Origin of the sequence: Arthrobacter sp. NPDC056886 (assembly GCF_042788715.1) — a bacterium.
Taxonomy (GTDB): Bacteria; Actinomycetota; Actinomycetes; order Actinomycetales; family Micrococcaceae; genus Arthrobacter.
Map to the genome: position 1 here is coordinate 398,198 of NZ_JBHUBT010000003.1, position 114,466 is coordinate 512,663.

Consider the following 114,466-nt stretch of genomic DNA (forward strand, 5'->3'; position numbering starts at 1 on the left):
CGGGGCGCCGGTCCGGACTCCGCCGGTCCGGGTGGGCAGGCGGTTCGGTCTGGATCCGGTCAAGGACCGCCTGAGCTACCGCACAGCGCCGCTGGGCCTGCTGCGACGCAGCGAAATTCAGCGGCTCGGCCTCGACTTCAGCGCTGATCTGCGGACGGGGGAGGACCAGATCTTCTCCGCCAAACTGTGGTTCGGCGGCGGGCGGATCGACTACGCCCGGGGGGCCGGTAAATACGTCGTCGGCGCCGACGCCGAGGACCGGGTCACGGGCCAGCGACGCGAGATCGGCGAGTTGTTCGCCTTCGCCCTGGAACTCGTCGCGGACCCCTGGTTCGTGGCGCTTCCCCTGGCCCAGCGTCAGTCCCTGGTCACCAAGTTGCTCCGGGTTCACGTCTTTGGCGTGATTCTCCCTCGCATGGACCAGGGCGGCTGGACGGATGCGGAGCGCGAAGACCTCGCACGCGTGGCCCGCACACTTCTGGCCGCAGCACCGGGGGCGGACGGGCCCTTGTCCCTGGCGGACGCCCGGCTGCTCCGCAGCATTCTTACCCCTGGCCCGTTGGCTGAAATGCTGGCGGCAGCGGCAGCGCGCCGCAAGTTCGGGCGGCCGCAAACCCTGATCGCGGCGAACCTGGCGGCGCAGCTGCATCCAGAGGCGCCGTTGCGCTTCATGGCGGCGTCCGCGTTGCTCTAGCCCGCGTTGCTCTAGCCCGCGCTGCTCTAGCCCTGCCGGAAAGCAGCAGGGGCGGCAACGGGCTTTTTTACTGCCCGTTCCCGCCCCGCATAGGCGCCTGCGCCCCTTACTTTGTGCCGGACTCCGCGTTGAAGTTCAGCAGCGCGTCCACGATCTTCTCGGCCGCGTGCCCGTCGCCGTACGGGGCCGCGTCCGTGGGTTCAGGTGCGGGCCGCTTCACTGTGTCGGCCAGGATGGAGAGGTCCTCGCTCACCAGGACGTTCCACCGCGATTCGAGGGTCTCAACCCACTCCGTCTCGGGACGGATCGTCGTGCACGGCACCCGCAGCAGGAATGCTTCCTTCTGCAGGCCTCCCGAGTCGGTGATGACGCCTGCACTGTTGAGTACGGCGTTGACCAGTTGCGGATAGGCCAGCGGCGGGCATACCCGGATGCTTCCCTGCTCCAGCGTCAGTCCGTGACGGTCTGCGAAACTGACCAGGCGCGGATGGGCGAGCAGGAGGACAGGGCGGTCCAGGGAGGCCAGGGACTCAAGGATGGACCGGAGGCGCGACGGCGAGTCCGTGTTGTCCGGCCGGTGGATCGTGCTGACGTAGTAACCCTGCGGGGCTACGTCGAGGGGGAGCGGCTCGTTCCGGCTCTCCAGCAGGGCGCGGACCTGGTACAGGACGTCGGTCATGACGTCGCCGACGAGGACCGTCTTGGCGGCGAGGCCCTCGTTGGCCAGGTGGTCGACGGCCACGCGGGTGGGGGCCAGCAGCAGGTCCGCGGCGTGGTCGGTCAGGACGCGGTTGTGTTCTTCCGGCATGCGCCGGTTGAAGGAACGCAGCCCCGCCTCAAGGTGGGCCAGCGGTATGTGCATCTTGACCGCGGCTATCGCAGCGGCCAAGGTGGAGTTCGTGTCGCCGTACACCAGCACGCAGTCTGGTTTGGCCTCTTCCAGGATCTCCTCGAGGCCTCCCAGCATGGCCCCGGTCTGTGCGCCGTGCTTGCCGGACCCCACGCCGAGGTTGAAGTCGGGAGCTGGGATACCCAGGTCACGGAAGAAGACATCGCTCATGAGTTCGTCGTAGTGCTGGCCGGTGTGGGCAATCAGGTGCTCCGCCCGGCCGGAGATGGCTGACGCGATCGGTGCGAGCTTTACAAACTGTGGTCTTGCGCCGACGACGCTGAGAATACGCATGCTCCCAGCTTAGGCGATGGCGGTGCCCGGCCACGGCGGGCTGTGATCCAGCGCACCGGCGGAGACCGCGTGCAGCATGGTCAGCAGGCGTTGACCTTGTACAGTTTGGCCGCGCCCTGGTGGTCCACGAGTTCCACCTTGGCGCCGGGGGTCGCCAGCACGTTGTCGAACGCGGGGTAGGCCTGGGCCTCCACGAAGTTGAGGATGTAGAAGCGGCCGAAGTCGAGAATGTAGCGGACATGCTCCTTCTCCGCGAGCTGGCAGGTTTCAGCTCCCTTTTGCGACGTCGTTAGGTCCATCGCAATCTTGCGAAGATCGGCGTCGGGACCCGGCGAAATATGGTACTGGGTGACGTGGCGGCCAGAAATGGCGTAGGCCAGCGGTCCACCGTTGAACGGGTTGACGCCGATAACGGCGTCCTTCGGAACGGTTGAATCGAGCCGGGACATCAGCGCGAATTCATCACTGGATACCGCCCAGCCCGGGACAAAGGAGTACGAGTTCTTGATCTTGGTGGATACGGCGGCCAGTCCGGGGCTGTGGACGCGATCCACCAGGGTGGAGAGAGCGAGCGCAAGGATCGCGGCTGCTGCGACTGCGTACAGGGCCCCAGATCCCCTGAACTCAGGGAGGCCAGGCCGCCGGCCGGAGGAGCGTTTGGCGGCGATGCGGCGGAGCCATCCCCTGACCGCGGACACGAGGCCGTCCGCACCCACGCTGGCAAGGACAATCATGAACAACGGCACCAAGGCCGCCAGCCGGTACGGGTCCTGGTACCAGCTGCCGATCGTGAAGTGCCGGAAGCGGCCCTGATACATGACGACGGCAACGACGTAGAGGGCAGCGGCAATGAGCGCGCAGGCAATAATCCAGCCACCTCTCCGCCGCCAGATGATGGTGAGGATGCCGACCAGGGCCGCCACCGAGGCGACCATTGTCTCGCCGCCGCCCAGGAGGGTGCCCGTGGCGACGTCGCCCACAGCCTGCTCCAGGGTCCGGCTGGGTTTCCAGCTGTCAAAGTCAAGGAGCAAGGCCTGCCAGACGACGAGGAAGGCCGCCGCCGAGGCCACACCCCAAAGGACTGTCAGGGCAATTGGCCGGAAACCTGCCTTGGCGCGGATGCGGGCACGCATCTGGGAGAACCACGCGGCGGCAATGAGCGGGACGGAGAACGCCAAGAGTGCCGTGACACCGTTGGGCTGGGAAAGGAACAGCGCCGCAACCGCGATGACCAGGAAGGACCAGAGGCTGAAGTCGTCCAGGAATCTTTCGCGTCCGACCCTGAACAACCCCACAAGGACGAGCAGCGCCAGGGGCAGCAAGCTGTAGGCAAGGGTGTTGGGGTAGAGCGGGCCCCACTGCAGCAACTGGAAGGGGAACATCCAGAAGCCGCCGCTCAGGGCACCGGCAACCACCAGCGGCAGGACGCGGGGCCCGACGATGCCCCGGACCAGCATGATGCAGGCGAAAGGCCACAGGAGCGCGCTCACAGCTACCACCACCGCGTTCTCGCTGACAAAGACGTCGTTGTTGGTCAGCTGGGCAACGAGGGCCGCCAGCGAATGCCAGACGGACGGGTAGATCGCGATCCCGGATTCCGGGCTGAGCATCCGGCCCAGCGTCAGGGACGAGGCGTTGCCGGTTTCGAGGATGTACCGGATCGCATTGAGGTGAAAAATGTTGTCGTACACCTGGGCGAAGTTTCCGGGCTGGCCGATGGCCGGCAGCAGGCGGTTGAATATGAGGGTAGAGCCAGCCACCATACCGCCCAGGATTGCCGCCCATTGGACGGCGGGCGCCACAGAGGCTGGCGCGACAGGGGAAACCCGTCCACTAAGGAATCGTCGAAGCAGGAATGCCACACCGGTGCAGATGGCTGTCACGAGCAGATAACTGAAGAGTCCCCAGCCCAGCCGGAACAGTCCTCCCACCACGCCTGCGAGCCCGATGAGTCCGCAGGAAGCCAGAGGGGACATTGCCGCTGAGGCGAAGCCCTTGGCACCCAGTGCCCTCGCGAGCACAAACCCGGGGAGAAACATCAAGAGTGCGGCCACGGCGATAGCGGGAAACGCCTGCCACCAGTTCATTAATGCTCCTGCTCGTCCGAATTATCGACTCGAGTCTAGCAAGCCAGGCTGATGATCTTGCGCCGGGGAGCCTCCGGCAGCCGCCACGATGGTGGCGCGGGCTCCGTTACCCAGGTGCTCCGGGCGGTGCCGTGAAAACGCCGGCCGCCGCCCGCAGTCTCTCGCTGACGTAGTGGCGGAGCGTCGAGTCGCGGGACAGTGAATCCTGCAGCCGTGGAGTGAGCAACGCCCCCTGGCGTCCGGACCCCCGATACTTGGCCACCAGGGCGCGCAGCTGCCGAAGCTCCCCGGCCGTTCCCGCGGCCCCGATGAGTTCGGCGTCACGGCGGCTGATACTTGGAATGGAACCGCCGGCAAAAGCCAGGACCCTGCCGGCAACGCCGCGCCAGTACAGGCTCTCCTCGGCATCCCACAGCGGGGCCTGGCCGGGGGAGTCGGGGGCGTCAGCGCGCCGGAGCAGGGCCCCGATGCCGTGCACCCTCAGAACCTTGTGCGCGATGGCGCGCCTTTCCGGCGTCGACGCCTGCCGCAGCCAGTCCGTATCAAGCAGGTGTTCCAGCCACGCGAACTCCTGCCTCAGCGGCCGGATGGAGCTCGTCACGCGGGCCGGACCGGAGTCATCTGTCTGACGGTACGCGGGCGCGCCGTATGGGTAGCAGATGGCACCGGAACGGAACCACAGCCGCAGCGTCGGTTCAATGTCTTCACCGGTCAGGATGCCCTCGGTGTAGCCAAACCCCAGGGCGAGCAGGCTCTCCCGGCGCAACAGCCCGTAGGGCACACTGCGGTAGGCCAGCCCGTCTCGGAGGGGGTGGAGGACCCGGGGCTTTGACGGTCGAATTCGTGGGGACGGGAGAATGCTGCCCGACGGCGTCCGTAACGGTGCGATCACCGCAGCGGCCGCATGCTTCTCGGCCACTTGCCACCACGACAGCAGCGAGCCGGGTTCCAGGTAGTCGTCCGAGTCAAGGAAGCTCAGGTAGGTCGCACTGCTGCGGCCCAGGGCGTAGTTGCGGGGGCCAGCCGGTGACGCCACGCCGTCGGTGTGGGCGAGATAGGTGACACCGGCGAGGCCGGAAGGGAACCCGGGCTGGGTCAGGCTGTCCGCCGGAAGATTGTGCAGCACCACCGTCACCTGCAGGTCGACACCGCGGGCGGCCAGCGCGGAGCGCTGCTCATTGACGGACGCTATCCCGCGCGCTACCGGCCGCGCGGGATCATGGACCGGGATGACGACTTCGATGCTTTGGCGCATGGACTAAGCACTCCTGAACGAGGTTATTTGGGGAGTCCCGCGATAACCTTACTGGGTGCAAAACGAAACTCGGGATTCCGTCCGCGGTGGCTCATATCTCCACGGGACGTCCCCCGCAGCCGTAGCAGCAAGGCAGCAGGGATGAGCGCCGATCCCCATGTCCTTCAATTCAACGACTGCGCGTTCGTGGCCCGGACCATGGTCCGGGCGGCCGGCCGGGCAGGCAAGACCTGGGACTATTTGCCGCCCGAACTCGTGCGCCCCCTGACACCTGCCCCGGCAAACCCGGTCCTGGCCCGGGCGCGCTTTGTTCCGTATGTCGCCCGAAGGGCCGCCAAATTATGGACGGCGGACGTCGTCCATGTCCACTACGCCACCAGCGCGCGGTTGCTCCGGGAACGCGGAATGCCGAGGCGTCCCTACGCCCTGACCCTGCACGGTACGGACATTCGCAAACAGTGGACCGATCCTGCCTTCCACGATGAGATCCAGCGTGCCATCGACGGTGCCGCGCACGTCTTCTACGCGAATAATGACACCACCGGCAACGCCTTGGCGGCACGGCCGGACGCAGAATTCCTGCCTGCCCTGGTTGACGCTGCCAGCCTCCCCGCCTGGCGGCCGGACGCCCGGCCGACCATTCTCTTTGTCTCGCGCTGGGACGAGGACAAGGGGGTGGAGCGGCAGTTGAGCCTGGCTCGTCGGCTCCGGAGCGCTGTCGGTCCGGAAGTGCGGATTCTCGGACTGAACTGGGGGCCCGGGGCCGGGCAGGCGGCTGAGGCCGGGGTGACGTTGCTGGAGCGCATGTCGCAAGAGGAATACCACCGCGTCATGGCCGGCGCGCATGTCGGCGTCGGCCAGGCCACGAACAATTTCGCCACCAGCGAGTTCGAGGCCCTCTGCATGGGCGTGCCGCTGGCCGCAGTGGGGACGCGTCTGGCGCGGCCGGACGACGGATCGACGCCCCCGGTTTTGCAGGGAACGGAGGACGAAGTGGTGGCGCAGGTCCTCGAAGCGCTCAAGGACCCGCAAGCTGCCGCGCGCACGTTGGGCGGGTCAACGTGGGCGCTGCCCAGATACGACGCGGCAGCGTACGTGGACCGTCTGGAGGATCTGTACCGGGGGATCGCAGCCGGGTAGGGAACTGTCCGGTGGGGAACAGGCCGCCCGCCGGTGGCGGGAGGAACCGGCGGAGAACGGGGCCCGGGAAATGCGGGCCTACCGGGGAATGCTTACAGCGCGCGGGCCTCCGGGCGCGCGGCTTCACCTGCGGCGGGGGCGCCGCCGTCCAGAGTGTGAAGACCCGCGAGAGCAGCCTGCTGGGCGAAGTCCGGATTGATGCGGATGACCTCGTCAAAAATTCCCTGCGACACGATGGTGCCGTCCTTCATGAAGCAGATCTGGTCATTGTGCCGGATCGTGGAGAGACGATGGGCCACCGAGATGACGGTGATCTCGCCGTGGAGTTCGCTGATCGCATTCGCGACGGCGGCTTCCGTGGACGTGTCCAGCGCACTGGTGGCCTCGTCGAGCACCAGGACCAGGGGGTCCATGTACAGGGCACGTGCGATACCCAGACGCTGGCGTTGTCCGCCCGACAGGGCCAGGCCCCGCTCGCCCACCCGGCCGTTGATTCCGCCCGCGCGGGTATTGACGGTGTCGAGGAGTTGGGCGCGTTCCAGCGCGCTCCGGACTTTGTCCTCGTCAATGTCACCGCCCCAGCTCAAGGCCACATTCTGGGCGACTGTGCCGTCGAAGATCGCCACGTCCTGGGGCACATAGCCCACCCGCTTGCGCCAATCCGCCAGCACGTCCTCGAGCGGAACGCCGTCGAGGGTCATGGTGCCTTTCGACGGGGTCAACAACCCCAGGAAGATATCGATGAGGGTGGACTTGCCAGCCCCCGATTGACCGACGATTCCCACAGACGAGCCGATGGGCAGGCTGAGGCTGATGTTGGTGACCGCCGGACTCTCTGCCCCCGGATAGGTGAATTCAACGTCCTTCAGTTCGAGCATTTTCGGCTCGCTGGTGATGGGGGTCTTGCCCAGCTTCTCGGCGTTTTCCCGGAAGACGGCCGCGTCCTTGATGTCCCGCATCACGATCTCGGTGTAGGGAAGAGTCGACTGGATCTGGGTTATCTGCCCTTGGACCGTGGTCAGTGCCGGCACCAGCTTGAAGCCAGCCAGGCCGAAGATCGCGACCGATGACATCGCAGTTTCGATGCCGCCGATCATGTAGCCCACCGCACCAATCAGCAGGAAACCGCCGATCAGGGCCATGTCGATCACAAACTTGGGGACCGAACTGATGAACCTGATATTCGACCGTGAACGGGCGGCACGTTCCCGGCTGTGCAGCACGATGCCGCCTACTTCTTCCGCCTTGTCGCGGAGGGTGATTTCCTTGAGGGCCGCGAGCATTTCAGACACCAGGGTGGACATGCGCTGTGCGGCGTCGCGGTTCACCTTTCCTGCCTCATACGACTTCTTCGAGAGCCACAAGTAAAGGAACGCCGCGATGATCCCGAGATAAAGGACGGTGGACAAGGCGGTCTGCCAGGATGCAGCCACGAGCACCACGAGGACCGATGCGAAAGTCAGCGCCTGGGCCGGCAGCGTGACAGCCGGGAACAGCACACCCGATACGGTGTTGGCGATTCCGACGTCGATCATCCGGACCAGCTCGGTGGTGGATCGCTTCATGCGCTCCGTCCACGGAGCACGGATGTAGCTCTGGAACAGAATGGAGCCAATCTCAAGTTCATAGTCGGCAAACCTGCGGGTGGACACCCACTGAAGCCAGATGCTGAGCACGGATTTCAGGATCATGACCAAGGCCGAGGAGACGAGAATCAAGAGACTCAACTCCTGGGTGACCGTTCCAATAACCGGCAGGGTCATGGTCCCGCCCTTGAGAATTTGGTTCAGGACCAAAGCAAAGACGCCCAGCGCCGCCGAATCGAGGAGCGAAAGGATCGCCGAGAGCACGCCAAAGAGGGTAAGGAACCGCCTGGCGTTATCGGGCAGAAGCGGCAGCAGCTCGCGCATCGTGCGGCGCAGTTGTTTCAAGGAGTACTCCAAAGCGGCGGGGAAGAATCCTTTCCATACTACGCGGGCTGCTACCTGGGCTCCTTTTACGGGCCCCGGTGGGCGCAGCGCCGGGACGCCCAATTCGGCGGTGGCGACTGTGGAATACTTGATGGGTGAGTCGCACTTGGATAGTCATACCTATGTACAACGAGGCCTCCGTCGTTGGCGGGGTTATCGACGGAATCCGCAAAGAGTTTCCGAATGTCGTGTGCGTCGATGACGGAAGCAGCGATGGCTCGCAGGATGTGGCCAGGCAGGCCGGCGCGATCGTCGTCCAGCACCCGGTCAACCTGGGCCAGGGTGCCGCACTGCAGACGGGTTTCGAGTATGCGCTGCAAGATCCTGAACTTGACTGCATCGTGACGTTCGACGCCGACGGCCAGCACCGGGTTGAGGACGCCAAAGCAATGGCTGACCGTGTGCGGACAGGCGAAGCCGACCTGGTTCTGGGCTCACGGTTCCTGGACGGCCGGACGAAACTTTCCCCGGCAAAGCGCCTGGTGCTGCGGACCGCTGCGGTCCAGTCCCGGCTGGCGACCGGAATGGCGCTGACCGACGCGCACAACGGGCTGCGCGCCATTGGACCGGACGTCGCCCGCAAGATCCACCTCACCCAGAACAGGATGGCGCACGCCTCCGAGTTGATCCATCAGGTCTCCGAGATCAAACCGCGCTGGGTGGAGCACCCTGTCGAGATCATCTACACCGATTACTCAAAGGCAAAAGGCCAGTCCTTGCTGAACTCCGTCAACATCATCGCTGACCTTCTGTTTAGGTGAGAAATTGCAGATCATAGTCCAAATAGTTCTCGTACTGGCGGTCATTGTCGTCTCCCTCGCGCTCATGCGGGGTGGATCCAATGCCCGGCACCTGGCCATCCGCCGGATCATGCTGGTGATTTTCGCGGTTGTGGCCGCGTTGTCGATTTTCTTCCCGGAACTGCTGACCATGCTCGCCCGTTCCCTGGGCATCGGCCGTGGCACAGACCTGGTCCTCTACGGGCTGATCGTCAGCTTCATGGTTTTCATGGCCACGACCTACCAGCGCTTCCGGCACATGGAGACCACGCTCACCCAACTTTCCCGGCGGATCGCCATTGACGAAACCCCCCGGCCCTGGCTCAAGGATGGGCAACAGTCCACGTCCACCTTGTTCTCGGAACGGATGCGGGAGGCCGAGTGACGGTTCTCAGGTCGCGCCCGGAAGATAGCGCGGCGGTCGCTTCGACCCGCGACTATTCTCTGGACATCCTGAGAATTCTTAGTATCTGTGGTGTCGTAGCGATCCACCTCTTTGCCTACGTCTTGGGGCACTCGGAGCCCCAGTCTCGCAACTGGTGGCTGGCCGCCGGCATGGATATCCCCTTTGTGTGGGTCGTGCCGGTTTTCGTGATGATCTCCGGCGCACTACTTTTGGCGCCTCAAAAGCAAGTCCAGGAGCCTCGATCGTTTTACCGCAAGCGGGCGGTGCGGCTCCTGCCGGCTCTCATCGTGTGGCACCTGGTCTATCTGGTTGGAGTCCGCTGGCTGATGCGCGGTGAAGACCTACCGCCTGCCAGGGTGGCTCAGCTGCTCCTTGACGGGTCCACCTTTAGCCAGCTGTATTTCCTTTGGTTGATTCTCGGGCTCTACGCGGTTGCTCCGCTCATCATGTCCTTCCTGCAGGGCGGGGGCCAGCGGCGGGCGCGGGCTCTTGCCGCCACCCTCTTAGCTGCCACGGCGCTCGTATATATGGTGCCTGGAATCGCGGCCTCTCTGGGCTTCGCCAGGCCGATCAGCCTGAACATCTTTACGTACTGGCTGCCCTATGTTGGCTATTTCGTGGCTGGCCGTGCGCTGCGGGACGTCAAGCTCAATGGCCGGTCCCTTTTCGCCGCCGTCGTGGTGGCACTTGGTGTGGCTGCGCTCTGTCTGTGGCAGTACGGACACCAGGCGCAGGCAGGACTGCTGAACGTGGTGTCTCCGGTCAGCTACCTCTCGCTGTCCGTCATGATGTTGGCCGCGGTGGTATTCCTTTCGGGCAAGTCCATTTTCAGCCGCCTCACGCCTTCACCCCGGACCGGGCGGATGCTGGTCACCCTCTCCGGAGCTTCGTTCGGCGTGTTCCTCGTGCACCTGCTGGTCTTCGAGGTCATCAGGCTCAACGTGCCGGCGGTCTTCGACGGCAGATCGATCTTGGTGGCTTTCGCAAGCTTCGCCGCTACCCTCGTCATAAGCTTTGCCGTCTCCGTCCTTGCAGCGCGGATTCCCTTTCTGCGGAACATTTTTTAGCGGCAGCCATTCACTCCCGCGGAGCTTGCGGGAGCCGGCCTGGCGTGAAGGGGTGGCTTCGCGGTCTGGAATGATGGAAGCATGACTGCCTTGCCCCGACTTCTCATCATTTCTTTTTCGCCGATCCGGTCTGACCCGCGCGTGCTCAAGCAGGTGGGTCTCTTCAGCGGGAAATATCACGTCATCACGTGCGGGTACGGGGCCGCGCCGGACGGCGTCGATGAGCATTTTGCCTTGTCGCCCGATGCCATCGGCTGGCCTTCGGACAAGATTGGGCTGCTGGGCCGCCGTTACCGTCGAGCCTACGACCAAATCCCCGCGGTCCAGCAGGCTCGGAAGCTGCTGGCGGGGATATCCGTTGATGTCGTTCTTGCCAATGATCTGAACACCCTGCCTTTGGCAGTGCAACTGGAGCCGAAGTACGGGGTCCACTCCGATCTCCATGAGTTTGCGCCGAAGGAAAAGGAAGCCGACCTCAAGTGGCGCCTGTTCGTCGCCCCCTATATGCGGTGGCTCTGCCGCACCTACCTGCCGCGGGCACGCTCGCTCACCACCGTTGCTTCGGGCATCGCGGCGCAGTACAACCTGGATTTCGGGGTGGATGTGGATGTGGTCACCAACGCGGCGCCCTTCACGGAGGGAGCGCCGCGGCCTGTCGGCGGGACCATTCGGCTGATCCATAACGGCGCTGGGCAGCGCTACCGGAAGCTGGAAAACCTCATTGAGGCGATGCGCAGCGCGCCGCTCGGCATTGAACTGGACATTTTCGTGATGCCCAACGAGCCGGATTACGTTGCCGAGCTGAAGAAGATGGCAGCTGACGTGCCTTCGGTTAAGTTTCGTGATCCCGTGCCATATGACGAACTCGTGCGAATCTCGAGCGAATATGACGTCTCGCTGGTGTTTCTCCCCCCGACGACATTCAACTTGAAGAATGCTTTGCCCAACAAGTTCTTCGAGGCGGTTCAGGCGCGTCTAGGAGTGATTGTGGGGCCCTCACCGTCGATGGTGCAAATCGTCAACGAGTACGGCTTTGGCACCGTCACCCCGGACTTCTCGCCGACGGCGCTGGCCGCAACGATCCGGTCATTGAATCCGGAGCAGATCATGGAGTGGAAGCTGGCGGCGGACCGCGCCGCCAAGCCGCTGGCAGCGGAATCCCAGCTGGGGATCTGGGAAGCAGCGATCCGCGCCCTGCTGCCCGCCTCCGATTCCGCGGTGTCCTGAGTCGTTGCTCCAGAAGAAAAAGCGGTCCAAGTTGGGAAAGAACTTGGACCGCTTCCTCTTTCCCACCCAAGACAGAACCAAGCAAGCAGCCGGCGGATAGGGGTTCCCTAGTAGGCGGATGTCGCCATGGAGACCGCGGTCGATGTCGGCAGCGTTCCTGCGGTGGTGCGGGTGCCCCACGTGCTTCCCGCGATAATAAGGTAGTAGGCCAGTTGGCCGTCCGTCAGGAGAGCCATGACACCCTTGGATCCGGCGCCCGCAAAACCAGCCGTACTCGAGAACTGCCGGAACGACTGCCATCCTGTGCCAACAGTCTTTCGGGTCTCGGAAATGAAGCCGCTCTGGCCATTGGAGCGGTAGAGCCGCATGGCGCCGAGTGAATTGACGGCGAGCAGATCCTGGTTGCCGTCGCTGTCGAAGTCGGTCATGGCAATCTTCAGCCCACCCCAGCCCACCCCAATTTTCACTGGAGCGCTGAGGGCTCGACCGGAAACATTGCCCCAGTAGTACAGGGCGCCGTCCGCTCCGTAGCCGACGAGTCCCGGATAGCTGCTCGCTTTCACCCAACGGCCGGTGACGAGAGTGGTCTGGGCGAAGCCAGCGCTGGCGAGGGTTACCGGGCCGGTGAATCCGCCGGTCTTGGCGCCGAAGTACACGCTCAAGGCACCCGAGGACCACTGTGCCAGCACATCGGGCACACCGTCCTTGTTCCAGTCGAGAACATGGAGGGCCTTAGCCTTAGACCACCCGCTGCCGATCTGATGCGGTGCGGCCAAACCGCCCACTCCATTTGCCGGGTGTGCCCATAGCTTGCCCGCGGTGTCCACCCGGACGATGTCGGATGCGGATTTAATAGACGGGGTACCTGCGGGTGACGGGCTTGGCGGGGTGGCCGGGACCTGGCTGTTGATGTTCTCGCCTCCGGCGATAAGGAAGCTCGCCCACCCCGATCCGATGATCGTGGACGCACCCCAGGTGGAGTTCCCAGGAACGGGATAGTATCGCAGGCTACCGTCACGGCTGCGGGCCATCATGCCTGTCGCCGCGTAGCCCTTGAACGAGAACGTGACCGTCAAGCTGGTCATCTGGTTCCAACCGGTCCCGACGGTTCGGGGCGATTCGGCGGCAAAGGCACCAGCGCCATTGGAGCGATACTGGCGCATGGTCCCGGCGGCGTCTTGGGCCAGGATATCTTCTTTGCCGTCACCGTCGAAGTCGACCATCGTCACGTTGAATTTGGCCCAGCCGGTGCCGATTTTGCTGGCCGTACCGAGGCCTCCACCAGAGCTGTTGCGCCAGAAGGTGAGATTGCCTGCGTCGTCCCGGGTGAGGACTTGAGGGAAGTAACTGTTGCTCAGCCAGTAGCCGATGGTGAGCTGGTAGGCGCCCCAACCGGAAGCCGCCAGTACGGGTCCTGCCAAAAAGCCGCCGGCAGCGACACCGAGGTAGACGTTGACTCGGCCCGATGTCCACTGAGCGACCACGTCGAGGACCCCGTCGGCATTCCAGTCGATAACGTTGATCGACCGCAGTCCGGTCCACCCTTGGCCGATCTTCTTCCGGGCACCAAAACTGCCTGTGCCGGTGGCCGGATAGTCCCACAGGGCGCCGCTGGCATCAGCGGCCACGACGTCGCCGGTTGACATGATCGACGGCTTCAGGACCACCCCGTCAGCAGTGGCTGCAAATTTCTGTAAGTTGGCGTAGGTTCCGTTCCAGGCGTTGGAGTCGCCGGCGAAGGGGCCCGTGCTGCTGTACTGCCAGACGCTGTAGGTTCCCCACCCGTTCGGCACATTGCCGATGTACGTCGAGTAGCGCGCCAGGTGAAGCGGCTGGTTCCCGAAGGCGCCGGAGTTGCCGGTGCACTTGGACCACCAGCCCGCGGTGGTGTAGATCATGGGCAGGCGGCCGGTTCGTGACAGTACGCGGTTGGAGAAGTCCTTGAGCCAGCCGACCATGGCGGCGGCGCTCATGTTGTAGCAGGTGTTGCCGAGAGTGCTGTACGGGTTGTATTCGATATCCAGCAGCGGCGGCAGGGTTTTCCCGTCGGGGCTCCAGCCGCCGCCGCTGTTGACGAAGTAGTCTGCCTGCGCCGCGCCAGTGGAGATGGATGGAAGCGCGAAGTGATAGGCGCCGCGGATGAGGCCGGCGTTCAGGGCACCGGAGTACTGGGAAGCAAACGCGGGGCTGCGGTAGGTGAGGCCTTCGGAGGCTTTCACGTACGCGAAACGGGCGCCCATCGAGTACTGGGCCGGCCAATTCACCGTTGGCTGGTAGCCGCTCACGTCCAGGCCTTGAATGCCGGGGGCCCGCCAGGTGCTTTCGATCTGCAGGGACTCCGCCGCGGCTGAAGGAGCGGCGGACCGCGGGGAGCCGGCCAGTTGGGATTTCAGACCCTGGCCCATGTACGCGCCGTTTGCTCCGATGGCGGCGTTGAGCGCCTTCATGTCAATGGTTCCCGGGGCGGTGCCCGTTGCTGCCGCCGTCGCCGTCGCCGCCGGCGTCGGGACCGGGCTGGGTGCCTGCGTGGATTCGGCCGTCGCCACACTGCTGGCTGTGGGTTTTTGGCCTGCGGACACGAAGGCCGTGGCAGTCGGTGAAGCCGACGGCCCGGGTTCGAGAGCCCAGGCCTGCGCTGGAAGGCTGAGCGCCGCAACCGCGGTGACCACCACGACTGCCACGGTCTTGAGCCGCAAAGTGCGTCGTATTGACAGGGTCGTCGTGTTCGGCTTCATGTGTCTCTCCGGAGCGCTAAACGTGCTCCGGGAAACACGCTGCCTAGTTCACCATGACCGGACATCCGCGAGTCGGAAGCCGATAAGTCAATTCGCTGGGTCCTGACGCCGAAACGATAGCACCGGATCCACTGTGATACCAGAGTGGCCGGTGGTGTCTCTGATCTAAAAGTGACGTGTGGGAATCAGCCGTCGATGGTCGGCTCCGGCGACTCTCGCCCCGAGCGGCACGCTGGCTTCTGGTACAGATTCACTTATAGGAAACTTTGATGCCCGCCGCATCTGTACGGCTAATGGTGCCGCCGCGGAAATTTTGCACGCAGCCGCCATTAGCGAGCCCGCAGATCTCGTTGGTGACGGGGTAGCCGAGTCTGCTTTTTTCGTAGCCCAAGGCGCCCCAAGTGGCACGGATGGCGCCCCAAGTGGCGTGGGCGCCGGTGGTGGGCGACCAGTGGACGGTACCGCCCTGGAAGCCTTGGTAGCAGCCGCCGCCGGTCAGGCCGCAGATCTCGTTGGTGATGGGGTAGCCGAGTTTGCTTTTTTCGTAGCCCAGGGCGCCCCAGGTGGCACGGATGCCGCCCCAGGTGGCGCGAGCGCCGGTGGCGGGCGACCAGTGGATGGTGCCGCCCCGGAACGTCTGGTAGCAGCCGCCGCCGGTCAGGCCACAGATCTCGTTGGTGACGGGGTAGCCGAGTTTGCCTTTTTCGTAGCCCAGGGCGCCCCAGGTGGCACGGATGCCGCCCCAGGTGGCGAAAGCGCGGGTGGCGGGCGACCAGTGCATGGTGCCGCCCTGGAACGTCTGGTAGCAGCCGCCGCCGGTCAGGCCGCAGATTTCCTTGCCGGTCGGGTAGCCGAGTTTGCTTTTCTCGGAGCCCAGGCCCGCCCAGGTGGCACGGATGCCGCCCCAGGTGGCGAAGGCGCCGGAAGCGGGCGACCAGTGGATAGTGCCGCCTTGGAAGCGCTGGTAGCAGCCGCCGCCGGTCAGGCCGCAGGTTTCCTTGCCGATCGGGTAGCCGAGTTTGCTTTTCTCAGAGCCCAGGCTTGCCCAGGTGGCACGGATGGCGCCCCAGGTGGCGGAGGCGCCGGTGGCCGGCGACCAGTGGATGGTGCCGCCTTGGAAGCGCTGGTAGCAGCCGCCGCCGGTCAGGCCGCAGATCTCGTTGGTGACGGGGTAGCCGAGTTTGCCGTTTTCGTAGCCCAGGGTGCCCCAGGTCGTGCCGATGGCGCCCCAGGTGGCGGAGGCGCCGGAGGCCGGCGACCAGTGGATGGTGCCGCCTTGGAAGCGCTGGTAGCAGCCACCGCCGGTCAGGCCGCAGATCTCGTTGCTCGTTGGGTACCCGAGTTTCCCGCCACCGCCCCCAGCTGCGGCCCATGCGGACGCTATTCCTCCGGTGACGCCGTATCCAGCCGCGTAACGCTTCAGGCCGGCGTAGTCTCCGTTCCAAACATTCGAGTCACCTGTGAACGGCCCCGTGCTGCTGTACTGCCAGATGCTGAAGTTGCTCCAACTTGAGGGTATGGGTCCGACGTTGTTCGAGGGGGCTAACGGGTAGGAGGCCACCCATAGCGGGTAGTCCCCGAACCCCGGTGCATCTGCCGTGCACTGCTTCCACCATGATGTGTTGGTGTAAATCACGGGCAAGCGTCCCGTTAGGGAGACCATGGTGTTCCCAAAGTCTCGCACCCAGGATGTCAGCTGGGCAGGAGACATGTCATAGCAGCTGTTTCCAAAGTAGAAGCCATTGATGGTGCGGCCGGCATAGGGGTTGAATTCAAAATCGAGTACCGGTGGCAGCGTGTAACCGTCCGCACTCCACCCGCCACCATTCTGAACGAAGTAGCGTGCTTGGTCCGCCCCTGAGGACCAATTGGGAATCGCGAAGTGGTAGGCGCCGCGGACCATCCCAATACTGCGGGAACCTTGATACTGGGAGGCGAAGGTCTCGCTTGAGAAATAGTTGCCTTCTGTTGCCTTGACATAGGCGAAACGAGCCCCCATGTCCCACTGCTGCTGCCAGTCGACCGAGGGTTGATGGCCGCTGACATCAAGACCCTGAATGCCGAACGTCGGCTTCCAGGTGTCTTCTGTTGCCACAGCTTCGGTGGTCAGGGACTTGCTGGCAGTGCCGGGACCTGCGGCAGCCGTCCCCGTCACGCGGGCCGATCGTTGCCCCATCTCGGCGCCGCCTGGGCCGATCGCCGCAGCCATTGCGGCCTTATCGCGTGTGCCGGTGCGTGCGGACGGATCCGGAGTCGGGGCAGTGGTGGTTGGTGCGGGAGCCGTCAGCGTCGTTGCCCGGCTGGTCGGCGTCGGCGTCGCGGTCGCCGACACCTTCGGCGTCGCAGCCGCAGCGGCTGTCGCAGCGGGTGTTGGCGTCGGGGTGGGCACGGAAGTAGGGGCCGACGTCGGCGTCGCGACTGTTGGGCTCGGTGGCTCGGCCGCTGTGGAGGGCGCTGCCAGTCCGGGACCGGCCAACAGCGAAACAAGCAACAATGCGCTCCCGGCGCGTCTGCCGAAATCATTGCTGTGGGGAAGGTGGGTTCGCTTCATGATCTGCTCCGGAACGATGGTGCGCTTCGCGAGCGCTGCATATTTGTCTCGGGTATGTTCGGATCCGAGAGGGAACCACCGAACGATGAGAATGTCTGACTTATCGCGCTCACCCTAGCACCGTCCTGATGTTGCTCATGTGGCGAGTGGGATCGAAGGTACCACTCGCGGCCTGAAATTAGTAGGCTCTCCGGGAGCCGTTCGGCTATCGGGGCGCTGGCTCGGCAGGCCCGGGTCGAGTTCGCAGTGGCCGCCCGATCCTTCTAAGCTGTCATGCATGAAGGTATTGGTTACCGGCGGCGCCGGCTACATCGGGTCCCACACAACGCTCTCCCTCCTTGAAGCGGGGCACGAGGTTGTGGTCCTCGACAACCTGCTGAATTCAAACCCGGAGTCCCTGCGCCGCGTGGAGCAGCTCACGGGCAAGATCGTGGACTTCCGGAAGGTCGACCTTCTTGACGGTCCCGGCGTGGACGCCGTTTTTGCCGAGGGCGGCTTCGAGGCAGTGATCCACTTCGCCGGGCTCAAGGCCGTGGGGGAGTCCGTCGAGAAACCCCTGATGTACTACCAGAACAATGTCGTCGGCACCCTCAACCTGTTGCACAGCATGGACGCCGCCGGGGTACGCCGCCTCGTCTTCAGCTCCTCCGCCACCGTCTACGGCGCCTCGGATGAAGTTCCCCTCATCGAGAAGGCGCCGCTGGATGCCACCAACCCCTACGGCCGCACCAAGGAACAGATCGAGGACATCCTCTCCGACCTGGCGGCCGCCGATCCCCGCTGGAGCATCGCCCTGCTGCGCTACTTCAACCCGGTTGGCGCCCACGAGTCCGGCCTGATCGGCGAGGACCCCACCGGCATCCCCAACAACCTGCTCCCGTTTGTGGCACAGGTGGCCGTGGGGCGCCGCGAAAAAGTGATGGTGTTCGGCAACGACTACCCGACGCCGGATGGCACCGGAGTGCGGGACTACATCCACGTGATGGACCTTGCCGCAGGCCACCTGGCCGCCCTGGGCTACCTCAGCAACAGAGCAGGGGTGTTCCGCTGGAACCTTGGCACCGGCCGGGGCTCCTCGGTGCTCGAAGTCATCGCGGCGTTCGGCACGGCGGCCGGGCACCCGGTGCCCTACGAATTCGCGCCCCGCCGTCCCGGCGACGCCGCCGTCAGCTACGCCGACCCTTCGGCCGCCTTGGCGGATCTGGGCTGGTCCGCGCACCGCAGCCTGGCACAGATGTGCGAGGACCACTGGCGCTGGCAAAGCAGGAACCCCCAGGGCTACGCCGCGGTTGCCGAGACCGCCGGCGTCCAGGCCGACTAGGCTTCCGCCCCCCTGGTCAGACGCGGTAGCTGGCTGTCAGCCGCGCCTCGTCAGAGGCGGTAGCCTTCCGCCACGCTCGTCAGAGGCGTCAGCCTTCCGCCAATCTGGTCAGACGCGGTAGATGGCTGTCAGCCGCGCCTCGACGCCGCGCCGGTCGCTCTCGCCAAGCCGGCTTGCCGCCTCCATCATGCAACGGACGAACTCGGCAATGTCCGGGTCCTCCGGGTACGGCTTTCCCGCCGCCGGCCGGTTGTACAGGATGGTGGCGGCGGATCCGTGGAACCCGAGCCGGTCCGCGGCCAGCTTGCTGAACGATTCCGCGAGGATCTTGTCGCCGTTCTCGTCCGACCAGGCCCGGGTCTGGCTCAGCTGGGTCTGGTGGCGGCGGTAGGCAATGGTTGGCAGCCGCGGGATGCGGCGCATGCGCAGACCTGCCGTCGCGGCACGAAGCCACAGGTCGTAGTCCTCTGCCGGGGTGGCCTGGTACCCGCCGAGCGATTCCAGGGCGGCGCGGGAGGCGTACATCGTCGGGTTCATCAGCACGTTTGTCAGCAGCAGATGCAGCGGCATGGCCTCAGCGGAAATCCCCGGCTCGAAGCGTGGCCTGAACGGGACATTCTTGGCGTTGATCATGAGGGCCTGCGAGAAGACCATGTCCACGCTCTCGAGGGCGCGGCGCTGGACGGCGAACCTCCATGGCAGGCAGATATCGTCGCCGTCGATGCGGGCGACGTGTTCGCCGCTTGCGTGCGAGAGCAGGGCGGTCGAAGCAGCAGCCACACCCGCTGACTGCTCATTGCGGAAGACCTTGAGCCGCTTGTCACCCAAGCTGGCGAGGAAGGCCTCGGTGCCGTCGGTGCTGCCGTCGTCCAGAACAAGCAGTTCGGAGTCCCGCGGCATCGCGCGCAGGGTGCTGGCAACGGTTGACTTCAGGTAGGGCATCCCGTCCTTGACAGGGATCAGCACGCTCAGCTGTGGCACTTGCGACCTTTCTTTTGGCTAGTGTCCGAGTCTAGTCGAGCGGGCTGAGGCGGGTGATGCTGGTCCGCTGCCGCGGACTTATCCACAAGCGGCGTTTGACGCCCTTGTCGGAACGCCTCGCCTCCTCTAGCTTTAACCCCAGTTGCACTGCCCCAGGGGGAGGGGTAGCGGTCATGTGGGGGGCACCGTGGAAGCTGTGCGCATCGTCGAAGACGAAGTCCGTGAGTTGATCCGTCGCCGTGGCCTGGATCCGCTGCGGCAGGGCGGCGAAGTGCGCCGCCTCGTGGAGGAGGCGATCAGCGACTACGACGAGCGGGCGCTGCTCGCGCCGCTGCCGCCCATCGGCCCGCTGGAGCAGGCCCGGAGATTCGTCTTCGACGCTGTGGCGGGGTTTGGCGCGCTTCAGCCGCTTCTGGACGATCCGGGCATCGAGGAAATCTGGCTCAATGCGCCGAATGAGATCTACGTGGCGCGCGACGGCGAATCGGAACTGACGTCCGTGTCGCTGACGGATCGGCAGGTCCGTGACCTCGTGGAGCGGATGCTCAAGAGCTCCGGCCGGCGGCTGGACATGTCCTCCCCGTTCGTGGATGCGGCCCTCCCCGACGGGTCCCGCCTCCATGTGGTGATTCCGGATGTCACCCGGCGTCACTGGGCCATCAATATCCGCAAGTTCGTGGTGAAGGCCAGCCGGCTGGAACACCTGGTGGAGCTGGGAACGCTGACCCCGCAGGCGGCCAGGTTCCTCGGCGCGGCCGTCGCGAGCGGCCTCAACATCCTGGTCTCTGGCGCCACCCAGGCAGGCAAAACCACAATGCTCAACTGCCTCGCCGCGAGCATCGGCACCCGCGAGCGAGTCATCACCGTGGAGGAAATCTTCGAGCTGCAGCTTCCGCTTCGCGACGTCGTCGGTCTACAGTGCCGGCAGCCGAACCTGGAGGGGCAAGGGCAGATTCCACTGCGCCGGCTGGTCAAGGAGGCCTTACGGATGCGGCCCGACCGGCTGGTGGTCGGGGAGGTTCGGGAGGCCGAGAGCCTGGACATGCTCATTGCTTTGAATTCCGGACTGCCGGGGATGTGCACCGTGCACGCCAACTCCGCCCACGATGCCGTGACAAAGATCTGCACTCTGCCTTTGCTCGCCGGCGACAACATCTCCAGTGCGTTCGTAGTTCCCACCGTCGCTTCCTGCATCGATCTGGTGGTCCATTGCAGCAGGCACGCCAACGGGCGCCGGCAGGTCACCGAGATCCTGTCACTGGGCCGCCGGGTGGAAAACGGGATCATCGAATCCTCCATGGTCTTCACGATGTCGGACGGGCAGCTTCTGCCCAAGGCCAACTCCATGCCCGCCGCGGAAAAGTTTGCCCGTTCGGGGTACGACGTCGCGGCGCTGCTGGAGCAGCGCTGATGGCGCCGCTCCTGGGGATGCTGGGTGGAGCCGGCCTCCTGCTGATCTGGTGGTCCGCGTGGGAGAAGCCGGCGGGCGTGCAGCGCAAGTCCCGGACCAGTCGGCTTGAGGACCTCCTGCGGTCGGCGGGCATCGAAAAAGTCAGCGCGGCGGGGCTGCTCGCCTCGTGCCTCGGGGTCGGGACATTCACAACCCTGGGATTCTTCGCAGTTACCGGCTCGTGGCCCATCGCGGGATGCTTTGGCCTGTTTGGCGGCTGGCTGCCGATGGCGATGGTCCGATGGCGTGCAAGAAAGCGCACGGCCGTCCTCCGCCAGCTCTGGCCCGACGTCGTTGATCATCTGCGCTCAGCCATCAGGGCCGGCCTGTCACTCCCGGAGGCTCTCATCCAGCTTGGCGACAAGGGCCCGGTGGAGCTTCGCCACGTTTTTGTGGACTTCGGCTCCGACTACCGGTCGGGAGGTCAATTCGATCCCTCGCTCACCCGGCTCAAAGACCGGCTGGCCGATCCCGTGGCGGATCGGATCGTCGAGGCCCTCCGGCTCACCCGCGAGGTGGGCGGCTCGGACCTCGGGCGGCTGTTGGGCACCCTCGCGGAGTTCCTGCGGGAGAACGCTCGGACCCGGAGCGAACTGGAAGCACGGCAATCCTGGACCGTCAACGCCGCCCGTTTGGCCGTTGCTGCGCCCTGGATTGTCCTGGTGTTGCTGGCCAGCCGTCCTGAGGCTGTGATGGCGTACAACACCCCGGTTGGCGCTGCGGTTCTTCTGGGCGGCCTCGCGATCTCCCTGGTGTCCTACGCCGTCATGCTGCGAATCGGTGCGCTGCCGGAAGAGCAGCGGGTCCTCCGATGACGGGGTTGATGGCGGGCGCCACGCTGTGCGGGGCCGTGCTCGGGGCAGGTCTCTGGCTGTTCCTCGTCCGGCTTCCCTTCATGCGCCCGACGACGTTCGTCGAACGTATCGGCCCGCAGTTGAGGACCCACAACCTGGAATCCCGGCTCCTGCGCGCGGCCCCGAGGAACCTCACGCCGTTTGGGCCGCTGGAACGAATCCTCCGCCCTGCGATCCAGGACGGTGTCAGGTCCCTGGGCCGGATGAACCTTGGCTCCACGGCATTGAACCGCCGACTGGCGCGTGCCGGCAGCGCCAAGACAGCAGTGGATTTCCGGGCTGAGCAGCTCCTCTGGGCGGCTGGCGGCTTCATCCTCGCCGTGGGCGTTGTGGCGCTCGCCGGCTCGATCGGCCGCTTCAGCCCGTTCGTCGCGGTCGTGGCCGTCGTGGGAAGCGCCGTCGGCGGGTTCCTGCTCCGGGACTACCTGTTGGGCGCGCACATCAAGAAACGGGAGACGCGGATGATGGCGGAGTTTCCCAGCATCGCCGAACTCATGGCCCTGGCGGTCAGCGCCGGAGAGAGCGCCACCGGTGCGCTGGACAGGGTCTGCCGGAGCGCCCAGGGTGAGCTGTCACAGGAATTTTCCCGTGTCCTCGCCGAGACCAGATCCGGCAAACCGCTCGTGGAGGCCCTCCACGAGTTCTCGGCCAGGACCAATCAGGGGCAGCTGGTCCGTTTCGTTGACGGAATGATCGTCGCTGTCGAGCGCGGAACGCCCCTTGCCGACGTCCTCCGGGCGCAGGCGCAGGATGTCAGGGACACCGCCAAGAGGGAGCTCATGGAGTCCGCGGGCAAGAAGGAAATCGGCATGATGGTGCCGCTCGTCTTCGGGGTCCTCCCGCTTACCGTCATCTTCGCGGTCTTCCCCGGCCTGGCAGCAATCAGTCTCGGGCTTTAGGAGCCGCAAGTGAAGCGTCACGAAATCTCAGATCCGGACAATCAGAACCCGGGATGACAGAAATCCATGAACCAAAACCAGGAAAGAGGACACGTGAAGAACTTCGGAACTCGGGTGGCGTTGGTAGCCTGCGCGCTCAGCATGTTGACTAGGTGGTCTGCTGCGCCGTGGTCCGCTGCGCCGCGACCGCGGTGGGGGGACCACCCTGAAGGGGGAGCCGATAATCCCCAGCGAGGGGACGTCCCCGGCTGGGTGATGATCACATTGATGTCCGCAGTCCTCGTGGCTGCCTTGCTGGCCCTCGCCGGGCCTGCGCTTGAGGGACTCTTCAACCAGGCCATGGACAAGGTCGGACAGTAGCCGGTGGCAGCCCAGGGCGAGGGGAACAGGCGTCACAGCAAGACCCTGCAGCGCGGCAACGACGCTGAGCGCGGCGCCGCCGTTGTGGACTTCGTGCTGATCGGCGCGTTGCTCACCTTGCTCTTCCTCGCGATCGTCCAGCTCACGCTGGTCCTTCACGTCCGGAACACCCTGATCGACGCCGCCGCCTCGGGCGCCCGATACGGCACGCTGGCCGACCGCAATGACGGGGATGCCAGGGACCGGACGGTCCAGCTGATCACGGCGGCGCTCAACTCCGAGTTCGCGCGGGACGTGGCCACCAGCGAATCGACGTACCAGGGCATCCGCACCCTGGAGGTGACAGTCCGCGCACCCTTGCCGGTCATCGGCTTCATCGGTCCCCGGGCCCTCTTGGAAGTGAAGGGCCATGCGGCCATCCAGCCCTGAACGGTCACGGGCACGGTTACGTCCCGACCCTGCCCTCCCCATTGTCGACGACGCCGGCAGTTCGCCGGAGCAGGGGAGCGCCGTGGTCGAGTTCGTCTTCCTGTCGGTGCTGCTGATGGTGCCGCTGGTGTACTTCATCATCACGGTGGGCCAGATCCAGGGCGGTTCCTTCGCGGTGGTCGGCGCCGCTGACCAGGCCGCCAAGGTTTACGTTGCCCAACCGGACGCGGCAAGCGGCCGGGCCGCTGCCGAGCAAGCCGTGTTGCTGGCGCTCGCCGACTACGGCCAGCCGGCGGAAAACGCCAGTTTCGACACCCGCTGCGAGCCGGCCGACTGCCTGGCTCCCGGCTCGGCGGTGACGGTCACCGTCCATCTCACGGTGCCCTTGCCGTTCGTGCCGTTCAGCGAAGCACTTCATCTGAACGCGAGCCAGCTCAGCGCATCGGCAACCCAGCTGGTGGGAAGGTTCCGGTGACAATCCCTGCCGGTGCATCCCGGCACCCAGGACCGCGACACCCAGGACCGCGACACCCGAAGCCCGAGCCCGGACACCAGCCCCGATGCCACCGGCAAGAGGGCCAGGTGCTGGTGCTGAGCATCGGCTTCATTCTGATTGCCCTGCTGGTCGCGACCGTCGTGGTGGCCGCCTCCAGCGTCTACCTCGAGCACAAGAAACTGCTCTCCCTCGCGGACGGCGCCTCCGTGGCCGCCGCGGACAGCTTCACCCTCGGCCAGCTTGGCAACGCCGGCGGCACACCGACCGCCGTTCTCAGCGGGGCCAGGGTGCGCAGCGCCGCCGTCGACTATCTGGGCCGCAACGGCGCGTTCGGCCGCATCAGCGGCCTGGCCGTGGCGCCGTCCACGGGCAGCCCGGACGGTGCCACCGCCGTCGTGGTCCTGAGTGCCGCCGTCCACCCGCCGGTGGTGAACTTCCTGGTGCCGGACGGCATCCGGATCGAGGCGACGTCGACGGCGCGGTCCCGGCTCAGCCGCTGAACTGCCCCCTCCACTCCTGTTGCCCTATCACTTTGGGTTGCCAAACAGGCCTTTTGGCAACCCAAAGTGATAGGTCAACGGGCTGTAGGGCAAGCGGGCGGGTCAGGGGGCTAGGACACATAGCGTAGGCTTAAAAAACCATGGCAAACATTGATTTTCCCGCTGAAATCCGCGCACTGCGGGCCACCTATGCGTCCATCGAGAACGTCTCGAACGTCGAGGCGCTCAAGGAAGACATCGCCGAGCTCAGCGAGCGGGCCGGTGAACCCAATCTGTGGGACGACCCCGCCGCGGCACAGGTCATCACCTCGAAGCTCTCGCACAAGCAGACCGAGCTCGAGCGGCTCAACAAGCTGGCGTCCCGGATCGACGACCTCGAGGTCCTCGTGGAACTCGGCCAGGACGAGGACGACGCCGACTCCATGGGCGAAGCCGCCGCGGAACTCGAGTCAGTCCGCAAGTCACTGGCCGAGCTCGAGGTGGTCACCCTGCTCTCCGGCGAGTTCGACGAGCGCGAAGCCGTGGTGACCATCCGTGCCGGCGCAGGCGGGGTAGACGCGGCGGACTTCGCCGAAATGCTGCTGCGGATGTACCTGCGCTGGGCCGAGCGCCACGGCTACCCGACCACCATCATGGATACCTCCTACGCCGAAGAAGCCGGGCTGAAGTCCGCGACCTTCGAGGTCAAGGCGCCGTACGCCTTCGGCACGCTCAGCGTCGAGGCCGGCACCCACCGCCTGGTCCGGATCAGCCCGTTCGACAACCAGGGCCGGCGCCAGACCTCCTTCGCCGCCGTGGAAGTGATCCCGCTGATCGAGCAGACGGACTCCATCGACATCCCGGACAACGAGATCCGCGTGGACGTATTCCGGTCCTCCGGCCCCGGCGGCCAGTCCGTCAACACCACGGACTCCGCCGTGCGCCTGACCCACATCCCCACCGGCACCGTGGTGTCCATGCAGAACGAGAAATCGCAGCTGCAGAACCGCGCCGCCGCCCTGCGCGTGCTGCAGTCCCGCCTCCTGCTGCTGAAGAAGGAGCAGGAGAACGCCGAGAAGAAGGCGTTCGCCGGGGACGTCAAGGCCTCGTGGGGCGACCAGATGCGCTCCTACGTCCTGAACCCGTACCAGATGGTCAAAGATCTCCGCACCGAGTACGAGGTCGGCAACACCTCGGCCGTGTTCGACGGCGAAATCGACGACTTCATCGACGCCGGCATCCGCTGGCGGACGGACAACCGCAACGCCGAGAAGTAGGCGCCGGGCTGCCACTGGCGTCCCGGCTGGGAGGTCCCTGACAATCGCGCGACACGCCCCGCCGTTCCGGCGGTTCCGCCGTTACCCGTGCGTATAGTCGAGGGGCCGGAGCTCTACTTCCCCCAAACGAAAGCCCTTGCCCCGGCGGCAGAACCGGGCCCTCGCGGCCCCACCCTGCAGGGTACTTAGGGCCATGATCCGTTTCGAAAATGTCACCAAGGTCTATGACCAGAAGGCGCGGCCGGCGCTGGATTCGATCAACCTTGAGATCGACCGTGGTGAGTTCGCCTTCCTCGTCGGCGCCTCCGGCTCCGGCAAATCCACGTTCCTGCGCCTGGTCCTCAAGGAGGACCGCGCCTCTTCCGGCGCCGTCTACGTCGCCGGCCAGAACGTCGCCAACATCTCCAGCTGGCGCGTGCCGCGGCTGCGACGCGGAATCGGCGTCGTCTTCCAGGACTTCCGCCTGCTGCCGCAGAAAACCGTCTTCGCCAACGTCGCCTTCGCCATGCAGGTCATCGGCAAGAGCCGCAGCGTCATCCGCGACACCGTCCCCGAGGTCCTCAAAACCGTGGGCCTTGAGGGCAAGGAAAACCGCCTCCCGCACGAGCTCTCCGGCGGCGAGCAGCAGCGCGTGGCGATCGCCCGCGCCGTCGTGAACCGCCCCGGCATCCTGCTGGCCGATGAGCCCACCGGAAACCTGGACCCCACCACCTCCATGGGCATCATGGGCGTGCTGGACAAGATTAACCAGAACGGCACCACCGTGGTGATGGCCACGCACGACGACGACATCGTCAACGAGATGCGCAAACGGGTGGTGGAGCTCAAGAACGGCGTCGTGATCCGCGACGAGGCCAAGGCTCTCTACACCTCCATGATTCCCATCGTGGGCCAGTCACGCCGCCTCCGCGACGCCAGCGGGCGGGACGAACCGCAAATCATCCCGCCCCGAGCCGGGTCACGCGCCGAAGCCCGCGCCGAGCTCCGCACCGCAGGGGAGGCCCAGGCGTGAGGCTTGCATTCGTCCTGAGCGAGATCGGCAGCGGCCTGCGCCGCAACCTGTCCATGGTGATCTCCGTGATCCTGGTGACCTTCGTGTCCCTGACCTTCGTCGGCGCCGCCGGCATGCTGCAGCTGCAGATCAACCAGATGAAGGGCTACTGGTACGACAAAGTCCAGGTGGCCATCTTCCTCTGCAGTGACGGTTCGACGGCGCCCGGCTGCGCCACCGGCCCGGCGACGCCGGAGCAGGAGGACAACCTGCGCAAGCTGCTGCAGTCGCCCGCGGTGGCCCAGTACGTCAACGACTTCCAGTACGAGTCCAAAGACGACGCCTACAAGCACTTCAAAGAACAGTTCTCCAATTCCCCGATCGTTGACTCGGTGACCCCGGACCAGCTTCCGGCCTCATTCCGGATCAACATGAAGGACCCGGAGAAGTACGAGATCATCAGCGAGACCTTCTCCTCCCAGGCCGGCGTGGAGACAGTGATCGACCAGCGGCAGCTGCTGGAGCGGTTGTTCTCGGCGATGAACGCGGCGTCCCTGGTAGCCGTGAGCGTCGCCGGCGTCATGATTGTTTGCGCCATCCTGCTGATCGCAACCACCATCCGGCTGTCCGCGTTCAGCCGCCGCCGGGAAACCGGGATCATGCGCCTGGTGGGCGCGTCCAAGATGGTCATCCAACTGCCGTTCATCCTCGAAGGCGTCATCGCCGCGGTGATCGGCGCCGCCCTGGCCTCCGTCACCCTGTGGGCCGTGGCCCACTTCTTCCTCGGTGAAGTCCTGTCCAAGCAGTATCCGGACACCGCGTTCATCTCGCCAGGGCAGACCCTGATCCTGGCTCCTGCCCTGATTGGCCTGGGCGTCGTCCTGGCCGGGACGTCCTCCCTGCTGACCCTCCGCCGGTATTTGCGGGTCTAGCTTTGCGCAACGAAAAGGGAATGCTTATGACACCGATGGCCCCCCGCCCCCTCCGGAAATCGCCCCGGCAATCCCTCCGGCATCGCCTGGTGGGACGGCGCAGCCGAATGATCAGCGCCACCCTGGCGCTGGTCCTGGCCGGGAGCATGGGAGCCTCGAGCCCGATGGCGGTCGCCGGCGACCTTGAGGACCAGCAGGCCGCGCTCCGCGACGAGGCGGCCCGGGTCCAGCATTCCCTCGAATTCGTGGACGGCAAGATCGCCCAGGCCGCGGCGGACCTGGTCCTGTACCAGGGCCAGCTCCCGGGCGCCCAGCAGGCGCTCCTGGACGCCCAGGGCAGGGTGGCCGGAGCGGTCCAGGAAGTGCAGGCCCTCGCGGCCCGCGTGGACCTGGCACAGCAGAACAAGGCAAAAATCACCCAGCAGCTCGACTCGGACAAGCGGAAGATCGCGGACACCCGGAAGCTGATCGGCCAGATCGCCACCCAGGCGTACAAATCCGGCGGCGTCCCGTCCAACTTGTCCCTCTTCTTCGGCTCGAACCAGGGCAGCAGCCTGACGGACACCATCGACCTCGCGGACCAGGCCCTGCGCAGCCAGAACTCCGCGATGGACAAGCTCACCCAGCAGAGCGCCACGAACGTCAACGCGCAGGCGCGGCTGGCGGCCGTGGAGGCTGAAATCACGGACCTCAAGGCCAAGGCCGACGCTGCGCTGGCCCGGGAAAAAGCCGCGCGGGACGAGGCCGAGGCCAAGAAGGCGGCCGTGGACAAGCTCATCGCCGACACCACCCGGCTCGACGCCCAGCTCCAGGCCGCCAAGCCCGGCATCCAGAGCCAGCTCGCCAAGGTCAAGGCGCAACAGGACGCCGTCGCCGCTGAAATCGTCGAACGGGACCGGAAGCTGCGTGAGGCCTGGTTGGCCGAGCAGCGGCGCATCGCCGAGGCCGCGGCGGCCGCCGCCCGCGCGCGGGGTCAGGCCACTCAGCCGTATGTCCCGCCAGCCCAGGGCTCACCGTCGGCGTTTGGCCTGCAGCACCCGTTCCCGGGCAATATTCCGATCACCTCCGGGTTTGGCTGGCGTCCGACGCCGCCGGGCACCATCGACTTCTACGGCCAGGGCGGCTACATGCACACCGGCATCGACTTCGGCGCCCCCTGCGGCACCGCCGTCTATGCCGCGGCGGCCGGCACCGTCTTCTCGGCAGGCTGGGCCAACGACGGCGGCGGCAACAACGTGAAGATCTCCCACGGTGTGGTCCAGGGCAACTCGCTGACCACGATCTACTACCACAACACTTCCGTGGCGGTCTCGGTCGGCCAGCACGTCAACCGGGGGCAGCTGATCGCCTATTCGGGCACCACCGGCAACTCCACCGGCTGCCACTCGCACTTCGAGACCTGGCTCAATGGCCGGGCCGTGGACCCGATGAACCTGCTGTAGCCCCGCCGGGGCCATCCGCTGCGGCAGCCGCCCTGCCGTAAACTGGAAAGACTCCGCCACCTGGCCGGAGTGAACCACCAATAAAACCTAGGAGTCCTACCGTGCCCAAAGAAAGTGGCCGTAAGGTAGTGGCCACCAACCGCAAGGCCCGGCACGACTACCTCATCCTTGACACCTACGAGGCCGGCATTGCGCTGATGGGCACGGAAGTTAAGTCCCTGCGCGAGGGCCATGCCTCGATGGTTGACGGCTTCTGCACGTTCTACAACGACGAGCTGTGGATGGAGGGCATCCACATCCCCGAGTACCACCAGGGGAGCTGGACCAACCACGCCGCACGCCGCCGCCGCAAGCTGCTGCTGCACCGCGAGGAGCTCACGAAGATCTCGCACAAGATCCGCGAATCAGGGTTCACGATCGTGCCGTTGCAGCTGTATTTCGTTGACGGACGCGCGAAAGTTGAGATCGGCGTCGCGCGCGGCAAGCGGGAATACGACAAGCGCCACACCCTGCGCGAACAGCAGGACAAGCGCGAGGCGCAGCGGGTCATGCGCGAACGCAACCGCCGCTAACGCAGCGGGCCCAGGGAATGTTTCCCGGGGACGGTGCGTTATCATTGGTAGTCCGGGAAGGATGCGAGAGCATCCGGTCCGGGTTTGATAAAAAAATACGGGGATGATCGGTTTCGACGATGTTAGTCGCGACAGGTGAAGCGGGCCGAGGATGCAGAATCATCTCGTAAACGCTGTCTGCAAACCAATAAGTGCCGAATCAAAACGCACTGACTTCGCTCTCGCTGCCTAAGCAGTAAGACAGTCCGTCAGCCCGAGGTTGCTATTGCCCCGGATCCTGGCGTCATTTAGATAGCCACTGCTGTTTACCTCCGTCATCGGGGTAAACGGGACTCTTAGATGACTGGGCCCGGATCAGCCAGCTGTTTGTAGCATGGCTGGGGCCGAGAAAATCCAACGCAAACTGCGCCCGGAGAAGCCCTGACAACACGACATCGGACGGGGGTTCAATTCCCCCCATCTCCACATAGGAGCCCCGGCAACGGTGCTCCACCCCGTATTGGGTTCACAGAACTCCCCGCTGACTTCGGTCGGCGGGGAGTTCTGTGCGTTAAGGGGTTTCTGAAGCGGGGTGCACCGGCTGCCCGCTCATGAGGCCCCTGGCCGGCCGGAAGAACCCGAAGGCCCTTCCGCGTCGCGGACGGATTCACCATACTTGGCAATCATGCCGTTGGATCCAAACAACCAAAACCACTATCACCCGTCACCGCGCGACTGGTCGGACCAGGTGATCTACTTCCTGCTGATAGACCGTTTCTCCAACGAACTGGAGGATGGCTACAAAGACGCCGCCGGGCAGATCGTGGAGGGCAGCACGCCGCTGTTTTCGCCTGGGGACACGAACAATGCCGTACAGACCGCGGCCGACATACAGAACTGGGAAAATGCGGGAACCCAGTGGCTCGGCGGCACTCTGAAGGGGATACAGTCCAAACTCGGCTACCTGAAAAGGCTTGGAGTCACCGCGCTCTGGATCAGCCCCATACTGCGGCAACGGCCCGGCGTTGATGACTACCACGGCTATGGCACACAGAACTTCCTCGAAGTTGACCGGCACTTCGGCACGGCCCAGGACTTCAAAGAGCTGGTTGCCGCTGCCCACGAGGCCGGGCTCTACGTCATCCTCGACGTCATCCTCAACCATTCCGCTGACGTGTTCCAGTACGCCACCGTCGATGCCACCACTGGGCAGCCCTATGTTCCGGTGTGGACCGGCCCCACCTATCCGGTGGCCGGTTGGCGGGACCCCGGCGGCGCTCCAAGCCTGCCGTTCCCCGCGCCGGTTAACCCGCCGGAAATGGACAGCGCGGTGTGGCCGCGTGCACTCCAGTCCGACGGTGCCTTTACCCGCAAGGGCCAGATCGTCCACTGGGACGATCCCCAAGAGACAACCGAGGGGGACTTCTTCGGGCTGAAAGACATCCATCAGGGAACCGGGACCGTGGACGAATACCAGCCCTCGGCAGCCTTCCAAACCCTCGTCGAGGCGTACAAGTACTGGATCGCGGATGCGGACATCGACGGCTTCCGCGTGGACACGGTCAAGCACATGGATCCGGGCGCCACCCGATACTTCGCCTCCGCCATCCACGAATTCGCCCAGACCATCGGCAAGGATGCGTTTTTCCTCGTCGGAGAAATCACCGGGAGCCGCGAAGAGGCCATCAGGCTCCGGGACCAGACCGGACTCGATGCTGCTCTGGGCTTGGCGGACGTGCAAGGACGAATGGTCGATGCCGTCAAGGGCTGGGGCGACCCCGCCGGCTACTTCGATCTCTTCCGCAACTCGATCCAGGTCGACAAAGCGACCCACACCTGGTTCCGCAACCACGTCGTCACGACCTTTGACGACCACGACCTGGTCCGCCAAGGGAAAAGCTACAAGGCACGGTTCGCCGCCGACCAGGACGGCCGGGCCCTGGAGCTCGCCATCCTTGCCCTGAACGCCACCACGCTCGGTATCCCGTGCATCTACTACGGCAGCGAGCAGCGATTCGACGGGAAATTTCCGCCGGAGGTCCATCCGGCGCCCACGGATGACTTCAAGGCAGACCGGTACATCCGGGAAGCGATGTTCGGCGGCCCCTTCGGATCGTTCCGCAGCCGCGACAGGCACTTCTTCGATGAGTCACGGGACAGCTATCAGGAACTTGGAAAAATCCTGGCCGTTCGGAAGAAGGAGCTCGCGCTCCGGCGCGGCAGGCAGTACCTGCGCCCCATCTCCGAGGACGGCGTCACCTTCTGGTACCCGGAACGCATCGGCGCCGGAAGGATGACCTCAATCGTGGCCTGGAGCCGGATTCTGTCGAAGAGAGAGGTTGTCTGCGCCATCAACACTGATTGGGCAGCCCAGAGAACAGCATGGGTGACCATTGATGCCGGCCTGCACTCGGTCGGTGACAAGTTCGAGTGCCTCTATTCAACGGACCAGAACAAGGTGGGCTCACTGGTAGCCGCTGAGCCACGGAACGGCTTGGCGATCAAGATCGCAGTCCCCCCGGCGGGCTTCGTCATCATGGGTCCCTAGAAACGCGGCACGAGCAGAGCAGCGCCCTAAATCGAGCGGAACAAAGGGAAGGGAAGTGTCGTCAGACACTTCCCTTCCCTGAACCGATCCCCGAACGTCACGTGCCGAGGATCTTCGCCTTCTGGGCCACGAACTCCTCATCGGTGAGAATTCCCTGCTCCTTCAGCGCTCCGAGCTCCTTGAGCTGCTGGATGGCGTCGTCGCTGATGCCACCTCCGCCGGCGGGCGGGGGAGGGGGCGGCGGCTGCTGGTAGACAGGCTGCTGGTAGGCGGGCTGCTGGTATGCCTGTGGCGGCGGCTGCTGCTGGGCCATCTGCGCATCGTAGGCCTCCTGCTGCTTGGCCGCGGTTGCGGCGTCCTTCTCGGCAAACTTTGAGGCCTGCCGGCGCTGGACACGGCCGCTGACCGCCGACGCCGTTCCCGCAACTACCGCCGTCCGGGCCATACCCCTAAGAAGTCCCATAATTCTTCTCCTCTCACGTCTTTTCTTCTGCTCGCGTTATGCGTCGGCTGCCGGTTGTGCGGCGTCGGCGGCCTCGAGCGCGTCGAGCGCTTCCATCACGTCCGGCGCAGGGATCCGCGTGCTTGCGATGAGCTCGCCCCCGCTTTCGCGGACGGCCGCTACGAACGGTGCTGCCCAAATGTTCTCGTAAACGATCAGCGCGGCGACCGTCCCTGGCAGAACCGCTTCCGTTGCCTCGGCAATATCGTCATCGCCAAGAAGTCCTGTCCGTGCGCCGTCGAAGTAGGAGAAGCTAGCCGCTGGGCCACCTGGGTCGGTGAGTTCGAGCACCTCCACCGTGCCGTCCTCGTTCTTCATGACCACGAGGAGATCGAAGAGGCGGATCACGCCCTGCTCGACGAGTTTGATGAGTTCTTCACTGGCCCGCCCCGTCAGTCCCTCAAGGGGGAACTCAAGGAGTACGAAGTCGACCGGCCCGTGGGCCTCGGTCTCCGGTGTGGTAGTCACTGGCATTCCTCCGGTCTGTTTCGGGCGCACCGTCCAGCGCGCTGTCCTTAGTGTGGACGTCCCCTCACGGGGCGTCACCACCCGCGTCGAATGATTCAGCTGCCGAACCCCGGAAAAGCCGTAGGGGCCCCGCCGTGGGTCAGGACGCTGGCTCTCCCGACGAGGATCTCAAGAACACTAAAGCGCCAACGGGAGTCCCGCCGCATCATCCGTTTCGGGTGAGCCCGAGGGGCACATCAAAGGGCCGGAAGCAACGGCTTCCGGCCCTTTGAGTGTTCAGCGCTTCTTGATGTGTGCCACGGGATCGGTGTGGGCATCAACGACGTGCTTCGCCTTTTTCTCGGCCCGTTTTTCCTTGATCGTCTTGACCGACTTTTTCGAAACGCTCTGGTGCGGCGTCTTGTCAGGCATGGTGCTCTCCCTCACGGCAGGGGCCCGGGGTGGCCCCGTCTTTTAAGCTACGCCTCGGGAACCGCGGCGTCCACGATCCCTGCGAAGCGGCTGCCGACGCCGTCATACACACTGCGCACCAGCCCGGGGCCGAGGACGGGGATGTCGCGGGCCTCGTGGTGCGCGCAGCAGACATAGGTGAAGTCCGGCCACCATTTCTTGGGCCGCGCGGCTTCGGAGAATCCACAGACGGCGCACGTGAGCTGGACCCAGACGGGCCGCTTGCCGGTCCGGTTTGCCTTGGACTGGACCAGCCACGCCGGGGGGTTGTCCAGCAGTTCGCCGAGCTCGGCTTCGGACAGCCTTGAGGGGATGCCGTGACGGTGCGCCATTTCCAGGGGTATGTCGAGGATCTGGGCTGCTTCACGTCGCGTAATCATCCTTCAACGATACGGGAACGACGGCACACTCAAGGTCCTTAGCCGGCGAGGAGGAGCCCGAGGGCCGCGGCCGCGAGACCCGCGAGCAGGTTCGAGGCTATGTTGAGCGCCGCCGCCCGGTAACGCGTTTCGCTGACAAGGCGGACCGTTGCGGTGGTCCACGAGCTGAAGGTTGTCAGGCCGCCGGCCAGCCCGGTTGCGATGGCGGCGTGCCAGTCGGCGCCCCACTCCATGTGGCCGGTCAGACCCACGGCCAAACCGATGATGAACGATCCGGCGACGTTGACGGCAAACGTCGCCCACGGCCAGTGCGGACGGGAGCCTTGGTGGTGCGCAAACCAGGAGTCGACGGCGAACCGCAGCAGCGCTCCCGCCACCCCGCAGATGCCCACCACGAGCGCGGTGATCACTGGGCACCTCCGCCGAGGTCGGCAATCGCTTTGCCGGTTTTCCAGCCGGCAGCCGCGGCCCCGAGGCCCAGGACGAGTGAGAGCCCGAGGTAGGCCAGCCAAGTGGCGTGGAAGCCGCCGCGGATCTGCTGGTCAATGACTATCACGAGCGCTGAAAAGGTGGTGAAGGACCCCAGCAGTCCGGGGCCGATGCCGGCGCGCAGCCAGAAGGCCGTCTGTGGCCGCGCGATCCAGATGGTGGTCAGGGTGGCCAGGATGAAACTTCCGGTCACATTGATCGCCAGCGTGGTCCACGGCACCTCACCGGCGTTGTCGGGGAAAATCAGGCCCGCGCCGAACCGCAGCTCAGTTCCGATCAACCCGCCGACGGCGACGGCGGACCAGGCCTTCCATCCCGGTACGCCGGGGCGCGGCACGGTCCGGCGATCGTCCAGCGCGCTTTTCACTCAGCTCACGTTTCAATCATGGGCGGGGACGCTGCAGCCTGCGTGCGCGGCATCGCTGTGGACCCAGAGGGCCGAGGCGACTTCCTCGGCAAAGTCGAATTCCCGCGGTGCCGCGACGGAACCGATCCGCACCACGATCGGACCGCCGAACGGCCTCCGACCCACCACCTCCACCTCGGCGTCGAGGTCGATGTCCTGGGCCGCGAGGTAGCGCAGCAGCTCCGGGTTCTCGTCGCTGATACGGGTGATCCGGCCGGTATGGCCGTCGTCGAGTTCACTCAGGCGGTGGGCGGCGGGCACCAGCACGGAGCCGTCCGCGGCCGGGATGGGATCGCCATGCGGATCCCGTGCAGGGTTTCCGAGCTTGGCCGCCATCCGCTCAATAAAGGTGTCGGAGACGGCGTGCTCAAGGAGCTCGGCTTCATCGTGGACCTCGTCCCAGCGGTAGCCGAGCTCCCGGACGAGGAACGTCTCGAGCAACCGGTGCCGCCGGACCATGGACAGCGCGAGCCGGACGCCGTCGCTGGTGAGCGTGACGGCACTATAGGGCTTGTGGTCTACGAGGCCTTGGTCCTTGAGCTTGCGGACCATTTCCGAGACCGAGGAGTTGGCGACGCCCAGGCGCTGCGCCAGCTGCGTGGAGGTGATGGGTTTCGGCTGCCATTCGGTGAACGAATAGATGACCTTGACGTAGTCCTCGATCGAGGAGGAGGGCGCACTGGTCTTCACAGACCTAAGCCTACCGTCAGCTGCCTCCGGAGAAAGTGAGCCACAGCAGCACCAGGTTAAGTGCCACGACCAGCACCACGCTGATGATGGCTGCGATTCGGAGGGCCGGGCCGTCGGCAAACCGGCCCATCAGGGCCTTGTTGCTGGTCAGTACCACCAGCGGGACGAGGACAAAGGGAATTCCGAAGCTGAGGACCACCTGGCTCAAGACGAGTGCCCAGGTGGGGTCGAAACCGACCGCCAGCAGCACAACGGCCGGAATCAGGGTCACGACGCGGCGGGCCATGACAGGAATCTTGATCTTGAGCAGGCCTTGCATGATGGTTCCGCCTGCATAGCAGCCCACCGAGGTCGAGGCCAGGCCGGATGCGAGCAGCCCGACCGCGAAGATCACGCCGATGATGGGGCCGAGATTGGCGGTGATGGCGGCGTGCGCGCCATCGATCGTGTCCGTGCCCTCTTCGCCGCCGAGGGTGGAGGCGGCAAGGAGCAGCATGCCGATGTTGACCAGTCCGGCGATGGCAAGCGCGGCCACAACGTCGAACCGGGTAGCCCTGACCAAGCGCGCGACGGCCGCAGGTGGAACATGCAGGTGTTCGTCTGGCCGGTGCCGGTCCCGGGACAGGGCTGAATGAACGTAGATGGCGTGCGGCATGACGGTAGCGCCGAGCATGCTGGCGGCCAGCAGCACCGTGTCCGGACCCTGGAAGCCGGGCACCAGCCCGGCCAGGGCTGCGCGCGGATCCGGCGGGCTGATGAACAGCCCGGCCAGGAAGCCGATGGTGATGATGCCGAGCAGGAACATGATGATGAATTCGAACGGCCGCTGTTTCTGCCGGGCCTGCACCGCGAGCAGGACCATTGACACCGCGCCGACAATCACGGCACCAAGGGGGAGGGGGAGTCCGAAAAGCAAGTACAGGGCGATTGCCCCGCCCACCACCTCGGCGAGGTCTGTAGCGGCGGCCACGACTTCGGCCTGCAGCCAGAAGGCGCGGCGCCAGAACGGCTTGAGCCGTTCGCCGAGGATCTCCGGGAGGCTCTTGCCCGTGACGATCCCGAGCTTGGCGGATTGGTACTGGACGAGGACTGCCATGATGTTGGCGGCCACGAGAACCCACACCAGCAGGTAGCCGTACTGTGCGCCGGCGGTCAGGTTGGCGGCCACGTTTCCGGGGTCCACGTAGGCGATCGACGCAACGAACGCCGGCCCCAACAGGCCGATCAGGGCCCTGCGGGCACCCGGATGTTTATGGGTGCGCGCGTCCTGCGGCGACTGCTCGTGACCCCTTACATCCAGCACTGCCAGCTCCCATGAATGGCGCGTCTGCGTTGACGCGATGATCGGCACCGGCCGGAAAAGCGCCCGGTTCAATGTTTCGGATGCCTACAAGAAATTATTAGGCATACCGAAACGATAAGCCCCGGCCCTGGCCTTACGCAATCCGGAAGGCCCGCCACGTCTGGGTCAAGTAGGGCAATTGGAGCGCCGCGCCTGGGGCATGACCCAGGTGTTCGTGCAGGTACCAGTCGAGGTTGGACATTACTTTGGCCCGGGTGGAATCAGATGCCGCGAGGTAGTAGCTGCGGGACTTGGTCAGCTCCTGGATGTCCGCTGTGGTGACGGAATCCTCCCACCGGGTCAGGTGGCTCTCCAGCCCGGTGAACTCGGGACCCACAGGCGGGCGAAAGTGTGGTTTGTGGACATCCCCGGCGTGCATGATGCGCGAGAGCCGGTGCACCCACGGCACAGCGGTGTCCAGTTGGTTCCAGATGAGGCCCAGCACGCCGTGCGGCCGCAGGATCCGGGCAATCTCGGTGCTGGCCAGGCGGGGGTCGCACCAGTGCCATGCCTGAGCGACCGTGACGAGATCGAAGGACTCCGGCGGCAGGCCTGTGTCCTCGGCCCTGCCCTCGATAGCGGTGACATCCGGCAGGGTGCGGCGCAACTGCTCCAGCATGTCGGCAGAAGGGTCAACGGCCACCGCATGCAGGCCACGGGCTGCCAGAAGCGCAGTGAACTTGCCGGTGCCGGCGCCGATGTCCGCGGCATCCTTGGCCCCCGCCGGGATCAGCCAGTCGGCCGACTCCTGCGGATAGCCTGGACGGACACGTTCATAGTGCTCCCCGCCGTCCTGGAAGCTTTGGCCGAGTTCCTGGCGCCGCCCACCGTGGAGCTTGGGTCCGCCGCTTGCCACGTGCGATCTCCTTCGGGAAGGTCCTGCTGTTTTCAGATACCTTTCGAATTTACCGCACCGGCGCCGGGTCCTGGTCCCGCCCGGCCCAGCCTGCTGTTAGACCTCCACGCCTAGTCCTCCGTGCAGGGCGCGGCACCGGCGGTGCCCGGGGTGTTCGGCGCCCAGTGGGGGTAGCTGCGGGTATCGTTCGCCGGCACCCAGCGGCCGGCGTCCACTACGTAGTCCCAGCCGAGTCCCGTCTGGCGCAACTGCTGCAGGCCGGCCAGCAGGCGCTCGGCATCCTCCAGCCGCGAGCCGAGGCCGAAGCTGGCCCGCAGGGAGCCGGCGGGCAGACCGAGCCGTTTGAGTAGCGGGTGGGCGCAGAAGCGCCCATCGCGCAGGCCAATGCCGTGTTCGGCCGACAGATAGGCGGCCACCAGCCCGGCGTCGTAGCCTTCCACGGAAAAGTTCACGACGCCGATGGTGCCGGTGCCCGGCAGGTCGCCTCCGGACGAAGAAGCAGGGGAAGAATCGGCAAAGATCCGGTGTACGGTCACGCCGTCGATGCCCTGCAGACCCTCGACGAGGAAGGACCGGATGCCGTCCTCGTGGGCCTGCCACTGCTCTGGGTTCAGGGCTGCGATCACCTGGGTGGCGCGGGCCAGGGCGGCCGCACCCAGGACGTTCGGCGAGCCGCCCTCGTGCCGGGCGGGTCCGGTGGTCCAGCTGACGGAGTCGAGCCGGGCGTCGCGGACCGCGCCGCCGCCGGCCAGATGCGGGGTGCCGGCGTCGAGCCAGTCCGTCCGGCCCACCAGCACGCCGGCGCCGAACGGGGCGTACAGCTTGTGCCCCGAGAAGGCGAGGTAGTCGACGTCGTCCGTGGCGATGTCGATCCGCCGGTGCGGGGCCAGCTGCGCGGCGTCAACAACGATCCTGGCGCCGTACTCGTGCGCCAGCGCGGCGAGGGCCCGGATCGGCAGGATCTCCCCGGTGACATTGGAAGCGCCGGTGACGGCCAGCAGGCTCACGCCGCCGCGCGCGAGCTCGTCCCGCAGCCGGTCCACGGTGGCCGCGAGGGTGGGGGCGGCCACGACGCTGCGGTGCGGGACATTCTGCCAGGGCAGGAGGTTGGCGTGGTGCTCGATGTCGAGATACAAGACCTCGCCCGTGGGCCGGCCGTCACGGAGCGGCAGGCAGCCGGCCAGCAGATTCAGGGAATCGGTGGTGTTGCGGGTGAAGATCACGGAGTCGTCCGGCCGGCCGCCCACGAAGTCCCGCACGATGTCCCGGGCGTTCTCGTAGACGGAGGTGCTGATCTGCGATGCATAGCCGGCGCCGCGGTGCACGCTCGCGTAGTACGGCAGGATTTCGTTCAAGTAGGCCGAGACCACAGACAGGGCCGGGGCGGAGGCACCGTAGTCGAGATTGGCGTAGCGGGCGTGGCCGCCGGTGATCAGCGGGGCCTGGATTTCGGCCCCGGTGACGGCGGCCAGCGGGCGGCCCGCGAGGGCATGCCGACCATCAGGCCGCGCGCCCTCGGTTGTGGCGTGAAATTCGGGGGCAGCGGGAAAAATGGCAGTTGTCATGGGACCTCACTCGACCAGGACCCCACATGGTGGGAATCCGCGCTTGCCGGGTCCGTTCCGGACCGGCCAGGTCGTCACCCGGGGCACCCCACCGCGACTGGAGGGTTGCCGGCCAGCAAACCGGGGTTTAGCGCTGGCACTCGTGACCTGCATCGAGCGTAGGACATCCGCGCAGCCGGGGAAAAGGCGGCCACCGATTGTGAAGCGGATTGTTACGTGCGCGTCCCAAATCGCGCTGTGGCCGAACAAAACGGCGGCGGCACCCCCTGGATGGGGGATACCGCCGCCGTTTGTTCGATTGAGCCGTTGCCTAGAGGAGGTCGTCGAGGTCGGGGTTGAGCCGCTTGAGAACTTCTGAGTGGAGGATTGAGTTGGTGGCGAGGGCGTTGCCGCCGAAGGGGCCGTCCTCGCCCTCGAGCGAGGTGAAGCGGCCGCCGGCCTCGGTAACGATCGGCACCAGGGCGGCCATGTCGTAGAGGTTCAGCTCGGGCTCACAGGCGATGTCCACGGCACCCTCGGCCACGAGGCAGTACGACCAAAAGTCGCCGTAGGCGCGGGTACGCCACACTTCTTCGGTGAGGCCCAGGAACTCGTCCAGGTTGCCGCGTTGCTTCCAGCCGCCCAGGCTGGAGTAGGACAGCGAGGCGTCCTCGAGGTTGGAGACGTTGGATACCTTCAGCCGTGTGGCGGCGGCGAGCGAGCGGCCCGTGTACGCGCCCGCCCCCTTGGCGGCCCACCAGCGCTTGCCCAGTGCCGGCGCGCTGACGACGCCGACCACCGGCTCGCCCTCATCGACGAGGGCGATCAGGGTGGCCCAGACCGGGACGCCGCGGACAAAGTTCTTGGTGCCGTCGATCGGGTCAATGATCCAGCGGCGGGAGCCATGGCCCGAACTGCCGAATTCCTCGCCCAGGACCGCGTCACGGGGCCGGGACCGGGAAAGCTGGCCACGGATGGCCTCTTCGGCGGACTTGTCGGCGTCGGTGACGGGCGTCAGGTCCGGCTTCGTCTCGATCCGAAGGTCGAGCGCCTTAAAGCGGCTCATGGTCTGGGAATCGACCGAATCTGCCAATACATGGGCAAGGCGCAGGTCATCGTTGTAGCTCGAAGCGGGTTGGCTCATGGTTCCAAACTACCGGCAAACCGGGCTGCCGGCCGGGAGGCCGCGGCCAGATGCCGAAGGCCCGGTTGCCGGGCGGGCTAGGAGACGGTGCCCAGTTCCTTGGTTTCCTGCGCTTCCATCCGCGGGTCCGTGCCCAGCAGCCGGCGCAGGGACGCGAGCCTGGCGGGTCCGGAGGGCCCGGCATGTCCGGCGGCAACCCACTTGTCGACGCCGCAGTTGACGGCGGTGGCGTCGTGCTTGCAGCCGCGTTCGCAGTCGTCGGTGCCCGGCTCCAGATCCGGGAAAGAGCGGAGGATCCGGTCCGGGTCCACGTGGGCCAGCCCGAAGGACCGGATGCCGGGGGTGTCGATGATCCAGCTGCCGGCCGGTGCATCGTTGACTTTGAGCGCCAGCGCGGAGGAGGACGTGTGCCGGCCGCGGCCGGTGACCGCGTTGACGCCTCCCGTGGCCCGCTCGGCCCCGGTCAGCGCGTTGACCATGGTGGACTTGCCGACGCCGGAATGGCCCAGCATCACGGTGACCTTGCCGTCGAGGTAGTCGCGCAGCTGGGACACGGCGTCCTTGTCGAGCCGGGCGGAGAGCCCGTCGTCGGAGCGGGCGTCGATGCCGGAAGCGGCGGAGTCCGCGGTCTTGGAGATGATGACGGGGAAATCGAGGTGCTGATAATTGGACAACAGCTCGGCGGGATCCTTGACGTCGGCCTTGGTGACGAGCAGCAGCGGCTCAATGCCGGCGTCGTACGCCGCTACCAGCGCGCGGTCGATGAAACCGGTCCGAGGCTCGGGATTGGCGGCGGCGACCACCACCACCAGCTGGTCGGCGTTGGCCACCACGGCGCGTTCGATCGGGTCCGTGTCATCGGCGCTGCGGCGCAGCAGCGTCTTGCGGTCCTGGATCTTGACCAGCCGCGCCAGGGTGTCGGGCTCGCCGGTGACGTCCCCTACCAGGGAGACGAAGTCGCCGGCCACCACGGGATTGCGGCGCAGCTCCCGGGCCCGGGCCGCAATGATCTTGCGTTCGTCGGCGGTGCCTTCGCCCACGACGGCGGTGTAGCGGCCGCGGTCGACCGTGATGATGCGTCCGGTGACGGCGTCCTCGTAACTGGGCCGGTCCTTGGTGCGGGGGCGGGTGCCCTTCTTGTTCGGACGGATCCGGACGTCGGACTCGTCCCAGGAATCAGTGCTGCGTGCCACCGGCGGTGTCCTCATCTGCGGCGGGTCCCTGTGCCAGCATCGCTTCCCAGAGCTGCGGGAAATCGGGCATGGTCTTGGCCGTGGTCGCGATGTCCTCGACCTCCACCCCGGGCACCGCGAGGCCCAGGATGGCGCCGGCAGTGGCCATGCGGTGGTCCGCGTAAGTGTGCAGCACCCCGCCGTGCAGGGCGGCCGGTCGGATGATGAGACCGTCGGCGGTCTCTTCGGCGTCGCCGCCGAGGCGGGTGATTTCGGTGACGAGGGCCGCGAGCCGGTCCGTCTCGTGGCCCCGGAGGTGGGCGATGCCGCTCAACCGTGAGGGGCCGGTGGCGAGGGCGCACAGCGCGGCCACGGTGGGGGCGAGCTCGCTGGTCTCGTCGAAGTCGCCACCCTTGATCTCCGGGCCGCCGCTGACGGTCAGGGTGTCGGCATCCATTGTCACGGTCGCGCCCATGGCGGTCAGGATGCCGCGCCAGAGGTCGCCGACCTGGGTGGTCGCCGCGGGCCAGTTGGGGATCCGCACGGTTCCGCGGGTGGCCAGGGCCGCCGCGAGGAAGGGCCCGGCGTTGGAGAGGTCCTGCTCGATCCGCTGGTCAAAGGCGCGGATCGGGCCGGGGGAGACAATCCAGTGGTTCGGCACCGAGTCATCGACCGCCACGCCGACGCCGCGCAGCACGGCCACAGTCATGTTGATGTGGTCCAGGCTGGGTACGGGCTTTCCGACGTGTTCGAGATGGAGCCCCTGGGTGAAGCGGGCGCCGGCCAGCAGCAGGGCGGAGACGAACTGGGACGATGCGCTGGCGTCGATGATGAGGTGGCCGCCGCGAACTTCGCCCGTGCTGTGGACGGTGAAGGGCAACGACGACGCCGGACCGCCGTCGGGTGCGGTCACCGCCACACCCAACCCGGCCAGGGCCTCGATGATGGCGCCCATCGGGCGTTTGCGGGCGTGCGGGTCGCCGTCGAAACGGGACTGGCCGCGGCGCAGTGCCGCCACCGGAGGCACGAAGCGCATGACCGTGCCGGCCAGGCCGCAGTCGATCGCGGTTTCTGCCGCAGCGGCATCCAAGCTGATCGGGCTGATTTCCAGGTCGGGGCCGAAGGCGCCGTCGCCGGGAACTTCCGTAATGGTGGCCCCCAACTGACGCAGGGCCTCAATCATCAGTGCGGAGTCCCGGGAGTGCAGCGGTGCCCGCAGCCGGGACGGTCCGTCAGCGAGGGCGGCCAGCACGAGGTACCGGTTGGTCAGGGACTTGGACCCCGGAACGGTGACAGTGGCATCGACGGGCCGTACGGCCAAGGGAGCGGGCCAGTGCGGACCGACGTCGGCGGTATGGAGGCCGGCAGAGCGGGAAGGGGCAGCTGCGGAGGGGGTGGTGCCAGTCATTACCGTCTTAGGCTCCGGCTGTGTGGTCTACGGCCTTGCGGACAACTTTGTCGGCCTTTTTCAGCTGCTTGTTGGTGGTCTTCCGGGCATCGGCGGCAAGGTGGCTGGCGCTCTTCTTGGCATCCGCGGCCAGGTGGCCTGCGCGCCAGGCCAGGCTGGGCTTGCCGGCGGTATCAACAGCGGCCAGGAGCACGCCGCCGGTGAGGGTGACGTTTTTCAGAAGCTGCTTGCGGCGGGCGTCGCGGGCTTCCTTCGAGGAGATGTCCGCGCTGCGCCATTCCACATAACCGTTCAGGACCGAAATGACGGCCAGCAGGGTGGCTGCCAGCCGGGCGGACTTGCCGAGGGCGAAGCAGACGCCGGCACCGATCTGGGTGCCGCCGATCACGCGTGCCACGACTTTTTCGTTGGGCTGGAACGGGAGCGCGTCGGCCGTGCGCCGCAGCAGCGGGGACAGCTGTGCCGCAGTGTCATCCGCGTTCTTGAGCTTGTCCATGCCGGCGAGGACGAAACTGGAGGCGAGCATGGGCCGGGCGAGAAAGCGGACAAACGACATGAATTTCCTCCTGGATGGACGAACCGCGGCTTCACTGCGGGAGAACCGGTTCTAGTCTTGCACTTTTGCGGAATATTTGCCCGCAGGACGTGGTTGTGAAAGACAGATCCCAGCGGTTTCCCAGCCGTGTCACAGTGTTGCCGCGTCTGAACCGTACTCCTTGTTGGAGCACCGGTGCAGCGCGGCTAATGGGCACGGCCGGACAGGCACGGCTGGATAAACACGGCTGGATAAGTACAGGCGAACGGACACAGCTTAGGAAGGCGGAGATTTGACGAGGGTGTTGGACAGGGCGGAACCGGAAGCCGGTGAATCATGGACCCTCGCGCTTCCGGCAGTTCCGGGTGCCCGGCGGAAGGTGACAGTAGACTTGAACGCAATGAGCACCATGGACCCGGCCGTAGCGGCCATGCACGAGGTTGCCGGAAACGACGCCACGCCCACCAAGACGCCTGATGCCGGCACGTCCGGTGCACCAGAGCGGCCCCCTGTGCAGAATTTGGCTGTGCAGAATTCTTCAGACGGCCACGCTGTGCCGGCGCCCGCTGACGGACCCGCCGCGCTGGAAACTGAGGTCGACGGAAAGCCTCTGGATGTTGCCACGGAGTCCGCGGAAGAACGCCGGGTGCGCTTTGAACGCGACGCCATGCAGTACGTGGACCAGCTGTATTCGGCGGCCATGAGGATGGCCCGGAATCCCTCCGACGCCGAGGACCTGGTCCAGGAGGCGTACACGAAGGCGTTTTCCGCGTTCCACCAGTACAAGCCCGGAACCAATCTGAAGGCCTGGCTGTACCGCATCCTCACCAACACGTACATCAACCTGTACCGGAAGCGTCAGCGCGAGCCGCTGCAGTCGAACTCGGACACCATCGAGGACTGGCAACTCGCCCGCGCCGAGTCGCATACGTCCTCGGGGTTGCGTTCGGCGGAGGCCGAGGCCCTCGACCACCTGCCCGATTCCGATGTGAAGCGCGCCCTCCAGTCGATTCCGGAGGAGTTCCGGCTGGCCGTGTACTTCGCCGACGTCGAGGGCTTCGCGTACAAGGAAATTTCAGACATCATGAACACCCCCATCGGGACCGTCATGTCCCGGCTGCATCGCGGCCGGAAGATGCTGCGGGACATGCTTGCGGACTATGCCGCCGAACGGGGATTCAAGGGCGCAAGCGAGTCAAGCGCCGCGGCCGACAGCAACAAACAGGAGAACAGGAAATGAGCGACTGCCAGGGACTGGGCGATTGCGACGATGCCCGGATGCAACGTATCTATGAATATCTGGATGGTGCGCTCACACGTGAGGACATCGCAGAGATCAAGGACCACCTGGACAGCTGCCCGGAGTGCCTGGAGCAGTACGACCTCGAATGTGTCATCCGCGTGATGGTCAAGCGTTCGTGCACCGAAGCAGCTCCGGAAAACCTCAAGAACGCCATCCTGGACCGGATTCACTCGATCCGGCCTGTGGAAGCCTGAGCCCGGCTCCCTACCTGGATAAACGAATGACCCCGGAAGCCATAAGGATTCCGGGGTCATTCGTTTAAAGCTGTCATTCCAAGCTTTTGCTTAGGCGTTGGGGCGCTTACCGTGGTTCGCGCCGCCACGCTTACGGTCACGACGTTTACGTGCACGTTTGCTCATAGCTGGCCTCCTTAATCTTGGTACTCAAAAGAGCTGCCCTCAAGTCTCCCACATCGCGGCACCCGCCGCGAACCGGGGGCCCGCCGCTACGAGGCGTGGTTGGTTGCGCGTGGGGGTCAGTCCTCCAGCGAATTGCGGATTGAGATCCGGGCCTGGTCCAGCACGGTCTTGACCGTTTCGAGCGTGACGGTGGTGACGGGATGGCTCCCGGCGTGGCGCCGCAGTTCCACCCGCATGTCGTCGCGGAAGGCCTGCACCAGCATTTCCGCCTCCTTCAGGCGCCGCTCGCCCTCCGGGGAGAACCGCGGGCTCCCCGCGCCGCCGGCCGAGCCCGCCGCCCGGGCCGAGGTCCGCGCCGCCTCCGCCGTTGCCGCGAGATCGGCCCGGAGGCCGCGCATGTTGACGCGGATGTCCTGGCGCAGGTTGTCGGCCAGCCGCCGCACCGAGGCCGAAATGTCGTTTTCGACGCCGGCGAGTTCGTCCCGGCGGCTGTTCAGCTCCGTGAGTCCCGCCGGGGTGATGCTGTAGTTGGTGCGGCGGCCCTCCGTGTGGGTGGCGACGAGCCCTTCTTCTTCGAGCTTGCCCAGGCGCGGGTAGATGGTTCCGGCGCTGGGGGAGTAGGTGCCGCCGAAACGCTCGCTGAGCGCCTTGATGAGTTCGTAGCCGTGCTTGGGGCCTGATTCGAGCAGGGCGAGCAGGTACAGCCGCAGCGCGCCGTGGGCGAAGACGGGGGGCATCAGAGGGCCGTTTCGGTGTCCGCGGTGGGCTGGCCGTGGAAGACCGACGTTTTTCCCGAAACCGAGTTGGTCCGGACCAGCATCAGTTTGGCGTCCGGTCCCGCGATGGTCTGCACCGTGCCGCTGGTCTGGGCGTACCTCGTGTCATCGATGACCACCGCCCCGCTGGCGGATTTGGCGACGATGTCCACGCCGATGTCGTGCGGAACGCGGATGGTGACGTCGCCCGAGACTGAATTGGCGCCAAAATCTTGGGTGAAGCCGTGCAGATCGAAGTTCAGGTCGCCGCTGACGGTGTTCGCGCGGATGTGGCTGAATTCCCCCGAGGCCGTCACCTCGCCGGAGACACTCTTGGCGGTCAGGACGCCGCGGTGGTTGCGGGCAATGACTTCGCCGCTGACCGTGTTGACGGACAGTTCACCGGAGGTGCCGTCGGCCAGCACGGAGCCCGAGACGGTGTTGAGCCGGGCGTGGCCGCTGATCCCGGAAACCATGCCGTCGCCGCTCACCGTCCCGGCTTCAACCTCGACGCCGGCGGGCAGGGCGATGCTGATGACCACGGAGTTGCTGCTGCCGTTGTTAACGGTGCTCATCAGGTTCTTGAACCAGCCCTGCGGACCGTGCAGTTGGTGGCGGACTTCCAGGCGGCCGTTGACGACGGAAACTGACAGCGGGTCGCCGTCGATTTCGGAGACTTCGATCCTGGCGACGTCCTCGTCATGGGTGACGATGTCGAAGCGGCCGCGGACAATGCCGAGCTTGAGGGAGCGGACGCCGTCGACGTCGATGGTCTGCGGACCGGTCACGGTCCACGTGTTCTCTGACATGGTTCCTCCGGAAAGGCGATAGGTGCTGGGCAGCTAAAGATATATCGCGACTATGAAGTCACGATATATCGCGCCCGCTGCCGGGTCAAGATATATCGCGAAATCCGGGGAGGAGGGCGGATCGGTACGGCCGTGCCTGGTGGCCGGCTATTCCGGCGCTTCCAGGCCGAGCCACTGGAACCAGCCGCGGTGCAGCACGAGCCACGCCATCAGGCCATAACCGGCCTGGCCGGGCGTGCCGCCGTTGGCCGCGAGGTCCTGGCGCCATTGCTCGTGGTTCAGCAGCGGCGAGAAGGTGTCGACGTAGAGGTGCTTCCGGCGCGTCGTGACGTCGGCGAAGGCGGTGTTGAGTTCGCCGAGCCTGCGGTTCTGGGCGGGGTCGAGCGTGGGCGGCGGGCCCACGACGAAGACCTCGATCTTGTTCTGCGAGGCGGAGTCCAGGATGTTGGCGAGGTTCAGGCGGCTGCGGGCCGTGGACAGGCCGAACTCAATGTCGCGGCCGGACAAGCCGATCACCAGGCGGTTGTCGTGATGGTTGCCGAAGCGGCGGCCCGCCTCCTCGAGCCAGCGCGCGGCAATTCCCTCCGTGCCTTCTTCCGGGCATGGCAGGGAGTAGCACTCCAGTGCGACGCTGTCCTGCGGCGTGCGGGCCAGGACCCGGCCCCACCAGCCCAAGGCACGCGGATCACCGAGCCCGGCCAACAGCTCGTCCCCAACGGCTGCAATCCGCAGCTTCCGATCTTCCACGACTACCTCTTCACTTCAACGCTGTCCATCAAGCTGACCACTAACAGTCCATTAAACAGAACTGCCCGGCCGGAGTGTTGTGTTTCAGTCTCCGGCCGGGCAGCAATGGCGCTACTTACGTGCAAATGCCTGCTTGAGCAAGCTGTCCTGTTCTGCCGCGTGACGCTTCATCGATCCTGCCGCGGTGGAGGCCGAGGCGGGGCGGGAGATGAGGCGGACCCGGCGGTCCAGGGCCTCGGGCAGGTTCAGGCCGATGAACGGCCACGGACCCTGGTTGGCTGGTTCGTCCTGCGCCCAGACCACTTCGGCGTTCGGGTACTTGGCCAGTTCCGCGGCGATTTCGGCGGCAGGCAGCGGGTAGAGCTGCTCGACGCGAACGATCGCCGTGGTCTGGTTCTCGGTCTTCTGCCGGGTGGACAGCAGATCGTAGTACAGGCGTCCGGAGACCAGCAGCACGCGTTCGACGGCGTCGGCCTGCAGCGGGGCGTGCTCCGGAATGACCGGGCGGAACGAGCCGGTGGTGAAGTCCTCCACGGAGGACGCCGCGGCCTTCAGGCGGAGCAGCTGCTTCGGCGTGAAGATGATGAGCGGCTTGCGCGGCCTGCTGTAGGCCTGGCGGCGCAGCAGGTGGAAGTGCGAGGCCGACGTCGTGGGGTTGGCCACGATCATGTTCTCTTCAGCGCACATCAGCAGGAACCGCTCGATGCGGGCGGACGAGTGGTCCGGCCCCTGGCCCTCGTAGCCGTGCGGCAGCATGAGAACCAGCGAGGACCGCTGGCCCCATTTCTGCTCGGCGGAGGAGATGAACTCATCGATGATGGTCTGCGCGCCGTTGACAAAGTCACCGAACTGCGCCTCCCAGAGCACCAGGGCATCCGGGCGCTCCACGGAGTACCCGTATTCGAAGCCCATGGCGGCGTATTCGGAGAGCAGGGAGTCGTAGATCCACAGCTTTGCCTGGTTGTCCGACAGGTGGGCCAGCGGCAGCCATTCGTCGCCGTTGGCACGGTCGTGGAAGACGGCGTGCCGCTGCACGAAGGTGCCGCGGCGCGAGTCCTGGCCTGCCAGCCGGACGGGGACGCCTTCCATGATGAGCGAGCCGAACGCGGCAAGTTCACCGAAGCCCCAGTCGATGCCGCCTTCACGGGACATCGCTTCACGCTTCTCGAGCAGCTGCTTGAGCTTGGCGTGGACGGTGAAGCCCTCCGGGATATCGGTGTGCGCCTTGCCGATGCGGGCCAGGGTCTCCGCGGAGATCGCGGTGGAGACCGGGGCGCTGACGCCGGAATCGGACTGCTGGGCCATGGGGCGTTCGAGATCGGACACCGCGGCGGAATCAGCCGTGATGATCGGGATCGGGGACGTCTGGGCCGCATGGGTTTCGGCGAAGACGCGCTCCAGGCGTTCCTGGTAGTCGCGCAGCAGCTGCTCGGCCTCTTCCTCGGTGATGTCACCGCGGCCGATCAGCGACTCGGTGTACAGCTTGCGGACCGAGCGCTTGGCTTCGATCAGGTTGTACATCAGCGGCTGGGTCATCGAGGGGTCGTCACCCTCATTGTGGCCGCGGCGGCGGTAGCACACCATGTCGATGACAACGTCCTTGTGGAAACGCTGACGGAACTCGTAGGCAAGCTGCCCGATGCGGACCACGGCCTCAGGGTCGTCGCCGTTCACGTGGAACACCGGCGCCTGGATCATCTTGGCGACGTCCGTGGAGTAAGTGGAGGAACGCGAGGACGACGGGGCGGTGGTGAAGCCGACCTGGTTGTTGACCACGATGTGGATGGTGCCGCCGGTGCGGTAGCCGCGCAGCTGGGAGAGGTTGAGCGTTTCCGCGACAACACCCTGGCCTGCGAAAGCGGCGTCGCCGTGCACCATGATCGGCAGCACGGGGAACGCCTCGCCCTGGTCCAAGCGGTCCTGCTTGGCGCGGACGATGCCCTCGAGGACGGGGTCCACGGCCTCGAGGTGCGACGGGTTCGCGGCGAGGTAGACCTTGGTCTCCTTGCCGTTGTCCGAGGTGAAGGTGCCCTCGGTGCCGAGGTGGTACTTGACGTCGCCGGAGCCCTGCACGGAGCGCGGGTCCTGAGTGCCTTCGAATTCGCGGAAGACCTGGGCGTAGGTCTTGCCCGCGATGTTGGTCAGCACGTTGAGCCGGCCGCGGTGGGCCATGCCGATCGCGACTTCGTCGAGTTCGTCGTCGGCGGCGTCGGAGATGATCGCGTCCAGCAGCGGAATCAGGGACTCGCCGCCTTCGAGTGAGAAGCGCTTCTGGCCGACGAACTTGGTCTGCAGGAACGTCTCAAAGGCCTCGGCGGCGTTGAGCTTGGAGACGATGCGCAGCTGTTCGTCGCGGCTCGGCTTCGAATAGGCGTGCTCCAGCTGGTCCTGGAACCACTTGCGCTCGGCAGGGTCCTGGATGTGCATGTATTCGATGCCGGCGGTGCGGCAGTAGGCGTCGCGGAGGACGCCGAGGATGTCGCGGAACTTGAGCATCGGCTTGCCGCCGAAGCCGCCCGTGGGCCACTCGCGGTCCAGGTCCCACAAGGTCAGGCCGTAGGTCAGAACGTCGAGGTCCGGGTGCTTGCGCTGGACGTACTCCAGCGGATCGGTGTCCGCCATGAGGTGGCCGCGCACGCGGTAGGCGTGAATCAGCTGCTGGATCCGGGCGACCTTGTTGATCTCGTCGGCCGGGTCCACCTGCAGGTCCGGGCTCCAGCGCACGGGCTCGTAGGGGATGCGCAGGGATTCGAAGATCTCGTCGTAGAAGTTCTGTGCACCGAGCAGAAGCTGGTGTACGAGCTTGAGGAACTCGCCGCTGCCGGCACCCTGGATGACGCGGTGGTCATACGTGGAGGTCAGCGTCAGGACCTTGCTGATCGCGTTCTGGGCGATGATCTTCTCGCTGGCACCCTGGAACTCGGCCGGGTAGTCCAGTGCGCCGACGCCGATGATGGCTGCCTGGCCCTTGGACAGGCGGGGCACCGAGTGAACGGTGCCGATGCCGCCGGGGTTGGTCAGGGACACGGTGGTGCCGGAGTGGTCGTCCGCAGTCAGCTTGCCGGCACGGGCGCGCTTGATCAGGTCCTCGTAGGTGTGCCAGAACTCGGAGAAGTTGAGGGTCTCCGCCTTCTTGATGTTCGGGACCATGAGCAGGCGGGTGCCGTCAGGCTTGGGCATGTCGATCGCGATGCCGAAGTTCACGTGCGCCGGCTGGACAGCCACCGGCTTGCCGTCGATCTCGTCGTAGTAGACGTTCATCGACGGGAACTGGGACAGGGCGCGGATGACGGCGTAGCCGATCAGGTGCGTGAAGGAGACCTTGCCGCCGCGGGCGCGGGCCAGGTTGGAGTTGATGACCACGCGGTTGTCGATCAGCAGCTTCGCCGGGATGGCGCGGACGCTCGTGGCGGTCGGCACTTCCAGGCTGGTGACCATGTTCGACGCGATGGCCTTGGCCGGGCCGCGCAGGACCGAGACGACGTCCTCTTCGGGCGCCGTCGGAGCCTTGAGGTTCTTGGGCAGCTGCGCCGGGATCGGCGCTGTTCCGGGGGCGTCCGTGGTCTTAGCGCCATCCCGGGCTACGGTGGCCGGGGTTCTCTTGGCTGCAGGTGCCGGCGCAGCCGTGGCGGCGGGAGTTGCGGGGGCAGCAGGCGCGGCCGGCGCGGCCGGCGCCGGTGAAGCGGCAGGCGCTACGACGGGAAGTTCACGGGTGGCAGGATGCACAGCTGTCGCGGTGCCGGACGTTCCGTTGACGGAAGAGGCGTCACTAGCTGCAAAAGATTCAAACAGCGGCCACCACTTGGCGTCGACCGTGTTCTTGTCCTGCTGGTAACGCTCGTACAGTTCGTCAACGAGCCACTCGTTTCCGCCAAATTCCTCTGGTAGACGGTGGCTAGGCTGCTCTGGCACTTGAAATACGCCTCTTCCATGAGTTTGATTCCCTCTGGCTTCCACGGTGCCTCGGCACAACGATTGAGCCAGTCTCTGCGTCCAGTGAACCCAGACCTCTGCCAGTCTAGTGAGGATTCTGGCCAAACCGCCAATAAGCGTGACCCAAATCATGATCCGCCCCCGCAGCTACTGAAATACAGAGAAGAAGTGCGGCAGAATCGGCCCGGAGGTGGTGCTTCACCCGGTGCTTCACGCAGTGACTTTCAGAGTACCGGACGCGGTGCCGGCCCCGACGGGAACCGCCCTAGAATCAAAGAAGAAACCCGTTTGGCGCCGAGGGCGCCAGCTGCGGGTGCAAGCAAAGGAGCAGCCGTGCGTTTCCTGAATGAGCCCACCACCGATCTGACTTACTCGGACCTCTTCCTGGTGCCGTCACGGTCGGATGTCATCTCCCGCCTGGACGTCGATCTCGCGGCCGATGACGGGACCGGCTCGGCGATTCCGTTGGTGGCGGCGAATATGACGGCGGTGACGGGGAAGCGGATGGCCGAGACCATGGCCCGCCGCGGCGGTCTGGGAGTCCTGCCGCAGGACGTCCCGCTCGACGTCATCCGGGACGTTACGGCCTGGATCAAGGGCCGCCACCCGGTTCTCGAGACGCCCGTGACGCTCGCGCCGTCGGACACCGTGATTGATGCCCTCCACCTGATGGGCAAGCGGCCGCACGGGGCCGTTGTGGTGGTGGATGAGGCCGGTGCCGTCGCCGGTGTTGTCCGGGCCGCGGACTGCGAGGGTCAGGACCGTTTCGCGTCGCTGGCCTCCGTGCTCCGCCACCAGCCGCTGGTGCTGGACGCCGGATTCCTTGATGGCGGATTGTTTGGCGCCGGACCGGCCGCGGACCCTGCGGATGCTGCCCAGGCCCTCCGCCGTGCCTTTGAGGCGATGGACGCTGCCGGAACAGACTACGCACCGGTGCAGCAGGACGGCGTCCTCGCCGGGGTGCTGACCCGCAAGGGCGCGCTGCGCTCCACGCTCTACCGCCCGTCCCTGGACGACGACGGCAAGCTCAAGGTGGCTGCCGCCGTCGGAATTAACGGTGACGTGGCCGGGCGGGCCGCCGAGTTGCTGGCTGCCGGCGTGAATGTGCTGGTCCTGGATACCGCGCACGGGCACCAGCAGAAAATGTTCGACGCGCTGGCCGCCGTGAAGGGACTCAACCCCGGCGTGCCGGTGGTGGCCGGCAACGTCGTCACCGGCGAGGCAACGCGGGAGCTGATCGAGGCCGGGGCGGACATCGTCAAGGTCGGCGTGGGCCCGGGCGCCATGTGCACCACACGCATGATGACGGCCGTGGGCCGCCCGCAGTTCAGCGCCGTCCTGGAATGTTCCGCCGCGGCGCGGGAAGCCGGCGGCCGGGTGTGGGCGGACGGCGGGGTGCGCTACCCGCGCGACGTCGCCCTGGCGCTGGCCGCCGGGGCCAGCCAGGTCATGATCGGCTCCTGGTTCGCCGGCACGCACGAAAGCCCCGGGGACCTGCAGCTCGACGCGGCCGGCCGGCAGTACAAGGAGAGCTTCGGCATGGCGTCCGCCCGCGCGGTGCAAAACCGCAACCAGCGCGAGGGCGCGTTTGAAAAGGACCGCAAGGCCTTGTTCGAGGAAGGCATCTCCACGTCCCGCATGTACGTGGACGCGGCGCGGCCCGGCGTCGAGGACCTGCTGGACATGATCACCGCCGGTCTTCGCAGTTCCATGAGCTACGCCGGCGCTGCCGATCTCGCTGCTTTCCGCGAACGTGCCGTGGCCGGCATCCAGTCCGCGGCCGGGTACGAGGAAGGCCGGCCCGTCCCGCAGAGCTGGTGAGTTCGGCGCAGCCGGTGAAGCCGGCAGGCAGTGAAGCGGCAGGTCGGGGGCTGGCGGCAGCCGCTCCTGTAGACTGAAATTCTTATGGACAGTAAATCTAGGTGCCGGCCTGGGGGCTGTCAGCGGAGAACGGAAACCGTTCCCGCGCAGTCCACCCGAAGAGCCGGCAAACCCCGTTCACGCGCCCATCACTCTCCGGCCACGCGCCACACCGGAGCCTTCCAGGAAACAGGGTCGGCCGCCGCCGACCATCCTCCGCCGGGCAGACCCTTCCAGCATTTACGGTCCCTGCAGCGGCCCTTGCCGTGCGCGGCTGTTGCGGCTGCCGCGGAAGCAGGCCGCTGAGATGGAATGGCTACTCCTCGCAGCAGGCCTGCTGCTCATCCTCGGCACCGGGTTCTTTGTCGCCGTGGAATTTTCCCTGGTCGCCTTGGACCAGGCCACGGTACAGCGCGCCGTTGACACCGGCGACACCGCCGCCGAGCCGCTGCTCAAATGTCTCAAGTCGCTCTCCACCCAGCTTTCGAGCTGCCAGCTCGGCATCACCATGACCACGCTGCTTACCGGTTACGTCATGGAACCGTCCGTCGGCAAGCTGCTCGAGGGTCCCCTCACCGCGCTCGGAGTCCCGCCCGCGGCGGCTGCCTCGCTGTCCCTGGTGCTCGCGATGGCGGTGGCCACCTTGCTTTCCATGCTGATCGGTGAGCTGGTGCCCAAGAACATGGCGATCGCGCTGTCCTTCCCGATCGGCAAGGCCGTCGCCCGGCCGCAGCTGGTGTTCACCGCCATCTTCAAGCCCGCAATCGTGGTGCTCAACGGTTTCTCCAACAAGGTCCTCAACGTCTTCGGCCTGGAGGCCAAGGAGGAAATCTCCGGCGCCCGCACGCCGGCCGAACTGGCCTCGCTCGTGCGCCGCTCCGCGGCCATGGGCACCCTAGACGCCGGAACGGCCAACTTCATCGCCCGGACCCTAAAGTTCTCCGGGCGGACCGCCGCGGACGTCATGACTCCCCGCATCCGCGTGGAAACCATCGACGCCGACCAGCCGGTCTCGGACATCGTCGAGGCCGCCAAGCGCACCGGGTACTCCCGTTTCCCGGTGATCGGCGAGTCGTCCGATGACATCCGTGGCGTGGTCCATATCAAGAAGGCCATTGCCGTGCCCTCGGACCGCCGCGCCAAGCTGCAGGCCGGAGCCATCATGACCGATGTGCTCCAGGTCCCCGAAACCATCCACCTGGACGCCCTCCTCGCCGAACTGCGCGAGGGCAACCTGCAACTTGCCGTCGTCCTTGACGAGTACGGCGGTACGGCCGGCATCACCACCCTGGAAGACCTCGTGGAGGAAATCGTAGGGGAAGTGGCCGATGAGCATGACAAGGTCCGCCCCGGCCTGCTCCAGAGCGCCTCGGGGGACTGGTACTTCCCCGGCCTGCTCCGGCCCGATGAACTCTCCGAACAGATCCCGGGCCTGACCGTGCCCGACGAAGCTGCCTACGAAACGGTGGGAGGCTACGTCATGAGCCAGCTCGGCCGGATCGCGGCAGTCGGCGACACTGTCGACGTCGTCGGCGGGACACTGAGCGTGACCCGCATGGACGGCCGCCGGATCGACCGGATCTGTTTCCGGCCCACCCGGGTACCCGGCGACGGCCAGCCCGCCAGCCAGGCAGGTGCCGCATGAGCGACTGGGCAGGAATCCTATGGCTTGCCTTCCTCCTGGTGGGCAACGCCTTCTTCGTGGCAGCAGAATTCGCCATCATGTCCGCCCGCCGGAGCCAGATTGAGCCGCTGGCCGAGGCCGGTTCCAAGCGCGCACAGACCACGCTGCGGGCCATGGAAAACGTGTCCCTCATGCTCGCGTGCGCCCAGCTGGGCATCACGGTCTGCTCGCTGCTGATCCTGCAGGTGGCCGAGCCCGCGATCCACCACCTCCTGGCCGTGCCGCTGGAAGCGGCAGGCGTCCCCGTGGGGGCTGCGGATATCGTGGCCTTCGCCGTCGCATTGCTGGTGGTCACGTTCCTGCACGTCACCTTCGGCGAAATGGTGCCCAAGAACATTTCCGTGTCGGTCGCGGACAAGGCGGCGCTGTTGCTGGCGCCGCCGCTGATGTTCATCGCGCGGCTGGTCAAGCCCGTCATTACGGCGCTTAACTGGTCCGCAAACCACATCCTGAAGCTGATGCGGATTGAGCCACAGAATGAGGTCACGTCCTCCTTCACGCTCGAAGAAGTGCAGTCGATCGTGCAGGAATCCACCCGCCATGGGCTCGTGGACGACGACGCCGGACTCATCACCGGAGCGCTGGAGTTCTCCGAACACACGGCCTCCCACGTGATGGTTCCGTTGGGAAAGCTCGTCATGCTCAAGGCGGCCACCACGCCGGCGGAATTCGAAAAGGCCGTGAGCCGGACCGGGTTCTCGCGCTTCCCGATGCTCGATGACGACGGCATGCTGTCCGGCTACCTCCACATCAAGGACGTGCTGTCCATCCCGGACGCCGGTTACCACCAGCCGATCGCGGAAAGCCGCATCAGGTCGCTGGCCAACCTGGCCATGGTCGATGAAATCGAGAAGGCCATGTCTGTCATGCAGCGCACGGGCTCGCACCTGGCCCGCGTGATCGGCCCTGACGGGCTGACCCAGGGGGTGCTGTTCCTGGAAGACGTGATCGAGCAACTCGTTGGCGAAATCCGGGACGCGACGCAGGCCACCGGCTACCGCAGGCTGGGCCAAGACCAGTAAGGGACAGCCCACGGACTGCAGCGGACGGACGGCATGCCGGGTATCCCTAAATAGGAATGATTCCTATTTAGGGATACACTCGGGCTGTTGCTATTGCTCCTGATTCTCAATAACAGATCCGAGGTTTCCCGTGCGTCGTCCCGCTGCCCGAGCCATGCTGGCCGGCCTTGCCGGCTTAGGCCTCCTGCTCACCGCGTGCACTCCGACGGCGGGCAGCTCACGGGGGACCGCCGGTGACGGCGTGGTCGACGTCGTCGCCGCCACCAGCGTCTACGGCGACATCGTCTCCAGCATCGGCGGCGACAAGGTCCGGGTCAGCTCGATCATCAACCGCAGCAGCCAGGACCCGCACTCCTACGAGGCCACCACGCAGGACAAGCTGGCCGTCTCCAAGGCCGAGCTCGTGGTGGAGAACGGCGGGGGATACGACGCCTTCATCGACACGCTGGCAGCCGACACCGGGCTGGAGAGCAGCAGCATCATCAACGCCGTGGACGTTTCCGGCCTGGCCACCGAAAGCCCGGCAGCGGCGAGCCCCGACTCCGCCGGCCACACCCACGAGCACACCGGGCTGAACGAACACGTCTGGTACAGCCTGCCGGCCATGTCCCGCCTTGCTGACGCCGTCGCCGACAAGCTGGGCACCCTGGAACCGGGCTCGGCACAAACGTTCCGGACCAACGCGGCGGCCTTCAAGGCCTCGCTCAGCGGCCTGGAAACCAAGGTCGCCGCCATCAAGTCCTCGGCAGGCCACGTGCCCGTGGCTGTCACCGAGCCGGTACCGCTGTACCTGCTCGAGGACGCCGGCCTGGAGAACGAGACCCCGGCGGAGTACACGGCCGCGATCGAGGAAGACGCCGACGTCCCGCCCGCCGTGCTCAAGGCCGCCGTTGATCTCGTGGCATCCCGGGGAGTACGGCTGCTGGCTTACAATACCCAGACCGAGGGACCGCAGACGCTGGCGCTACAAAAGGCCGCCCAGACCGCCGGCGTCCCGGTAGTCAACTTCAGCGAAACCCTCCCGGACGGCCAGTCCTACCTGCAGTGGATGACCGCGAACGTGGAGAGCATCAGCAAGGCCCTAGGATGATCGCAACAGCCGGAGCAGCCGTCTCCGCGGAAAATCGAGGAACCCCCTTTTGACACCGGTAGTGAGCCTCCGCGGCGCCTCCCTGGCGTTCGGCCGACGGACTCTGTGGGAGGGCCTGGACCTGGACATCAACCCAGGTGAATTCTTTGCCGTGCTCGGTCCCAACGGCAGCGGGAAGACCACCTTCCTGAAGGTCCTGCTCGGCCTGCAGGAACTGAGCACGGGCACCGCCGTGCTGGACGGCCACCCCGTAGAGCGGGGAAGCCGCCGGATCGGCTACGTGCCCCAGCAGAAATCATTCGACCCGGACACGCCCCTGCGCGCCCGCGACCTCGTGGCCCTCGGCGTCGACGGCCACCGCTGGGGCATCCGACTGGGCAACGCAAAAGTGAACCGGAAGGTCGATGAGCTCCTGGACCTCGTGGGCGCCACCGACTACGCCAAGGTGCCGGTGGGGCAGCTCTCCGGCGGTGAGCAGCAGCGCCTGCGCGTGGCCCAGGCTCTGGCCACGGATCCGAAAGTGCTGCTGTGCGACGAGCCGCTGCTCTCCCTCGACCTTCAGCACCAGCAGGGCGTCAGCGCCCTGATCAACAAGCAATGCCGCGAGGCTGACAGTGCCGTGGTGTTCGTGACCCACGAGATCAACCCGATCATGGACTACGTGGACAGGGTCCTGTACCTGGCCGGAGGCCGGTTCCGGGTGGGCACACCCGCGGAGGTCATGACCACCGAGGTGCTCTCCGATTTGTACGACAGCCATGTTGAAGTCATCCAGGCCAACGGCCGCCTGATCGTCGTGGGGCTGCCGGATGCCGCGACGCACCACCACGAGGACGCACATTCTGTCGCGGGAGAGGTGGGCTGAGTGGATCTGGGCAACCTGCTGCATTCAATCTTCAACTTCGAAAATTATGGCGAGCTGCTGGTCCTGGTGCAGAACTCCATCTGGGCCGGCGCCGTCCTCGGCCTGCTGGGCGGGCTCATGGGCACCTTCGTGATGAAACGCGACCTGGCGTTCGCGGTCCACGGAATCTCGGAACTCTCCTTCGCCGGAGCGGCATTCGCGCTGCTGATCGGCGCGGACATCATCCTCGGCTCGCTGGCGGGATCGGTCCTGGCAGCCGTGGTGCTGGGCGTGATGGGCGTCCGCGCCAGGGACAAGAACTCGATCATCGGCGTCATCATGCCCTTCGGGCTGGGCCTGGGCATTCTCTTCCTGTCCCTGTACGAGGGCCGGGCGGCCAACAAGTTCGGCCTGCTCACCGGACAAATCGTGTCGGTGGGAACGGTCCAGCTGCAGGTTCTGGCGTTCGCCGCCGTCGTGGTGATGCTGGCGCTGGTTGCTATCTGGCGGCCGCTCACCTTCGCCAGTGTTGACCCCGACGTCGCCATTGCCCGAGGCGTGCCGGTGCGGGCCCTGGCACTTGGTTTCATGGTGCTACTGGGCATCAGCGTGGCGCTGTCCATCCAGATCGTGGGCGCCCTGCTGGTGCTGGCCCTGCTGATCACGCCAGCGGCGGCCGCCATGCGCGTCACGTCCTCGCCCCGGCTGGTGGTCATGCTGAGCATCGTCTTCGCGATGACGGCGACCGTCGGCGGCATCCTCCTGGCTCTCGGCGGCCGGCTGCCGATCAGCCCCTATGTGACCACGCTGTCCTTCCTGATCTACGTGGCCTGCCGGATGATCGGCAGTGCCCGGGCCAGGCGGGGCCTCAACGGGCGGGTCGTGCAGAACGCGGTTGCGGCGGCCTGAGCCTGCGCTATTGGCCGGACCGATTGGCTGTGCATTCGGGGCACAGCCCGAAGATTTCCACGGTGTGCTCCACCGCGGTGAAACCGTGCTCTTGCGCGATCCGCGCGGCCCAGGCCTCCACTGCCGGGGCTTCAACTTCCACGGCCTTGCCGCAGTTGCGGCACAGCAGGTGATGGTGGTGCCCGGTGACGGCGCAGCGCCGGTAGACCGCCTCGCCGTCGGCGTTGCGCAGGACATCCACCAGCCCGTCGTCGGCGAGGGACTGCAAGATCCGGTAGGACGTGGCGAGGGACACCGCGGTGCCGCGCTCCTGGAGGATGCGGTGCAGTTCCTGGGTGCTGACGAAGTCCGCCAGGTCGTCCAGGGCGGCACTGACGGCGAGGCGCTGCTTAGTGACGCGCTGTTCCTTGCCCTGCACGGGTGCCGAGGCCGGAGTCCGGCTACTGCCGGCGGTGGTGCCTTGGGACATCGTGGAACTCGCTTCGTCAAGGATTCGCGGGTGGGACTCGCTGCGGTGTGGTGGCAATGTCCAAGATTACCAGCGTGCAGGATTGCCAGCAGAGTTCCGTGGACACTGTGGCGGCTGGTGCCTAGGCTGGCCGGATGAAGCTGACCAAATTCACACACGCCTGTGTCCGCCTCGAGCAGGACGGCCGGGTGCTGGTGTTTGACCCCGGCACTTTTTCGGAGACGGATGAGGCCCTGGCCGGAGCGCATACCGTGCTCATCACCCACGAGCACGCGGACCATGTGGACGTCGACGCCGTCGCCGCGGCGTTGCAGTCGAACACTGCCCTTGAGCTTTACGCCCCCGAAGCGGTGGCCGCGACCCTTCGGGGCAAGGCGTCCGACGCCGGGAGCCGCATCCATGCAGCCGCCGCGGGCGAGGAATTTGAAACCGCGGGATTCGCGGTCCGGACATATGGTGGCCAGCACGCCCTCATCCACCCGCAGATCCCCGTCGTTGCCAACGTCGGCTACCTCGTGGATGGCAACGTCTACCACCCGGGGGACTCCTTTGCGATCCCGGACGGCGTCGAAGTCAAGACGCTGCTGGTACCCATCCACGCCCCGTGGAACAAGGTGGGGGAAGTGGTGGACTTTGTGATCGGCGTCCGCGCCGCGCAGGCTTTCCCGATCCACGATGCGCTCCTCAACGAGCTGGGCCGCGGCCTGGTGGAGGGGCATGTGACCCGGATCGGCGCCAAGTACGGCACCGAGTACCGGCACCTCTCCAGCGGCGATTCCGTGGAGGTCTAGGCGGCCCACCGGGGCCGGCCTGCTGATCAGACCAGTCAGGCCGGTTGATCAGACCAGTCAGGCCGGCCAGACGCCGGTCTGGAAGAACTCGCTCAGGACCGCCTCGTGGGGCTCGGGATCCAGACCGTGGGCGTCCAGCCACTCCGAGTTGTAGTAATTCCCGGCGTAGCGGTCCCCGCCGTCGCACATGAGGGTCACCACACTGCCCTTGCGGCCCTCTTCGATCATCGCCGCGATGAGTTGCCACACGCCCCAGAGGTTGGTCCCGGTGGACGGGCCCGCGTGCAATCCGGCATGTTCCCTGAGGTGCCGCATGGCCGCCACAGACGCGGCGTCGGGAACCTGGATCATGTGGTCGATGACGGCCGGCACAAAACTCGGCTCCATCCGCGGACGGCCGATGCCCTCGATGCGTGACGGCAATGCCGCCGCGGTTCCGACGGCGGGGATCCCGCCGTCGGGCCGGCTGTCCCGCCAGCCCGGATAGAACGCGGAATTTTCCGGGTCGACGACGGCGAGCCCGGTCTCGTAGCGCTGGTACCGCAGGTACCTGCCGATCGTGGCGCTGGTCCCGCCGGTGCCGGCCCCGACCACCACCCAGCGGGGGATCGGGTGTTCCTCCATCGATAGCTGGCCGAAGATCGACTCGGCGATGTTGTTGTTTCCGCGCCAGTCCGTGGCCCGTTCTGCATACGTGAACTGATCCATGTAGTGCCCGCCGGTGCTGCTGGCCAGATCCGCGGCAGCCTGGTAGACCTCGGAGGCGTGGTTCACCAGGTGGCACGAGCCGCCGAACTGTTCTATCAGGGCGATCTTCTCGCGGCTGGTGGTCCTGGTCATCACGGCGATGAAGGGCAGGCCGAGCAGCTGCGCAAAGTAGGCCTCGGAGACGGCGGTGCTGCCGCTGGAAGCCTCAACGATCGTGGTGCCTTCCCGGATCCAGCCGTTGACGAGGCCGAAAAGGAACAGCGAACGCGCCAGCCGGTGCTTGAGGCTGCCCGTGCGGTGCGTGGATTCGTCCTTCAGGTACAGCTGCACGCCCCAGTATTCGGGGAGCGGCACCGAATACAGGTGGGTGTCGGCGGAGCGGTTGTTCTCGGCATTGATCCGGCGGACGGCGTCGTCGGCCCAGGCCCGGTCCTGCTGGTGCGCGGTGTTCACCGCTACAGCCTACCGGGGGCGGCAGGACCGGCGAAGATAGAGTGGGGAGATGGACACCCTTCTCAATGCTGCTGCCCTCAAGGACCGGCTGGACGGCGCCGTCGGCACCGGCCAGCGCACAGTGCTCCTCGACGTTCGCTGGGCGCTCGGTGACCCCCACGGGCACGACCACTACCTGCGTGAACACATCCCTGGAGCGGTCTTCGTGGATCTCGCCACCGAACTCGCCGGTCCGGCGGAACCGCAGCGCGGAAGGCATCCGCTGCCGTCGCTGGAGCAGTTCCAGGAATCCGCGCGCCGCTGGGGCATCAACGACGGCGACGCCGTTGTAGCGTACGACGACAGCGGCAACATGGCCGCCGCCCGGTTGTGGTGGATGCTGCGCAACGCCGGCTTCCGCCAGGTCCACCTGCTCGACGGTGGCCTGGCCGCCTGGCGTGCTGCAGGGTTCGACGTGGCGGCGGGGCCCGAACAGCCCGCGCCCGGGAACGTCACCCTGTCCGAGGGCCACATGCCCGCGATCGACGCCGGACAAGCAGCCACCTGGGGCCGGCAGGGGCTGCTGTTGGATGCCCGGGCGGCCGAAAGGTACCGCGGGGAAATCGAACCCGTGGATCCCCGCGCGGGCCACATTCCGGGCGCTGTGAGTGCACCCACCACCGGCAACCTGGAGACCGACGGGCGCTTCCTTGGCCCGGCGGAGCTGCGGGCGCGCTTCGAGCGGCTTGGCTACAGGGCCGACGTTCCCACCGCCGTGTACTGCGGTTCCGGCGTCACAGCGGCCCACGAGATCGCCGCCCTTGAGATCGCCGGCTTTTCCGCTGCCCTGTACCCGGGATCGTTTTCGGAGTGGTGCCACGGCGCCTCCAACGATGTTGTCACCGGGCCGGAACCGTACGGCGACGTCGAGGCTTCAAACTAGCGTCCGTTGGAGCTCACGCCAGTTCGCATTAGGCCCTGCCGGCCGGCCGGAACACCGCGGCCGGTGTGCGGTCGGCCCGAGTGCCGGACGCCGGAGCGCCATCGCTCGATCGACGAACTGTGGACGCCGGCAGGATCTACAGCAACTGATGGCACCAACGCCGGAAGGTCCAAGCCCAGCTCCCGCTCGTAACCTTGGTCTCCGCCCCGACGGCTTCTGGATGCGTGGCACCTAGGCAGCAGCCGGCTCCTTGACCTTGCTGCGTTTGAGTGACTTGGCGTGGCGCAGAAGCTGAGGCTGGCGACGGGAGCCCTGCTGGTCCGCGACTGATGGGCATTGCGGTGCTCCCGGGAGGGGTGGTGCGGTGGAGCGGTAGGTGTGGCCGGTCGGGGTAGCACTAGCGCTTGAGCTTGCACCCGGTGCGGCCGCCGCCGACGGAGAACAAGGCCCGCGGCACGGCCCCAGCCGGGGCCGGCAGTGCGGCGAGCCGCACCAAAAGTGGAATACCGGCTGGAACCGGGGGTAGCGTCAACGTATGACACCTGGACGTCCTGTACCCCCGCCCCTTGCCAAGCCGCTGCCGGATCTGGACAGCGACGCGAGCACCGCCGCGAGCACCACCGCGGGCACCGCAGCGCAGACCGCCGGCCCCACCCTGGCCGCCGCGTACGGTGCCACCGCACCGGATAGCGGACTTGTTCCCTTGACCGTCTCCCGCCGGGCACCGAAGGCGGACGACGTCGAGATCGCCATCGAATTCTGCGGACTGTGCCACTCGGACGTACACGCCACCCGGGGCGAATGGGGCGGCGACACGTACCCGTTGATCCCGGGCCACGAGATTGTCGGCCGCGTCTCCCGGCTGGGTGCCGACGTCGACGACTTCACGATCGGTGAGCGCGTGGGCGTGGGCTGCATGGTGGATTCCTGCCGCGAGTGCGACAGCTGCTTGGACGGCCTCGAGCAGTATTGCGAGAAGGCTCTGGTGGGAACTTACGGGGCCAAGGATGCGCGCAACGGCGGCGCCATCACCCAGGGCGGGTACGCCACGTCCATCGTGGTGGACCGCAACTATGTCCTGCGGGTGCCGGAAACCCTGGACCCCGCCGCCGTCGCGCCCCTGCTGTGCGCAGGCATCACTACGTATTCGCCCCTGAACCACTTCGAGGTCGAGGAAGGCGACGTTGTCGGCGTCGTCGGACTGGGCGGCCTCGGCCATATGGCAGTCAAGATCGCCAAGGCCATGGGCGCCGAGGTCAAGGTCTTCACGACGTCGGAGAACAAGTTCGCCGCGGCCCGCGAGCTGGGCGCCCACGACGTCATCCTCTCCACCGACCCGGCCGCCATGGAAGCCGCGAACCGCAGCATCGACGTCATCATCGACACCGTTGCCGCGCCGCACGACCTCAACCCCTTCTTCCGCACCCTGCGCCTGGACGGCGCGCTATTCCAGCTGGGCCTGCCCGCCTCGCCAATGCCGCCCGTCAATCCCGGGGCGCTGATCCGGCGCCGGATCGCCTACGCGGGTTCGCTGATCGGCGGCATCGCCGAGACCCAGGAGATGCTGGACTTCTGCGCCGAGCACGGCGTGGTGTCCGACGTCGAGGTGGTCGGGGCAGACCAGCTCAACGAAGCCTACGACCGCATGGTGGCGGGCGACGTGAAGTACCGTTTTGTCCTGGACGTCAGTACCCTGGGGTCCCCGGCAGAAAAGGCGGACGCATGAGCACTCTCTTCACCAAAATCATCAATGGCGACATCCCGGGCCGCTTTGTCTGGCGGGAGGACGACGTCGTGGCGTTCCTGACCATGGGCCCGCTGGCTGACGGCCACGCCCTCGTGGTGCCCACCGAGGAGGTGGACCGCTGGACCGACGCCTCGCCGGAGGTGCTCAGCCGGGTCATGGAAGTTGCCCGCAAGATCGGCGCCGTCCAGGTGGAGGTGTTCGACGCCGCCCGGGCAGGGCTGATCGTGGCCGGCTACGAAATCAACCACATGCACGTCCACGTGTGGCCCTCCAACTCGATGGCGGACTTTGACTTCGGCTCGGCGGACCACCACCCGGATCCGGCCAGGCTGGACGCCAACGCGGAGAAGCTCCGCGAAGGCCTCCGCGCAGCCGGCCACGCGGAGCACGTTCCCACCTCCTAGAAGCCGGCCACTCCCGGCCGCCCAAGCCACTCCAGGCTGCCAAGTCCTGGCGCCGGCGTAGCACTCACCAATGGGTCTACGCCGGCGCCAGTACTTTGTTCAGCGCCGCCCGGATGCGCTTCTCGGACACCGAATACGCGGTCCCGAGTTCGACGGCGAAGAGGCTCACCCGCAGTTCCTCGATCATCCAGCGCACATGGGTTAACTCCGCACCGGCCCGCCGCCCGGGCAGCAGCGCGGAGACGGCGTCGTCGTAGTCGTCCTCCAGGGCCTGGACAGCGGCCATGTGCTGGGCGTCCCGCTGGACGTTGCCCGGCAGCTTCTCGAGGCGTTTTTCGATCGCCGCGAGGTAGCGGGGCAGCTGGCTGAGCTGGGCGTAGCCCGTGCGTGCCACGAAGCCCGGATACACCAGCTGCTCGAGCTGGACCTTGACGTCGTTGAGCGCGCTGATCAGGGCCAGGCTGGTGGTGCCCTTGAGCTGCTTTTCGATCCGGCGCGTGCTGGCCAGGATGCGTTCGACGACGGCGGTGACCGTGAAGACAGTGTCGATAAGCTCCGCCCGGACGTTCTCGTAAAGCGCCTTGAACGATGCCTCGTCCCACGGCAGTGCGGCCGGGGTGAGCTTGTCGATGGCGGCCAGGGCACAGTCGGCGATCAGCGCCGTCACGGAACCGTGCGGGTTCTGGCTGAACGTCAGCTTCTCGGTGTTGTTCAGGTGCTCCAGGACGTAGCGGTCCGGCGGCGGCACCTTCAGGGCCAGGAGCCTGATGACGCCGCCACGCATGGCTTCCTGCTGTTCCGACGGCGTCTGGAACAGCCGCAGCGCCACGGACTTTCCCTCATCCACCAGGGCCGGGTAGCCGGTGACGGTGTGCCCGCCAACGTTGCCCTGGACCTGGCGCTGGACGGTTCCGAAGCTCCAGTCCGTGAGCCCGGACTTTTCCGTGAACCCGCCCGGGGCCGCGGCTGTGGCAACCGCCAGGGCGGCCGACGGCGACGTGCCGGCACGTGCGGTCCGGGCGTCTTTTCCATTCCCTGTGTCCTGCCCCTTCGCACCGGACTTCCCCTTGGCCGGTGCCGTGGTGCCCGGTGTGGCACCGAGGGACTCCGCGATGGCCCGGCGGGTGGCCGGGGCCAGCCGCTCCTGCAGCGCAGTGAGGTCTTTGCCCTCATCCAGCAACTTGCCGCGGGAATCCACCACCCGGAAGCTGACCCGCAAATGCGCGGGCACGGCGTCCCAGTTCCAGGACCCCGGAGGGATAACCTGACCGCGGATCCGCCGCAGCACCAGTTCCAGCGACGGTTCGAGCTCGTCCGTGGCGGGGTCGAAGTCCGCTTCCAGCGCCGCGACGGCCTGGCGGGCCACATCCGGGGCAGGAACGAAGTTCTTGCGGATCTGCTTGGGCAGCGATTTGATGAGCGCCGTCACTAGCTCCACCCGCTGCCCGGGAATCAGCCAGCGGAACGCGGCGTCGTCGAGCTGGTTCAGGAACAGCACGGGGACCTCGGCGGTGACCCCGTCCGAAGGATTCGGCGGCGATCCGGGCGCCACGGGATGGAACTCGTAGCTCAGCGGAAGCTCGAAGCCCTTGTGCAGCAGGGTCTTGGGGTAGGCCGAGTCGTCCAGGGCCGCGGCGTCCTCGCTGATCAGCAGGGACTGGTCGAAGTCGAGCAGCGTGGGATCCTGCTGCCGCGCGTCCTTCCACCACTTGTCGAAGTGCCGTTCCGAGACGACCTCCGCCCCGATCCGGGCGTCGTAGAACTCGAACAGCGTCTCGTCATCCACCAGGATGTCCCGGCGCCGCATCCGGGCCTCCAGCTCCTCGACTTCGTGGAGCAGCGCGCGGTTGCGGTGGAAGAACTTGTGGTGGGTCTGCCAGTCGCCCTCAACCAGGGCATGGCGGATGAAGAGCTCGCGGCAGAGCTCCGGATCCACCTTGCCGTAGTTGATGCGCCGGCTCGGGATGATGGGCACGCCGTACAGCGTGACCTTTTCGTGGGCCATCACCGCGCCCATCTTCTTGGACCAGTGCGGTTCGCTGTAGCTGCGCTTGACCAGGTCAGGGGCCACCTGCTCGGCCCAAAGCGGATCGAACTTCGCCGCGACGCGTGCCCAGAGCCGGCTCGTCTCCACGAGTTCGGCGGCCATCACGAACGTGGGCGACTTCTTGAACAGCGCCGAACCTGGGAAGATCGCGAAGCGGCTGCCGCGGGCGCCGGCGTATTCGCGCTTGCGCTCATCGAGGATGCCGACGTGGCTCAGCAGCCCCGAGAGCAGGCTGATGTGGATCCCGTCGTGGTTGGCCACCGGATCGGCAAGGCGCTTGTTGTCCAGGCTGATGCCCAGCGGGCGCGCCAACTGGCGGAGCTGGGCGAACAGGTCCTGCCACTCCCTGACCCGCAGGTAGTTGATGAACTCGTTGCGGCAAAGCCGACGGAACGCCGTGGAGGACAGTTCCTGCTGCTTCTCCTGCAGGTAGTTCCACAGGTTCAGGTAGCCGGTGAAGTCCGAGTTCTCGTCCCGGAAGCGGGCGTGCTTCTCCGTGGCGAGCTGCTGCTTGTCGGTTGGACGCTCGCGCGGGTCCTGGATGGTCAGGGCCGCCGCGAGGATCATGACCTCGCGGACGCAGCCCCGCTTCCCGGACTCCACGATCATCCGGCCGAGCCTCGGGTCTACCGGCAGCTGGGCCAGCTGCTGCCCGACGGCGGTGAGTCCGCCACCGCTTCTCCCGGCAGCAGCGCCGGCGGGCCGGCGGCCCGGGCGGCCGTTGCCGTCGTCCGCCGGTTCCTGGGCCCGGGCGGCACTGAGGGCGCCGAGCTCGCGGAGGAGGCTCACGCCGTCGTTGATGGCGCGCGAATCCGGCGGCTCGACGAAGGGGAAGTTCTCCACATCCTTGGGTCCGCGGGCCACGCCCATGGCGGTCATCTGCAGGATGACGGCCGCGAGGTTGGTGCGCAGGATCTCCGGGTCCGTGAACAGCGGCCGCGACGCGAAGTCCTCCTCGGAGTACAGGCGGATCGCGATGCCGTCAGAGACGCGGCCGCAACGGCCCGAACGCTGGTTGGCCGAGGCCTGGGAGACACGTTCAATCGGCAGGCGCTGGACCTTGGTCCGGTGCGAGTAGCGCGAGATCCGCGCCGTGCCGGTGTCGATGACGTACTTGATGCCGGGGACCGTCAGCGAGGTTTCGGCCACGTTGGTGGCGAGCACGATCCGGCGTTTGCTGCCGGGGTGGAAGACCTTGTGCTGCTCCTGCAGGCTCAGCCGGGCGAAGAGGGGAAGGACCTCGGTGCCGGCCAAGCGCCGGTTGGACTGGATGCGGGCGTTGAGGGCCTCCGCAGCGTCGCGGATTTCGCGCTCGCCGGAGAAGAAAATCAGGACGTCGCCGGGGGCTTCCAGCGCGAGTTCGTCGACGGCGTCGCACACTGCATCGAGCGGGTCGCGGTCCTCCTCGAGTTCGTCGTCCGAGGCTGAGCCTTCTCCGTCTTCGGTGCCAGCACCGGCGCCGCCGGCGGGCTGGGACAGCGGGCGGTAGCGGATTTCCACCGGGAACGTCCGGCCCGACACCTCGATGATGGGGGAGGGCTCTTCCTCGGTGCCGAAGTGCTTGGCGAAACGCTCCGGATCGATTGTGGCCGAGGTGATGATGATCTTCAGGTCCGGGCGCTGCGGCAGGATCCGCTTGAGGTAGCCGAGGATGAAGTCAATGTTTAGGCTGCGCTCGTGTGCCTCGTCGATGATGATGGCGTTGTACTTGCGCAGCAGCCTGTCGCGCTGGATTTCCGCCAGCAGGATGCCGTCGGTCATGAGCTTGACCTTGGTGGACCGGCTGACCTCGCCGGTGAAGCGCACCTGGAAGCCCACTTCCTGGCCGATCTCGACGCCGAGTTCCTCCGCGATGCGCTCGGCCACGGTGCGGGCCGCGAGCCGGCGGGGCTGGGTATGGCCGATCAGCCCCTGCTCGCCCAAGCCGAGCTCCAGGCACATCTTGGGGATCTGGGTGGTCTTACCCGAGCCGGTCTCGCCGGCGATGATGGTCACCTGGTTGGCCGCGATGGCGGCCATCAGATCTTCGCGGCGCTCGGAAACCGGTAGCTCGGCGGGGTAGGAAATATGGAATGTCATGGCTGGAGACAGTCTACTGGGGCGGACTGTCTACTGGGGCGGCGACGGCGGTTGACCGGTGCTGCTGTCCGGTCCGGGTGTCCTGTCCTAGTCATTCGCCCCGGCCCATGTTGAGGGCCCGGCTTGATGAGCCGGGCCCGAGGGGCGAGTGGACTAAGCGTGCGCGGACTTAGATGTTCCGCATCGTGTAGTTGATGCTCGGCAGGTCCCGGGCCATCCAGTATTCTTCCGAGCGGACGGGCGGAGTGTGGCCGAGGCCATCCTTGCGGAGGGCGGCGATCGTGGCGGTGACGCCGGCAAGAACCAGGATGATGAGGGCGATTCCGAGGAGTTCCATACCTCTATGGTTCTCCGGTCCGCACCCTTAAAAAAGTGGCAGAAATGCCCAAAAAGCTACAATTTCTGCCACTGTTCTGTCAGGATGGAGTCATGATCAAATCAGTGGCAATGATCGTGGTTCCCAACTTCTCGATCTTCGAGTTTGCGACCGCCTTCGAGGTCTTTGGCATCGACCGCTCGGACCGCGGAAGCGGCGTGCCCGCGTTCGATTTCCGCGTCTGCGCCCCGGAGCCGGGCGACGTCCCGCTCAAATCCGGCCTCTCCATGCACGTCGGTCTCGGGCTGGAAGCGACTGCGGACGCAGACCTGGTGGTGATGGCGCCGTACGGCCGGGACGAGGACGTTCCCGAAGCCGTCCTGGAGGCGCTGCGGGCCGCCCACGCCCGCGGTGCCTGGGTAATGTCCATTTGTTCCGGGGCCTTCGCCCTGGCTCGGGCGGGCCTGCTCGATGGCCGCCGCTGCACCACGCACTGGCATTACTCCCAGGAATTGGCCACCCGGTACCCCGCTGTCCTAGTGGACGAGAATGTCCTCTACGTCGAAGACGGCCGGATTATCACCAGTGCCGGCACGGCCGCCGGGATCGATGCCTGCCTGCACCTGGTCCGCGTTGAGTTCGGCGCCAAGGTTGCCGCCGCCATCGCCCGGGACATGGTGGTCCCGCCGCACCGGGACGGCGGCCAGGCCCAATACATCGACCGGCCCATTCCGACGTGCGGCTCGGAGCCCATGGAGCAACTGCTGCAGTGGATGGTCCGGCACCTGGACGAGGAACACGCGGTCAACGAACTGGCGGCCCGGGTCCATATGTCGCCGCGGACGTTTGCGCGGCGCTTCCGCGCGGAAACGGGCGCCACCCCTGCGGCGTGGCTCAATTCCCAGCGGGTGCTGCGCGCCCAGGAGCTGCTGGAGAGCACGGAGCTCAATATCGACGAAATCGCAAGGGAGTCCGGCTTCGGGCATTCGGTCCTGTTGCGGCACCACTTTGCGAAGGCGCTGGACACCAGCCCGCAGTCCTACCGGCGCACGTTCCGGGGGCATCTGGCCACGGCATGACGGCCACGGCCCGATGGCCCCGCAGACAGGCAACCGGCATAGGCAACGTCTAGCCAAAGCCCGGCGACGCCGACCCCTCCGCCGCTGCCCGGGCGCATTCGACGAGGTCGCGCCACGGACCGATCAGCGCGCGCTCCGGCAGGACCGCCCGGCGCTGATCGGCCCGGATGCTGTACATGAACCGGTCCGGCTGGCCGGTTGCTCCGCTGATCCCGGCGACGTCGTCCCACGGGCAGGCCTCAATCAGCGGCTGCCACCGGTCGGTGTCTTCCGGCGGCTCCGGCCGGACGGTCCACGTCTGCTTCATTCCGGCCACGCCGCCACTGCGCTGGACAGTGATTTTCATTGGACTCGGATCTTCATCGGACTCGAATCTCAATTGGACTCGATTTGTGGGGCCTTGGCTTATCGTCGGGCCCCCGGGAACTTTACTTTCACAGTTTCCCACGCGGAGCGCACGGCGTCATGCTCCTTGGAATCGTCCCCGAAAAGCTCCTTGGCAGAGGCCGCGGTGGCCTTGGCGAAGGCGCCGAACGTGGCGGTGGGGGACAGCGTGCCGCCCGTCAGCGTCTCATACCAGATCTGTGCCGGCGCGTCCCAGGCGTTGCCGCCGAGGGCCGTGGCAACCAGGCAGAACGCGCGGTTGGGGATTCCGGAGTTGATGTGCACGCCGCCGTTGTCCGCGCTGGTGCGCACGTAGCCGTCCATCGAGTCCGGCTGCGGGTCCTTGCCGAGCACGTCGTCGTCGTACGCCGTGCCGGGAGCCTTCATGGAGCGCAGAGCGGCCCCCTGCACCTGATCCGTGAAGAGGCCTTCGCCGATCAGCCAGCTCGCCTCAGCCGTCGACTGCTTCCGGACGTACTGCTCAACGAGTGCCCCGAAGACATCGGACATCGATTCGTTCAGGGCGCCGGCCTGGTTGCGGTAAACCAGCCCGGCGGAGTACTGGGTCACGCCGTGGGTGAGCTCGTGGCCGATCACGCTCAGGGATTTCGTGAACCGCTCGAAAACCTGGCCGTCACCGTCGCCGAAGACCATTTGCTGGCCGTCCCAGAACGCGTTGTCGTACAGGCGGCCGTAGTGCACCGTGGCATCCAGATGGAGGCCATTGCCGTCGATCGAATTCCGGCCGAAGGCTTCCGCGTAGAGGCGGTGGGTGTGCCCCAGCCCGTCGTAGGCCTCATCGGCGGCGGGATCGCCAGTGGGCGGTTCGCCTTCTTTGCGGACCACGCTGCCGGGCAGCTGCTCGGCGGACTTGGCGTCATAGACCGTCCGCTCCGGTGCGGAGGGCTTGGGCTCCCGGATCCCGGGATGCCTGCCGGGCCCGGGCACTACACGGGAGGCCTGGAAGCTCGGCACGTGTTGCAGGGCTTCCTTTGCCGCGCGGGCGGCCTTGGAGAGTTCCGGCTTTTGCTGCGCGGCCAACCGGCGGAGCAAATACGGCGGAACGATGGAACAGTGAACATTGGACCAGTGCGGAGTTAGAACGAACATGTGAGACCCCCTCAATGCTTCGGAGCGGGCAGGTTAGCCCGCCACCGATGGAAACAGCCTACGAGGGGGCACCGACAATGGGCAGGGGTAAAGCCGCTGGGTTTCCGCGTTCTTTCGGCGGGATTCACTGCACAAAAAACCCCGCCGTCTCAGTGAGACAGCGGGGTTTTCCCGGTGATGCCGATATTTTGTGCCCTCGATTGGAATCGAACCAACGACCTTCTGCTCCGGAGGCAGACGCTCTATCCCCTGAGCTACGAGGGCATCCAGGGTTCCTGCCGTTACCAGCGGGACGTCCTAGAGCTTAGCAGGAAGGTGGCCTCCAATGGAAAATCGGCGCTCATTTGTTAGTAGCCGGTGAAGGAATCCACATGGATCCGGCGGGCGCCGGCGCCACGTGCCGCGGCCCGCAGCGAACTTACGCTGGCGGGCGAGCCGGAGACGAAGACTTCCCGGCCGCCGATGTCGGGCACCAGCTCCTTAAGGACCGCCGCGTCAATCCGGCGTGAGCCAGCGTCCTCCATGAAGTCCGGCGGCGCCGATCCGTCGGCAAGCCGGGCCAAGATGCGCGCCCCGGAGCGCTGCAGCTCCTCGGCGTAGCCCAGTTCGGCGGCATTCTTTGCCAGGTACAGCAGGACGACATCGCGGTGAAGGTCGCGGTCCCCGGCTGAAGCCCCGGCTGCGTCCCCGGCCGAGCTTCCGGCTGGCGCCGCGGCCAGTTGGGCCATGTAGGGGGTGATGCCGATTCCGGCCGCGATGAGCAGCACGGGGGTGGCCGGGTTCCGGGGCAGGAGGAAGTCGCCGTTGATCGTGGTGGCGCTGACTTCGTCGCCCGGGGCCAGGGCCAGAAGCGAGCGCTTGGCTGATGACACCGGCTCCGCCGTCCCCACCCCGATCGTCAGCAGGGGCGCGCCGGGCGCGCTGGTCAGGCTGAACACGCGCCGGATTCCCTTCCCGTCACCTACGCGGGTGCGGGTGCCGGGGCGGTTGCCTTCGGCTGTGCCTGGGGGCAGGTGCAGTTCCAGGGACTGTCCGGGAATGAAGCGCACGCGGCGCTCCGGGCGGAAGCTGAATTCCGTCGTCGTCGGCGTCAGCGTACGGCTGGCGACGAACCGAAGCCGGACCCCGCCGCGCTGTCCAACGGCGAAGGCGAGGACGTTGCCCACCAGCAGCGCCAGCTCGGGAGAGTTGGCCACGAAGCCCAGGTTGTAGGGGACCGCGAACAGCACCCCGACGACGGCGGCCAGCGCCAGTTGCTGCCAGCGCCGCGGCGGCAAGGTGAGAGGTTCAGTGAGCATGAACCCGACGAAGAACAGCACCGGGCGCTGCGCGAAGGTCTGCCACAGCGCCTCGGGAAGCTCCAGTCCGGCCCGGAGCAGGTCCGCGGCCACAATGGACGCGGCCACCACGGTGAAGACGGCAGCCATGGTGACCTTCCCGGTCCGGTAGAGCACCAGCAGCACCCCCGGCAGCACCAGCAAGAGCATCGCCGGCGTGGCCGCCCACCAGGTGGCAATGTTGAGCCCGGTCAGCCCGGCCAGGAATGCGCCGGCCGCAGCCGGATTGAAGATGTGGCGGCCGCGCCAGGCCAGCGCATACTTCGACGCCGAGGCCAGAACGCAGGCCAGGGCGACGCCGGTGATTTCCGCCACCTGAAGTCCCTGGGTCAGCTGGCTGGGCCAGAAGAGGAAGTACAGCAGCAGGCCGGTGATGAGTGAGGATTCCGTGTGCGGACGCACGTGGAAGAGCGCGGCCAGCCCCTGGCTGGAGGCGTACGTCAGGCCAAGGCACAGGGCCAGATGGGCCAGCATTTCCGGCAGCCCGAACGTCAGCCAGCCCAGCACATTGAGCAGCAGGCTGTAGACGGCCAGGATGGCCAGGACCCACAGCACCAACCGGTACATGGTGAGCCGGCCCAAGGCGGTGTCCAGCCTCGAGCCGAGGGCAGTGGTGGTGATAGCAGTCATGAAAAAAGCGCCCCTTCAAAATCGGCTGAATATTCCGCGTGCCCGTCCGAATAGGCCGTGAGCCAGGCGAAATCGAACTCCTGCTCCAGGCGCGGACCCTCGACAAAAAACAATGCGGTGGCGAGCGCATCGGCCACCATCGCGGACCCGGCCATGGCCCAGCTGGCGACCACGCTGCGCACCGGAGCTCCCGTGGTGCCGTCCAGGACATGATGGAACCCATCACCCCAGGCCCTCCGGTTGGCGGCGGAAGCGCAGAGGGCGCCGGCCCCCAGCTGGACGGTGCCGATAGCCCGGGTGGGATCGTAGGGATGCTCGAGGGCGACCGCCACCGGTTCCGGCCCCGGATTCAGCAGGTCCCCGCTGGCATCGATGAAGTGCTCGGCGCAGCCGCCGTCCCGGAGCTGGGCGGAGAGCAGATCGGCCAGCTGCCCCTTGCCGGCCGCGCCGACGTCGATCACCACCGGCGCCGTGGTTGTCAGCGCGGTGCCCTGCCACTCCAGCACTTCCTCCCAGCGCGGCGCTGGAAGCGGCGCGCCGCCCGGGCGCAGCGTGTAATTGGCGCCGTAGCCCAGACGCTCCAGGCTGCCGCCGATGAGCGGGGTCATGGCGCCCCCGGTCAGCCGGTACAGCGTGCTGTACAACTCGGCCATAGCGGCTGATTCGGCCGGCAGCTCAAAGCGGCCAGGCGAGCGGGCAGCGTCCGCAATGAGCGAGTCGGTCCGGAACCGGGACCACGCGGCGTCGTACCCCTCCACCGTGGCGAGCAATCCGCGGCGGCGTTCGTCGGAGAGCCGGGACGGCGTGGAAATCTCCCAGCGGGTCCCGATTCCGTCAAGACTGAAGTGCGTCCAGCCCGGATGCGGCACGATTCCTCTGTCCCTCTATTGGGCCTGGGCCTGTGTCTTGATATCCGCCACGGCCCGGTTGAAGCCGCCGCTGGTCAGCGAGGATCCCGCCACTTTGGAAACGTTGATCTCGTCGAGCTTCTTGCCCACCACCTGGGCCTGGATGCCGCTGGCGAATTCACCCTGGAATTTGCGGGTGTTCGGATTCGACGGGTGCTGCGTGATCTTCACGTCGGACACGGCACCGCTGGCCAACGTCAGCTCCACGCCAACGGTCTCAGTGCCGTTGGGCGACTTGTAGTTGCCGTCGGCACTGAATGTGCCGTCCTTGTAGGAACCGGTGCTGGCAGCGGACTCGGACGCCGGGGGCGCGCCCTGGGCAGCCGGTGCCTGCGCCGACGGGGCGCAGCCAGCCGCGGTTCCGGCGACGGAGAGGCCGGCAATGCCGACGAGGACGCTCTTGCGGAAGGCGGTATTCATGCGGGACTCGATTCTTTGCGGGGACTCGGACAGCGAACAATGTGCAGGCAGTTCAGGGTTGCAGACGTCGATTTCAGGGTAACGGTTCAGCCTTGGTGCCAGGCATTGACCACCTTGGGTTTTCCCGGAGCCCGACCCCAGCCGTCACGCCAGGCACCAGATTCCGCCACACACCGGCCCACCGGTAGGCTAGAAGTGTGACCCCAGAAGAACTCTCCCTCGCCATTTCCGCCTGCCTGAAGGACGCTGTCTCAGCCGGCGACATAGCCCTCTCAGCAGCCGACATCCCGGATGAGGTGCGTGTGGAGCGCCCGAAGAACAGGGATCACGGGGACTGGGCCACGAACGTCGCCCTCCAGCTGGCCAAGAAGGCAGGCACCAATCCACGGGAGTTCGCGTCCGTCCTGAGCGCCCGGCTCAAAACGATCGCCGGCGTGTCCGCGGTTGACATCGCCGGCCCCGGCTTCCTGAACATCACCGTGGACGCTGCTGCCGCCGGTACCCTCGCCAAGGCGATCGTCGAGGCAGGTGCCGCCTACGGCACGAACACCGCGCTCGCCGGGCACGTGGTCAACATGGAGTTCGTCTCCGCCAACCCCACCGGCCCGTTGCACATCGGCCACACCCGCTGGGCCGCCCTCGGCGACGCGATCGCCCGGGTCCTCCGGGCCTCCGGAGCCGAGGTCACGGCCGAGTACTACATCAACGACGCCGGTTCCCAGATGAACGTGTTCGCGAACTCCGTGTACGCCAGGCTGCACGGCCAGGACGTGCCCCAGGGCGGCTACCCGGGCCAGTACATCGCCGACCTCGGCCACGAGGTGCTCACCGAGCACCCGGACATCCGCGAACTCACCGAAGTGGCGGCCCTGCCGGTGATCCGGGGCGCCGCGTACAAGGCGCAGATGCATGACATCAAGCAGACGCTGGCCGAGTTCGGCGTCGACTTTGATGTCTACTTCTCCGAGCAGGAGCTCCACGACGCCGGCGCGATCGAAGACGCCGTCGCCCGCCTGCGCGAACAGGGCCACGTCTTCGACGACGGCGGCGCGGTCTGGCTGCGCACCACAGACTTCGGCGATGACAAGGACCGCGTGATGGTCCGCGCAAACGGTGAGCCGACCTACTTCGCCGCCGACGCCGCCTACTACCTGTCCAAGAAGGACCGCGGCTACACCGAAAAGATCTACCTCCTCGGCGCCGACCACCACGGCTACATCAACCGGCTCAAGGCCATCGCGGCTGCCGCGGGCGATGACCCCGAGGTCAACATCGAGGTCCTGATCGGCCAGCTGGTCTCCGTCAACGGCGCCAAGCTGTCCAAACGCGCGGGCAACATCATCGAGCTCAAGGACCTCATCTCCTGGCTCGGCAAGGACGCCGTCCGGTACTCGCTCGCCCGGTTCCCGGCCGATTCGCCGCTGACGCTGGACCCGGACCTGCTGAAGAAGCACAGCAACGAAAACCCGGTGTTCTACGTCCAGTACGCCCACGCCCGCTCCCGCGGTGCCGCCCGCAATGCAGTGGCCGCGGGCGTGGACCGCAGCTCCTTCAATGCCGCCCTGCTGGAGCATCCCACCGAAAACGAGCTGCTCTCGCACCTGGGCAGCTATCCCTCGATCGTGGCCAAGGCCGCCGAGTTGCGCGAGCCGCACCGGGTGGCCCGCCACCTCGAAGTGATCGCCGGCGCGTACCACCGCTGGTACGACGCCTGCCGCGTGGCACCCCTGGGCGAGGAACCCATCACGGACACCAACCGCACCAGGCTGTGGCTTAACGATGCCACCAGCCAGGTGCTGGCCAACGGTCTGGAACTGCTGGGCGTCTCGGCGCCGGAACGGATGTAACCGCCATGACGTCAAAATCAGGACAGTCACCGCTCGCGCCGGACTGGCTCGAGGTCCCTGCCGACCTCAACGCCCTCCACGAACCGCTGTGGGCGGCCGGGGTCACTCGGAACGACGCCGGCGAGCTCACCATCGAGGGGCTGGCGGTCAGCGAGCTGCAGCGCCAGTACGGCACGCCGCTGTTCGTGCTGAGCGAGACCGACTTCCGGGCCCGGGCCCGGGCCTTCAGCGACGCGTTCAACGACGCCTTCGCCGATATCTGCGGGGGAGTGGACGTCTACTATGCCGGCAAGTCCTTCCTGTGCACCTCCGTGGTCCGCTGGGTCGAGGAGGAGGGGCTGCGCCTGGACACGGCGTCCGGCGGCGAGCTCGCCGTCGCCTTCCGCGCCGGCATCCCCGGCGCCGACGTCGCCCTGCACGGAAACAACAAGTCCGACGGCGAAATCCACCGGGCCCTGGACATGCAGCTGGGCCGGATCGTGGTGGACAGCCTCGACGAGCTCGAACGCGTCGCGGCGATCGCCGCCAACCGGGGTGACACCGCCAGGGTGATGCTGCGGCTGACCCCCGGCGTGCACGCCCACACCCACGAATTCATCGCCACCGCCCATGAGGACCAGAAATTCGGGCTGTCCATGGCCGGGGACTCCACGGACCAGGCCGGGCTGTCCGCCGCGGAGGAAGCCGTGGCCGCGGCGACCGGGCACGCGAGCATCGAGCTGCTGGGCCTGCACTGCCACATCGGCTCCCAGATCTTCGAGCCGGACGGTTTCGCCCTCGCCGCCGAGAGGTTGCTGGACTTCCTGGCAGCGATGCAGTCGAAGTACTCCATCGTGCTGCCAGAACTTGACCTCGGCGGCGGCTACGGGATCGCCTACACCCCCGTTGACACACCGCGCCCGCCTGCCGAGATCGCGCAGGCGATGGCCGCCGTCGTCCGGTCCAAGTGCGCTGAATTGGACATTGCCGCCCCCCGGATTTCGATCGAACCCGGCCGCGCGATCGTCGGCAGCACCACCTTCACGCTGTATGAGGTCGGCACGCTCAAGACCGTCCGCGTAGATTCCCCGGGTTCCGGGGCCACGGTTGACGCCGCGACCAGCCACGACGCCGCGGGGGACGTTACGTATCCGCGCCGGTATGTGTCGGTGGACGGCGGGATGAGCGACAACCCCCGGCCGGTGCTGTACGACGCGGATTATTCGGCGATTCTCGCCTCGCGGAGCTCCGATGCGGCGCCGCAGCTGTCCCGAGTGGTGGGCAAACATTGCGAGAGCGGCGACATAGTTGTTAGAGATGTATATCTGCCCGAGGACGTGGCAGCCGGTGATCTGCTTGCTGTACCGGGGACCGGCGCCTACTGCTGGGCCCTGTCAAGCAACTACAACTATCTGGCCCGGCCGGGCGTAATCGCTGTCAGCGACGGATCTGCCCGGCTCATTGTCCGCGGGGAAACCGAAGAAGATTTGCTCAACCGCGACATGGGAGTCTGAATGTCTGAATTGCGAACCCTGAAAGTGGCCCTGCTGGGCTGTGGCAACGTTGGGGCCCAGGTTGCGCGGATTCTCATTGACGACGCCGAGGCCCTTGCCGCGCGCACTGGCGCGCGGCTGGAGCTGCAGGGCATCGCGGTGCGCAACCTCGAGGCGGAGCGCGACGTCGAATTGCCGCAGGAGCTGTTCACAACTGACGCCGAAGTCCTGGTCAAGGACGCCGACGTCGTCATCGAGCTCATGGGCGGGATTGAGCCGGCCCGGACCCTGATCCTGACTGCCATGCGGCACGGTGCCTGTGTTGTCAGCGGCAATAAGGCGCTCCTGGCCCAGGACGGTCCCACACTGTACGAGGAAGCGGACAAGGCCGGGGTGCAGCTTTCCTATGAGGCAGCCGTGGCCGGCGCCATCCCCATCCTGCGGCCCATCCGCGACAGCCTGTCCGGCGACCGGATCACCCGGGTGCTCGGCATTGTCAACGGCACCACCAACTTCATCCTCGACCAGATGGACTCCACCGGCGCGCAGTTCGCAGATGCGCTGGCCGAGGCCCAGCGCCTGGGTTACGCGGAAGCCGACCCCACTGCCGACATCGAAGGCTACGACGCCGCCGCCAAGGCCGCGATCCTTGCCTCGCTGTCCTTCCACACGCGGTTCGCCCTGGAAGACGTCTCCTGCGAGGGCATCACGTCGGTCACCGCGGCGGACATCGCCGCCGCCAAGGAAGCCGGCTTTGTCATCAAGCTGCTCGCGATCGCCGAGAAACTCGATGACGAGAACGGCAAGACCGGCGTCTCGGTCCGCGTCCACCCCACGCTGCTGCCCCGTGAGCACCCCCTCGCCGCCGTCCGCGGCGCGTTCAACGCCGTCTTCATCGAAGCCGAAAACGCCGGCGAGCTCATGTTCTACGGCCAGGGCGCCGGTGGCACCCCAACGGCCTCCGCCGTGCTGGGCGACCTCGTGTCCGCGGCCCGGCGCATTGTCCTCGGCGGCCCCGGCCGGACCGAAACCACCACCGGATACGTACCCCCGCTGCCCATCGACGCAGCCGTCACGAGCTACTACATCGGACTCGACGTCGCGGACCAGCCCGGCGTCCTGGCCCGGATCGCGCAGCTCTTCGCGGAGCACGGTGTGTCCATTGAAATCATGAGGCAGACCATCCACCGCGACGCCGACTCCAACGTGGAGTCGGCCGAGCTGCGGATCGTGACACACCGTGCACGCGAGGCCGCACTTGCAGCAACCGTCGAGGCCGTCAGGCGCCTGGACGTCATCAATTCCGTCACATCCGTACTCCGGGTAGAAGGAGTCTAAATGGCTCACCAATGGCGCGGTGTCATCCGCGAATACGCTGATCGTCTTCCTGTTACGGAAGCCACCAAGGTCATTAGCCTGGGCGAGGGCGGCACCCCGCTAGTCCACGCCCGCCAGCTCTCCGAGCTGACCGGCAGCACCGTGTACCTCAAGGTCGAAGGCATGAACCCGACCGGTTCCTTCAAGGACCGCGGCATGACCATGGCCATGACGGCAGCGGTGGCCGCCGGCGCCAAGGCCGTGGTCTGCGCCTCCACCGGCAACACCTCTGCGTCCGCCGCAGCCTATGCGACGGCGGCCGGGCTGCAGTGTGCGGTGCTGGTTCCCGAGGGCAAGATCTCCATGGGCAAGCTGAGCCAGGCAGTCGCGCACGGAGCCACCCTGCTCCAGGTGGACGGCAACTTCGACGACTGCCTCGACATCGCCCGCAAGCTCGGCGAGTCCTACCCGGTGTTCCTGGTCAACTCCGTCAACCCGGCCCGGATCGAAGGCCAGAAGACGGGTGCCTTCGAAGTGGTGGATTCGCTCGGCGACGCCCCCGACTTCCACGTGCTTCCGGTGGGCAACGCCGGCAACATCAGCGCGTACTGGAAAGGCTACAAGGAGTACGCCGCGGCATTTGAGTCGCCCACCGCCGGATCGCTGCCTGCCGTGTCCACCAAGACCCCTGTCATGTGGGGCTTCCAGGCCGCAGGGGCGGCGCCCTTCGTGGCCGGCCACCCCATCACCGAGCCCGACACCATTGCCACCGCCATCCGGATCGGCAACCCGGCCTCCTGGGACACCGCCGTGGCGGCCCGGGACGAATCCGGTGGCGTCATCGAGGCCGTCACGGACGAGGAAATCCTGTCCGCGCACCGCTGGCTCTCCGCCCGGGAAGGCGTCTTCGTGGAGCCCGGCTCTGCTGCCGGCGTCGCCGGACTGATCAAGAAGCACGCGGCCGGGGAAGTGCCGGCCGGCAAGACGATCGTGATCACGGTGACCGGTCACGGCCTCAAGGACCCGCAGTGGGCCCTGCGCACCGAGGACGGCAGTGAAGTCCAGCCGGTCAAGGTCTCCAACGACGTCGTCACTGTCGCCGCAGCACTGGGACTGGAAGAAAAATAACGTTGGAAACAACCCTCACCGTCCCGGCCGAATCAGCTGCCGGCTCGCCGGCCGTTCCGGCGGGCCAGCTGGTCACCGTGCGCGTGCCGGCCACCAGCGCCAACCTGGGCCCCGGGTACGACAGCCTCGGCCTGGCGCTCACGCTGCATGACACGCTCACCGTCGAAACCCTGGCCAGCGGTGAACTTGAATTCGAGCTCAGTGGCGAGGGTGCCGAGTCCCTGCCCCGCGATGCGACGCACCTGGTGGTCAAGGCCCTCACGGAGGCACTGCACCGCCTCGGATTCCGGCACGAAGGCCTGCGGATCACGGCGGACAACGTCAACCCGCACGGGCGGGGCCTGGGTTCCTCGGCGTCGGCCGTGGTGGCGGCCGTGAGCGCCGCGAATGCCTTGGTCCCGGAGGCCTCGCGGCGGGGCCGGGACTGGATCCTGCAGCTCACGAGCGAAATGGAAGGCCACCCAGACAACGTGGCACCCGCCATTTTCGGCGGACTGGCGCTGTCATGGCAGGACAGTGACCAGTACAGCAGCACGTGCGCGTCGGTGGCCGCCTCGGTCATCCCGGTTGTTGCCGTGCCGGACTACGAACTCTCCACTGAGGCCGCCCGGGCGCTCTTGCCGGCATCGGTGGGCCACCATGCCGCGGCCATGAACTCCGGCCGCGCGGCCCTGCTGATCCATGCCCTGACCGCCAACCCGGAGTTCCTGCTGCCCGGCACCGAGGACTACCTGCACCAGAGCTACCGCGCCCAGGCCATGCGGCCCAGCGCCGAGCTGATCGGCGCGCTGCGCCGGGCAGGGCACGCCGCCGTCGTATCCGGCGCCGGACCCACCGTGCTGGTGCTGGCCAACGGAGAAGCGGAAGCCCGTGAGGTGGTGGACTTCATCGGCGCCCACACCGCGGGCAACACGCCGGAAGTAGGCTGGCGCGTGATGAAGCTGGCCGTGGACGTTGAAGGTGCTAAAGTGGAAGTGCACCGGCGGTAAATACGCAGGCGGTAAATTTAGTAACCGTTGTAAGACCGCGATGTTGGCCACGTAGCCTCTCTCATCTTTCACTGCGCAATATTTTCCGGTGCCACCTGCTTTCGGTCTGACGCAGGAATCAGCAGAATTGTTCTGCCCCCTGAAACTCAGCCCGCCGTTCCTCATTTCTCGGATCGTGCATGGTGAAGCAGTATCCGGCCCTGCTGGCCGAAATCCATCCGGCAAGGCCGAAATCCCGGCTGCAGATCTGAACTGCAGCCCAGATCAAATCACCGCGTCCAGCTCTTAGCCTGGACGCCGTCGAGGGGGAAGGATCCTTCGTGACCGAAACCACTGAGCTGTCTCCGGCTGTGGATACATCTTCTGCTGCCGAATCAACGGCAGCACCCGCCAAGAGCAGCGGCCTTGCAGGCCTCAAGCTCGCCCAGCTCCAGGCCCTCGCCAGCCAGCTGGGCATCTCTGGCGGTTCCCGCATGCGCAAGGGCGATCTGGTCACGGCCATTTCCGCCCACCGCGCAGGCACCCCGGTAAGCAAGGCTCCGGCCCGCGCTGCCGAAAAGGCGAGCGACAACGGCACTGTTTCCCGCGCAGCCGCCCCGGCAGCGGCGCCCGCCGCCGACGAGGCCGCCCAGGAAAGCCCCCGCGCCCGCCGCGGACGCAGCCGCCGTGCAGGCAGCGACGGCGTTGTCACGGCGCCTGCCGCTGAGGCACCCGCCGCCGCGGTTGAAGCCCCCGCGGTTTCCACTGAGTCCGGCGCCCGGGAATCCGCCACTGCGGAAGCCGGCTCTGCCGTCTCCGGTACGGAATCCGGTGACCGCACGCGGCAGCCGCGCACCCGCAACCGCCGCCGCGGCGAAGCCGCAGCCCAGGGCACCGAAGCCGCTGGCCAGAACGCCGTCGAGGCCCAGGCTGAGCAGCCTGCCACTGAGCAGCGCACTGAACAGCGTGAACAGCGCACTGAGCAGCGTGAACAGCGCACTGAACAGCGCGAACAGCGCCAGGCCGAGCCCAGTGAAGACGGCCAGCGCCGCGACACCCGCACCCGTGGCGGCCGCGACGAAACCGCCGGCAGCCGCGAGAACACCCGCGACACTGATGATTCTGATGGCGGAAGCCGCCGGAACCGCCGCAACCGTCGTGACCGCAACGACCGCGGTGACCGCCAAGGCCAGCAGGACAGCCGCGACAACTCCTCGCGCAACGACCGTTTCCGCGACCGCAACGACCGCCGCCGCGGGCGTCAGCAGGGACCGGACGTCGACGACGTCGAGGTCACCGAGGACGATGTCCTCCTGCCGGTCGCCGGCATCCTCGACGTGCTGGAGAACTACGCGTTCATCCGCACCTCCGGCTACCTGCCGGGCCCGAACGACGTCTACGTCTCGCTCGCCCAGGTCAAGAAGTACAACCTGCGCAAGGGCGACGCCTGCGTCGGTGCCATCCGTGCACCCCGGGAAGGCGAGGACCGCAGCCAGCAGTCCGCCCGCCAGAAGTTCAACGCCCTGGTCCGCGTCACCTCGGTGAACGGCAAGACGCCGGAAGAACTCAAGGACCGCGTCGAGTTCGCGAAGCTCGTCCCGCTGTACCCCTCCGAGCGCCTGCGCCTCGAGACGGACCCGAAGAAGATCGGCCCCCGCGTGATCGACCTCGTGGCCCCGATCGGCAAGGGCCAGCGCGGCCTGATCGTTTCGCCGCCGAAGGCCGGCAAGACGCTCATCCTGCAGTCCATCGCCAACGCCATCACCACCAACAATCCTGAGGTCCACCTCATGATGGTGCTTGTTGACGAACGCCCCGAAGAAGTCACGGACATGCAGCGCACCGTCAAGGGTGAGGTCATTGCCTCCACCTTCGACCGTCCCGCCGACGACCACACCACCGTGGCCGAGCTCTCCATCGAACGCGCCAAGCGCCTCGTGGAAATGGGCATGGACGTTGTGGTGCTCCTGGACTCCATGACCCGCCTGGGCCGTGCCTACAACCTGGCAGCACCGGCTTCCGGCCGCATCCTGTCCGGTGGTGTGGACTCCGCCGCGCTGTACCCGCCGAAGCGTTTCTTCGGTGCAGCCCGCAACATCGAAAACGGCGGCTCGCTGACCATCCTGGCCACCGCGCTCGTGGAGACCGGTTCCAAGATGGACGAGGTCATCTTCGAAGAGTTCAAGGGCACCGGCAACATGGAACTGCGCCTGTCCCGCCAGCTCGCGGACAAGCGCATCTTCCCGGCAGTGGACGTGAACGCGTCCGGTACCCGCCGTGAGGAAAACCTGCTTTCCCCCGAGGAAGTCAAGATCATGTGGAAGCTGCGCCGCGTCCTGTCCGGACTCGAAACGCAGCAGAGCCTTGAGCTGCTGACCAACAAGATCCGGGAGACCCAGAGCAACGTCGAGTTCCTCATGCAGGTGCAGAAGACGACGCTTGGTGCGAAGTCCGATAACGACAAGTAGTTAAGTAGGGGCGGGAGCGGATTCCTCGCGTGGTTCGCCACGCGGGTTTTCCGCCCCCGCCCCTTCGCGTGGAGGCTCGATCCTGCGGATCCGAGCCTCCACGCTCCGGCAGGCCCGATGCCACTCCCGGGGCGGAAAACCCGCGCGGCGCAGGGGCCGTTACGCCCGCTCACTGCGACGGCAAAACCGAACGGCTTCGCTGTTTGCCCACCTTAGCTGTCGCATTACTAGACTTGGTATCAAGTCGAAAGAGGTTTGAAAATGTTTGAGTCCGTACAGGGCCTGTTGGATGAGCACGACTCCATCCAGGCGCAGCTGGGGGATCCTGCTGTTTATGCTGACCAGCGGCTGGCCCGCAAGTTGGGGCGGCGTTCTGCTCAGCTGAACGGCATTGTGGAGGCATACCACCGCTGGGAGGCCATCAGCGATGACCTGGCGGCTGCCAAGGAAATGGCGGACGAGGACCCCGAATTCGCGGCGGAGGTACCCGAGCTGGAGGCTGCGCTGGAGACGGCGGCGGCCAAGCTGCGCCGGCTGCTGATCCCGCGCGACCCGGACGATGCCCGCAACGTGATCCTCGAGGTCAAGGGCGGCGAAGGCGGCGACGAAGCTGCCCTGTTCGCCGCGGACCTCCTGCGGATGTACAGCCGTTACGCGGAATCCCGTGGCTGGAAGACCGAGATCATCTCCGCGACGGAATCGGACCTTGGCGGTTACAAGGACGTCCAGATGGCCGTCAAGGGCAACTCGAACGATCCGGCCGAGGGCGTGTACGCCCGGCTCAAGTTCGAGGGCGGCGTGCACCGGGTGCAGCGTGTCCCCGTCACCGAATCCCAGGGCCGCATCCACACTTCGGCCGCCGGCGTGCTGGTCCTGCCCGAGGTGGACGAGCCTGAGGAACTGGAGATCAACCAGAACGATCTCAAGATCGACGTCTACCGCTCCTCAGGTCCCGGCGGGCAGTCGGTCAACACCACCGACTCCGCTGTGCGCATCACCCACCTGCCCACGGGGATCGTCGTCGCCATGCAGAACGAGAAGTCGCAGCTGCAGAACCGTGAGGCCGGCATGCGCGTGCTGCGTGCCCGCATCCTGGCACACCAGCAGGAGCTGATCGACGCCGAAAGCTCGGCGCAGCGCAAATCGCAGATCCGCACCATGGACCGCTCCGAGCGCATCCGTACGTACAACTACCCCGAAAACCGGATTGCGGACCACCGCACCGGCTACAAGTCCTACAACCTGGACCAGGTCATGAACGGTGACCTGGAACCGGTGATCCAGTCGGCCATCGAATTGGACGAGCAGTCCCGGCTCGACGCCATCGGCGAATAGGCGCGGGTCACTTGTGATGACAGCAGGCGATGGGCCGAGCCTGGCGGAGGCCGTCAGCGAGGCGACGGCGGTTCTCGCGGCGGCCGGCGTGCCCAGCCCGCGCGTGGACGCCGAACTCCTGGCCGAGCACCTGCTTGGCGTCGGGCTCGGCCGGTTGCGCGCGCTGATGCTCGGCGACTCGCCGGCTCCGGAGGGCTATGCCGATCTCGTTGCCGAGCGGGCGCAACGGATCCCGCTGCAGCACATCACAGGCGTGGCGCACTTCCGCTACCTCGACCTGGCCGTCGGTCCCGGCGTGTTTATCCCGCGGCCGGAAACCGAATCCGTGGTGCAGCTGGTGCTGGACTGGCTCAAGGGCAGGGACGGGCTGGCGCACCCCAAAGTGGTGGACCTGGGCACCGGATCCGGCGCGATCGCGGGATCGATCGCGCACGAGGTTCCCGGCGCGGAAGTCCACGCGGTGGAGTACAGCGAATTCGCGCACGCTTGGGCGGCGAAAAACCTGGCTCCCCTGGGCGTCCACCTCATCCGCGGCGATCTCCGCGACGCGCTGGGCGAACACAACGGCACCTTCGACGTCGTCGTCTCCAACCCGCCTTACATTCCGGCCGAAGCGATCCCGAACGAACCCGAAGTGGCGCTGCACGACCCGCCCGAGGCACTCTACGGCGGGGGAGCGGACGGGATGGAACTTCCGACGGCGGCGGCTGCCTCGGCTGCCCGGCTGCTGGTTCCCGGCGGCTACTTCGTGATGGAGCACGCCGAAGTCCAGTCGGAATGGATCGCCGCGATGCTCAGCCGCACCGGGGTGTTCTCCGAGGTGACCACGCACCGCGACCTCAACGGCAAGGACCGTGCTACCAGCGCTGTGCTGGCGCCCTCGAAAAAACGTGTCATGACTGATGAAAGAATAGGCCAGTGACGACTAGCTACGATTGCACGGCACCAGAGCAGCGCGCCGCAGGACTTGAACATGCCCAACGGGCCATCCGGGAGAGCAAGTGCGTGGTCTTCCCCACGGACACGGTCTACGGCATCGCCGCCGATGCCTTTTCACCGCTCGCCGTGACCCTGCTGCTCGCGTCCAAGGGCCGGAGCCGGAAGATGCCTCCGCCCGTGCTGATCCCCAGGCTGAACGCCCTCGACGGCCTCGCCACGGATGTTCCGGCCGAGGCGCGGCGGCTGGCCGAGGCGTTCTGGCCCGGCGGCCTGACCCTGATCCTGCATGCCCAGCCGTCACTGGACTGGGACCTCGGCGAGACCAAGGGGACTGTGGCCCTGCGGATCCCGGCGGACGAGATCGCCCAGGACCTGCTGACGCTCACCGGGCCCCTTGCTGTGTCCTCCGCGAACCGCACCGGGCACGCAGCGGCGCAGACCGCCGCGGATGCCGAGGCCCAGCTGGCGGAATCCGTGGAGGTCTACCTTGAGGGCGGACCCCGGCCCGCCGAAGGTGCCGAGGCCCTGGCCTCGACCATCGTCGACGCGACGGCCCTGCCGCTGCGCGTAGTGCGCCAGGGGGCCATCAGCCTCGAACGCCTGCGCGTCGTGGTTCCTGGCCTGCTGGACGTCGACGGCAACGCCCCGGACGCCGTGGATGCTGCCCCAGACGGCGACGATGCTGCCGGCGACGCTGCGCCTGAGCCCGCTGCGCCCGAGCCCGCTGCGCCCGAGCCCGGCACCGCATGACGCTGGAGCGCCAACCCGTCCCCTTTCTCGACGTCGAAGCGACCCCACTTACGGTGTCCGAACTGACCGCGGTCCTCAGCAACTACGTGGCCGAGGGCCGGACCCGGATCATGGTGGGGCACAACCTGCACAGCGTGACGCTGCTGCACTCCGATCCGGCCTTCCGGTCGTTCTACGAGCGCAGCGACGTGGTGCTGATCGACGGCGCGCCGGTGCTCTGGCTCTGGGCCAAGACCGGCGAAGAGGATGACGGCCGGGCAGCGGTGATGGACTACCGGCTGGGGTCGACCGACTGGATTCCCGCGCTGGGCAATGTGGCGGGCCTGGAGCGCATCGCGGTCATCGGCGCAGGTGCCGTGGCCAACGCCGGCGCCGTGGCCAGGCTGCGGGAGATCGTCCCCGGGGCGCGGGTTGACGGCATGCCCGGCGAAGGCTGGAACGATGACGTTGAGGAAGCCGCGGTGGAATGGCTTAACCGGCTGCGCCCGCAGCTTGTGCTCCTGGGCCTCGGGATGCCGCTGCAGGAACAGGTCCTGGCGCGCCGGCTTGCCGTGCTCCCGCCCGCTATCTACTGCACCGTCGGCGGCGCCATCGAACAGATTGCCGGTGTGCAGAAGCTGGCGCCACGCTGGATCGGGCGGCTCGGGCTCGAGTGGGCCTGGCGGCTCATGCTCCACCCGCAGCGGGTGGCCTACCGGGTGTTCGGCGAGCCCTGGGTGCTGTTAGGGCTCCTGCTCCGCCGACGGCTGCGCGGGCAGGGCTAGGGCCGGCAACCCTGGCGCCTGTGGCCCGGACGGTTAGAACTTCTGGTCCTCCAGCGGACCGAAGCCCTTGCCGCGCAGTCCGGCGGAAAAGGCGCGGAACCAGTCAGCAAGCCCGCGGAAGTCGCCGCTGCGCAGGAAATAGCCGAGGTAGCCGCCCACATCCGCGATGAACGACTTCACCCGGAAATGCCGGCGGATCATGTAGCCGCGGTTCCGGTAGTAGAAGTAGCGCTTGAAGGCGGAATCCGGAACGATCACGTGCCACCGCGCCCCGAAGACGTGCTTGGTTTCAGCGAAGGCGTGCGGATGCGTGATGGCAGCGGTGGTGACCGTGCCGAACCGGGTCCCTGCCTTCCTGAGCCTCAGCGTGAAATCCACCTCGTCGCCGCGGATGAACAGGCGCATGTCCGGCAGGCCGACCTTGAAGAAGACATCGGAGCGGATCAGGGCGCCGTTGAAGAAGTGTCCGTTGTCGGGCAGGAACCCGACCTTTTCCACCTCCGCACGCTCATGCGTGACCTTGCCGTTGAGCCGGAAGAAAAAGGACAGCTGGTCGGGGTGGCCCGGGGCCACCACGAGCGGGACCACAGCGTCCAAGCCGCGTTCCTCCGCCTCGCGCAGCAGCGTGGCAAGGCATTCGGGGTCTGCCGGCTCGGCGTCGTCGTCCATCATCCAGATCCAGTCAGCGCCGCTGGCCACAGCCTTGAGGATGGCCAGCGAGAATCCGCCGGCGCCGCCCAGGTTCGCCTCGGACCGGACATAGTCCACGTTGGCGTGCCGCTCGGCAACGTCCTTCGATGGCACGGTGCCGCTGTCGACGAGGCAAATGGACTGCACCGGAGCGGTCTGGTTGTTGATGGCGTCCATCAGGACCGCCAGCTCCCGGGGACGGTCAAACGTCACGGCAGCGACTGCAACCGAGGGGGTCATCGCGGGGTCCTTTCAGCACGACCGTCAGTGAATTTCCCGCCGGCGGAGGGCCGTGTGACGCGAAGACAGGTGGCCGTTGGCATTAGTATCTTGACTAGAGTCCACTGTAATACAGCCCTGTCAGGCACTACGCACTGCCTGCCCTGAGCACGGCGACGGAGAAGTTTCATTTTTCGAAAGACAGTTCCACGGCAATTGAATCCACCCCATTTCCGCAGCTCACCGGTGCCTCCGCTGCTGCGGAACGTGCCGGCGTGTGTTGCCTGCGCTGACGGCGCTGAGGGCACTTGGTCGGTGGTCTTTCCGTGATCATGTACCTGCTCATGATGCTGACGGCAGCGATCGTGACGTACTCGGCGACCTGGGGTGCCCGGCTGGTAGGCAACAAGATGGAGTTGTATTCCCCGATCCGCAGCCGCGACATGCATTCCACCCCGATTTCCCGGCTCGGCGGCCTCGGCATCTTCGCGGGGGTCCTGGTGGCATTGGTCATGGCGAGCAATTCGTTCTTCGTCAAGGACATCTTCCGGAACAACACGGCGCCGTGGGGAATCCTGGCCGGGGCCGCCGTGATCGTGCTTGTCGGTGTGGCGGACGATCTGCTGGATCTTCGGTGGTGGGTCAAGCTCATCGGCCAAAGCGCCGCTGCATTGGTCGTGGCCACCTGGGGTGTCCGGATGACGGTTATCCCGTTCGTCCCGGAGCCGTTCGTGATTCAGAATGAGGCCGTAAGCATCGTGCTGACTGCCGGGCTGATCGTGACCACGATGAATGCGTTCAACTTCATTGACGGGCTCGACGGCCTCGCCGCGGGCGTGGCGATCATCGGGGGAGCGGCGTTCTTTCTCACGGCCTACTGGGTCCACAGGACGGCCGTCCTGCTGGACCGCTCGGACCTGGCCACCCTCCTGACCGCCATCGTGGTCGGCAGCTGCGTTGGATTCCTGCCGCACAACTGGTTTCCCTCGAAGATCTTCATGGGCGATTCCGGGGCTATGCTGATCGGCCTGCTGATGGCCTCGGCCGGCGTCGTCTCCACCGGCCAGATCAGCTCCGGCCTCTACGACCGGGCCAACGGCATTCCCACCGTTATTCCTATCCTGTTGCCGTTCGCAGTACTGTTCCTGCCGCTGCTGGACCTGTGCCTGGCGGTTGTGCGGCGGACCGCGCTGGGCCGTTCGCCGTGGTCGGCGGACCGCGGGCACTTGCACCACAAGCTCCTGGACATTGGGTACTCGCACCGCGGCGCCGTCGTACTGATGTACCTGTGGACCTGCATCCTGGCCTTTGGCGGGCTGGCCTTCGCGATCTTCCCCTGGCATATCGTCCTCGCCGTCGATCTGGCCGCCGCGGCAATCATGGCCGTGGTGACTGCCTGGCCCTACCTGCGCCAGCGGGGGCCGCGGCAGATGGCCCGCACCCCTGAGTAGCCTCAGGAAGTAGCCCGCCGGCGTGCCGGAGGAACCTGCTCCGACGCGCTTTACCGAATAATTTCTATCTAATGTAGAATTCAGGGGCGGTGCTTCGCCGCCCACCTTGACCAGCATTACGCCAGCGACGATTGGGATCTCATGACCTCCAACGCCGAACCGGGACCCGCTTCCGGCAACGGACCCGTTGGCGTCTCTGGCCCCACGAAATCCCTGTGGCTCAAACTGCTGGCCATGAGCTCCGCAGCCTCCGCCGCCGCCCTGGTGCTGACCGGCATAGCTGCCTTCATCTTCAACGGCGCCGTGGGGTTCTGGTCCGCCCTCTTCGGCGGAGCGCTGGTAATGGCGTTCTTCGCCATCAGCCTGGCGGTGGGCCACTTCGTCGGCCGCAACAACCCCTCCGGAGCGATCGGACTGTTCGTCGCGACGTACTTCGTCAAGGTTGTCGGCTTTGCCGTGGTCCTCTTCGTCATCGGCGCTCCGGCCTGGCTGCACGGCCGCTGGTTCCTGATCGGCGCCGTCGTGACCGTGGTGATCTGGCAGGCAGCCGAAATGTACGGTTTCAGCAAGGCGAGGCTCCAGATTTACAACGACCCCGAACCCCGAAAAGACGGCACCGATGTTTAGCCGCAAAACTGGCCGCCGGCCACTTACCGGACCAATTAACAAGCCAGCCAAAACACCTAAAACTACAGCCGGTGCCCCCGGTGTATCGACGGATGGCAGCGACGGCGGATACAACGCCGGGATCGCCGTCTTTAGCTACATTGTTGGCGGAATCATCGTCTGGAGTTTGATAGGGTGGGGACTGGATAATCTGTGGGGAACCCGCTGGATTGTGCTCGCAGGCGCTCTGCTTGGAGCTGCGGGAGGGTTCTATCTTTCTCATATGCACGGCCTCACCAGTAACCGAACTTCAACTGATGACGGCAATGCTGCACGTGGCCCGTCCAAGGACGAGGAACAGTAATGCCAAATAATTTCACAGGGGGAGAGGCGGGCACCAATGTCGCCGGTCCCCGCCCAACGCCCAATGATGGACACTGCAGAGAGGAAACGCGTTGATCGCGCTTGCGCTCCCGGCCCAAGATTCAGGAACCTTCACGCCTCCTGGAATTGAAGAACTTCACCTGCCGGCTATCATCCCCTGGGGTGCGGCCGATGGATTTTCCAAGCAGATGCTGCTGGTAATCCTATCGGTTGTCATTATCGGTACATTCTTTGTGATCGCTGCGCGGAAGCAGCAGCTCGTTCCCGGCAAGCTGCAGTTCGCAGGCGAGTCCGCCTATAGCTTCGTCCGCAACAGCATCGCCAAGGACATCATCGGCGGCCGGGACTTCATGAAGTATGTCCCGCTGCTGTTCACGCTCTTCTTCTTCATTCTCGTGAACAACATCTACGGTGCAATCCCGCTGATCCAGCTTCCCACCTTCTCTCACGTCGGCGGGGCCTACGTGCTCGCAGCGATCGTGTACATCACCTGGATCGCTGTCGGCGTCAGGAAGAGCGGCCTGAAGTATTTCAAGCTGGCAACGGTTCCGTCTGGTGTGCCGTTCTACATTCTTCCGATCGTCGTTCCGATCGAGATCATCTCTAACTTCCTGGTCCGCCCGGTCACGCACAGCCTCCGTCTGTTCGCCACCATGCTGGCTGGTCACTTGATCATCATGATCTCCGGTGCGGGCATTGAATTCCTCGTGATGCAGGAAAACGTCCTCCTCAAGGGCGCGTCCGTACTCGTCCTTGGCGGTGCCATCGCCATGTACATGCTCGAGGCGCTGATCATGGTGCTGCAGGCCTACGTCTTCACGCTGCTGACCGCGATCTACATCGAAGGCGCGCTGCACGCCGACAGCCACTAGGCACCACGCCAGCAGGCGCAACGCCAGTAGGCGCAACGCCAGTAGGCACAACATAGTCTTCCCCTCACGGGGATGAAGCAACCCAAACAACCTGCCACATGGGTGGCATCTTGAAAGGAAGAAAAATGGAAGGCTCCATCAACGGCTCCATCAACCTCGTCGGCTACGGCCTCTCCGCCATCGGCGGTGGTATCGGTGTGGGTCTCGTGTTCGCGGCTTACATCAACGGTGTTGCACGTCAGCCGGAAGCCCAGCGCGTCCTGCAGCCGATCGCATTCCTCGGCCTCGCGCTGACTGAAGCCCTCGCCATCCTGGGCCTGGTCTTCGCGTTCGTTCTCAAGTAAACAGAACAAACCGAAAATCCAGAACCGAGTAGATAAGGACGGGTGAAATATGAATCAAGCGATCATCTCAGCCGCCACCGAAGGCGGTACTAACCCCCTCGTTCCCAATCCTTGGGAGATGCTTGTCGTCTTCGCCGGCTTTGCTCTTCTCCTGTTCATTGTGGTCAAGTACGTTGTCCCGATGTTCGAGAAGACCTTCGCGGAGCGGGCCGAGGCCATCGAGGGTGGCATCGCCAAGGCCGAAAAGGCCCAGGCCGAGGCCTCCGCAGCACTCGAAGAGTACAAGCAGCAGCTCACGGAAGCCCGCACCGAAGCCAACCGCATCCGCGAGGAAGCACGCGCCGAAGGTGCCCAGATCCTTGCAGAGCTGAAGGAGAAGGCTGCTGCCGAGTCTGCCCGCATCACCGCCCAGGCCCACACGCAGATCGAATCCGAGCGCCAGGCGGCCGTTGTGTCGCTCCGCGCGGAGGTCGGCACGCTGGCCACCACGCTGGCGAGCCGCATCGTCGGCGAGGCACTGAGCGACGATGCACGGTCGGCCCGAGTGGTGGACCGCTTCCTGGCAGATCTGGAGAACCAGAACGCGGGTGTAGCTAAGTAATGGCAGGTGTATCGAGCGAATCGCTGGCCGCTGCGCTGGCAGCATTGGAAGCCAAGCTTCCCTCCGCGTCGCTGCAGTTGGCAAAGGAACTCTTCGGAATCCTGGGAACGGTGGACAGTTCGGCCGGCTTGCGCCGCGCCCTGACTGACCCGTCCCGCAGCGCTGACGAAAAGTCGGCGCTGGTCAAGCAGCTCTTCAGCGGGAAAGTATCCGCTGATGCTGTTGAGATCGCTGCCGGACTGGCCGGCTCCCGCTGGGCATCGGCACGGGATATCGGCGATGCACTCGAGACTCTTGCCGCTTCGGTGGTCATCGCTGTTGCCGAGAACAAGTCGGCCGTCTCTGCCTCCGGACTTACCGGACTGGAATCGCTGGAGAACGATTTGTTCTCCTTCAACCAGGCCGTTCAGTCCAGCCACGAGGTCCAGCGTGCTCTGTCCGAGCCGCAGGCCAGCCCGGCTGCCAAAGTGACCCTCGCCGACAAGCTCGTACCTGGTGCGAGCGAGGAAGCGAAAGTCCTGATCGGGCAGGCCGTCACGGCTCCGCGCGGGCTCAAGGTCACCAGCCTGGTTCGCCGTTTTGCTGAGCTTGCCGCCAAGCGCCAGCAGCGCTGGATTGCAACGGTCAACGTCACCCGTCCGCTGTCGGAGGCTCAAACCAGCCGCTTGCAGACCGGGCTGAACGCCCTTTACGGGCGCGATCTTAAGATCAACATGAACGTTGATCCTGCACTGATCGGTGGCATCCGGATCCAGGTAGGTGACGAAGTGGTTGACGCTTCGGTCGCCGGCCGCCTGGGCCAGCTCCAGCGTCAGCTTGCCGGCTAGCCGGGCAAGCACAACCTAACGACAAGAAACCCCGGTCATCGTGAGCAACGATGATCACGAAAACAGGAGAGCAGGGACTGCAGATGGCCGAATTGACCATCAACGCCGACGACGTCCGTAATGCGTTGAACGAGTTCGCGGCGTCCTACGAACCCGGAAACGCAGAGCGCGTAGAGGTCGGCCGTGTAACAACCGCAGGTGACGGCATCGCCCGTGTTGAGGGCCTTCCCTCGGTCATGGCGAACGAGCTGCTTCGCTTCGAAGACGGCACGCTGGGCCTGGCCCAGAACCTCGACGTCCGCGAGATCGGCGTCATCATCCTCGGTGACTTCACCGGAATCGAAGAGGGCCAGGAAGTCCACCGCACCGGACAGGTTCTGTCCGTGCCGGTTGGCGACGCCTTCCTCGGCCGCGTGGTTGACCCGCTGGGCCAGCCCATCGATGACCTCGGCGAGATCAAGGCCGAGACCACCCGTGCACTGGAACTTCAGGCACCCGGCGTGACCCAGCGCAAGTCGGTTCACGAGCCGATGCAGACCGGGCTCAAGGCTATCGACGCCATGATCCCGATCGGCCGCGGCCAGCGTCAGCTGATCATCGGTGACCGCCAGACCGGCAAGTCCGCCATTGCCATCGACACGATCATCAACCAGAAGGCCAACTGGGCTTCCGGCGACGTGAAGAAGCAGGTGCGCTGCATCTACGTGGCGATCGGCCAGAAGGCATCCACGATCGCGGCTGTCCGCCAGACCCTTGAGGACAACGGCGCACTGGAGTACACCACCATCGTGGCTTCTCCCGCGTCCGACCCCGCAGGCTTCAAGTACCTGGCACCGTACGCCGGCTCGGCTATCGGCCAGCACTGGATGTACGGCGGCAAGCACGTCCTCATCGTGTTCGATGACCTGTCCAAGCAGGCCGAGGCCTACCGTGCAGTGTCACTGCTGCTCCGCCGCCCGCCGGGACGCGAAGCCTACCCGGGCGACGTCTTCTACTTGCACTCCCGTCTGCTGGAGCGTTGTGCCAAGCTCTCCGACGAGCTCGGTGCAGGCTCAATGACCGGTCTGCCGCTGATCGAGACCAAGGCGAACGACGTGTCCGCCTACATCCCGACCAACGTGATCTCCATCACCGATGGCCAGATCTTCCTGCAGTCGGACCTCTTCAACGCCAACCAGCGCCCCGCTGTGGACGTCGGCGTCTCCGTCTCCCGTGTTGGTGGCGCCGCCCAGGTCAAGTCCATGAAGAAGGTCTCCGGTACCTTGAAGCTGGAACTGGCCCAGTACCGCGACATGCAGGCCTTCGCCATGTTTGCCTCGGACCTCGACGCCGCATCGCGCCAGCAGCTGACCCGTGGCGCACGCCTGATGGAACTGCTCAAGCAGGGCCAGTACTCGCCGTTCCCGGTCGAGAACCAGGTTGTCTCCATCTGGGCCGGCACCAACGGCCACCTCGACGAGGTTCCGGTTGAAGACATCAACCGCTTCGAGACCGAGTTCCTGGAGCACCTCAAGCACAAGTCCTCCATCCTGACGACGCTGGCCCAGACCAACGTCATGGACGATGACACCGCTGAAGCACTGAAGACCGCAATCGTGGACTTCAAGAAGGGCTTCTTCGGCGAGGGAGACAACCTCCTGGTCGGTGCGGGGCACGAGGAGCACGCCCCCATCGGCGAGGATCAGGTCGACCAGGAAAAAATCGTCAAGCAGAAGCGCTAGTTTCGCTGGCAGGGACTGCCGGGACCCGCACGGGTTCCGGCAGTCCCGGCCATCGGGATCTTAGGAAAGGATAAGTATGGGAGCCCAGATCCGGGTCTACCGCCAGAAGATCAGCTCGACGACGTCGATGCGCAAGATCTTCAAGGCGATGGAACTGATCGCTACCTCGCGCATCGGCAAGGCCCGCGCACGCGTAGCAGCTTCACTGCCTTACGCGAACGCGATCACGCGTGCCGTTTCTGCTGTCGCAAGCCAGAGCGAAATTGACCACCCACTGGTCACCGAGCCGGCGCAGATCCGCCGGGCCGCCGTCCTGGTCATCACTTCGGACCGTGGCCTCGCAGGGTCTTACTCGGCGAGCGTCCTCAAGCAGGCCGAAGGCCTCAACGAGCTGCTCCACGCGGAAGGCAAGGAAGTCAAGACGTACCTGGTCGGCCGCAAGGCACAGGCGTACTTCGACTTCCGGAACCGTGAATACGATCGCGTATGGACCGGAAACACGGATGCACCGGAGTTTGCGACCGCGCGGGAAGTCAGCGAAGCATTGCTGGCTGAATTCGCTACCGCCTACGAAGAGGGCGGCGTTGACGAAATCCACGTCGTCTACACCCGCTTCAAGTCGATGGTGACCCAGGAGCCGACGGTCGTTCGTCTGCTGCCGCTCGAGGTCGTCGAAGAGACAGCCGCGTCCGAATCGGACCTGCTTCCCCTCTACGAATTCGAGCCGGAAACGGAGCAGGTTCTCGATGCCCTGCTGCCGCGCTACATCGAATCACGTATCTTCGCCGCCATGTTGCAGGCAGCAGCTTCCGAGCTCGCAGCCCGCCAGCGCGCGATGAAGTCCGCCGGCGACAACGCGACGGACCTCATCAAGAAGTACACGCGTCTGCGCAACACTGCCCGCCAGGCTGAAATTACGCAGGAGCTTTCCGAAATCGTTGCCGGTGCCGACGCGTTGTCCGCGTCCTAGCCTGCACGAGCCCGGATCCAGCTGTACCTGCACCAAAGAATAAACTTAACCCCACGCCATCTACTGAGTGAAGTGAGAGAGATGACTGCCACTGCTACCGAACACGTAGCCGCAACGTCCGGTGCTACCGGTCGTATTGCACGTGTTATTGGCCCGGTTGTCGACGTCGAATTCCCGGCTGACGCAATTCCCCCGATTTATAACGCACTCACCACCGAGATCACTCTCAACGGTGAGACCCGAACCGTCACGTTCGAGGTTGCCCTGCACCTGGGCGACAACCTCATCCGTGCTATCTCCCTCCAGGCCACCGACGGACTTGTCCGCGGTACCAACGTTGTAGATACCGGCGGCCCCATCACCGTGCCCGTGGGCGACGGCGTCAAGGGTCACATCTTCAACGTGCTGGGCAAGCCGCTGGATGTCCACGAGTCCGAGATCCAGGCTTCCGATTACTGGCCGATCCACCGCAAGGCTCCTGCCTTCGCGACCCTGGAAGGCTCCACCGAGATGCTGGAGACCGGCATCAAGGTGATCGACCTCCTCACCCCGTACATCAAGGGTGGCAAGATCGGTCTGTTCGGTGGTGCCGGCGTCGGCAAGACCGTGCTGATCCAGGAAATGATCACCCGTGTTGCCCGCAACTTCGGTGGCACCTCGGTGTTCGCCGGTGTCGGCGAGCGTACCCGTGAAGGCAACGACCTCTGGGTCGAAATGGAAGAGGCCGGCGTCCTCAAGGACACCGCCCTTGTATTCGGCCAGATGGATGAGCCGCCGGGAACGCGTCTGCGCGTGGCGCTGTCCGCCCTGACCATGGCGGAGTACTTCCGCGATGTGCAGAACCAGGACGTGCTGCTCTTCATCGACAACATCTTCCGCTTCACGCAGGCAGGCTCCGAGGTTTCCACCCTCCTCGGCCGCATGCCGTCGGCCGTGGGCTACCAGCCCAACCTGGCAGACGAGATGGGTCTCCTCCAGGAGCGCATCACGTCCACCAAGGGCCACTCCATCACCTCGATGCAGGCCATCTACGTTCCCGCAGATGACTACACCGACCCGGCTCCGGCCACGACCTTCGCACACCTCGACGCGACCACGGAACTTTCCCGTGAAATCGCCTCCCGTGGTCTGTACCCGGCCGTTGACCCGCTGACGTCGACTTCCCGCATCCTGGATCCGCAGTACATCGGACAGGCCCACTACAACACGGCCGTCCGCGTCAAGCAGATCCTGCAGAAGAACAAGGAACTTCAGGACATCATCGCCATCCTCGGCGTTGACGAACTCTCTGAAGAAGACAAGATCGTCGTGTCGCGTGCACGCCGCATCCAGCAGTTCCTCTCGCAGAACACCTACACCGCCAAGCAGTTCACCGGCGTCGAGGGCTCCACCGTGACCATCAAGGACACTGTTGAAGGCTTCACCGCGATCTGCGACGGCGACCTTGACCACGTTGCAGAGCAGGCGTTCTTCAACGTCGGCGGCCTGGACGACGTCGAGCGCCAGTGGGCCAAGATCCAGGAACAGACCAAGTAATATGGCTGAGCTTGAGGTTGAGATTGTCGCAGCGGATCACTTCGTGTGGTCCGGAGCGGCCAAGATGGTCAAGGCCCGCACCAGCGATGGTGAAATCGGAATCCTGCCCGGCCACTCGCCCCTGCTGGCGATTCTGGCCGAAGGTGAGCTGGCAATCGAGCCGGTGTCCGGTGACCGCATCTCGGTAGCCGTCGACGGGGGATTCTTCTCCGTTGACAACAACAGAGTGGTCATTGTTGCTGACAACGCCCAAATGGGCGAAGCGGCTACTGCGGGGATCCGCTAGCACGACCTTGATGAACGATATTGGTTTGCCGTTCATCGTCCTGGCAACTGCGTTTGCGTTGCTGGTATTTGCACTGTGCCTCATGGGGGTGCGCCGCTTCAATCTGCGGCGCGCCCTCGGCACGGTGGACGCCTCCATCTGCACGGCTGGAAAAAGCTGGCAGATGGGGGTTTGTCGTTATCAGGACAACGACCTTGAGTGGTTCCGCCTGGTCTCACTCAGCGTCCGTCCCAAGCACACCTTCCGGCGCAGCTCGCTGGAGCTGCTTGGCCGGCGCAAGCCGACCGAATCCGAGCTGCTCAAGGTCCAGCCCGACGCTGTGATCGTGGAGCTCCGCTACGAGGGGCAGCCGGTCCTTCTCGCGATGCGCTTCGATGCCTACACGGGGTTGTCGTCCTGGCTTGAGGCCGGACCGGTCATCGGCGTCGGCACCTGGCGCTAGCCCCGGTGGAATACCTTGACAGCCTCCGCCTGGTCGACGGCCCGGTGGTGTGGCTCGCGTGGGCCGCCGGTGCAGCGGGCCTGGCCTACCTCCTCTGGCACGCCGGACTTCGGAACACGGGATTGCGGCACAGCGCTTTTCGGCACACCGCTTTTCGGCACTTCGGACAGCGTCGCCTGGCCAGCGCTGCCGTCGTTGTGGCTACCGTCACCCTGCTCGCCGCCGCTCTCGTCGCGGCCGTGCACTGGTTCCTGATCTACGTGATCACGGTCTTCCCCGCCGAACTGCCGGGCGAGAACCTCGCCTGGTCCCTTGCCGCCGTCGCCGCCCTGCTCCTGTGGCTGATGCGCCTGTTCGGGCTCTGGGGCCGTGGCCGCAGCCGTCCCAATCGGTGGCGCTCGAGCGCCGCAGCCACGGCCGCCTTCCTGGCCGTCCTCGCGCTTTCCGCCGTCCAGATCAACATCTACTTCGGCCTGAACCACACCGTCGGGGACCTCACCGGAACGGCGGTGGCCCGGATCCAGCCGCTCGAGGCCGGCCTGACGCGCACGGCCGGCGACCCTGCCGCCACCGGGCTCGCCCACTGGCGGGCACCCGCCGAGCTTCCCCACGGCGTCATCCGCAAAGCGGTTATCCCCGGCACGGTCTCCGGCTTCCAGAGCCGGGACGCCTACGTCTACCTCCCGCCGGCCTACCAGAGTTCCCCGCGGCCCGCGCTACCGGTGCTGGTCCTCTTTTCCGGCCAGCCCGGCAGCCCCGCCGACTGGCTGACCGGCGGCGCGCTCCGGAGCCGGCTGGACGGGTTCGCCGCGCGGCACGCCGGGGTGGCGCCCGTGGTGGTGGTGGTCGATCCCAACGGCTCGCCGTCGGGAAACACGCTGTGCCTGGACAGCCGGATTGCCCAGGTGGACACTTTCCTGGCGCGGGACGTGCCGGACTGGATCAACCGTACGCTCGACGTCGACCCTAGCCCGGGGCAGTGGGCGGCGGGCGGCTTTTCGTTCGGCGGCACGTGCGCCATGCAGATGGTGACGAGGCATCCCGACGTCTACAGCGCAGCGCTGGCCTTCTCCAGCGAGAATGAGCCGGCCATCGCGAAGGAGCGCGCCAAGACCATCGAAGCATCCTTTGGCGCCGACGTCGCGGCCTTCGACCGGCTGACCCCGCTCCGCGTCATGGCGGAAAACCGCTTTGACGGCCAAGGCGTGTACTTCGCCGCCGGGGATCATGACCCGGAATTCATCAGCCACATGGACGTGCTCTCCGAGGCGGCACGCCGCGCCGGGTTCACGGTCGAAACACACCGGATCGCCAACGCGGGGCACTCCTGGGACACGGCGTCCAACGGCCTGCCCGGCGGCCTGGACTTCCTGGCCCGGCGCTGGGGAATCTCCCTATGAGCCGGGCCAACACCGACGCCATCCGGACCGCGGCCGGGCCCGGGTACGGCGGCCCGCCGCGGCTGGGCGTCTGGCGGCAGGGCATGCGCCGGACGCTGGCGCACTTCCGTGCCATACCCTTCACGCTGGCGGTCCTCGCGACCTTCCTGATCGTCGGGGCCGTCACGGGCAGCTTTCTCTCCGGGCCGCCCAAGGCCCTGCTGCCCATCGCCTCCGTCAATGCGCCGGGGCTGAGGGCGGGTCACTGGTGGTCCCTGTTCACCTCACAGTTCTTCGCCACGAATTTGCTGGCCTACCTCGCCGCATCACTGATGATCCTCGCGCTCCTTGGCCTGGCTGAACGGCATCTGGGGACGCTGCGGACGGCCGTGTTCTTCTTTGCGGGCCAGTTCGCGGCTGTGACCGTGTTCCTGCTGATCACCCAGCTGGCCCGGTATATCGGCGACGGCTGGCTCGGCCTCATGGTCAACGCCCGGCTGATCGGCCCCTATGCCGCCGTCCTCGCCGTGGCCCTGGCCGCCAGCGGACTGCTGCCCACGCTGTGGCAGCGGCGGCTGCGGACCGCCGTCGTGGCCGCGTCCCTGCTGTTGGTGCTCTACGTCGGGCATCCGGAGACGGTCGTGGGGCTGGCCGGTGCCCTCGTCGGCCTGGCCGCGGGCTGGTGGATCCAGGACGACAGGGGGACGCTGCACCGCCACCGTTCGACGGGACGCGAAACGCGCAACCTGCTGGCGCTCACGGTAACGATTTTCGCGGTGGGACCGATCCTCACGGCCGCTGTCAGCAGCCCCACCGGGCCTCTGGCCTTGTTGCGCGACGTCGTGCTGAACCCGCTGCCCACCTTGGGCCAGCTGGAGGAAAACTGCGGCGGAACGGTTGACGTCAGCTGCCTGGAGGCCGGCCGGGCCGGATTCGCCGGTCCGCTGGGCCTGGCGCTGGCCGTCGTCCCCGTGGTCCTGCTGCTGATCTGCGCGGACGGTATGCGCCAGGGCCGCCGCCTGGCCCTGCGGATCGCCATCATCGTCCAGCTCGGCGTGACAGCCCTGGCCACCGTCTACCTCGCCCTGTTCGCTCGCATTCCGCACTACCCCAACCGGCCGCACACGGCCGTCATGGGCTCCGGCTTCGTCCACGTCCTTCCGCTCGTGGCCGTTCCGCTGCTGCTCGCTGTGCTGCTCTGGATTAACCGCCGGCAATTCCGGGTGGAAACGGCACCGCGCGCCCGGCGGATCCTGGGCATTGTGGTCGGCGGCACGTGGCTGGGGCTCGCCGGCGCCTACACGGTGGCCTGGCTGGCGGCCGGCGGGATTGACCGCGACGGGGGAGTGCTGGGCCTGGCAGCGGAACTCGCCCGGCAGTACCTGCCGCTGCCCATTCCCGGCGCCTACAGCCGGCTCTTCCAGAACCGGTTCGCCGTCGAGTCCTTTCTGTTCGCCTACGCCGGCATCATTTTTTGGGGAGTGGCCCTGGCGGCGGTCTGGCTGGTGCTGCGGCGCCGGTTGCATGGCACCGGGCTGAACAGCACCGACGTCGGCTCCGGTGACCGGGACACGGCCCGTGACCTGATCCGCCAGGGCGGAGACTCACTGTCCTGGATGGCCCTCTGGGAACCGAACAAATACTGGTTCACGCCGAACCGACGCGGCGGGGTGGCTTATCAGCAGCACGGCAACGTGGCGTTGACGCTGGCGGGGCCTTTCGGACCTGCTGCACTCCACGAGGAAACCGCGGGGGGTTTCATGCGCTACTGCGCCGAGCATGCACTGATCCCGTGTTTCTACTCCTGCACCGCCGGCCTCTGGCCGATGCTCCAGGCCCGCGGGTTCCGCCGGGTGGCCGTGGCCCAGGAAACCAGGCTCGCAGTGCGCGAACTCGAGTTCAAGGGCAAGGAGTGGCAGAACGTCCGCACGGCCCTGAACCGTGCCGCGAAAACCGGCGTCCGTGCGGTGTGGGGGCGCTACAGCGAATTCCCGGCCCCGCTGCGCGCCCAGCTGAGCGAAGTCTCCGAGGAATGGGCGGCGCAAAAGCACGTGCCGGAGATGGGTTTCACGCTCGGCAGCATCGACGAGCTCGACGACGACGAGGTGCTGTGCTGCCTGGCGGTGGACGCCGACGGACGCGTGCAGGGTGTTACGAGTTGGCTGCCGGTGTACGAGGACGGACACTTGGTGAGCTGGACGCTGGACTTCATGCGCCGGCGCGGAGACGCCTTCCCCGGCGTCATGGAGTTCCTCATTGCCTCCGCCGTGCTGGAGCTTAAGCGCACGGTCGAGGTGATCTCCCTTTCCGGCTCACCGCTGGCGAAGGACCGTGCGGGCGACGACGCTGCCGGACGCAGGGACAGCGGGGACGCTCAAGCCGGGGATACTGCCCGCGAGACTTCCGGAGACGCTGCCGGAGGAACCTCCGGAGACCCTGCCGCAGACGCTGCCGGGGACCGCGATGCCGGGCCGGAGGGTCTGGCTGGGATCCTGGACGTGGTGGGCAGGGCCCTGGAACCTGTCTACGGGTTCCGCTCGCTGGCCACGTTCAAATCGCGCTTTAAGCCGGACTACCGCACGCTTTACCTTTACTATCAGGATCCGTTGCAATTGCCCGCGATGGGCCGTGCCCTGAGCCGCGCATATCTTCCCGGGTTGTCCGTCCGGCAGAGCGCGCGCCTGTTGCGCACCCTGGTGCGTTAGCCGGCTGCTTCCGGCGGGTTAGTGTCCGGCGAGGTATTGTGCGTGGTATCGCACGGCGGGTTATTGCCCGGCACCCCTGGCGCGGCTCTGGGCTCTGCCGCAAACGCATTCGTGGCTGGGCAATTCGGCAAAACAATGCTCGTGACCAATGAGGCGCGCCCAAAAGGGGAGTGCCCGAAACGCTACGCCAACAATGCACAAAAAATGATCCCCGGCATAATTGCCGGGGATCATTCCTGGTGCCGGAAATGCCCTAAGGCACTCCCCGACGGGAGACTAGACCAGCGTTACGCCGGTAGCCTGGGGGCCCTTGGCGCCCTGGCCGATCTCGAACTGAACGCGCTGGTTCTCGTCGAGGGTCTTGAAGCCACCGGTCTGGATCTCGGAGTAGTGAACGAAGACATCGCCATCGGAGTCATCCGGGGTGATGAAGCCGAAGCCCTTTTCTGCGTTGAACCACTTGACGGTTCCCTGTGCCATTTGTTTCTCCTCATTGTGGATCTTGAATAAGTCCGGCGCACTTCACACCGGACTAGGTCACTCTGCGAGAAGAACCTTTGGCATCGGTTCCGGATTCCCGGACCGCGGCTGCAGGAGCTTCACGCTCGCAACATGTCTTGCGAGCATGAATAACACCTACACAAAGACTCGTATAAGAATTTCATGACACTTGCGTTAGGTCAACGGGCCAACGGAAGAAATGCATAAATTTTGTGCAAAGAACCGCTTAACGCGAATCACCGCCCCGGAAAGGCTGCCGCAGGAGGCTTTAGAAGAGCCTGGATTCGCTGTCGTCAACGCCGCGCATGGCGTCATAGTCCAGGGTCACGCAGTCAATTCCGCGGTCCTTGGCGAGGACCTTGGCCTGCGGCTTGATCTGCTGGGCCGCGAAGATTCCCCGGACCGGTGCCAGCAGCGGGTCCCGATTCAGCAGTTCCAAGTACCGGGTGAGCTGCTCGACGCCGTCGATGTCGCCGCGCCGCTTGAGCTCAATGGCCACGGTGGCGCCGTCTGCGTCCCGGGCCAGGATGTCCACGGGGCCGATCGCGGTGAAATACTCGCGGCGGATCAGCGAGAACCCGCTGCCGAGCAGTTCGATCTGGGCGGCCAAGAGCCGCTGGAGGTCCGCCTCGACGCCGTCCTTGATCAGGCCCGGGTCCTGGCCCAGTTCGTGGGACGTGTCATGCAGCTGCTCGTGAATATTGATGATGAGCCGGTCATCGGTCTTGGCCGACTGGACGGTCCACTGTTCGACGACGCCGACCTCGACGTCGATCTCCTCCGGGGTGGAGACCCGCAAGGACGCCGGAGGGCTCATCCAGTTCAGGGGTTTGTAGGATCCACCGTCCGAATGGACCAGGACCGAGCCGTCGGCCTTGACCAGCAGGAGCCTGGTGGCCAGCGGGAGGTGGGCCTTGAGGCGGCCGACGTAATCAACGGAGCAGCGGGCTATGACTAAACGCACCCGGTCCACTCTACCGTCTGCGCCGGAGTCCCCGGGCTGGCGCCGGACTAGGCGGGCGGGACGGTCTGTCCGGCGGCTGCTTGGCGGGCTGGCGCCGGCGGTGCCGCAATGCGTGGCAGCCGGGCTGGGGCAGAATGGAGGCATGCCCCGTTCCAACCGCCCCCGCCGCGCAAGTTCTGCCAAGACAGGCTCGGGCAAGAGCGCAGCGCCCGGCAAGGGCAAAGCCCCCGGAGCAAAGCACGGCCCGGCGCCGGAGCTTGACCTGGAGCGAGCCCGCTCAGGTTTCGCCCGCCGGGAAAGCGCGCCGGACGGCGAATGGATGGTCCGCCCGATTACCGCGAGCCGTGCCGAGAAGACCTACATCTGCCCGGGCTGCTCCACCGCCGTGCTGCCGGGGATCGCCCACCTGGTGGTCTGGTCCGAGGACCACCTCTTTGGCGCCGCCGCGGGTCTCGCCGAGCGGCGCCACTGGCATACCAACTGCTGGACTTCGCGGAGCTACCGGTATCGCTAAGCTGGTCAACATGACCTTTGATCCCGCGTCGTACGTCTTCACCCAGCCGTCTGCGCCAACCGCCATCCGCGCGTCCACCGTCCTTCCGGCCCACCGCGAGAACGTCGAACTCCGCACCTCGGACGGACACCGCCTGGTGGGCGAGCTCGCCATCCCCGAATCCGGCGAGATCAAGGCAACACTCATCACGCTGCACCCGCTGCCGACGCACGGCGGCTTCATGGACTCGCACGTGTACCGCAAGGCCTCCTACCGGCTGCCGGCCCTCGCCGGAATCGCCGTGCTGCGCTTCAACACGCGCGGCACGTCATCGCCGCGGGGGACCAGTGGGGGAGCCTTCGAGGAAGGCATCGGCGAGCGTATGGACGTCGAGGCCGCCGTGCAGTTCGCCGTGGACCGGGGACTGCCGAACCGGTGGCTGGTGGGCTGGTCCTTCGGCACCGAACTGGCCCTCATGTACGGCGCGGCTGAGCCCGTCGCCTCCGAGATCGAGGGGGCAATCCTGCTCTCGCCTCCGCTGCACCGGGCCACGGACGTGCACCTGAAGGAATGGGCGCAGGCGGGCAAGCCGCTGAAGGTGCTAGTCCCCGAACATGACGACTACCTGCAGCCGGCGGCTGCGGCCGCGAGGTTCGCGCTGGTCCCGCAGGCACAGGTGTTGGGGGTCGACGGCGCCAAGCACCTGTGGGTGGGGGAGAAGTACGCCGGACGGGTGCTCAACGAGATTGTGGACGAGGTCATCCCCGGCAGTGCCCGATCAGGGAATGCCGGATCAGCGAGTGCCGGAACCGAGCTGCCGCAGGAATGGGACGGGCCGGTCGCCACGGCGCATGCCTGAGCCGGCGCCGCCCCGAAAAGGGCAAACTGCACCGAAGCAGGAAAGCCGCACCGTGGATCCACGGTGCGGCTTTCCTGGTTTGGCGCAAGAAGCAATTAGCGGCTGTCCTGGCGCGCGATGAAGATTTCCTTGACCAGCAGCAGGATCGCTGCCGCCGTGGGGATCGCGATCAGGGCGCCGAGCACGCCGAGCAGGCTGCCGCCGGCGATCACCGAGATGACGGCGACTGCCCCGGGCACCGCCACGGCCCTCTGCATGATCCGCGGTGAGATGAAGTAGGCCTCGAACTGGAGGTAGGCGAAATAGCAGATGGCAAAGACAATCGCCGTCTGCCAGCCGGCAGTCAGTGCCACGATCGTCACCAGGAACCCGGCAATCATGCCGCCCACCAGCGGGATGAACGCCAGCAGGGCCACCACGAACGCCAGCAGCGTGGCGAACGGCACTCCGATGATGGACATCACGATGAAGGCGAAGGTGGCGTTCAGCACTGCGACGGCGGCCTGGCCGATGACGTAGTTGCCCACCGAACCAGTGATTTCCTCGGACAGGGCTTCAACCCGGGCCCGGCGCGAGCGGGGCGCGAGCCGGTAGCCCCACTTCTTCATGGCGGGAAGGGCTGCGAGGAAGTACAGGCTCAGGACCAGCACGATCAGCGCGCCGAAGAGCCCGTTTGCCAGGGTAGTGCCGAAGCCGACAACGCCGCCGAAGATGCCGCCCATGGCCTCCGGGTTGTTGACGAACTTCTCCAGCTCCTGGCTGATGCGGTCCCGGATGCCGAACTGGCTGTCGACGCTCCGGAAAAACTCCGAGTCAATGAACTCCTGGACCCATTTGGGCGCCTGCTGCACGATTTGCGTCACCTGCTGCACGATCGTGGGGATCAGGGTGGCGAAAAATGCGGCGACCGCCACGGCCAGGGTGGATACGGACAAGAGGATGCCGGCGGCGCGGGGGACATTCCGGCGTTCGAGCCAGCGCACCACGGGGTCCAGCCCCAAAGTGATGAAGAGTGCCGTGACGATCCACAAGAGCAACTGCGTCGTATTCGAACCGATCCAGTAGACCAGGAGTGCTATGCCGACGCCGACCGTGCCCATGAAGCCCATGTAAAGGGGGTGCTGGGCGGACATCCGTGGACCGGGACTGCCGAAGGGCGCCTCGGAGCCGGGCTCGACCTCATGCTCCGGCGGCATCTCGAAGCGGATTCGCGGCTGGGCTCCGGGCAGGGGCTGCCGCAGGCGGCGGGCCGCGGATAAGAGGACATTCGCGACGGCGATCCGAGGACGGGAGGTTGTGGGCCGGGGGGCGGCGACAGTTTCTTCGGGGCCGCGTTCCTGGCTGCCGGATTCCTGGGCCTCTTCTTGTCCGGCGGCGGACGAATCCGTATGTTCAGTCACTGCGTTGAATGCCCTTATTTCCGTGCGGCGCCGCTGAGGCGGCGCGGGTGTGATGATCACCGCAAACACTATCAGCAGGCTTGTCAGCGCAAGGGCGAGGACCCGGCCAGGGAGCCTCGGGCGAGGGTGTGCCGGGCCGCCGATCTGACTCGCGGGTAACAAAATGGTTACTATTGAAGCTAACTGTCCGCTGATGATTGGTAGTATTTTGCGTTTCAAGACTGCAGTCGCCCTGGTGCTGCTCGGCCTCCTGACACTGCTGGCCGGAATTGGCCAGAAGACGTTCTGGGCTCCTCCGGAGACCATCACGGCCACGGCTCCGACCGGTACGGCCGCGCCGCTGACCGTCTTCGACGAGAAGCTGAGGACGCTGCACCCCGGGACCGTGAACATCCAAGTCAAGGGCGAGGGTGCCTTCCTGCTGGCCGCCGGGCGGCCGGACGACGTCGACGCGTGGGTGGGCAAAACGGCACACAACACCGTCACCGGCGTCTCGGAGGACGGCAAGGCGTTGCAGCTGGCGCATACCGACGGCGACGCCACCGCGCCCTCACCCGCCGGATCCGACCTTTGGGTCAGCACCGAGAACGCCAGCGGTGAAATGAACTACTCGTGGAACGCGCCGGCCGACGGCGACTGGTCCCTCCTGCTGGCGACGGACGGCACCAAGCCCGCCCCGAGCTCCATCACGATCACGTTCCCGAACGACACGTCCACGCCCTGGGCCATTCCGTTCATGGTGCTCGGCGGCCTGCTGATCATCGCGGGCGCGGCGCTGCTGGTCCTGAAGCCGAAGTCAGGCAACCGGTCCGGCAACCCGACAGACGACGGCGGCAGCGGCGACGGCGGGAGCGACGGCGGCGACGGGGGCGGCAGCGCGTTCGCCCGCCGCGCGCAGGCCAAGGCCGCGGCACGACGCGCGGGACAGGGTTCGACGGCAAGCACGCAGCAGCCTGCCGCACCCGGCACTGCAGCACCTGGCGCAGCACCCGACACAGCAGCACCCGACACAGCACGGCAGCCGGCCACGCCGGAGAAATCAGCGCCGGAGAAGACAGCGCCCGAGCAGAAGAAGGGCGCCGGCACGGCACGCCGGTCCGGCATCGTGGTGGCACTGCTGACGGCCGCCGCCGTCGCCGGAACATCCGTGGCCGCCCAGGCCAGCCAGACGCCTGCGCCGTCGCCCAGCGCGCCGGTGTCCAGTGCCCCAGCTACGTCTGCGCCGGCGTCCAGCAACGCGACCCCGGGCAGCTCCGATGCCGACCAGGCCGGCGATGCGCCGGTGCTGCTGGACGCCCAGTTCCGCCGCGTCCTGGAACAGGTTGCCGGTGCCGTCGATGCAGGAGACGCCGCCAAGGACGCCGCCAAGCTGGCGCCGCGCGTGGCCAAGTCCGAGCTCGAGGTGCGCACGCAGAACTACAAGATCCGCTCGCGGGTCGGCTCCTACGAGGCCCGCATGCCGGTCCGTTCCATGAAGCTGCTGACCACCGTGGTCACCAACAAGCGCAGCTGGCCCCGCTCCGTCATGGCCGTCACGCAGGGCGACGGCAACGTCGTCCCGCAGCTGCTGACCCTGACCCAGGCCTCCCCGCGGGAGAACTACAAGCTGGTCAGCAGCACGCCGCTGCAGCCCGGCGCCACGTTCCCGGCGATCGGGCGGGCCGGCACGGAGACCATGGCGTCCGCGGACAAGACAGGACTGCTGTACAGCGGCGACGAAGCCCTCGCCGGACTTGGTGACCGCCTGACCACGGCCACCTCCGCCTTCAAGGACAAGCTCGTCGAGGGCCAGTCCTCCCCGTACATCGCGGACACGCTCGCCTACCAGGCTGACGTCGTCAAGTCGGGCGTCAACGGCACCTTCGCCTTCACGCACAAGGTGGCCCCCGAGAACACTGTCGTGTTCCGTACCGCCGACGGCGGGGCACTGGTGCTGGGCCGCCTGAACTTCTCCTTCGACGGCACCCCGAAGGCCGACGGAGACAAGCTCACGATTGGCGACGACGCGGCGGCCCTGGCCGGCGGCAAGGAGACCAGCACCGGCATGGTGCTGAAGTTCGCCGAGTCGGTGGCGGTCTATGTTCCGCCGGCCGGTTCCAAGGATCCGATGAAGCTCGTGGCCGCCACCCGGGGCCTGGTCGGGGCTGCTTTCAAGTAGCCCTCACCGGCGGGGACGGTGGCGCCGGGCGGGGCTTCAATGGCTAGAGTGGAGCTATGACTACGCCAGCTTCCCGCCCGGTCCCGCCAGTTGCCGCCAGCCCGCTGAACCTGCGCGGCGCCGTCGATCTCTCCGCCTTGAAACAGCGGCCGGCGCCTACCTCGCCGGCACCGGCTGGGCCCGGTCCTGCGCCCACCGGTCCGGCCGGTGCCGCCGCGGCCCCCGCACCGGCAGCCGGCGCCGCCGGCCGGCCGCTGCGCGTGGACGTGACCGAGGGCAACTTCCAGGAGCTCGTGGAGCTCTCGGCCCAGGTCCCCGTGGTGATCGCCCTCTGGGCCTCGTACTCGCCCGGCTCCGGCCAGCTGGTGGAGGTCCTCGAAGGCATCGTCGAGAGCTATGACGGCCGGCTGGTCCTCGGGGCCGCCGACATCGACGTCTTCCCGGAACTTGCCCAGGCCTTCCAGGTCCAGGCCGTGCCTACCGCCGTCGCCGTCGTCAAGGGCCAGCCCGTTCCGCTCTTCCAGGGCAGCGCGGAAGAACAGCAGGTACGCAGCCTGTTCGACGAACTGCTCAAGGTCGCGGCCGCCAACGGCGTGACCGGACAGATTGGCGCCGGCGGACCCGGCAGCGGGGAACCCGAGGCTCCGCCGCTGCCGCCGCTGCACCAGGCAGCGTTCGACGCGATCGAGGCCGGCGACTACGAGGCCGCCGCCGCCGCCTACCGGCAGGCCCTGAACGAAATGCCCGCCGACGCAGAGGCCAAGGCCGGCCTGGCGCAGGTGGAACTCATGGCGCGCCTGCAGGCCTTCACGGGGCCGGAGGCAGATGACCTTCGCCGGCTCGCCGCCGACCAGCCGGACAACCTCGAGGCCCAGCTCGGCGTTGCGGATCTGGACATCGCCGGCGGCCACATCGAGGACGGCCTCGGCCGCATCGTCACGTTCATTGGCCGGAACTTCGGCCCGGAACGGGAGACCGCCCGGGTCCGGCTGCTGGAACTCTTCGACGTCGTCGGCACCGGTGACCCGCGTGTCGCCAAGGCCCGCCAAGGACTGGCCCGGGTGCTGTTCTAGTGGGATCGGCACTCTTCGCGCCGCTGGACTTGAGGTCCCTGCGGCTGCAGCACCGCGGCTGGGTCTCCCCAATGTGCCAGTACAGCTGCGAGCCCGGGACGGGCGAGGGCGTGCCCACCGACTGGCACCTCATGCACCTGGGCTCCTTTGCCACCGGCGGCGCTGCCCTTATCCTTACCGAGGCCAACTCCGTGAACGCCGCGGGCAGAATCAGCCCCCGCGATGCCGGCCTCTACAACGACCATCAGGCCGCGGCTTGGGAACGCATCACCTCCTTCGTGCACCGGCACGGCACCGCGGAGACCAAGATCGGCACGCAGCTGGCGCACGCCGGCCGGAAGGCGTCCTCCTACTGGCCGTTCTCCGGCAAGAAGGGCAGCGTGCCGGCGTCCGACGGCGGCTGGGACACCGTGGGCCCCGGCACCGGCGCGTTCGACGGCTACGCGCCGCCGTCGGCCATGACTGAAGCGCAGATCGACGGCGTGATTGCCGACTTCGCCGCGGCGGCCGTGCGTGCCGTCGACGTCGGGTTCGACACGATCGAAATCCATGGCGCCCACGGCTACCTCCTGCACCAGTTCCAGAGCCCGCTGGTCAACGACCGCACGGACCGCTGGGGCGGGGACGAGGCGGGCCGGAACAGGCTGACGCTTGCTGTGGTGGACGCCGTCCGCGCGGTCATCCCGGACTCCATGCCCCTGTTGCTGCGGATCTCGGCCTCGGACTGGGCACCGGGCGGGATCGAGGCCGAGGCTTCGGTCCGGATGGCCAGTGCCGCCGCGGAGCGCGGCGTGGACCTGGTGGACGTTTCCAGCGGCGGGGCCGTTGCCCACCAGCAGATTCCCGTGGGCCCCGGCTACCAGACCGGCTTCTCCGCCCGGATCCGGCGTGAAGCCGGGGTTAGGACCGGCACGGTGGGACTCCTGACCTCGGCCGGGCAGGCCGAGCACGCGGTGGCCACCGGGCAGGCCGACGGCGTGTTCATAGCCCGGGCCGCGCTGCGGGACCCGCACTGGTGGCTGCGGGCCGCGTTCGAGCTCGGCCATGACCTTGCGTGGCCGCCCCAGTACGAGCGCGCCGTACCCCGGCATTTGTTCTAGAACGCCCGGCCGCGGGGCCGGTTCCCGCGGGTGAAAACCTACGCCTTGCGGACGATCCTTTTCGCGCCGGCGGAGCGTTAGTCTGGCGTCATGACATTCCAAGCCCCTGGCCAGCAGGGACAGCCAGCCCCGCCCGGCCCGTCCTCGCCGGTCCCTGCCCTGTCCCTGCTCGGCCTCGCCAAGCGCTTCGGCGACAAGATCGCCGTCGACGGCATCAGCCTGGACGTTCCGGCCGGCTCCTTCTACGGGGTGGTCGGCCCCAACGGCGCCGGCAAGACCACCACGCTGTCCATGGCGACGGGCCTGCTGCGCCCCGATTTCGGGACCGCCCTGGTCCACGGAGTCGACGTCTGGCAGCATCCGCTGGAGGCCAAGAAGCTGATGGGAATTCTGCCCGACGGCGTCCGGCTGTTCGACCGCCTGAGCGGTGAGCAGCTGGTGACCTATGCCGGCCTGCTGCGTGGGATGGACCGGGAGATGGTGGCGTCGCGGGTGGCGGAACTGCTCGCAGCCCTGGACCTTAGCAATGACGCGGGCACGCTGGTGGTGGACTACTCCGCCGGCATGACCAAGAAGATCGCGCTGGCCTCGGCGCTGATCCACGCACCACGGCTCCTGGTCCTCGACGAGCCGTTCGAATCGGTGGATCCGATCTCCGCGGCGAACATCCGTGACATCCTGGACCGCTACGTTGCCTCGGGCGGAACGGTCATCGTCTCCAGCCACGTCATGGACCTTGTCCAGCGCATGTGCGACCACGTCGCCGTCGTCGCGGGCGGCCGAGTCCTCGCCGCCGGCACGGTGGAGGAAGTCCGTGCCGGAGCCAGCCTCGAGGACCGCTTCGTGGAGCTCGTGGGCGGCCGGAACCACACGGAAGGGCTGGAATGGTTGCGCACCTTCTGAGGCTCAAACTGACCCTGCTGCGCAACAGCGTCCGGCGCAGCCCCTGGCAGCTGGTGGGCCTCGGGATCGGCGCCCTGTATGCCCTGGGAATCGTGGGGGTTTTGGCCGCCGGGCTGCTCGTGCTGCGCGGCCAGGAGATCGAACTCGCCCAGACCGTGGTGGTCCTGGGCGGCGCAACGGCGCTCCTGGGCTGGGCCATCATCCCCGTCGCGGTCTCCGCCGCGGACATGACCCTGGACCCGGCCCGCTTCACCACCTTCGCCGTGCCCATGCCGCAATTGCTGGCCGGGCTGGCGCTGGGCGGCCTGATCGGCATTCCGGGCATCGCAACCTCGCTGGTTGCACTCGCCACGGTAGGCACGTGGTCCCGCAGCCTGCCGGCCGCGGCCGGCGCCCTGGTGGGTGCCGTGTTGGGCGTGCTGAGCTGCGTCGTGCTCTCCAAGGTCGTGACCACGGCCACGGCCGGACTGGCCAGCTCCCGGCGCTTCAAGGACATCAGTTCCGTCGCTTTCTTGATCCCGCTCGTGCTCACGGGCCCCATCGTGGCGGGCATCGCGAGGGGGATCGCGGGTTCGGGCGATTTCCTGACCGGCCTGGCCCGGACGCTGTCCTGGACGCCGGCCGGAGCGGCCTTCGCGCTTGGCGGCGAGTTCGCCGCCGGCAACTACGCGGCCGCGGCCGTGAAATTCCTCATCGCCGTGGCCACACTGGCGGGTCTGGGCCTGGCATGGAAGTTCCTGCTGCAGCGTGCCCTGGTGACCCCGCCCTACGCCGGGACCTCCAAGCGGCGCACCGGCGGCGCGGGCCTGTTCAGGCTGCTCCCGGCGACGCCGGCCGCCGCCGTCGCCGCGAGGTCCCTCTACTACTGGCTGCGTGACCCCCGCTACGCCGGCGCGCTCGTGGTGGTCCCGCTCCTGCCCGTGCTGATGCTCTTCCAGGGCAGCCAGAGCGGGTTCCATGGCCCGTTCCAGTTTGTGGGGCCGCTGACGGCCTTCCTCCTGGCCTGGTCGATCTCCACGGACGTCTCCTATGACAGCACCGCGTTCGCCCTGCACGTGGCTACCGGTGTGCGCGGGGCCGACGACCGGCTCGGCCGGGCACTCGCGTGCCTGAGCTTCGCACTGCCCGTGGTGCTCATCTTCAGCGTCGGACCGTTCTTCTTCACCGGCGACTGGGACAAGCTGCCCGCGGTCCTCGGCCTCTCCCTCGGAGTCCTCTTCACCGGCCTGGGCCTGGCCTCGGTGATTTCCGCGCGCTATACCGTGAGCGTCCCGCTGCCGGGCGACAGCCCGTTCAAGAAACCGCCGGGCAACGTGGCCCAGACCCTCGCCGTCCAGTTCGGCGGCATGGCCGTGCTCCTGGTCCTCGTGGCGCCTGAAGTGGCGCTCGTGGCCGCGCAGTTCATCACCGGCAGCGCTGTGCCGGGCTGGATCACGCTGGCCCTCGGGCCGGTGCTGGGCCTCGCGCTATTCGCCACCGGCGTCCGCGCCGGCGGTGCATGGCTGGACAGGCGGGGCCCGGAGCTGCTGGCGCAACTGGCCGTCCACCGCTGACGGGTGCATGCTGGGAGTGCGCGGACCCAAACGCCAGGTAAGCGAGGTAAAGGCGGGATCATGGAAGTTGTCATCCTTCCCGGCAGCAAGCAGGTCGCCTCGCTTGCAGCGGATGCGATGGAGGCCCTTCTTCGCCGCAAGCCCGACGCCGTACTGGGCCTGGCGACCGGTTCCTCGCCGCTGCCGATTTACGCCGAGCTGGCCCTGCGGCACCAGCGCGACGGCCTGGACTTCAGCCAGGTCCGCGCCTTTGCCCTGGACGAGTACGTGGGACTGCCCGCCGGCCACCCTGAGTCCTACCGCGAGGTGATCGCGCGCGAATTCACCGCGCGCGTGGACATCAGCCCGGCCAACGTCCACGTGCCCGACGGCGCCGCGGCGGATATCCCGGCGGCCTGCCAGGAGTATGAAGACGCCATCCACGACGCCGGGGGAGTGGACCTGCAGCTCCTCGGCCTCGGAACGGACGGCCACATCGGATTCAACGAACCGGGCTCGTCGCTGGCGTCCCGGACCCGGATCAAGACCCTGATCGAGCAGACACGCCGGGACAACGCCCGGTTTTTCGGCAGCCTCGCCGCCGTGCCGCACCACGTCCTGACCCAGGGCCTGGGCACCATCCTGGATGCCCGCCACGTCATCCTGGTCGCCACCGGTGCACAAAAAGCCCAGGCCGTCCGGGATCTCGCCGAGGGCCCCGTGGCCGCCATCTGCGCGGCCTCCGTGCTGCAGCTGCACCCGCACGCCACCATCCTTCTGGACGAGGCGGCGGCGTCGTCGCTGCGGCTGGCGGACTACTACCGCCACAGCTATGACCACAAACCTGCCTGGC

104 protein-coding genes, 1 tRNA gene, 1 other RNA gene and 1 riboswitch (2 of these 107 cut by a window edge) are annotated in these 114,466 nt (G+C 66.5%); of the genes, 66 read left to right on the forward strand and 40 right to left on the reverse strand.

The genetic code is table 11. The annotated features are described in order from the left end of the window. Positions 1-694 carry the 3' portion of a glycosyltransferase family 2 protein gene (locus tag ACFRJ8_RS07550; RefSeq protein ID WP_377985490.1) on the forward strand. It extends 407 nt beyond the left edge of the window, so 694 of the gene's 1,101 nt are visible here — the last part of the coding sequence; its start codon lies off the left edge, out of view; the stop codon is at positions 692-694. 106 nt (positions 695-800) lie between these two features. Here ACFRJ8_RS07550 and wecB read toward each other — a convergent pair whose 3' ends face one another. The 3 genes from wecB to ACFRJ8_RS07565 all read right to left on the reverse strand — a co-directional run bounded on the left by wecB (position 801) and on the right by ACFRJ8_RS07565 (position 5,219). After that, positions 801-1,877, reverse strand: a complete 1,077-nt coding sequence (wecB, locus tag ACFRJ8_RS07555) for a non-hydrolyzing UDP-N-acetylglucosamine 2-epimerase (protein ID WP_377985491.1) — start codon at positions 1,875-1,877, stop codon at positions 801-803. Between the two features lie 80 nt (positions 1,878-1,957). Next, a complete protein-coding gene (locus ACFRJ8_RS07560) occupies positions 1,958-3,964 on the reverse strand; it encodes a DUF6541 family protein (protein ID WP_377985492.1) in 2,007 nt (668 codons plus the stop codon). A gap of 106 nt (positions 3,965-4,070) precedes the next feature. Then, positions 4,071-5,219: a glycosyltransferase gene (locus ACFRJ8_RS07565; protein ID WP_377985493.1), complete on the reverse strand. Its 1,149-nt coding sequence runs from the start codon at positions 5,217-5,219 to the stop codon at positions 4,071-4,073. Positions 5,220-5,360: 141 nt separating this feature from the next. Here ACFRJ8_RS07565 and ACFRJ8_RS07570 point away from each other — a divergent pair, with 141 nt between their 5' ends. Then, entirely contained in the window at positions 5,361-6,359 is a 999-nt protein-coding gene (locus ACFRJ8_RS07570; RefSeq protein ID WP_377985494.1) for a hypothetical protein, read from the forward strand. Between the two features lie 92 nt (positions 6,360-6,451). Here the strand turns inward: ACFRJ8_RS07570 and ACFRJ8_RS07575 are convergent, their stop codons facing one another. Beyond that, a complete protein-coding gene (locus ACFRJ8_RS07575) occupies positions 6,452-8,290 on the reverse strand; it encodes an ABC transporter ATP-binding protein (protein ID WP_377985495.1) in 1,839 nt (612 codons plus the stop codon). 161 nt (positions 8,291-8,451) lie between these two features. Here ACFRJ8_RS07575 and ACFRJ8_RS07580 point away from each other — a divergent pair, with 161 nt between their 5' ends. The 4 genes from ACFRJ8_RS07580 (at position 8,452) to ACFRJ8_RS07595 (ending at position 11,808) form a co-directional block, all read left to right on the forward strand. After that, positions 8,452-9,090, forward strand: a complete 639-nt coding sequence (locus tag ACFRJ8_RS07580) for a glycosyltransferase family 2 protein (RefSeq protein WP_377985496.1) — start codon at positions 8,452-8,454, stop codon at positions 9,088-9,090. Between the two features lie 4 nt (positions 9,091-9,094). Next, a complete protein-coding gene (locus ACFRJ8_RS07585; RefSeq protein WP_377985497.1) occupies positions 9,095-9,493 on the forward strand; it encodes a DUF2304 domain-containing protein in 399 nt (132 codons plus the stop codon). After that, entirely contained in the window at positions 9,490-10,581 is a 1,092-nt protein-coding gene (locus ACFRJ8_RS07590) for an acyltransferase (protein WP_377985498.1), read from the forward strand. Before ACFRJ8_RS07585 ends, ACFRJ8_RS07590 begins: the two co-directional genes overlap by 4 nt. A gap of 81 nt (positions 10,582-10,662) precedes the next feature. Then, on the forward strand, positions 10,663-11,808 hold the full coding sequence (locus ACFRJ8_RS07595) for a glycosyltransferase family 1 protein (protein WP_377985499.1): 1,146 nt from the start codon (positions 10,663-10,665) through the stop codon (positions 11,806-11,808). A gap of 107 nt (positions 11,809-11,915) precedes the next feature. Here ACFRJ8_RS07595 and ACFRJ8_RS07600 read toward each other — a convergent pair whose 3' ends face one another. After that, positions 11,916-14,543, reverse strand: coding sequence for a GH25 family lysozyme (locus ACFRJ8_RS07600; protein ID WP_377985500.1), 2,628 nt, complete (start codon positions 14,541-14,543; stop codon positions 11,916-11,918). Positions 14,544-14,793: 250 nt separating this feature from the next. Then, positions 14,794-16,752, reverse strand: a complete 1,959-nt coding sequence (locus ACFRJ8_RS07605) for a GH25 family lysozyme (protein ID WP_377985501.1) — start codon at positions 16,750-16,752, stop codon at positions 14,794-14,796. 619 nt (positions 16,753-17,371) lie between these two features. Here ACFRJ8_RS07605 and galE point away from each other — a divergent pair. Next, a complete protein-coding gene (galE, locus tag ACFRJ8_RS07610) occupies positions 17,372-18,415 on the forward strand; it encodes a UDP-glucose 4-epimerase GalE (protein WP_377985502.1) in 1,044 nt (347 codons plus the stop codon). Between the two features lie 108 nt (positions 18,416-18,523). Here galE and ACFRJ8_RS07615 read toward each other — a convergent pair whose 3' ends face one another. Continuing rightward, positions 18,524-19,396: a glycosyltransferase family 2 protein gene (locus ACFRJ8_RS07615; RefSeq protein ID WP_377985503.1), complete on the reverse strand. Its 873-nt coding sequence runs from the start codon at positions 19,394-19,396 to the stop codon at positions 18,524-18,526. Between the two features lie 187 nt (positions 19,397-19,583). Between ACFRJ8_RS07615 and ACFRJ8_RS07620 the strand changes: the two genes are divergently transcribed. The 14 genes from ACFRJ8_RS07620 to ACFRJ8_RS07685 all read left to right on the forward strand — a co-directional run bounded on the left by ACFRJ8_RS07620 (position 19,584) and on the right by ACFRJ8_RS07685 (position 32,104). Next, the gene (locus ACFRJ8_RS07620; protein ID WP_377985504.1) at positions 19,584-20,807 is read left to right on the forward strand and encodes a CpaF family protein; all 1,224 of its coding nucleotides are present in this window, start codon (positions 19,584-19,586) and stop codon (positions 20,805-20,807) included. Next, positions 20,807-21,661: a type II secretion system F family protein gene (locus ACFRJ8_RS07625; protein WP_377985505.1), complete on the forward strand. Its 855-nt coding sequence runs from the start codon at positions 20,807-20,809 to the stop codon at positions 21,659-21,661. Before ACFRJ8_RS07620 ends, ACFRJ8_RS07625 begins: the two co-directional genes overlap by 1 nt. Further along, positions 21,658-22,599 (forward strand): type II secretion system F family protein, encoded by a 942-nt coding sequence (locus ACFRJ8_RS07630; protein WP_377985506.1) that lies wholly within the window; start codon positions 21,658-21,660, stop codon positions 22,597-22,599. Before ACFRJ8_RS07625 ends, ACFRJ8_RS07630 begins: the two co-directional genes overlap by 4 nt. 141 nt (positions 22,600-22,740) lie before the next feature. Further along, positions 22,741-22,959 carry a hypothetical protein gene (locus ACFRJ8_RS07635; RefSeq protein ID WP_377985593.1) on the forward strand — a complete coding sequence of 73 codons (219 nt, stop codon included), beginning with the start codon at positions 22,741-22,743 and terminating at the stop codon, positions 22,957-22,959. A 45-nt stretch (positions 22,960-23,004) separates the two neighbouring features. Beyond that, on the forward strand, positions 23,005-23,388 hold the full coding sequence (locus tag ACFRJ8_RS07640; protein ID WP_377985594.1) for a TadE family protein: 384 nt from the start codon (positions 23,005-23,007) through the stop codon (positions 23,386-23,388). 82 nt (positions 23,389-23,470) lie between these two features. Further along, entirely contained in the window at positions 23,471-23,863 is a 393-nt protein-coding gene (locus ACFRJ8_RS07645; RefSeq protein ID WP_377985507.1) for a hypothetical protein, read from the forward strand. 107 nt (positions 23,864-23,970) lie between these two features. Further along, the gene (locus ACFRJ8_RS07650; protein WP_377985508.1) at positions 23,971-24,384 is read left to right on the forward strand and encodes a pilus assembly protein TadG-related protein; all 414 of its coding nucleotides are present in this window, start codon (positions 23,971-23,973) and stop codon (positions 24,382-24,384) included. Between the two features lie 140 nt (positions 24,385-24,524). Beyond that, entirely contained in the window at positions 24,525-25,640 is a 1,116-nt protein-coding gene (prfB, locus tag ACFRJ8_RS07655; RefSeq protein WP_277522971.1) for a peptide chain release factor 2, read from the forward strand. Between the two features lie 193 nt (positions 25,641-25,833). Next, the gene (gene ftsE, locus ACFRJ8_RS07660) at positions 25,834-26,652 is read left to right on the forward strand and encodes a cell division ATP-binding protein FtsE (protein WP_377985509.1); all 819 of its coding nucleotides are present in this window, start codon (positions 25,834-25,836) and stop codon (positions 26,650-26,652) included. Next, the gene (gene ftsX / locus ACFRJ8_RS07665) at positions 26,649-27,563 is read left to right on the forward strand and encodes a permease-like cell division protein FtsX (RefSeq protein ID WP_377985510.1); all 915 of its coding nucleotides are present in this window, start codon (positions 26,649-26,651) and stop codon (positions 27,561-27,563) included. Before ftsE ends, ftsX begins: the two co-directional genes overlap by 4 nt. Positions 27,564-27,589: 26 nt before the next feature. After that, positions 27,590-29,005, forward strand: coding sequence for a peptidoglycan DD-metalloendopeptidase family protein (locus ACFRJ8_RS07670; protein WP_377985511.1), 1,416 nt, complete (start codon positions 27,590-27,592; stop codon positions 29,003-29,005). A gap of 101 nt (positions 29,006-29,106) precedes the next feature. After that, complete coding sequence (gene smpB, locus ACFRJ8_RS07675) at positions 29,107-29,577, forward strand: SsrA-binding protein SmpB (RefSeq protein WP_377985512.1); 471 nt, start codon at positions 29,107-29,109, stop codon at positions 29,575-29,577. A gap of 99 nt (positions 29,578-29,676) precedes the next feature. Beyond that, positions 29,677-30,045: a transfer-messenger RNA gene (gene ssrA / locus ACFRJ8_RS07680) on the forward strand. 196 nt (positions 30,046-30,241) lie between these two features. Then, a complete protein-coding gene (locus tag ACFRJ8_RS07685) occupies positions 30,242-32,104 on the forward strand; it encodes an alpha-amylase family glycosyl hydrolase (RefSeq protein WP_377985513.1) in 1,863 nt (620 codons plus the stop codon). Positions 32,105-32,201: 97 nt separating this feature from the next. Here the strand turns inward: ACFRJ8_RS07685 and ACFRJ8_RS07690 are convergent, their stop codons facing one another. The 14 genes from ACFRJ8_RS07690 to ACFRJ8_RS07755 all read right to left on the reverse strand — a co-directional run bounded on the left by ACFRJ8_RS07690 (position 32,202) and on the right by ACFRJ8_RS07755 (position 43,511). After that, positions 32,202-32,567 carry an SHOCT domain-containing protein gene (locus ACFRJ8_RS07690; protein WP_377985514.1) on the reverse strand — a complete coding sequence of 122 codons (366 nt, stop codon included), beginning with the start codon at positions 32,565-32,567 and terminating at the stop codon, positions 32,202-32,204. A gap of 36 nt (positions 32,568-32,603) precedes the next feature. Further along, on the reverse strand, positions 32,604-33,074 hold the full coding sequence (locus ACFRJ8_RS07695; RefSeq protein WP_377985515.1) for a DUF6325 family protein: 471 nt from the start codon (positions 33,072-33,074) through the stop codon (positions 32,604-32,606). A gap of 276 nt (positions 33,075-33,350) precedes the next feature. Continuing rightward, complete coding sequence (locus ACFRJ8_RS07700) at positions 33,351-33,485, reverse strand: hypothetical protein (RefSeq protein ID WP_256336428.1); 135 nt, start codon at positions 33,483-33,485, stop codon at positions 33,351-33,353. A gap of 47 nt (positions 33,486-33,532) precedes the next feature. After that, on the reverse strand, positions 33,533-33,904 hold the full coding sequence (locus tag ACFRJ8_RS07705) for a hypothetical protein (protein WP_377985516.1): 372 nt from the start codon (positions 33,902-33,904) through the stop codon (positions 33,533-33,535). A 38-nt stretch (positions 33,905-33,942) separates the two neighbouring features. Beyond that, complete coding sequence (crcB, locus tag ACFRJ8_RS07710; RefSeq protein ID WP_377985595.1) at positions 33,943-34,311, reverse strand: fluoride efflux transporter CrcB; 369 nt, start codon at positions 34,309-34,311, stop codon at positions 33,943-33,945. Beyond that, the gene (locus ACFRJ8_RS07715) at positions 34,311-34,760 is read right to left on the reverse strand and encodes a fluoride efflux transporter FluC (protein WP_377985517.1); all 450 of its coding nucleotides are present in this window, start codon (positions 34,758-34,760) and stop codon (positions 34,311-34,313) included. Before ACFRJ8_RS07715 ends, crcB begins: the two co-directional genes overlap by 1 nt. Before the next feature lie 12 nt (positions 34,761-34,772). After that, positions 34,773-35,489, reverse strand: a complete 717-nt coding sequence (locus ACFRJ8_RS07720) for a metal-dependent transcriptional regulator (RefSeq protein ID WP_377985518.1) — start codon at positions 35,487-35,489, stop codon at positions 34,773-34,775. A 16-nt stretch (positions 35,490-35,505) separates the two neighbouring features. Then, positions 35,506-36,792, reverse strand: a complete 1,287-nt coding sequence (locus ACFRJ8_RS07725; protein WP_377985519.1) for an Nramp family divalent metal transporter — start codon at positions 36,790-36,792, stop codon at positions 35,506-35,508. 133 nt (positions 36,793-36,925) lie between these two features. After that, positions 36,926-37,687, reverse strand: coding sequence for a class I SAM-dependent methyltransferase (locus ACFRJ8_RS07730; protein WP_377985520.1), 762 nt, complete (start codon positions 37,685-37,687; stop codon positions 36,926-36,928). A gap of 110 nt (positions 37,688-37,797) precedes the next feature. Then, a complete protein-coding gene (locus tag ACFRJ8_RS07735) occupies positions 37,798-39,252 on the reverse strand; it encodes an aminotransferase class V-fold PLP-dependent enzyme (protein ID WP_377985521.1) in 1,455 nt (484 codons plus the stop codon). Between the two features lie 34 nt (positions 39,253-39,286). Further along, positions 39,287-39,400, reverse strand: a riboswitch (SAM riboswitch). A gap of 162 nt (positions 39,401-39,562) precedes the next feature. Then, complete coding sequence (gene hisN / locus ACFRJ8_RS07740) at positions 39,563-40,375, reverse strand: histidinol-phosphatase (protein WP_277522992.1); 813 nt, start codon at positions 40,373-40,375, stop codon at positions 39,563-39,565. A 77-nt stretch (positions 40,376-40,452) separates the two neighbouring features. Continuing rightward, on the reverse strand, positions 40,453-41,568 hold the full coding sequence (locus ACFRJ8_RS07745) for a ribosome small subunit-dependent GTPase A (RefSeq protein ID WP_377985522.1): 1,116 nt from the start codon (positions 41,566-41,568) through the stop codon (positions 40,453-40,455). Next, positions 41,552-42,955 (reverse strand): 3-phosphoshikimate 1-carboxyvinyltransferase, encoded by a 1,404-nt coding sequence (gene aroA / locus ACFRJ8_RS07750; RefSeq protein WP_377985523.1) that lies wholly within the window; start codon positions 42,953-42,955, stop codon positions 41,552-41,554. The genes ACFRJ8_RS07745 and aroA overlap by 17 nt, the downstream gene beginning before the upstream one ends. Positions 42,956-42,962: 7 nt before the next feature. Then, a complete protein-coding gene (locus tag ACFRJ8_RS07755; protein ID WP_377985524.1) occupies positions 42,963-43,511 on the reverse strand; it encodes a DoxX family protein in 549 nt (182 codons plus the stop codon). A gap of 379 nt (positions 43,512-43,890) precedes the next feature. Here ACFRJ8_RS07755 and ACFRJ8_RS07760 point away from each other — a divergent pair, with 379 nt between their 5' ends. Further along, positions 43,891-44,730, forward strand: a complete 840-nt coding sequence (locus ACFRJ8_RS07760) for a sigma-70 family RNA polymerase sigma factor (protein WP_377985525.1) — start codon at positions 43,891-43,893, stop codon at positions 44,728-44,730. Then, complete coding sequence (gene rsrA, locus ACFRJ8_RS07765) at positions 44,727-44,987, forward strand: mycothiol system anti-sigma-R factor (protein ID WP_377985526.1); 261 nt, start codon at positions 44,727-44,729, stop codon at positions 44,985-44,987. The genes ACFRJ8_RS07760 and rsrA overlap by 4 nt, the downstream gene beginning before the upstream one ends. Before the next feature lie 90 nt (positions 44,988-45,077). Here the strand turns inward: rsrA and ACFRJ8_RS07770 are convergent, their stop codons facing one another. The 5 genes from ACFRJ8_RS07770 to ACFRJ8_RS07790 form a co-directional block, all read right to left on the reverse strand. After that, positions 45,078-45,152: a 50S ribosomal protein bL37 gene (locus tag ACFRJ8_RS07770; RefSeq protein ID WP_104061284.1), complete on the reverse strand. Its 75-nt coding sequence runs from the start codon at positions 45,150-45,152 to the stop codon at positions 45,078-45,080. Between the two features lie 116 nt (positions 45,153-45,268). Next, a complete protein-coding gene (locus ACFRJ8_RS07775; protein WP_377985527.1) occupies positions 45,269-45,889 on the reverse strand; it encodes a PadR family transcriptional regulator in 621 nt (206 codons plus the stop codon). Further along, a complete protein-coding gene (locus tag ACFRJ8_RS07780; protein ID WP_377985528.1) occupies positions 45,889-46,716 on the reverse strand; it encodes a DUF4097 domain-containing protein in 828 nt (275 codons plus the stop codon). Before ACFRJ8_RS07780 ends, ACFRJ8_RS07775 begins: the two co-directional genes overlap by 1 nt. A gap of 147 nt (positions 46,717-46,863) precedes the next feature. After that, entirely contained in the window at positions 46,864-47,463 is a 600-nt protein-coding gene (locus tag ACFRJ8_RS07785) for a GDSL-type esterase/lipase family protein (protein ID WP_377985529.1), read from the reverse strand. A 111-nt stretch (positions 47,464-47,574) separates the two neighbouring features. Continuing rightward, positions 47,575-51,375: a multifunctional oxoglutarate decarboxylase/oxoglutarate dehydrogenase thiamine pyrophosphate-binding subunit/dihydrolipoyllysine-residue succinyltransferase subunit gene (locus ACFRJ8_RS07790; protein ID WP_377985530.1), complete on the reverse strand. Its 3,801-nt coding sequence runs from the start codon at positions 51,373-51,375 to the stop codon at positions 47,575-47,577. A 354-nt stretch (positions 51,376-51,729) separates the two neighbouring features. Here ACFRJ8_RS07790 and ACFRJ8_RS07795 point away from each other — a divergent pair, with 354 nt between their 5' ends. From ACFRJ8_RS07795 to ACFRJ8_RS07820, 6 genes are all read left to right on the forward strand, one after another. Next, on the forward strand, positions 51,730-53,217 hold the full coding sequence (locus ACFRJ8_RS07795) for a GuaB1 family IMP dehydrogenase-related protein (protein ID WP_377985531.1): 1,488 nt from the start codon (positions 51,730-51,732) through the stop codon (positions 53,215-53,217). Between the two features lie 346 nt (positions 53,218-53,563). Further along, positions 53,564-54,901 carry a hemolysin family protein gene (locus tag ACFRJ8_RS07800; RefSeq protein WP_377985532.1) on the forward strand — a complete coding sequence of 446 codons (1,338 nt, stop codon included), beginning with the start codon at positions 53,564-53,566 and terminating at the stop codon, positions 54,899-54,901. Continuing rightward, positions 54,898-55,962, forward strand: a complete 1,065-nt coding sequence (locus ACFRJ8_RS07805) for a hemolysin family protein (protein WP_377985533.1) — start codon at positions 54,898-54,900, stop codon at positions 55,960-55,962. The genes ACFRJ8_RS07800 and ACFRJ8_RS07805 overlap by 4 nt, the downstream gene beginning before the upstream one ends. 130 nt (positions 55,963-56,092) lie before the next feature. Then, a complete protein-coding gene (locus ACFRJ8_RS07810; protein ID WP_377985534.1) occupies positions 56,093-57,052 on the forward strand; it encodes a metal ABC transporter solute-binding protein, Zn/Mn family in 960 nt (319 codons plus the stop codon). Positions 57,053-57,101: 49 nt separating this feature from the next. Beyond that, positions 57,102-57,917, forward strand: a complete 816-nt coding sequence (locus ACFRJ8_RS07815) for a metal ABC transporter ATP-binding protein (RefSeq protein WP_377985535.1) — start codon at positions 57,102-57,104, stop codon at positions 57,915-57,917. After that, entirely contained in the window at positions 57,918-58,805 is an 888-nt protein-coding gene (locus tag ACFRJ8_RS07820; RefSeq protein ID WP_377985536.1) for a metal ABC transporter permease, read from the forward strand. It begins immediately after the preceding gene. Between the two features lie 7 nt (positions 58,806-58,812). On the opposite strand, the gene ACFRJ8_RS07825 is transcribed toward ACFRJ8_RS07820, so the two are convergent. Beyond that, positions 58,813-59,274: a Fur family transcriptional regulator gene (locus ACFRJ8_RS07825; protein WP_377985596.1), complete on the reverse strand. Its 462-nt coding sequence runs from the start codon at positions 59,272-59,274 to the stop codon at positions 58,813-58,815. Positions 59,275-59,408: 134 nt separating this feature from the next. Between ACFRJ8_RS07825 and ACFRJ8_RS07830 the strand changes: the two genes are divergently transcribed. After that, on the forward strand, positions 59,409-60,065 hold the full coding sequence (locus tag ACFRJ8_RS07830) for an MBL fold metallo-hydrolase (protein ID WP_377985537.1): 657 nt from the start codon (positions 59,409-59,411) through the stop codon (positions 60,063-60,065). Positions 60,066-60,122: 57 nt separating this feature from the next. Here ACFRJ8_RS07830 and ACFRJ8_RS07835 read toward each other — a convergent pair whose 3' ends face one another. Beyond that, positions 60,123-61,226 carry a PLP-dependent cysteine synthase family protein gene (locus ACFRJ8_RS07835; RefSeq protein WP_377985538.1) on the reverse strand — a complete coding sequence of 368 codons (1,104 nt, stop codon included), beginning with the start codon at positions 61,224-61,226 and terminating at the stop codon, positions 60,123-60,125. Positions 61,227-61,275: 49 nt separating this feature from the next. On the opposite strand from ACFRJ8_RS07835, the gene ACFRJ8_RS07840 reads away from it, so the two are divergent. The 3 genes from ACFRJ8_RS07840 (at position 61,276) to ACFRJ8_RS07850 (ending at position 64,299) form a co-directional block, all read left to right on the forward strand. Next, entirely contained in the window at positions 61,276-62,148 is an 873-nt protein-coding gene (locus ACFRJ8_RS07840; protein ID WP_377985539.1) for a sulfurtransferase, read from the forward strand. A gap of 535 nt (positions 62,149-62,683) precedes the next feature. Continuing rightward, on the forward strand, positions 62,684-63,874 hold the full coding sequence (locus ACFRJ8_RS07845) for an NAD(P)-dependent alcohol dehydrogenase (protein ID WP_377985540.1): 1,191 nt from the start codon (positions 62,684-62,686) through the stop codon (positions 63,872-63,874). After that, positions 63,871-64,299 (forward strand): HIT family protein, encoded by a 429-nt coding sequence (locus tag ACFRJ8_RS07850; RefSeq protein ID WP_377985541.1) that lies wholly within the window; start codon positions 63,871-63,873, stop codon positions 64,297-64,299. Before ACFRJ8_RS07845 ends, ACFRJ8_RS07850 begins: the two co-directional genes overlap by 4 nt. Positions 64,300-64,375: 76 nt before the next feature. Here the strand turns inward: ACFRJ8_RS07850 and hrpA are convergent, their stop codons facing one another. Together hrpA and ACFRJ8_RS07860 are read right to left on the reverse strand one after the other, a co-directional pair. Continuing rightward, positions 64,376-68,425 carry an ATP-dependent RNA helicase HrpA gene (gene hrpA / locus ACFRJ8_RS07855; protein ID WP_377985542.1) on the reverse strand — a complete coding sequence of 1,350 codons (4,050 nt, stop codon included), beginning with the start codon at positions 68,423-68,425 and terminating at the stop codon, positions 64,376-64,378. 169 nt (positions 68,426-68,594) lie between these two features. Then, the gene (locus ACFRJ8_RS07860; RefSeq protein WP_377985543.1) at positions 68,595-68,762 is read right to left on the reverse strand and encodes a hypothetical protein; all 168 of its coding nucleotides are present in this window, start codon (positions 68,760-68,762) and stop codon (positions 68,595-68,597) included. Positions 68,763-68,854: 92 nt separating this feature from the next. On the opposite strand from ACFRJ8_RS07860, the gene ACFRJ8_RS07865 reads away from it, so the two are divergent. Continuing rightward, a complete protein-coding gene (locus ACFRJ8_RS07865; RefSeq protein ID WP_377985544.1) occupies positions 68,855-69,820 on the forward strand; it encodes a GlxA family transcriptional regulator in 966 nt (321 codons plus the stop codon). A 49-nt stretch (positions 69,821-69,869) separates the two neighbouring features. On the opposite strand, the gene ACFRJ8_RS07870 is transcribed toward ACFRJ8_RS07865, so the two are convergent. The 6 genes from ACFRJ8_RS07870 to ACFRJ8_RS07895 form a co-directional block, all read right to left on the reverse strand. Then, the gene (locus tag ACFRJ8_RS07870) at positions 69,870-70,166 is read right to left on the reverse strand and encodes a protealysin inhibitor emfourin (protein WP_377985545.1); all 297 of its coding nucleotides are present in this window, start codon (positions 70,164-70,166) and stop codon (positions 69,870-69,872) included. A gap of 59 nt (positions 70,167-70,225) precedes the next feature. Further along, positions 70,226-71,314 (reverse strand): M4 family metallopeptidase, encoded by a 1,089-nt coding sequence (locus tag ACFRJ8_RS07875; protein ID WP_377985546.1) that lies wholly within the window; start codon positions 71,312-71,314, stop codon positions 70,226-70,228. Between the two features lie 191 nt (positions 71,315-71,505). Then, positions 71,506-71,578: transfer RNA gene (locus tag ACFRJ8_RS07880), tRNA-Arg, on the reverse strand. Positions 71,579-71,661: 83 nt separating this feature from the next. Continuing rightward, entirely contained in the window at positions 71,662-73,281 is a 1,620-nt protein-coding gene (locus tag ACFRJ8_RS07885) for an FAD-dependent oxidoreductase (protein ID WP_377985547.1), read from the reverse strand. Beyond that, positions 73,278-74,150 carry an FAD:protein FMN transferase gene (locus ACFRJ8_RS07890; protein ID WP_377985548.1) on the reverse strand — a complete coding sequence of 291 codons (873 nt, stop codon included), beginning with the start codon at positions 74,148-74,150 and terminating at the stop codon, positions 73,278-73,280. The genes ACFRJ8_RS07885 and ACFRJ8_RS07890 overlap by 4 nt, the downstream gene beginning before the upstream one ends. Positions 74,151-74,165: 15 nt before the next feature. After that, positions 74,166-74,609 carry a hypothetical protein gene (locus ACFRJ8_RS07895; RefSeq protein ID WP_377985549.1) on the reverse strand — a complete coding sequence of 148 codons (444 nt, stop codon included), beginning with the start codon at positions 74,607-74,609 and terminating at the stop codon, positions 74,166-74,168. Positions 74,610-74,806: 197 nt separating this feature from the next. On the opposite strand from ACFRJ8_RS07895, the gene argS reads away from it, so the two are divergent. The 10 genes from argS (at position 74,807) to ACFRJ8_RS07945 (ending at position 87,597) form a co-directional block, all read left to right on the forward strand. Continuing rightward, the gene (argS, locus tag ACFRJ8_RS07900; RefSeq protein WP_377985550.1) at positions 74,807-76,456 is read left to right on the forward strand and encodes an arginine--tRNA ligase; all 1,650 of its coding nucleotides are present in this window, start codon (positions 74,807-74,809) and stop codon (positions 76,454-76,456) included. 5 nt (positions 76,457-76,461) lie between these two features. Next, positions 76,462-77,949 carry a diaminopimelate decarboxylase gene (gene lysA, locus ACFRJ8_RS07905; protein ID WP_377985551.1) on the forward strand — a complete coding sequence of 496 codons (1,488 nt, stop codon included), beginning with the start codon at positions 76,462-76,464 and terminating at the stop codon, positions 77,947-77,949. Then, the gene (locus ACFRJ8_RS07910) at positions 77,950-79,266 is read left to right on the forward strand and encodes a homoserine dehydrogenase (RefSeq protein WP_377985552.1); all 1,317 of its coding nucleotides are present in this window, start codon (positions 77,950-77,952) and stop codon (positions 79,264-79,266) included. After that, the gene (thrC, locus tag ACFRJ8_RS07915) at positions 79,267-80,373 is read left to right on the forward strand and encodes a threonine synthase (RefSeq protein WP_377985553.1); all 1,107 of its coding nucleotides are present in this window, start codon (positions 79,267-79,269) and stop codon (positions 80,371-80,373) included. It abuts the gene before it with no gap. A 2-nt stretch (positions 80,374-80,375) separates the two neighbouring features. Continuing rightward, positions 80,376-81,362: a homoserine kinase gene (gene thrB, locus ACFRJ8_RS07920; protein ID WP_377985554.1), complete on the forward strand. Its 987-nt coding sequence runs from the start codon at positions 80,376-80,378 to the stop codon at positions 81,360-81,362. A 320-nt stretch (positions 81,363-81,682) separates the two neighbouring features. Next, positions 81,683-83,809, forward strand: coding sequence for a transcription termination factor Rho (rho, locus tag ACFRJ8_RS07925; protein ID WP_377985555.1), 2,127 nt, complete (start codon positions 81,683-81,685; stop codon positions 83,807-83,809). A gap of 261 nt (positions 83,810-84,070) precedes the next feature. Next, complete coding sequence (gene prfA, locus ACFRJ8_RS07930) at positions 84,071-85,144, forward strand: peptide chain release factor 1 (protein WP_377985556.1); 1,074 nt, start codon at positions 84,071-84,073, stop codon at positions 85,142-85,144. Between the two features lie 16 nt (positions 85,145-85,160). Next, positions 85,161-86,066 (forward strand): peptide chain release factor N(5)-glutamine methyltransferase, encoded by a 906-nt coding sequence (prmC, locus tag ACFRJ8_RS07935; RefSeq protein ID WP_377985557.1) that lies wholly within the window; start codon positions 85,161-85,163, stop codon positions 86,064-86,066. After that, the gene (locus ACFRJ8_RS07940) at positions 86,063-86,833 is read left to right on the forward strand and encodes an L-threonylcarbamoyladenylate synthase (RefSeq protein ID WP_377985558.1); all 771 of its coding nucleotides are present in this window, start codon (positions 86,063-86,065) and stop codon (positions 86,831-86,833) included. The genes prmC and ACFRJ8_RS07940 overlap by 4 nt, the downstream gene beginning before the upstream one ends. Further along, complete coding sequence (locus ACFRJ8_RS07945) at positions 86,830-87,597, forward strand: WecB/TagA/CpsF family glycosyltransferase (protein WP_377985559.1); 768 nt, start codon at positions 86,830-86,832, stop codon at positions 87,595-87,597. Before ACFRJ8_RS07940 ends, ACFRJ8_RS07945 begins: the two co-directional genes overlap by 4 nt. 33 nt (positions 87,598-87,630) lie before the next feature. Here the strand turns inward: ACFRJ8_RS07945 and ACFRJ8_RS07950 are convergent, their stop codons facing one another. After that, positions 87,631-88,527: a glycosyltransferase gene (locus ACFRJ8_RS07950; protein WP_377985560.1), complete on the reverse strand. Its 897-nt coding sequence runs from the start codon at positions 88,525-88,527 to the stop codon at positions 87,631-87,633. 305 nt (positions 88,528-88,832) lie between these two features. On the opposite strand from ACFRJ8_RS07950, the gene ACFRJ8_RS07955 reads away from it, so the two are divergent. From ACFRJ8_RS07955 to ACFRJ8_RS08020, 14 genes are all read left to right on the forward strand, one after another. Beyond that, a complete protein-coding gene (locus tag ACFRJ8_RS07955) occupies positions 88,833-89,957 on the forward strand; it encodes an MraY family glycosyltransferase (RefSeq protein WP_377985561.1) in 1,125 nt (374 codons plus the stop codon). Between the two features lie 141 nt (positions 89,958-90,098). Further along, positions 90,099-90,584, forward strand: coding sequence for a hypothetical protein (locus ACFRJ8_RS07960; RefSeq protein ID WP_377985562.1), 486 nt, complete (start codon positions 90,099-90,101; stop codon positions 90,582-90,584). After that, positions 90,577-90,927: a hypothetical protein gene (locus ACFRJ8_RS07965; protein ID WP_377985563.1), complete on the forward strand. Its 351-nt coding sequence runs from the start codon at positions 90,577-90,579 to the stop codon at positions 90,925-90,927. The genes ACFRJ8_RS07960 and ACFRJ8_RS07965 overlap by 8 nt, the downstream gene beginning before the upstream one ends. 91 nt (positions 90,928-91,018) lie before the next feature. Further along, positions 91,019-91,819: a F0F1 ATP synthase subunit A gene (atpB, locus tag ACFRJ8_RS07970; RefSeq protein ID WP_377985564.1), complete on the forward strand. Its 801-nt coding sequence runs from the start codon at positions 91,019-91,021 to the stop codon at positions 91,817-91,819. Positions 91,820-91,944: 125 nt separating this feature from the next. Beyond that, on the forward strand, positions 91,945-92,163 hold the full coding sequence (atpE, locus tag ACFRJ8_RS07975) for an ATP synthase F0 subunit C (protein ID WP_091559519.1): 219 nt from the start codon (positions 91,945-91,947) through the stop codon (positions 92,161-92,163). 49 nt (positions 92,164-92,212) lie between these two features. Further along, the gene (locus ACFRJ8_RS07980) at positions 92,213-92,764 is read left to right on the forward strand and encodes a F0F1 ATP synthase subunit B (protein WP_120954420.1); all 552 of its coding nucleotides are present in this window, start codon (positions 92,213-92,215) and stop codon (positions 92,762-92,764) included. Next, complete coding sequence (locus ACFRJ8_RS07985) at positions 92,764-93,591, forward strand: F0F1 ATP synthase subunit delta (RefSeq protein WP_377985565.1); 828 nt, start codon at positions 92,764-92,766, stop codon at positions 93,589-93,591. Before ACFRJ8_RS07980 ends, ACFRJ8_RS07985 begins: the two co-directional genes overlap by 1 nt. A gap of 83 nt (positions 93,592-93,674) precedes the next feature. Further along, on the forward strand, positions 93,675-95,312 hold the full coding sequence (atpA, locus tag ACFRJ8_RS07990; RefSeq protein ID WP_026266817.1) for a F0F1 ATP synthase subunit alpha: 1,638 nt from the start codon (positions 93,675-93,677) through the stop codon (positions 95,310-95,312). A 76-nt stretch (positions 95,313-95,388) separates the two neighbouring features. After that, complete coding sequence (locus tag ACFRJ8_RS07995) at positions 95,389-96,282, forward strand: F0F1 ATP synthase subunit gamma (protein ID WP_377985566.1); 894 nt, start codon at positions 95,389-95,391, stop codon at positions 96,280-96,282. A gap of 81 nt (positions 96,283-96,363) precedes the next feature. After that, positions 96,364-97,818, forward strand: a complete 1,455-nt coding sequence (gene atpD, locus ACFRJ8_RS08000; protein WP_377985567.1) for a F0F1 ATP synthase subunit beta — start codon at positions 96,364-96,366, stop codon at positions 97,816-97,818. A 1-nt stretch (position 97,819) separates the two neighbouring features. Continuing rightward, the gene (locus ACFRJ8_RS08005) at positions 97,820-98,104 is read left to right on the forward strand and encodes a F0F1 ATP synthase subunit epsilon (protein WP_090581408.1); all 285 of its coding nucleotides are present in this window, start codon (positions 97,820-97,822) and stop codon (positions 98,102-98,104) included. A gap of 10 nt (positions 98,105-98,114) precedes the next feature. Then, on the forward strand, positions 98,115-98,546 hold the full coding sequence (locus ACFRJ8_RS08010) for a DUF2550 domain-containing protein (protein ID WP_377985568.1): 432 nt from the start codon (positions 98,115-98,117) through the stop codon (positions 98,544-98,546). A gap of 5 nt (positions 98,547-98,551) precedes the next feature. Next, entirely contained in the window at positions 98,552-99,946 is a 1,395-nt protein-coding gene (locus ACFRJ8_RS08015; protein WP_377985569.1) for an alpha/beta hydrolase, read from the forward strand. An 83-nt stretch (positions 99,947-100,029) separates the two neighbouring features. After that, positions 100,030-102,630 carry a bifunctional lysylphosphatidylglycerol flippase/synthetase MprF gene (locus ACFRJ8_RS08020; RefSeq protein ID WP_377985597.1) on the forward strand — a complete coding sequence of 867 codons (2,601 nt, stop codon included), beginning with the start codon at positions 100,030-100,032 and terminating at the stop codon, positions 102,628-102,630. Between the two features lie 276 nt (positions 102,631-102,906). Here ACFRJ8_RS08020 and ACFRJ8_RS08025 read toward each other — a convergent pair whose 3' ends face one another. Both ACFRJ8_RS08025 and nucS read right to left on the reverse strand, forming a co-directional pair. Further along, entirely contained in the window at positions 102,907-103,110 is a 204-nt protein-coding gene (locus ACFRJ8_RS08025; protein ID WP_011692441.1) for a cold-shock protein, read from the reverse strand. 289 nt (positions 103,111-103,399) lie between these two features. Beyond that, on the reverse strand, positions 103,400-104,095 hold the full coding sequence (gene nucS / locus ACFRJ8_RS08030; RefSeq protein ID WP_377985570.1) for an endonuclease NucS: 696 nt from the start codon (positions 104,093-104,095) through the stop codon (positions 103,400-103,402). A gap of 142 nt (positions 104,096-104,237) precedes the next feature. On the opposite strand from nucS, the gene ACFRJ8_RS08035 reads away from it, so the two are divergent. Both ACFRJ8_RS08035 and ACFRJ8_RS08040 read left to right on the forward strand, forming a co-directional pair. Then, positions 104,238-104,609: an ATP/GTP-binding protein gene (locus ACFRJ8_RS08035; RefSeq protein WP_229995286.1), complete on the forward strand. Its 372-nt coding sequence runs from the start codon at positions 104,238-104,240 to the stop codon at positions 104,607-104,609. 10 nt (positions 104,610-104,619) lie between these two features. Further along, the gene (locus ACFRJ8_RS08040; RefSeq protein ID WP_377985571.1) at positions 104,620-105,447 is read left to right on the forward strand and encodes an alpha/beta hydrolase; all 828 of its coding nucleotides are present in this window, start codon (positions 104,620-104,622) and stop codon (positions 105,445-105,447) included. A 95-nt stretch (positions 105,448-105,542) separates the two neighbouring features. Here ACFRJ8_RS08040 and ACFRJ8_RS08045 read toward each other — a convergent pair whose 3' ends face one another. Then, the gene (locus ACFRJ8_RS08045) at positions 105,543-106,727 is read right to left on the reverse strand and encodes an AI-2E family transporter (RefSeq protein ID WP_377985598.1); all 1,185 of its coding nucleotides are present in this window, start codon (positions 106,725-106,727) and stop codon (positions 105,543-105,545) included. Positions 106,728-107,040: 313 nt separating this feature from the next. Between ACFRJ8_RS08045 and ACFRJ8_RS08050 the strand changes: the two genes are divergently transcribed. The 6 genes from ACFRJ8_RS08050 to nagB form a co-directional block, all read left to right on the forward strand. Continuing rightward, the gene (locus tag ACFRJ8_RS08050) at positions 107,041-109,005 is read left to right on the forward strand and encodes a hypothetical protein (protein WP_377985572.1); all 1,965 of its coding nucleotides are present in this window, start codon (positions 107,041-107,043) and stop codon (positions 109,003-109,005) included. 56 nt (positions 109,006-109,061) lie between these two features. Next, positions 109,062-110,078 (forward strand): co-chaperone YbbN, encoded by a 1,017-nt coding sequence (locus ACFRJ8_RS08055; protein WP_377985573.1) that lies wholly within the window; start codon positions 109,062-109,064, stop codon positions 110,076-110,078. Then, positions 110,078-111,178 (forward strand): NADH:flavin oxidoreductase/NADH oxidase, encoded by a 1,101-nt coding sequence (locus tag ACFRJ8_RS08060; RefSeq protein WP_377985574.1) that lies wholly within the window; start codon positions 110,078-110,080, stop codon positions 111,176-111,178. Before ACFRJ8_RS08055 ends, ACFRJ8_RS08060 begins: the two co-directional genes overlap by 1 nt. 90 nt (positions 111,179-111,268) lie before the next feature. Continuing rightward, positions 111,269-112,081, forward strand: a complete 813-nt coding sequence (locus ACFRJ8_RS08065; RefSeq protein WP_377985575.1) for an ABC transporter ATP-binding protein — start codon at positions 111,269-111,271, stop codon at positions 112,079-112,081. Then, on the forward strand, positions 112,063-113,634 hold the full coding sequence (locus ACFRJ8_RS08070) for a transporter (protein WP_377985576.1): 1,572 nt from the start codon (positions 112,063-112,065) through the stop codon (positions 113,632-113,634). Before ACFRJ8_RS08065 ends, ACFRJ8_RS08070 begins: the two co-directional genes overlap by 19 nt. Before the next feature lie 60 nt (positions 113,635-113,694). Next, on the forward strand, positions 113,695-114,466 hold the 5' portion of the coding sequence (gene nagB, locus ACFRJ8_RS08075; protein ID WP_377985577.1) for a glucosamine-6-phosphate deaminase. It continues 11 nt past the right edge of the window; only the first 772 of its 783 coding nucleotides appear in the window; the start codon lies at positions 113,695-113,697; the stop codon falls past the right edge of the window.

What these genes read in the sequence shown, in the direction of transcription:
- ACFRJ8_RS07960 (WP_377985562.1), top strand. Translation starts at nt 90,099, where the DNA reads ATGACCTCCAACGCCGAACCGGGACCCGCTTCCGGCAACGGACCCGTT.
- ACFRJ8_RS07630 (WP_377985506.1), top strand. Translation starts at nt 21,658, where the DNA reads ATGACGGGGTTGATGGCGGGCGCCACGCTGTGCGGGGCCGTGCTCGGG.
- ACFRJ8_RS08025 (WP_011692441.1), bottom strand. Translation starts at nt 103,110, where the DNA reads ATGGCACAGGGAACCGTCAAGTGGTTCAACGCAGAAAAGGGCTTCGGC.
- ACFRJ8_RS07580 (WP_377985496.1), top strand. Translation starts at nt 8,452, where the DNA reads ATGTACAACGAGGCCTCCGTCGTTGGCGGGGTTATCGACGGAATCCGC.
- atpE (WP_091559519.1), top strand. Translation starts at nt 91,945, where the DNA reads ATGGAAGGCTCCATCAACGGCTCCATCAACCTCGTCGGCTACGGCCTC.
- ACFRJ8_RS07895 (WP_377985549.1), bottom strand. Translation starts at nt 74,609, where the DNA reads ATGAATACCGCCTTCCGCAAGAGCGTCCTCGTCGGCATTGCCGGCCTC.
- ACFRJ8_RS07755 (WP_377985524.1), bottom strand. Translation starts at nt 43,511, where the DNA reads ATGTCGTTTGTCCGCTTTCTCGCCCGGCCCATGCTCGCCTCCAGTTTC.
- ACFRJ8_RS07875 (WP_377985546.1), bottom strand. Translation starts at nt 71,314, where the DNA reads ATGTTCGTTCTAACTCCGCACTGGTCCAATGTTCACTGTTCCATCGTT.
- ACFRJ8_RS07775 (WP_377985527.1), bottom strand. Translation starts at nt 45,889, where the DNA reads ATGCCCCCCGTCTTCGCCCACGGCGCGCTGCGGCTGTACCTGCTCGCC.
- ftsE (WP_377985509.1), top strand. Translation starts at nt 25,834, where the DNA reads ATGATCCGTTTCGAAAATGTCACCAAGGTCTATGACCAGAAGGCGCGG.
- atpA (WP_026266817.1), top strand. Translation starts at nt 93,675, where the DNA reads ATGGCCGAATTGACCATCAACGCCGACGACGTCCGTAATGCGTTGAAC.
- ACFRJ8_RS07830 (WP_377985537.1), top strand. Translation starts at nt 59,409, where the DNA reads ATGAAGCTGACCAAATTCACACACGCCTGTGTCCGCCTCGAGCAGGAC.
- ACFRJ8_RS07635 (WP_377985593.1), top strand. Translation starts at nt 22,741, where the DNA reads ATGTTGACTAGGTGGTCTGCTGCGCCGTGGTCCGCTGCGCCGCGACCG.
- lysA (WP_377985551.1), top strand. Translation starts at nt 76,462, where the DNA reads ATGACGTCAAAATCAGGACAGTCACCGCTCGCGCCGGACTGGCTCGAG.
- thrC (WP_377985553.1), top strand. Translation starts at nt 79,267, where the DNA reads ATGGCTCACCAATGGCGCGGTGTCATCCGCGAATACGCTGATCGTCTT.
- hrpA (WP_377985542.1), bottom strand. Translation starts at nt 68,425, where the DNA reads ATGACATTCCATATTTCCTACCCCGCCGAGCTACCGGTTTCCGAGCGC.
- ACFRJ8_RS07845 (WP_377985540.1), top strand. Translation starts at nt 62,684, where the DNA reads ATGACACCTGGACGTCCTGTACCCCCGCCCCTTGCCAAGCCGCTGCCG.
- ACFRJ8_RS07865 (WP_377985544.1), top strand. Translation starts at nt 68,855, where the DNA reads ATGATCAAATCAGTGGCAATGATCGTGGTTCCCAACTTCTCGATCTTC.
- ACFRJ8_RS07625 (WP_377985505.1), top strand. Translation starts at nt 20,807, where the DNA reads ATGGCGCCGCTCCTGGGGATGCTGGGTGGAGCCGGCCTCCTGCTGATC.
- ACFRJ8_RS07670 (WP_377985511.1), top strand. Translation starts at nt 27,590, where the DNA reads ATGACACCGATGGCCCCCCGCCCCCTCCGGAAATCGCCCCGGCAATCC.
- ACFRJ8_RS07805 (WP_377985533.1), top strand. Translation starts at nt 54,898, where the DNA reads ATGAGCGACTGGGCAGGAATCCTATGGCTTGCCTTCCTCCTGGTGGGC.
- rsrA (WP_377985526.1), top strand. Translation starts at nt 44,727, where the DNA reads ATGAGCGACTGCCAGGGACTGGGCGATTGCGACGATGCCCGGATGCAA.
- ACFRJ8_RS07760 (WP_377985525.1), top strand. Translation starts at nt 43,891, where the DNA reads ATGAGCACCATGGACCCGGCCGTAGCGGCCATGCACGAGGTTGCCGGA.
- ACFRJ8_RS07560 (WP_377985492.1), bottom strand. Translation starts at nt 3,964, where the DNA reads ATGAACTGGTGGCAGGCGTTTCCCGCTATCGCCGTGGCCGCACTCTTG.
- ACFRJ8_RS08040 (WP_377985571.1), top strand. Translation starts at nt 104,620, where the DNA reads ATGACCTTTGATCCCGCGTCGTACGTCTTCACCCAGCCGTCTGCGCCA.
- ACFRJ8_RS07995 (WP_377985566.1), top strand. Translation starts at nt 95,389, where the DNA reads ATGGGAGCCCAGATCCGGGTCTACCGCCAGAAGATCAGCTCGACGACG.
- ACFRJ8_RS08020 (WP_377985597.1), top strand. Translation starts at nt 100,030, where the DNA reads ATGCGCCGGACGCTGGCGCACTTCCGTGCCATACCCTTCACGCTGGCG.
- ACFRJ8_RS07705 (WP_377985516.1), bottom strand. Translation starts at nt 33,904, where the DNA reads ATGATTACGCGACGTGAAGCAGCCCAGATCCTCGACATACCCCTGGAA.
- atpD (WP_377985567.1), top strand. Translation starts at nt 96,364, where the DNA reads ATGACTGCCACTGCTACCGAACACGTAGCCGCAACGTCCGGTGCTACC.
- aroA (WP_377985523.1), bottom strand. Translation starts at nt 42,955, where the DNA reads ATGACTGGCACCACCCCCTCCGCAGCTGCCCCTTCCCGCTCTGCCGGC.
- ACFRJ8_RS07910 (WP_377985552.1), top strand. Translation starts at nt 77,950, where the DNA reads ATGTCTGAATTGCGAACCCTGAAAGTGGCCCTGCTGGGCTGTGGCAAC.
- ACFRJ8_RS07690 (WP_377985514.1), bottom strand. Translation starts at nt 32,567, where the DNA reads ATGGGACTTCTTAGGGGTATGGCCCGGACGGCGGTAGTTGCGGGAACG.
- ACFRJ8_RS07605 (WP_377985501.1), bottom strand. Translation starts at nt 16,752, where the DNA reads ATGGCTGCGGCGATCGGCCCAGGCGGCGCCGAGATGGGGCAACGATCG.
- ACFRJ8_RS07735 (WP_377985521.1), bottom strand. Translation starts at nt 39,252, where the DNA reads ATGACAACTGCCATTTTTCCCGCTGCCCCCGAATTTCACGCCACAACC.
- ACFRJ8_RS07950 (WP_377985560.1), bottom strand. Translation starts at nt 88,527, where the DNA reads ATGACCCCCTCGGTTGCAGTCGCTGCCGTGACGTTTGACCGTCCCCGG.
- ACFRJ8_RS07870 (WP_377985545.1), bottom strand. Translation starts at nt 70,166, where the DNA reads ATGAAAATCACTGTCCAGCGCAGTGGCGGCGTGGCCGGAATGAAGCAG.
- ACFRJ8_RS07985 (WP_377985565.1), top strand. Translation starts at nt 92,764, where the DNA reads ATGGCAGGTGTATCGAGCGAATCGCTGGCCGCTGCGCTGGCAGCATTG.
- ACFRJ8_RS08065 (WP_377985575.1), top strand. Translation starts at nt 111,269, where the DNA reads ATGACATTCCAAGCCCCTGGCCAGCAGGGACAGCCAGCCCCGCCCGGC.
- prfB (WP_277522971.1), top strand. Translation starts at nt 24,525, where the DNA reads ATGGCAAACATTGATTTTCCCGCTGAAATCCGCGCACTGCGGGCCACC.
- prmC (WP_377985557.1), top strand. Translation starts at nt 85,161, where the DNA reads ATGACAGCAGGCGATGGGCCGAGCCTGGCGGAGGCCGTCAGCGAGGCG.
- hisN (WP_277522992.1), bottom strand. Translation starts at nt 40,375, where the DNA reads ATGAGCCAACCCGCTTCGAGCTACAACGATGACCTGCGCCTTGCCCAT.
- galE (WP_377985502.1), top strand. Translation starts at nt 17,372, where the DNA reads ATGAAGGTATTGGTTACCGGCGGCGCCGGCTACATCGGGTCCCACACA.
- ACFRJ8_RS07850 (WP_377985541.1), top strand. Translation starts at nt 63,871, where the DNA reads ATGAGCACTCTCTTCACCAAAATCATCAATGGCGACATCCCGGGCCGC.
- ACFRJ8_RS07700 (WP_256336428.1), bottom strand. Translation starts at nt 33,485, where the DNA reads ATGCCTGACAAGACGCCGCACCAGAGCGTTTCGAAAAAGTCGGTCAAG.
- ACFRJ8_RS07945 (WP_377985559.1), top strand. Translation starts at nt 86,830, where the DNA reads ATGACGCTGGAGCGCCAACCCGTCCCCTTTCTCGACGTCGAAGCGACC.
- ACFRJ8_RS07570 (WP_377985494.1), top strand. Translation starts at nt 5,361, where the DNA reads ATGAGCGCCGATCCCCATGTCCTTCAATTCAACGACTGCGCGTTCGTG.
- ACFRJ8_RS08035 (WP_229995286.1), top strand. Translation starts at nt 104,238, where the DNA reads ATGCCCCGTTCCAACCGCCCCCGCCGCGCAAGTTCTGCCAAGACAGGC.
- ACFRJ8_RS08005 (WP_090581408.1), top strand. Translation starts at nt 97,820, where the DNA reads ATGGCTGAGCTTGAGGTTGAGATTGTCGCAGCGGATCACTTCGTGTGG.
- ACFRJ8_RS07780 (WP_377985528.1), bottom strand. Translation starts at nt 46,716, where the DNA reads ATGTCAGAGAACACGTGGACCGTGACCGGTCCGCAGACCATCGACGTC.
- ACFRJ8_RS07825 (WP_377985596.1), bottom strand. Translation starts at nt 59,274, where the DNA reads ATGTCCCAAGGCACCACCGCCGGCAGTAGCCGGACTCCGGCCTCGGCA.
- prfA (WP_377985556.1), top strand. Translation starts at nt 84,071, where the DNA reads ATGTTTGAGTCCGTACAGGGCCTGTTGGATGAGCACGACTCCATCCAG.
- ACFRJ8_RS07800 (WP_377985532.1), top strand. Translation starts at nt 53,564, where the DNA reads ATGGAATGGCTACTCCTCGCAGCAGGCCTGCTGCTCATCCTCGGCACC.
- ACFRJ8_RS07980 (WP_120954420.1), top strand. Translation starts at nt 92,213, where the DNA reads ATGAATCAAGCGATCATCTCAGCCGCCACCGAAGGCGGTACTAACCCC.
- ACFRJ8_RS07860 (WP_377985543.1), bottom strand. Translation starts at nt 68,762, where the DNA reads ATGGAACTCCTCGGAATCGCCCTCATCATCCTGGTTCTTGCCGGCGTC.
- wecB (WP_377985491.1), bottom strand. Translation starts at nt 1,877, where the DNA reads ATGCGTATTCTCAGCGTCGTCGGCGCAAGACCACAGTTTGTAAAGCTC.
- ACFRJ8_RS08010 (WP_377985568.1), top strand. Translation starts at nt 98,115, where the DNA reads ATGAACGATATTGGTTTGCCGTTCATCGTCCTGGCAACTGCGTTTGCG.
- ACFRJ8_RS07600 (WP_377985500.1), bottom strand. Translation starts at nt 14,543, where the DNA reads ATGAAGCCGAACACGACGACCCTGTCAATACGACGCACTTTGCGGCTC.
- ACFRJ8_RS08070 (WP_377985576.1), top strand. Translation starts at nt 112,063, where the DNA reads ATGGTTGCGCACCTTCTGAGGCTCAAACTGACCCTGCTGCGCAACAGC.
- ACFRJ8_RS07565 (WP_377985493.1), bottom strand. Translation starts at nt 5,219, where the DNA reads ATGCGCCAAAGCATCGAAGTCGTCATCCCGGTCCATGATCCCGCGCGG.
- ACFRJ8_RS07885 (WP_377985547.1), bottom strand. Translation starts at nt 73,281, where the DNA reads ATGACTGCTATCACCACCACTGCCCTCGGCTCGAGGCTGGACACCGCC.
- ACFRJ8_RS07965 (WP_377985563.1), top strand. Translation starts at nt 90,577, where the DNA reads ATGTTTAGCCGCAAAACTGGCCGCCGGCCACTTACCGGACCAATTAAC.
- ACFRJ8_RS07595 (WP_377985499.1), top strand. Translation starts at nt 10,663, where the DNA reads ATGACTGCCTTGCCCCGACTTCTCATCATTTCTTTTTCGCCGATCCGG.
- ACFRJ8_RS08055 (WP_377985573.1), top strand. Translation starts at nt 109,062, where the DNA reads ATGACTACGCCAGCTTCCCGCCCGGTCCCGCCAGTTGCCGCCAGCCCG.
- ACFRJ8_RS07840 (WP_377985539.1), top strand. Translation starts at nt 61,276, where the DNA reads ATGGACACCCTTCTCAATGCTGCTGCCCTCAAGGACCGGCTGGACGGC.
- ACFRJ8_RS07685 (WP_377985513.1), top strand. Translation starts at nt 30,242, where the DNA reads ATGCCGTTGGATCCAAACAACCAAAACCACTATCACCCGTCACCGCGC.
- ACFRJ8_RS08050 (WP_377985572.1), top strand. Translation starts at nt 107,041, where the DNA reads ATGATTGGTAGTATTTTGCGTTTCAAGACTGCAGTCGCCCTGGTGCTG.